At 62.0% G+C, this 111,791-nt stretch carries 104 protein-coding genes, 4 tRNA genes and 4 pseudogenes (1 of these 112 only partly in view); 64 read left to right on the plus strand and 48 right to left on the minus strand.

Annotated elements, in window-relative coordinates:
- The 8 genes from KHO31_RS05380 to KHO31_RS05415 form a co-directional block, all read right to left on the minus strand.
- Window positions 1-118: the 5' portion of a DUF1571 domain-containing protein gene (locus KHO31_RS05380; RefSeq protein ID WP_236071119.1), read on the minus strand. The gene continues 743 nt to the left of window position 1, outside the view; 118 of the gene's 861 nt are visible here — the first part of the coding sequence; the start codon lies at window positions 116-118; its stop codon lies off the left edge, out of view.
- Between the two features lie 251 nt (window positions 119-369).
- Window positions 370-2,187: an AMP-binding protein gene (locus tag KHO31_RS05385; RefSeq protein ID WP_236071099.1), complete on the minus strand. Its 1,818-nt coding sequence runs from the start codon at window positions 2,185-2,187 to the stop codon at window positions 370-372.
- A 23-nt stretch (window positions 2,188-2,210) separates the two neighbouring features.
- Window positions 2,211-3,524 (minus strand): acetyl-CoA C-acetyltransferase, encoded by a 1,314-nt coding sequence (locus tag KHO31_RS05390; RefSeq protein ID WP_211622856.1) that lies wholly within the window; start codon window positions 3,522-3,524, stop codon window positions 2,211-2,213.
- Window positions 3,525-3,676: 152 nt separating this feature from the next.
- Window positions 3,677-4,597 carry a MaoC/PaaZ C-terminal domain-containing protein gene (locus KHO31_RS05395; protein ID WP_201083829.1) on the minus strand — a complete coding sequence of 307 codons (921 nt, stop codon included), beginning with the start codon at window positions 4,595-4,597 and terminating at the stop codon, window positions 3,677-3,679.
- Between the two features lie 2 nt (window positions 4,598-4,599).
- A complete protein-coding gene (locus KHO31_RS05400; protein WP_201085678.1) occupies window positions 4,600-6,012 on the minus strand; it encodes a 3-oxoacyl-ACP reductase in 1,413 nt (470 codons plus the stop codon).
- A gap of 123 nt (window positions 6,013-6,135) precedes the next feature.
- A complete protein-coding gene (locus tag KHO31_RS05405) occupies window positions 6,136-8,634 on the minus strand; it encodes an acyl-CoA dehydrogenase (RefSeq protein WP_201085679.1) in 2,499 nt (832 codons plus the stop codon).
- Window positions 8,635-8,830: 196 nt separating this feature from the next.
- On the minus strand, window positions 8,831-9,697 hold the full coding sequence (locus tag KHO31_RS05410) for a TetR/AcrR family transcriptional regulator (RefSeq protein WP_201083832.1): 867 nt from the start codon (window positions 9,695-9,697) through the stop codon (window positions 8,831-8,833).
- A 467-nt stretch (window positions 9,698-10,164) separates the two neighbouring features.
- Complete coding sequence (locus KHO31_RS05415; protein ID WP_211622858.1) at window positions 10,165-11,385, minus strand: MFS transporter; 1,221 nt, start codon at window positions 11,383-11,385, stop codon at window positions 10,165-10,167.
- Between the two features lie 405 nt (window positions 11,386-11,790).
- On the opposite strand from KHO31_RS05415, the gene KHO31_RS05420 reads away from it, so the two are divergent.
- Both KHO31_RS05420 and KHO31_RS05425 read left to right on the plus strand, forming a co-directional pair.
- A complete protein-coding gene (locus tag KHO31_RS05420) occupies window positions 11,791-12,165 on the plus strand; it encodes an MAPEG family protein (RefSeq protein ID WP_211622860.1) in 375 nt (124 codons plus the stop codon).
- A gap of 213 nt (window positions 12,166-12,378) precedes the next feature.
- On the plus strand, window positions 12,379-13,710 hold the full coding sequence (locus KHO31_RS05425) for a chloride channel protein (protein WP_211622862.1): 1,332 nt from the start codon (window positions 12,379-12,381) through the stop codon (window positions 13,708-13,710).
- A gap of 134 nt (window positions 13,711-13,844) precedes the next feature.
- On the opposite strand, the gene KHO31_RS05430 is transcribed toward KHO31_RS05425, so the two are convergent.
- Window positions 13,845-14,762, minus strand: coding sequence for a LysR family transcriptional regulator (locus KHO31_RS05430; RefSeq protein ID WP_201108115.1), 918 nt, complete (start codon window positions 14,760-14,762; stop codon window positions 13,845-13,847).
- A gap of 136 nt (window positions 14,763-14,898) precedes the next feature.
- On the opposite strand from KHO31_RS05430, the gene KHO31_RS05435 reads away from it, so the two are divergent.
- The 5 genes and pseudogenes from KHO31_RS05435 to KHO31_RS05455 form a co-directional block, all read left to right on the plus strand.
- A complete protein-coding gene (locus KHO31_RS05435; RefSeq protein ID WP_211622864.1) occupies window positions 14,899-16,182 on the plus strand; it encodes an MFS transporter in 1,284 nt (427 codons plus the stop codon).
- 113 nt (window positions 16,183-16,295) lie between these two features.
- Complete coding sequence (locus KHO31_RS05440; protein WP_201108114.1) at window positions 16,296-17,804, plus strand: M81 family metallopeptidase; 1,509 nt, start codon at window positions 16,296-16,298, stop codon at window positions 17,802-17,804.
- Window positions 17,805-17,896: 92 nt separating this feature from the next.
- On the plus strand, window positions 17,897-18,946 hold the full coding sequence (locus KHO31_RS05445; RefSeq protein ID WP_211622866.1) for an alpha/beta fold hydrolase: 1,050 nt from the start codon (window positions 17,897-17,899) through the stop codon (window positions 18,944-18,946).
- Window positions 18,947-19,260: 314 nt separating this feature from the next.
- Window positions 19,261-19,971 (plus strand): SDR family NAD(P)-dependent oxidoreductase, encoded by a 711-nt coding sequence (locus tag KHO31_RS05450; protein ID WP_211622868.1) that lies wholly within the window; start codon window positions 19,261-19,263, stop codon window positions 19,969-19,971.
- Window positions 19,972-20,032: 61 nt separating this feature from the next.
- Window positions 20,033-20,182: pseudogene (locus KHO31_RS05455) on the plus strand (organic hydroperoxide resistance protein); the annotation flags it as partial.
- A 167-nt stretch (window positions 20,183-20,349) separates the two neighbouring features.
- Here the strand turns inward: KHO31_RS05455 and KHO31_RS05460 are convergent.
- Window positions 20,350-21,862: pseudogene (locus KHO31_RS05460) on the minus strand (phosphate acyltransferase); the annotation flags it as partial.
- A 178-nt stretch (window positions 21,863-22,040) separates the two neighbouring features.
- On the opposite strand from KHO31_RS05460, the pseudogene KHO31_RS05465 reads away from it, so the two are divergent.
- Window positions 22,041-22,610: pseudogene (locus KHO31_RS05465) on the plus strand (fumarylacetoacetate hydrolase family protein); the annotation flags it as partial.
- Window positions 22,611-22,637: 27 nt separating this feature from the next.
- Here KHO31_RS05465 and KHO31_RS05470 read toward each other — a convergent pair.
- Window positions 22,638-24,077, minus strand: a complete 1,440-nt coding sequence (locus KHO31_RS05470) for an aminotransferase-like domain-containing protein (RefSeq protein ID WP_236071101.1) — start codon at window positions 24,075-24,077, stop codon at window positions 22,638-22,640.
- A gap of 274 nt (window positions 24,078-24,351) precedes the next feature.
- Here KHO31_RS05470 and KHO31_RS05475 point away from each other — a divergent pair, with 274 nt between their 5' ends.
- From KHO31_RS05475 to KHO31_RS05515, 9 genes are all read left to right on the plus strand, one after another.
- Window positions 24,352-25,551 (plus strand): pyridoxal phosphate-dependent aminotransferase, encoded by a 1,200-nt coding sequence (locus KHO31_RS05475; RefSeq protein WP_201083845.1) that lies wholly within the window; start codon window positions 24,352-24,354, stop codon window positions 25,549-25,551.
- Between the two features lie 288 nt (window positions 25,552-25,839).
- Entirely contained in the window at window positions 25,840-26,556 is a 717-nt protein-coding gene (locus KHO31_RS05480; RefSeq protein WP_211622870.1) for a transporter substrate-binding domain-containing protein, read from the plus strand.
- A 133-nt stretch (window positions 26,557-26,689) separates the two neighbouring features.
- A complete protein-coding gene (locus KHO31_RS05485; RefSeq protein ID WP_201083853.1) occupies window positions 26,690-27,598 on the plus strand; it encodes a LysR family transcriptional regulator in 909 nt (302 codons plus the stop codon).
- A 132-nt stretch (window positions 27,599-27,730) separates the two neighbouring features.
- Window positions 27,731-28,537, plus strand: coding sequence for an aspartate dehydrogenase (locus KHO31_RS05490; RefSeq protein WP_201083855.1), 807 nt, complete (start codon window positions 27,731-27,733; stop codon window positions 28,535-28,537).
- A gap of 85 nt (window positions 28,538-28,622) precedes the next feature.
- Window positions 28,623-30,104 carry an aldehyde dehydrogenase family protein gene (locus tag KHO31_RS05495; protein WP_201083856.1) on the plus strand — a complete coding sequence of 494 codons (1,482 nt, stop codon included), beginning with the start codon at window positions 28,623-28,625 and terminating at the stop codon, window positions 30,102-30,104.
- A 66-nt stretch (window positions 30,105-30,170) separates the two neighbouring features.
- A complete protein-coding gene (locus tag KHO31_RS05500; RefSeq protein ID WP_201083857.1) occupies window positions 30,171-31,487 on the plus strand; it encodes an MFS transporter in 1,317 nt (438 codons plus the stop codon).
- Between the two features lie 149 nt (window positions 31,488-31,636).
- Window positions 31,637-32,515 (plus strand): PhzF family phenazine biosynthesis protein, encoded by an 879-nt coding sequence (locus tag KHO31_RS05505; protein WP_201083858.1) that lies wholly within the window; start codon window positions 31,637-31,639, stop codon window positions 32,513-32,515.
- Between the two features lie 91 nt (window positions 32,516-32,606).
- Window positions 32,607-34,046, plus strand: coding sequence for an aldehyde dehydrogenase family protein (locus KHO31_RS05510; RefSeq protein ID WP_201083859.1), 1,440 nt, complete (start codon window positions 32,607-32,609; stop codon window positions 34,044-34,046).
- A complete protein-coding gene (locus tag KHO31_RS05515) occupies window positions 34,015-35,238 on the plus strand; it encodes a trans-sulfuration enzyme family protein (protein WP_201083860.1) in 1,224 nt (407 codons plus the stop codon). Before KHO31_RS05510 ends, KHO31_RS05515 begins: the two co-directional genes overlap by 32 nt.
- 263 nt (window positions 35,239-35,501) lie before the next feature.
- Here the strand turns inward: KHO31_RS05515 and KHO31_RS05520 are convergent, their stop codons facing one another.
- The 3 genes from KHO31_RS05520 to KHO31_RS05530 all read right to left on the minus strand — a co-directional run bounded on the left by KHO31_RS05520 (window position 35,502) and on the right by KHO31_RS05530 (window position 36,732).
- Window positions 35,502-36,131, minus strand: a complete 630-nt coding sequence (locus KHO31_RS05520) for an integrase arm-type DNA-binding domain-containing protein (protein WP_211622872.1) — start codon at window positions 36,129-36,131, stop codon at window positions 35,502-35,504.
- Between the two features lie 165 nt (window positions 36,132-36,296).
- Window positions 36,297-36,383: transfer RNA gene (locus tag KHO31_RS05525), tRNA-Leu, on the minus strand.
- Window positions 36,384-36,645: 262 nt separating this feature from the next.
- A tRNA-Leu gene (locus KHO31_RS05530) sits at window positions 36,646-36,732 on the minus strand.
- 304 nt (window positions 36,733-37,036) lie between these two features.
- Here KHO31_RS05530 and rnr point away from each other — a divergent pair.
- The 3 genes from rnr (at window position 37,037) to rpiA (ending at window position 41,385) form a co-directional block, all read left to right on the plus strand.
- The gene (gene rnr / locus KHO31_RS05535) at window positions 37,037-39,553 is read left to right on the plus strand and encodes a ribonuclease R (protein WP_201076262.1); all 2,517 of its coding nucleotides are present in this window, start codon (window positions 37,037-37,039) and stop codon (window positions 39,551-39,553) included.
- Between the two features lie 194 nt (window positions 39,554-39,747).
- Complete coding sequence (gene rlmB, locus KHO31_RS05540; protein ID WP_201076260.1) at window positions 39,748-40,494, plus strand: 23S rRNA (guanosine(2251)-2'-O)-methyltransferase RlmB; 747 nt, start codon at window positions 39,748-39,750, stop codon at window positions 40,492-40,494.
- Between the two features lie 195 nt (window positions 40,495-40,689).
- On the plus strand, window positions 40,690-41,385 hold the full coding sequence (gene rpiA / locus KHO31_RS05545; protein ID WP_201076258.1) for a ribose-5-phosphate isomerase RpiA: 696 nt from the start codon (window positions 40,690-40,692) through the stop codon (window positions 41,383-41,385).
- A gap of 78 nt (window positions 41,386-41,463) precedes the next feature.
- On the opposite strand, the gene KHO31_RS39150 is transcribed toward rpiA, so the two are convergent.
- A complete protein-coding gene (locus KHO31_RS39150) occupies window positions 41,464-41,616 on the minus strand; it encodes a hypothetical protein (RefSeq protein WP_236061307.1) in 153 nt (50 codons plus the stop codon).
- A gap of 235 nt (window positions 41,617-41,851) precedes the next feature.
- Between KHO31_RS39150 and KHO31_RS05555 the strand changes: the two genes are divergently transcribed.
- The 3 genes from KHO31_RS05555 to KHO31_RS05565 all read left to right on the plus strand — a co-directional run bounded on the left by KHO31_RS05555 (window position 41,852) and on the right by KHO31_RS05565 (window position 43,920).
- Window positions 41,852-42,985 (plus strand): glycosyltransferase family 4 protein, encoded by a 1,134-nt coding sequence (locus KHO31_RS05555; RefSeq protein WP_211619413.1) that lies wholly within the window; start codon window positions 41,852-41,854, stop codon window positions 42,983-42,985.
- Window positions 42,986-43,306: 321 nt separating this feature from the next.
- On the plus strand, window positions 43,307-43,501 hold the full coding sequence (locus KHO31_RS39155) for a type II toxin-antitoxin system HigB family toxin (RefSeq protein ID WP_236061309.1): 195 nt from the start codon (window positions 43,307-43,309) through the stop codon (window positions 43,499-43,501).
- The gene (locus tag KHO31_RS05565; RefSeq protein WP_201076468.1) at window positions 43,498-43,920 is read left to right on the plus strand and encodes a helix-turn-helix domain-containing protein; all 423 of its coding nucleotides are present in this window, start codon (window positions 43,498-43,500) and stop codon (window positions 43,918-43,920) included. Before KHO31_RS39155 ends, KHO31_RS05565 begins: the two co-directional genes overlap by 4 nt.
- Window positions 43,921-44,184: 264 nt before the next feature.
- Here the strand turns inward: KHO31_RS05565 and KHO31_RS05570 are convergent, their stop codons facing one another.
- The 8 genes from KHO31_RS05570 to KHO31_RS05605 all read right to left on the minus strand — a co-directional run bounded on the left by KHO31_RS05570 (window position 44,185) and on the right by KHO31_RS05605 (window position 54,227).
- Window positions 44,185-45,138, minus strand: coding sequence for a glycosyltransferase family 2 protein (locus KHO31_RS05570; RefSeq protein ID WP_201085690.1), 954 nt, complete (start codon window positions 45,136-45,138; stop codon window positions 44,185-44,187).
- Between the two features lie 2 nt (window positions 45,139-45,140).
- Window positions 45,141-46,526 carry an undecaprenyl-phosphate glucose phosphotransferase gene (locus KHO31_RS05575; RefSeq protein ID WP_201076254.1) on the minus strand — a complete coding sequence of 462 codons (1,386 nt, stop codon included), beginning with the start codon at window positions 46,524-46,526 and terminating at the stop codon, window positions 45,141-45,143.
- 45 nt (window positions 46,527-46,571) lie between these two features.
- Window positions 46,572-47,306 carry a Crp/Fnr family transcriptional regulator gene (locus tag KHO31_RS05580; protein WP_006048767.1) on the minus strand — a complete coding sequence of 245 codons (735 nt, stop codon included), beginning with the start codon at window positions 47,304-47,306 and terminating at the stop codon, window positions 46,572-46,574.
- A 628-nt stretch (window positions 47,307-47,934) separates the two neighbouring features.
- Complete coding sequence (locus KHO31_RS05585) at window positions 47,935-50,511, minus strand: glycoside hydrolase family 2 protein (RefSeq protein WP_201076253.1); 2,577 nt, start codon at window positions 50,509-50,511, stop codon at window positions 47,935-47,937.
- A 30-nt stretch (window positions 50,512-50,541) separates the two neighbouring features.
- Window positions 50,542-51,603, minus strand: a complete 1,062-nt coding sequence (locus KHO31_RS05590; RefSeq protein ID WP_201076250.1) for a DUF1839 family protein — start codon at window positions 51,601-51,603, stop codon at window positions 50,542-50,544.
- Window positions 51,600-52,682, minus strand: a complete 1,083-nt coding sequence (locus KHO31_RS05595; protein ID WP_211622873.1) for an amino acid--[acyl-carrier-protein] ligase — start codon at window positions 52,680-52,682, stop codon at window positions 51,600-51,602. The genes KHO31_RS05590 and KHO31_RS05595 overlap by 4 nt, the downstream gene beginning before the upstream one ends.
- A gap of 1 nt (window position 52,683) precedes the next feature.
- Complete coding sequence (locus KHO31_RS05600; protein ID WP_201076246.1) at window positions 52,684-53,979, minus strand: acyl-CoA dehydrogenase family protein; 1,296 nt, start codon at window positions 53,977-53,979, stop codon at window positions 52,684-52,686.
- Complete coding sequence (locus KHO31_RS05605; RefSeq protein WP_201076244.1) at window positions 53,976-54,227, minus strand: acyl carrier protein; 252 nt, start codon at window positions 54,225-54,227, stop codon at window positions 53,976-53,978. Before KHO31_RS05605 ends, KHO31_RS05600 begins: the two co-directional genes overlap by 4 nt.
- 372 nt (window positions 54,228-54,599) lie before the next feature.
- Here KHO31_RS05605 and KHO31_RS05610 point away from each other — a divergent pair, with 372 nt between their 5' ends.
- The 9 genes and pseudogenes from KHO31_RS05610 to lepB all read left to right on the plus strand — a co-directional run bounded on the left by KHO31_RS05610 (window position 54,600) and on the right by lepB (window position 62,644).
- Entirely contained in the window at window positions 54,600-55,133 is a 534-nt protein-coding gene (locus KHO31_RS05610; protein WP_201076242.1) for a GNAT family N-acetyltransferase, read from the plus strand.
- Window positions 55,134-55,178: 45 nt separating this feature from the next.
- Window positions 55,179-55,550, plus strand: a complete 372-nt coding sequence (locus KHO31_RS05615; protein WP_211622875.1) for a glycosyltransferase — start codon at window positions 55,179-55,181, stop codon at window positions 55,548-55,550.
- Between the two features lie 158 nt (window positions 55,551-55,708).
- Window positions 55,709-57,637: a serine aminopeptidase domain-containing protein gene (locus KHO31_RS05620; protein WP_201076240.1), complete on the plus strand. Its 1,929-nt coding sequence runs from the start codon at window positions 55,709-55,711 to the stop codon at window positions 57,635-57,637.
- Between the two features lie 52 nt (window positions 57,638-57,689).
- Window positions 57,690-58,523 (plus strand): class I SAM-dependent methyltransferase, encoded by an 834-nt coding sequence (locus tag KHO31_RS05625; RefSeq protein ID WP_201076239.1) that lies wholly within the window; start codon window positions 57,690-57,692, stop codon window positions 58,521-58,523.
- 32 nt (window positions 58,524-58,555) lie between these two features.
- Window positions 58,556-58,879 (plus strand): annotated as a pseudogene (locus KHO31_RS05630) (cupin domain-containing protein); the annotation flags it as partial.
- A complete protein-coding gene (locus KHO31_RS05635; RefSeq protein WP_236071103.1) occupies window positions 58,854-59,471 on the plus strand; it encodes a flavin reductase family protein in 618 nt (205 codons plus the stop codon). The pseudogene KHO31_RS05630 and the gene KHO31_RS05635, both read left to right, overlap by 26 nt.
- Window positions 59,472-59,965: 494 nt before the next feature.
- Window positions 59,966-60,685: a FadR/GntR family transcriptional regulator gene (locus KHO31_RS05640; protein WP_201076238.1), complete on the plus strand. Its 720-nt coding sequence runs from the start codon at window positions 59,966-59,968 to the stop codon at window positions 60,683-60,685.
- A gap of 138 nt (window positions 60,686-60,823) precedes the next feature.
- A complete protein-coding gene (locus KHO31_RS05645) occupies window positions 60,824-61,822 on the plus strand; it encodes a Gfo/Idh/MocA family protein (protein ID WP_201139179.1) in 999 nt (332 codons plus the stop codon).
- 123 nt (window positions 61,823-61,945) lie between these two features.
- On the plus strand, window positions 61,946-62,644 hold the full coding sequence (gene lepB, locus KHO31_RS05650; RefSeq protein ID WP_201139178.1) for a signal peptidase I: 699 nt from the start codon (window positions 61,946-61,948) through the stop codon (window positions 62,642-62,644).
- Window positions 62,645-62,665: 21 nt separating this feature from the next.
- Here the strand turns inward: lepB and KHO31_RS05655 are convergent, their stop codons facing one another.
- The 7 genes from KHO31_RS05655 to KHO31_RS05685 all read right to left on the minus strand — a co-directional run bounded on the left by KHO31_RS05655 (window position 62,666) and on the right by KHO31_RS05685 (window position 68,304).
- Window positions 62,666-63,325 (minus strand): amino acid ABC transporter permease, encoded by a 660-nt coding sequence (locus KHO31_RS05655; protein WP_201076234.1) that lies wholly within the window; start codon window positions 63,323-63,325, stop codon window positions 62,666-62,668.
- A gap of 124 nt (window positions 63,326-63,449) precedes the next feature.
- Window positions 63,450-64,244: a cystine ABC transporter substrate-binding protein gene (locus KHO31_RS05660; protein WP_211622877.1), complete on the minus strand. Its 795-nt coding sequence runs from the start codon at window positions 64,242-64,244 to the stop codon at window positions 63,450-63,452.
- Window positions 64,245-64,427: 183 nt separating this feature from the next.
- A complete protein-coding gene (locus KHO31_RS05665) occupies window positions 64,428-65,489 on the minus strand; it encodes a quinone-dependent dihydroorotate dehydrogenase (protein ID WP_201076230.1) in 1,062 nt (353 codons plus the stop codon).
- Between the two features lie 76 nt (window positions 65,490-65,565).
- Window positions 65,566-66,390, minus strand: coding sequence for an arginyltransferase (locus KHO31_RS05670; RefSeq protein WP_201076228.1), 825 nt, complete (start codon window positions 66,388-66,390; stop codon window positions 65,566-65,568).
- Window positions 66,391-66,506: 116 nt separating this feature from the next.
- Window positions 66,507-67,244 (minus strand): leucyl/phenylalanyl-tRNA--protein transferase, encoded by a 738-nt coding sequence (aat, locus tag KHO31_RS05675; RefSeq protein WP_201076226.1) that lies wholly within the window; start codon window positions 67,242-67,244, stop codon window positions 66,507-66,509.
- A 9-nt stretch (window positions 67,245-67,253) separates the two neighbouring features.
- Window positions 67,254-67,799, minus strand: a complete 546-nt coding sequence (locus tag KHO31_RS05680) for an NUDIX hydrolase (protein ID WP_201076224.1) — start codon at window positions 67,797-67,799, stop codon at window positions 67,254-67,256.
- A gap of 428 nt (window positions 67,800-68,227) precedes the next feature.
- Window positions 68,228-68,304: transfer RNA gene (locus KHO31_RS05685), tRNA-Met, on the minus strand.
- 251 nt (window positions 68,305-68,555) lie between these two features.
- Here KHO31_RS05685 and KHO31_RS05690 point away from each other — a divergent pair.
- Together KHO31_RS05690 and KHO31_RS05695 are read left to right on the plus strand one after the other, a co-directional pair.
- Window positions 68,556-69,053: a heme-degrading domain-containing protein gene (locus KHO31_RS05690; RefSeq protein ID WP_211622879.1), complete on the plus strand. Its 498-nt coding sequence runs from the start codon at window positions 68,556-68,558 to the stop codon at window positions 69,051-69,053.
- Window positions 69,054-69,063: 10 nt separating this feature from the next.
- Window positions 69,064-69,396, plus strand: a complete 333-nt coding sequence (locus KHO31_RS05695; protein ID WP_407945921.1) for a DMT family transporter — start codon at window positions 69,064-69,066, stop codon at window positions 69,394-69,396.
- A 3-nt stretch (window positions 69,397-69,399) separates the two neighbouring features.
- Here the strand turns inward: KHO31_RS05695 and KHO31_RS05700 are convergent, their stop codons facing one another.
- On the minus strand, window positions 69,400-69,771 hold the full coding sequence (locus KHO31_RS05700) for a hypothetical protein (protein ID WP_211622881.1): 372 nt from the start codon (window positions 69,769-69,771) through the stop codon (window positions 69,400-69,402).
- Between the two features lie 64 nt (window positions 69,772-69,835).
- Window positions 69,836-70,027 carry a hypothetical protein gene (locus tag KHO31_RS05705; RefSeq protein ID WP_201076218.1) on the minus strand — a complete coding sequence of 64 codons (192 nt, stop codon included), beginning with the start codon at window positions 70,025-70,027 and terminating at the stop codon, window positions 69,836-69,838.
- A 266-nt stretch (window positions 70,028-70,293) separates the two neighbouring features.
- On the opposite strand from KHO31_RS05705, the gene KHO31_RS05710 reads away from it, so the two are divergent.
- On the plus strand, window positions 70,294-70,578 hold the full coding sequence (locus tag KHO31_RS05710) for a DUF1488 family protein (protein ID WP_201076217.1): 285 nt from the start codon (window positions 70,294-70,296) through the stop codon (window positions 70,576-70,578).
- Window positions 70,579-70,586: 8 nt separating this feature from the next.
- On the opposite strand, the gene KHO31_RS05715 is transcribed toward KHO31_RS05710, so the two are convergent.
- Window positions 70,587-71,594, minus strand: coding sequence for an NAD-dependent epimerase/dehydratase family protein (locus tag KHO31_RS05715; RefSeq protein ID WP_201076216.1), 1,008 nt, complete (start codon window positions 71,592-71,594; stop codon window positions 70,587-70,589).
- A gap of 133 nt (window positions 71,595-71,727) precedes the next feature.
- On the opposite strand from KHO31_RS05715, the gene KHO31_RS05720 reads away from it, so the two are divergent.
- Both KHO31_RS05720 and KHO31_RS05725 read left to right on the plus strand, forming a co-directional pair.
- Window positions 71,728-72,765: a TetR/AcrR family transcriptional regulator gene (locus tag KHO31_RS05720; RefSeq protein WP_211622883.1), complete on the plus strand. Its 1,038-nt coding sequence runs from the start codon at window positions 71,728-71,730 to the stop codon at window positions 72,763-72,765.
- A 46-nt stretch (window positions 72,766-72,811) separates the two neighbouring features.
- Entirely contained in the window at window positions 72,812-73,948 is a 1,137-nt protein-coding gene (locus KHO31_RS05725; RefSeq protein WP_211622885.1) for an enoyl-CoA hydratase/isomerase family protein, read from the plus strand.
- 95 nt (window positions 73,949-74,043) lie between these two features.
- Here the strand turns inward: KHO31_RS05725 and KHO31_RS05730 are convergent, their stop codons facing one another.
- Window positions 74,044-74,469 carry a hypothetical protein gene (locus KHO31_RS05730; RefSeq protein WP_172312382.1) on the minus strand — a complete coding sequence of 142 codons (426 nt, stop codon included), beginning with the start codon at window positions 74,467-74,469 and terminating at the stop codon, window positions 74,044-74,046.
- Window positions 74,470-75,051: 582 nt separating this feature from the next.
- Between KHO31_RS05730 and ssuD the strand changes: the two genes are divergently transcribed.
- The 7 genes from ssuD to KHO31_RS05765 all read left to right on the plus strand — a co-directional run bounded on the left by ssuD (window position 75,052) and on the right by KHO31_RS05765 (window position 79,544).
- Complete coding sequence (gene ssuD / locus KHO31_RS05735) at window positions 75,052-76,212, plus strand: FMNH2-dependent alkanesulfonate monooxygenase (RefSeq protein WP_201076212.1); 1,161 nt, start codon at window positions 75,052-75,054, stop codon at window positions 76,210-76,212.
- A 56-nt stretch (window positions 76,213-76,268) separates the two neighbouring features.
- A complete protein-coding gene (gene ssuC, locus KHO31_RS05740) occupies window positions 76,269-77,117 on the plus strand; it encodes an aliphatic sulfonate ABC transporter permease SsuC (protein WP_211622887.1) in 849 nt (282 codons plus the stop codon).
- Window positions 77,114-78,115: an ATP-binding cassette domain-containing protein gene (locus tag KHO31_RS05745; protein WP_201076210.1), complete on the plus strand. Its 1,002-nt coding sequence runs from the start codon at window positions 77,114-77,116 to the stop codon at window positions 78,113-78,115. Before ssuC ends, KHO31_RS05745 begins: the two co-directional genes overlap by 4 nt.
- 47 nt (window positions 78,116-78,162) lie before the next feature.
- Complete coding sequence (locus KHO31_RS05750; RefSeq protein ID WP_011488137.1) at window positions 78,163-78,378, plus strand: TOBE domain-containing protein; 216 nt, start codon at window positions 78,163-78,165, stop codon at window positions 78,376-78,378.
- Window positions 78,379-78,552: 174 nt separating this feature from the next.
- Complete coding sequence (locus tag KHO31_RS05755; RefSeq protein WP_201076204.1) at window positions 78,553-78,750, plus strand: hypothetical protein; 198 nt, start codon at window positions 78,553-78,555, stop codon at window positions 78,748-78,750.
- 111 nt (window positions 78,751-78,861) lie between these two features.
- Complete coding sequence (locus KHO31_RS05760) at window positions 78,862-79,104, plus strand: DUF6566 family protein (RefSeq protein ID WP_201076464.1); 243 nt, start codon at window positions 78,862-78,864, stop codon at window positions 79,102-79,104.
- A 71-nt stretch (window positions 79,105-79,175) separates the two neighbouring features.
- Window positions 79,176-79,544, plus strand: a complete 369-nt coding sequence (locus KHO31_RS05765) for a glyoxalase superfamily protein (RefSeq protein ID WP_201076202.1) — start codon at window positions 79,176-79,178, stop codon at window positions 79,542-79,544.
- 147 nt (window positions 79,545-79,691) lie between these two features.
- Here the strand turns inward: KHO31_RS05765 and KHO31_RS05770 are convergent, their stop codons facing one another.
- Window positions 79,692-79,958, minus strand: a complete 267-nt coding sequence (locus KHO31_RS05770; protein WP_201076200.1) for a hypothetical protein — start codon at window positions 79,956-79,958, stop codon at window positions 79,692-79,694.
- Between the two features lie 350 nt (window positions 79,959-80,308).
- Here KHO31_RS05770 and dusA point away from each other — a divergent pair, with 350 nt between their 5' ends.
- Together dusA and KHO31_RS05780 are read left to right on the plus strand one after the other, a co-directional pair.
- The gene (dusA, locus tag KHO31_RS05775; protein ID WP_211622888.1) at window positions 80,309-81,310 is read left to right on the plus strand and encodes a tRNA dihydrouridine(20/20a) synthase DusA; all 1,002 of its coding nucleotides are present in this window, start codon (window positions 80,309-80,311) and stop codon (window positions 81,308-81,310) included.
- Window positions 81,311-81,413: 103 nt separating this feature from the next.
- Window positions 81,414-81,489: transfer RNA gene (locus tag KHO31_RS05780), tRNA-His, on the plus strand.
- Window positions 81,490-81,626: 137 nt separating this feature from the next.
- On the opposite strand, the gene KHO31_RS05785 is transcribed toward KHO31_RS05780, so the two are convergent.
- Window positions 81,627-81,959: a hypothetical protein gene (locus KHO31_RS05785; RefSeq protein WP_201122166.1), complete on the minus strand. Its 333-nt coding sequence runs from the start codon at window positions 81,957-81,959 to the stop codon at window positions 81,627-81,629.
- Window positions 81,960-82,309: 350 nt separating this feature from the next.
- Between KHO31_RS05785 and KHO31_RS05790 the strand changes: the two genes are divergently transcribed.
- Together KHO31_RS05790 and cysC are read left to right on the plus strand one after the other, a co-directional pair.
- Window positions 82,310-83,902 (plus strand): tetratricopeptide repeat-containing sulfotransferase family protein, encoded by a 1,593-nt coding sequence (locus KHO31_RS05790; protein ID WP_211622889.1) that lies wholly within the window; start codon window positions 82,310-82,312, stop codon window positions 83,900-83,902.
- The gene (gene cysC / locus KHO31_RS05795) at window positions 83,899-84,471 is read left to right on the plus strand and encodes an adenylyl-sulfate kinase (protein WP_201076196.1); all 573 of its coding nucleotides are present in this window, start codon (window positions 83,899-83,901) and stop codon (window positions 84,469-84,471) included. Before KHO31_RS05790 ends, cysC begins: the two co-directional genes overlap by 4 nt.
- A 62-nt stretch (window positions 84,472-84,533) precedes the next feature.
- Here cysC and KHO31_RS05800 read toward each other — a convergent pair whose 3' ends face one another.
- Window positions 84,534-84,746, minus strand: coding sequence for a DUF3820 family protein (locus KHO31_RS05800; protein WP_006048800.1), 213 nt, complete (start codon window positions 84,744-84,746; stop codon window positions 84,534-84,536).
- Window positions 84,747-84,882: 136 nt separating this feature from the next.
- Between KHO31_RS05800 and KHO31_RS05805 the strand changes: the two genes are divergently transcribed.
- Window positions 84,883-85,935 (plus strand): NADP(H)-dependent aldo-keto reductase, encoded by a 1,053-nt coding sequence (locus KHO31_RS05805; RefSeq protein ID WP_211622890.1) that lies wholly within the window; start codon window positions 84,883-84,885, stop codon window positions 85,933-85,935.
- A 112-nt stretch (window positions 85,936-86,047) separates the two neighbouring features.
- Here KHO31_RS05805 and KHO31_RS05810 read toward each other — a convergent pair whose 3' ends face one another.
- Entirely contained in the window at window positions 86,048-87,331 is a 1,284-nt protein-coding gene (locus KHO31_RS05810) for an MFS transporter (RefSeq protein WP_211622891.1), read from the minus strand.
- Between the two features lie 73 nt (window positions 87,332-87,404).
- Window positions 87,405-88,817: a M20 family metallopeptidase gene (locus KHO31_RS05815; RefSeq protein ID WP_201076193.1), complete on the minus strand. Its 1,413-nt coding sequence runs from the start codon at window positions 88,815-88,817 to the stop codon at window positions 87,405-87,407.
- A gap of 211 nt (window positions 88,818-89,028) precedes the next feature.
- Between KHO31_RS05815 and KHO31_RS05820 the strand changes: the two genes are divergently transcribed.
- Window positions 89,029-90,027, plus strand: coding sequence for a LysR family transcriptional regulator (locus tag KHO31_RS05820; protein ID WP_201076191.1), 999 nt, complete (start codon window positions 89,029-89,031; stop codon window positions 90,025-90,027).
- Window positions 90,028-90,180: 153 nt separating this feature from the next.
- Window positions 90,181-90,603 carry a hypothetical protein gene (locus KHO31_RS05825; RefSeq protein ID WP_201076190.1) on the plus strand — a complete coding sequence of 141 codons (423 nt, stop codon included), beginning with the start codon at window positions 90,181-90,183 and terminating at the stop codon, window positions 90,601-90,603.
- Between the two features lie 863 nt (window positions 90,604-91,466).
- On the opposite strand, the gene KHO31_RS05830 is transcribed toward KHO31_RS05825, so the two are convergent.
- Window positions 91,467-92,294, minus strand: a complete 828-nt coding sequence (locus KHO31_RS05830; RefSeq protein WP_201076189.1) for an ABC transporter permease — start codon at window positions 92,292-92,294, stop codon at window positions 91,467-91,469.
- Between the two features lie 65 nt (window positions 92,295-92,359).
- The gene (gene nodI, locus KHO31_RS05835; RefSeq protein ID WP_201076188.1) at window positions 92,360-93,274 is read right to left on the minus strand and encodes a nodulation factor ABC transporter ATP-binding protein NodI; all 915 of its coding nucleotides are present in this window, start codon (window positions 93,272-93,274) and stop codon (window positions 92,360-92,362) included.
- A 276-nt stretch (window positions 93,275-93,550) separates the two neighbouring features.
- Here nodI and KHO31_RS05840 point away from each other — a divergent pair, with 276 nt between their 5' ends.
- Window positions 93,551-94,015, plus strand: coding sequence for a universal stress protein (locus KHO31_RS05840; RefSeq protein WP_012432786.1), 465 nt, complete (start codon window positions 93,551-93,553; stop codon window positions 94,013-94,015).
- A gap of 160 nt (window positions 94,016-94,175) precedes the next feature.
- Here KHO31_RS05840 and KHO31_RS05845 read toward each other — a convergent pair whose 3' ends face one another.
- From KHO31_RS05845 to lexA, 3 genes are all read right to left on the minus strand, one after another.
- Entirely contained in the window at window positions 94,176-94,838 is a 663-nt protein-coding gene (locus KHO31_RS05845) for a DUF2939 domain-containing protein (RefSeq protein ID WP_201085696.1), read from the minus strand.
- A gap of 150 nt (window positions 94,839-94,988) precedes the next feature.
- Window positions 94,989-95,333, minus strand: a complete 345-nt coding sequence (locus KHO31_RS05850; protein ID WP_201085697.1) for a hypothetical protein — start codon at window positions 95,331-95,333, stop codon at window positions 94,989-94,991.
- A 59-nt stretch (window positions 95,334-95,392) separates the two neighbouring features.
- The gene (lexA, locus tag KHO31_RS05855) at window positions 95,393-96,043 is read right to left on the minus strand and encodes a transcriptional repressor LexA (RefSeq protein WP_201085698.1); all 651 of its coding nucleotides are present in this window, start codon (window positions 96,041-96,043) and stop codon (window positions 95,393-95,395) included.
- Window positions 96,044-96,358: 315 nt separating this feature from the next.
- Here lexA and KHO31_RS05860 point away from each other — a divergent pair, with 315 nt between their 5' ends.
- From KHO31_RS05860 to KHO31_RS05885, 6 genes are all read left to right on the plus strand, one after another.
- Entirely contained in the window at window positions 96,359-97,408 is a 1,050-nt protein-coding gene (locus KHO31_RS05860; RefSeq protein ID WP_201076181.1) for a sulfate ABC transporter substrate-binding protein, read from the plus strand.
- A gap of 167 nt (window positions 97,409-97,575) precedes the next feature.
- Window positions 97,576-98,472, plus strand: a complete 897-nt coding sequence (cysT, locus tag KHO31_RS05865; RefSeq protein ID WP_201076180.1) for a sulfate ABC transporter permease subunit CysT — start codon at window positions 97,576-97,578, stop codon at window positions 98,470-98,472.
- Window positions 98,469-99,518 carry a sulfate ABC transporter permease subunit CysW gene (gene cysW / locus KHO31_RS05870; protein ID WP_211622892.1) on the plus strand — a complete coding sequence of 350 codons (1,050 nt, stop codon included), beginning with the start codon at window positions 98,469-98,471 and terminating at the stop codon, window positions 99,516-99,518. The genes cysT and cysW overlap by 4 nt, the downstream gene beginning before the upstream one ends.
- Window positions 99,518-100,576, plus strand: coding sequence for a sulfate/molybdate ABC transporter ATP-binding protein (locus KHO31_RS05875; RefSeq protein ID WP_120291561.1), 1,059 nt, complete (start codon window positions 99,518-99,520; stop codon window positions 100,574-100,576). The genes cysW and KHO31_RS05875 overlap by 1 nt, the downstream gene beginning before the upstream one ends.
- Window positions 100,577-100,681: 105 nt before the next feature.
- Window positions 100,682-101,608: a CysB family HTH-type transcriptional regulator gene (locus tag KHO31_RS05880; RefSeq protein ID WP_074284329.1), complete on the plus strand. Its 927-nt coding sequence runs from the start codon at window positions 100,682-100,684 to the stop codon at window positions 101,606-101,608.
- A gap of 82 nt (window positions 101,609-101,690) precedes the next feature.
- Complete coding sequence (locus KHO31_RS05885) at window positions 101,691-102,734, plus strand: asparaginase (protein ID WP_201085699.1); 1,044 nt, start codon at window positions 101,691-101,693, stop codon at window positions 102,732-102,734.
- Window positions 102,735-102,893: 159 nt separating this feature from the next.
- On the opposite strand, the gene KHO31_RS05890 is transcribed toward KHO31_RS05885, so the two are convergent.
- The 4 genes from KHO31_RS05890 to gcl form a co-directional block, all read right to left on the minus strand.
- Window positions 102,894-103,295, minus strand: coding sequence for a DUF3597 domain-containing protein (locus tag KHO31_RS05890; RefSeq protein WP_201076176.1), 402 nt, complete (start codon window positions 103,293-103,295; stop codon window positions 102,894-102,896).
- Between the two features lie 544 nt (window positions 103,296-103,839).
- Window positions 103,840-104,748, minus strand: coding sequence for a 2-hydroxy-3-oxopropionate reductase (locus KHO31_RS05895; protein ID WP_201076174.1), 909 nt, complete (start codon window positions 104,746-104,748; stop codon window positions 103,840-103,842).
- Between the two features lie 55 nt (window positions 104,749-104,803).
- A complete protein-coding gene (gene hyi / locus KHO31_RS05900; RefSeq protein ID WP_201076172.1) occupies window positions 104,804-105,613 on the minus strand; it encodes a hydroxypyruvate isomerase in 810 nt (269 codons plus the stop codon).
- A gap of 107 nt (window positions 105,614-105,720) precedes the next feature.
- Entirely contained in the window at window positions 105,721-107,496 is a 1,776-nt protein-coding gene (gene gcl, locus KHO31_RS05905) for a glyoxylate carboligase (protein WP_201085700.1), read from the minus strand.
- 374 nt (window positions 107,497-107,870) lie between these two features.
- Between gcl and KHO31_RS05910 the strand changes: the two genes are divergently transcribed.
- The 6 genes from KHO31_RS05910 to rpsR all read left to right on the plus strand — a co-directional run bounded on the left by KHO31_RS05910 (window position 107,871) and on the right by rpsR (window position 111,788).
- Window positions 107,871-108,785: a LysR family transcriptional regulator gene (locus KHO31_RS05910; protein WP_201076168.1), complete on the plus strand. Its 915-nt coding sequence runs from the start codon at window positions 107,871-107,873 to the stop codon at window positions 108,783-108,785.
- Window positions 108,786-108,905: 120 nt separating this feature from the next.
- Window positions 108,906-109,634: an RNA polymerase sigma factor gene (locus tag KHO31_RS05915; RefSeq protein ID WP_236061318.1), complete on the plus strand. Its 729-nt coding sequence runs from the start codon at window positions 108,906-108,908 to the stop codon at window positions 109,632-109,634.
- Window positions 109,624-110,547, plus strand: a complete 924-nt coding sequence (locus KHO31_RS05920) for an anti-sigma factor family protein (RefSeq protein WP_211622893.1) — start codon at window positions 109,624-109,626, stop codon at window positions 110,545-110,547. The genes KHO31_RS05915 and KHO31_RS05920 overlap by 11 nt, the downstream gene beginning before the upstream one ends.
- Before the next feature lie 238 nt (window positions 110,548-110,785).
- The gene (gene rpsF, locus KHO31_RS05925) at window positions 110,786-111,160 is read left to right on the plus strand and encodes a 30S ribosomal protein S6 (protein WP_006048823.1); all 375 of its coding nucleotides are present in this window, start codon (window positions 110,786-110,788) and stop codon (window positions 111,158-111,160) included.
- 50 nt (window positions 111,161-111,210) lie between these two features.
- Entirely contained in the window at window positions 111,211-111,510 is a 300-nt protein-coding gene (gene priB, locus KHO31_RS05930) for a primosomal replication protein N (RefSeq protein WP_028196682.1), read from the plus strand.
- A gap of 2 nt (window positions 111,511-111,512) precedes the next feature.
- Window positions 111,513-111,788, plus strand: coding sequence for a 30S ribosomal protein S18 (gene rpsR / locus KHO31_RS05935; RefSeq protein ID WP_012432802.1), 276 nt, complete (start codon window positions 111,513-111,515; stop codon window positions 111,786-111,788).
- The last annotated feature ends 3 nt before the right edge of the window (window positions 111,789-111,791 follow it).

Here is a 111,791-nt window from a genome sequence, read left to right on the forward strand (position 1 = left end):
GATCCAGCGTGAGCTTGCCGACCTGCGAGGACGGCGTGGTGGGCGCCTTGACGGCGCTGGCGGTGTCGAGCGCCGGCGGCGTGTCGTCGTTCTGTGCGAACGCCGGCGGCGTTGTCATCGCAACGGCGCTGGCTACCAGCACACCGATCAGGAGTCGCCGTGACGAAACCGCACGTAATGAAGCGATCAGGAACGCATTCAATGTGGCAGTCTCCGACGAAAAACGGGTGAGGCGCATGAAGGCCTGCGAGCGGTTCGAACCGCTCGCTCGGCTCGATCGGCACAAATGGCGTGAGCGTGCGGACTTGCTGTGCTTCATGAGTCTCTCCGAAAGGATGGCGCAAGGGGTGGTGTCAAGCGCCTTGCCTGTCAGGCAGGTTTTTGCTTCGCGAGTTCCTCGTCGCGCAGCGCGCGACGCAGAATCTTGCCGACGTTGGTTTGCGGGAGTTCCTCGCGGAACTCGACGAGCTTCGGCACCTTGTAGCCCGTGAGATTCTTGCGGCAGTGGGCGATCACCTGTTCCGCGGTCAGCGACGGGTTGCGTTTGACGATGAACACCTTCACGCGTTCGCCTTGCGCGGCGTCGGGCACGCCGATTGCGGCGACTTCGCGCACGTCAGGAAGCGCGGCGATCACGTCTTCGACTTCGTTCGGATAGACGTTGAAGCCTGACACCAGAATCATGTCTTTCTTCCGGTCGATCAGGCGGATGAAGCCGCGCGAATCCATCACGCCGATGTCGCCGGTGGCGAGCCAGCCATCGTCGTCGATCACCTTGGCGGTTTCTTCGGGGCGATTCCAGTAGCCCTTCATCACCTGAGGACCCTTCACGCACAGTTCACCGGCTTCACCGATGTTGGCCCACGTATCGTCGTCCTTCTTGAAACGCACCTGTGTCGACGGCGCGGGCAATCCGATCGAGCCTTCGAAGTCGCGCATATTGCTCAGGTCCACCGGATTCATCGATACGATCGGCGAGCATTCCGTCAGCCCATAACCTTCGATGATCGGCTTGCCGGTGACGGCCTTGAAGCGATCGGCGACCGCCTTCTGCGTGGCCATACCGCCCGCCATCGCGAGCTTCAGGTTCGAGAAGTCGCGCTTGCAGAACTCTTCGTTGTCGAGGAACGCGTTGTAGAGCGTGTTCACCGCCGTCATGCCGGTGAATTTCTCGTGACGGATGATCATCATCACGCGCTTCATGTCGCGCGGATTGGCGATCAGGATGTTGCGTCCGCCGAGTCCCATGAAGATCAGCGCGTTCACGGTGAGCGAATAGATGTGATACAGCGGCAGCGGCGTGAGCACCGTTTCGATGTCGCCGCTCAACTGCCCCTCGGACCACGCCTTCGCCTGCAACAGGTTGGCGATAATGTTCCGGTGCGTGAGCATCGCACCTTTGGCCACGCCGGTGGTGCCGCCGGTGTACTGAAGGAAGGCGATGTCGTTGTGAGTGGGGCGCACGGGCGTCAGGGGCCGCGTGTATCCGATCGAGAGTGCTTCGAGCAGCGGCACCGCTTTCGGCAGCTTGTATTCCGGCACCATCTTCTTCACATGGCGCAGCATGAAATTGAGTAGACGTCCCTTCAGATTCAGACCGTCGGCGAGCAGATCGCCGAGGCCCGTCACGATGACGTTCTGCACTTTGGTGCCCGGCAGCGCATCTTCTACGGTTTTCGCGAAGTTCTCGAATACGATGATGGTTTGCGCGCCGCTATCCTTCAACTGGTGCGCGAGCTCGCGCACGGTGTAGAGCGGATTGACGTTGACCACCACGCCGCCCGCCTTGAGCACACCGAACAGCGACACCGGATACTGGAACGTATTCGGCAGCATGATCGCGACGCGCTCGCCTGGCTTCACGCCGATGCTTTGCAGATACGCGGCGAATGCGGTCGCCTTGCGGCCGAGCTCGCCGTACGTCATGTTCGCGCCGACACTCACATACGCGACCCGCTCGCGAAACTGCGCGATGCATTCGTCGAAGAACTGCACGAGCGATTCGTACTGGTTGACGTCGATTTCATGCGGCACGTCTGCCGGATATGAGGCGTACCAGATGCCGTCGGTGTTGGGCGCGTGATTCGCCGCCTGAACAGGCATCTCACTGGGCGTCTGGTCCACGGCATTCGCGAGCGGTGCGGATCCGGCGGCGGGCGAGAGCGGGGCTTGCGTGGGCTGAGTCATCGGTCGTCTCCTGAAGCAATGGATTAATTTGTTTGTGTGCGTTCCAGAATCGCCACTACGCCCTGGCCGCCCGCCGCGCAGATCGAGATCAGCCCGCGCGCGGTGCCGGCTGGTTTGTCGAGTTGTGCAAGCATTTTTGCAAGTCCGGCGACGATGCGGCCGCCCGTGGCGGCAAACGGATGACCGGTGGCGAGCGAGCTGCCGTTCACATTCAATTTTGCCCGATCGATCGCGCCAAGCGGGTGAGGCAAACCGAGCTGCGTGCGGCAATACTCGTCATCCTGCCACGCCGCGAGCGTGCATAACACCTGGGCCGCGAAAGCTTCGTGAATCTCGTACAGATCGAAGTCCTGCAACGTGAGCCCGGCGCGCGCCAGCATGCGCGGCACGGCATAAGCGGGCGCCATCAGCAGACCTTCTTTCTTGTCGAAAAAGTCGACGGCGGCGGTTTCGGACCAGCTCAGATAGGCCAGCACCGGCAGACCATGTTTGGTCGCCCATTCTTCGCTTGCGAGCAGCACGGCGGACGCGCCGTCGGTCAGCGGCGTCGAATTGCCGGCAGTCAGCGTGCCCGCGTCGCGATCGAATACCGGCTTCAGACCGCCGAGTTTTTCGAGCGTGAGATCGCTGCGCAGATTGTTGTCGCGCGCAAGGCCACGGTACGGCGTCATCAGATCGTTGACGAAGCCGCGCGCATACGCCTCGGTGAGCTTGCGGTGGCTGTCGTAAGCGAGCACGTCCTGCGCTTCGCGCGAGATGTTCCAGCGCTTGGCCATCAGCTCGCAATGTTCGCCCATCGAAAGCCCGGTGCGCGGCTCGCCGTTGCGCGGCAAAAGCGGTTTGAAAAACATCCCCGGCCGCAGTTTGGTCAGCGCGCCGACACGTTGGCCGGTGCTCTTGCCGCGATTCGCTTCGAGCAGGATCTTGCGCATGCGTTCGTTGACGCCGATCGGTGCGTCGGATGTCGTATCGACGCCGCCCGCGATGCCCACCTCGATCTGCCCGAGCGCGATCTTGTTGGCGACGAGAATGGCCGCTTCCAGCCCGGTGCCACAGGCCTGCTGCACGTCGTAGGCCGGCGTCTCCTTCGCGAGCGTGGTGGACAGCACGGATTCGCGCGTCAGGTTGAAATCGCGCGAATGCTTGATGACAGCGCCGGCCGCCACTTCGCCCAGGCGTTCGCCGTGCAGGTTGTAGCGGTCGATCAGGCCTTGCAGCGTGAACGTCAGCATGTCCTGATTCGACGCGGTCGCGTAAGCGGTGTTCGAGCGGGCAAACGGAATCCGGTTGCCGCCGATGATGGCGACGCGGCGCACGGCGGGCTGCGGGTTGGACATGCTCGGCTCCTTTGGGTCGTTCCCTGGTTATTGAATGGTGCGATTGGTGCGTAAGACTTCTTTGCTTCGGTGTTTCTGCAAATTCAACAACGATTGGCAGACGGCTTCAATTCCACGCGCTGACAAAAACATGCGCAATGCCGATGGGCGGTTCATCGCAGCTTCCACTGCATTCGGCCGCGCAAATGCGGTTTTTCGCCGGCAATATCGCGTACTTCGATGTCGCGCTCGATCAGCGAAGGCGACGCGCTCCAAAGCGACGCTTCTCCTGGCAATAGCATCGGCAGTTTGAATTCGGCGGACAGTGTGGCCTCGGCGAGCGGTTTCGGTGGTTGCAGGGCGGCGGCGGCACGCGCGAGTGTCCACATGCCATGCGCAATGGCGCGCGGAAAACCGAATACCTTCGCGGATAGCGCGGTGAGATGAATCGGGTTGTAGTCGCCGGACACGCTCGCATAGTCGCGGCCCAGTTGCGGTGCCAGTTGCCAGCGTGAGATGCGTTCCAGCGCGTCGTGCCCGAGTTCCAGCGGATCGAGCGCACTGCCGCTCGCCGCCACACCGCGTTTCAGATAGACGCTGTCGCCGTCCCAAACCGCTTCGCCGCGGCGGTACATACGCGTATGCAGCACAAAGGCCTGGCCCTTGTCGTGGCGCAGCAGCGTGCCGAATTCCACCTCGACGCGCAACATGTCCTTGTAGGCGAGCGGCCGGCGCAGCCGCACATGATTCGCCAGATGCACGAGGCCGAGTGCCGGCCAGGGAAAGGCCGGGTCGGTCAGCATCAGCAGATGCATCGGGAAGGCCAGCAGATGCGGATACGTGAGCGGCACGCCGTGCTCGGGGATGAAGCCGCAGACCCGCGAATAACGCCAGATCGGGCCGGGGTCGAGAGCCACGGCGGGGCGCACGAGGCGCAACGCCGGCAAGTGTGTGTCGCGCCCGCGTTTGACGATGCCGGACAACGCGCGCGCGTACAGCTTCGCCGGCGCGGGTAACTGCTCGATGACGACGGTCTTCGGACGGGCCGCGCTCGCTGCGTGACCACTCCTGAACGGATCACCCGGCTCACCCATGCTCACGCTCCAATCAGGCTTTGTCCGCACACGCGCACGATCTGGCCGCTCACGCCTGCCGATCCCGGATGCGCGAGCCACGCGATGGTCTGCGCGACATCCACCGGCTGGCCACCCTGGCTCATCGAATTCATGCGGCGGCCGGCCTCGCGGATGGTCAGCGGAATCTTGGCTGTCATCTGCGTTTCGATAAAGCCGGGTGCGACCGCATTGATCGTGATGCCACGCGCGCGCAGATGTGGCGCCATGCTTTGCACCCGGCCGATCACGCCGGCTTTCGAGGTGGCGTAATTGGTCTGGCCGAGATTGCCGGCAATGCCGCTGATCGACGACACGGCGATGATGCGGCCGCCGTCGCGCAGGATGCCGGCCGTGAGCAAGGCGTCGTCGATACGCTCCTGCGCGGACAGGTTGATATCGATCACGCTTTGCCAGGCGGCGTCGGTCATCTTCGCGATGGTTTTGTCTTTCGTGATGCCCGCGTTGTGCACGACGATATCCACGCCCTGTTCGTCGAGCGCTGCGGCAATCTGTGCAGGCGCTTCGGGCGCGGCAATGTCGAAGGCGAGGGCGGTGCCATTCAGCTGACGCATCGTCGAATCGAGTGCATCGCGTGCCGATGGGATGTCGATACCGATAACGTGCGCACCCTCCGCGGCGAGCACGCTTGCGATCGATGCGCCGATGCCGCGCGCGGCGCCGGTCACGACAGCGCGCAAGCCCTCGAGCGGCTGATTCCAGTCGAACGCCGGCAGCGCATCGGCACCGGCGCGCACGCCGACGCGCACCACCTGGCCCGACACATACGCGGAGCGCGGCGATAGAAAGAATCGCAACGTTGAGTCGATGCCGTTCTCGGCGCCTTGCTCGACGTAAACAAGATTCGCGGTAATGCCGCGCCGCGCTTCCTTGCCTAGCGAACGCGTGAGGCCTTCTAGCGCGCGCTGCGCGGTCCATTGGCGCGGGGTCGCGCAGGCTTCCGGCGGCCGTCCCAGCACGATGATGCGGCCGCACTTGCCGAGTGAGCGCAACGTATCGTGGAAGAATCCGTGCAGCGGTTCGAGCTGGCTGCTGTCTTCGATACCGCTCGCATCGAACAGCAGGGCGGTGAGCTTGCCGTGCGAACCAGACTCGGCCGGTTCGAAACGGCCCGTCATCAGGCCATGGCGATTGGCGAGCGGTACCCACAGGCCGGCGCTTTCATGTGCGACGCTGGTCACGCCGATGCTCGTCACCAGATTCGCGAGCGCCTCCAGCAGATGCGGTTGGCGGCCCGCTCCGATCGCCACCAGCCCGTCGAACTCGGGGCGGTCCGCGCGATAGCGGTTCAGCACCTCGGGCTTCGGCAAGCCCAGGGAGCGCGCGAGCCGCGCGCCGAACGGCGAATTGACGAAGTTCAGGTAAGAGTCGTTCATATTATTTATTGCTCCGCTGGCCACGCCTGAAGGAAGTCCCCCATGGGGGACGTCGGACGTGTGTCAGTGTGCACCCAGTTTGAGGCATCTGGGGCTGCCCCGCCTGGATGTTTTTTAAGTCACTCAGGCCGCGAGTTCCAACGCTTTTTCGAGCGCGTCCTTGCGCTTTTGCAAGTTGGCGAGCATATCGAAGTCGGCTGGGAAGTCGTCGACCTTCACGACTTGCGCGCCATATCGTGCGTAGTCTTCGAGCACGCGGCGATCGTCGGCATCGATCAGGCCTTTCTGTTGTGCCGCCTCGGTCCACTCGGCCAGGTGCGGCAGGCTCTGAGGCATCGGTTCGAGCAGGCCTTGCTTGACCGCGTCGCGCAGTTTCTGCTCGATCTGCGTGAAGCGCGGGTTCAACGCGAACACGAGTTCGCCGTAGCCGAGCGCATCGACATCCGGATGCGGCACGTACGAGTCGGACACGAGGCGCTCGCGCGCCGCGCCCGGCGTTTGCATCAGCTCGGCAATCTCGGTGCCGATCTGATCGGATGGCTCGCGATACGGCAGGCCGAATGGGAACGCCAGCACGCGCACGAGACCCGCGGCGAGGCGGTTCGGGTAGTTCGCGAGCACGCCGTCGAGCGCGTGTTGTGCCTTGTATAGCGAATCTTCGACACCCCAGCGCACCAACGGAAGATCCTCCTCCTGACGGCCTTCGTCTTCGAAACGCTTGAGCGTTGCCGAGATCAGATAGAGCTGGGAGAGCACATCGCCCAGGCGCCCGGAAATGCGTTCACGCCGTTTCAGATCGCCGCCGAGCACGAACATGGAGACGTCGGCGAGCAACGCGAACGCGGTCGAGATACGGGTGGCCGCGCGGTAGTACGACAGCAGCGGCCCGTACGCCGTGCGCGGCTTGGCGATGAACGCGCCGCCCGTGACGCCATACACGAAACTGCGCACTACGTTCGACAGCGTGAAGCTGACGTGGCCGAAAAAGGCCGCATCGAAATCGCGCAGCGCCTTGGCGCGATCCGTTTCGCGCGTGGCGGCCATTTCCTTCAGCACATACGGATGGCAGCGAATCGCACCCTGGCCGAAGATGATCAGGCAACGCGTGAGAATGTTGGCGCCTTCCACGGTGATCGCAATCGGCACCTGTTGATAGGCGCGCGCGAGAAAGTTCGACGGCCCCATGCAGATGCCCTTGCCGGCGGCGACGTCCATGCCGTCGTTGATGACCATGCGGGCGCGTTCGGTGATGTGATATTTCGCGATCGCCGAAATCACCGAAGGCTTCTCGCCGAGGTCCACCGCCTGCGCGGACAGGCGGCGCGCGGCGTCCATGACGTAGAGATTGCCGCCCATGCGGCCGAGCGCTTCCTGCACGCCTTCGAACTTGCCGACGGCGGTGCGGAACTGACGGCGAATCGCAGCATAGGCACCGGTGCCGCGCACGGCGATCTTCGCCATCCCCACATTCGACGACGGCAGCGAAATCGCGCGGCCCGCCGCGAGACACTCCATCAGCATGCGCCAGCCGTTGCCGACTTGCGCGCGGCCGCCGATCACCCAGTCGAGCGGAATGAAGACGTCTTTGCCCGAATTCGGACCGTTCTGGAACACCGCGTTCAGCGGCCAGTGACGGCGGCCGATGTTGACCCCCGGATGGTCGGTCGGAATCAGCGCGCAGGTGATGCCGGGTTCGTTATCCGGGCCGAGCAGATGGTCCGGATCGAGCGCACGGAACGCAAGGCCGAGCACGGTCGCGATCGGTCCGAGCGTGATGTAGCGCTTGTCCCATGTGACGCGAAAACCCAGCGTTTCACGGCCTTCAAACGTCCCATTGCAGACGATGCCGACATCGGGAATTGCGGCGGCATCGGAACCTGCGTAAGGGCTCGTCAACGCGAAACAGGGGATATCGTCGCCGCGCGCGAGGCGCGGCAGATAGTGGTTCTTCTGATCTTCGGTGCCGTAGTGCATCAGCAGTTCAGCCGGGCCGAGCGAGTTCGGCACCATCACCGAAACGGCGGCGGCCGAACAGCGCGTGGAGAGCTTCATGATGACCTGCGAATGCGCGTAAGCGGAGAACTGCTTGCCGCCGTACTGCTTCGGAATGATCATGCCGAGAAAGCCGCGTTCCTTGATGTATTGCCAGGTTTTCGGCGACAGGTCCTGCCACACCATGGTGGTTTCCCAGTCGTTCGCGAGATCGCACAGATGCTCGCATTCGACGTCGAGAAACGATTGCTCTTCGGCGGAGAGCGTGGCCGGGCCATAGCCCAGCAGCGTGTCCCAATGCGGGCGCCCGGAGAACAGTTCGGCGTCCCACCAGACGGTGCCGGCTTCGATTGCGTCGCGCTCGGTCGGCGACATCTCCGGCAGGATCTTGCGGAAGATGTCGAGCACCGGCTTCGTGAGCCACGCACGGCGCAGCGGTTTGATCGTGAGCACGAGGGCCGGGAGGACGAGGACGATCGAGAGCATCGTCGTCGCTACCGGACCCGCTGCTCCGCTGACATGCGCGGCCGCCACCCAGACGATCATGAAGGCAAGCCACCATGAGGCGCGCGCCTGAACGTAGACGAGCGCGAGAGCGGCGATGACGAGCACTAGGATGAACCACGGCATGACGTTTCCTCCTGTTTCGATGGTGCGTACGGACGCATCCACGGTTCGCGGACGGTTCGCGTTCTATTGATTTTCTAACTGGCGGCGTTGCTGTTACGTCGCTTAGGTGCGGGACTTGGACGTGCTGCTCGGATGTGCGTTATTCATGATGCTTGCGCGCGGACGGCCTATGACAGCGCCGCCCGCGCCGCTCGGTTCAAGCCGTGCCGTGCAACGCGGGCTGAAACGAACTCGCCTCCACGTTGCCAGCGCGGCGTTCACCGTCCGAGGCGGCCGGCGCCGGCGGTTCAAACCCGCCTGACGCTTGTTGTGTACCCGTAGCAGGGTTTGTGCCTTCCATCTGGCCTTCGGGGCCGCCTTCGGTGGCGTCGCCCAGCACGGCGGCGAACGTGGCCAGTTGCGAGCTGTCGGGCAGGGGCGCTTTCAGCGCGGCCACCATCAGCGAAGCGAGACGCGCGATCAGTTGCAGGTCGTTCATCGACTTGCCCTGCGAGAACTCGGAAATCAGGCTGTCGGTATCCGTGCCGGCCAGCACCCCGGACAGCGCGCCGATCGCGAAGTGCAGGCGCCAGCCGAGTTCTTCACGCGGCAGATGCGGCAGCGCACGCTGGAACGCTTCGAAAAAGCGCATGGCCACCGATTCGTAGTGCGCATTCAGAAAGTCTCGAATGAACGCCGACGGATCCGTATAAGCGCGCCCCAGCAAGCGCAGAAAAGCCTTGCCGCCCACGCGCGGATCGCGCGACAGCCGCAGCGCGGGAATGAACATCGCGCCGAGTACGTGCTCGCATGTCAGACGCTCGCCGAGCATGGTGTCGAAGCGATCGAGCAGCTTGAGCCGCTCCTGGTTGAGCCGGTCGAGCCGGCGCGCCAGCATCGAGTGAATCAGCGATTCCTTGCTGCCGAAGTGGTAGTTGACTGCCGCGAGATTTACTTCGGCACGCGAAGTAATCTGGCGCAGGGACATGGCCTCATAGCCGCATTCGATGAAGAGCGTTTCCGCGGCGTCGAGGATGCGGGACTTCGTGTCGCCGGCATGCCGGCCTGTTGTGCGAACTGCCATGTTGCGTCTCCCAGTTGCCGGGCATCCGGCCCGCAAACAAGCGATTCAAATGATTATTTGAAACAGCCGTTTTTTTTAGGATAAAGAAGGATGGGGACTGCGATCAAGGGCCCTGTGTGGACTAACTCCTCTAGAAGACCTGACGAAGGTCCGTCTTTCCAATGTGCGCGGGCGCGTCAAACCGCGCGGAAATAAAAAAGGCCGTTCCGATCGAAATCGGAACGGCCTCGTATTGCTTGCTACTTGTTTGGCCTTGCGTTTGCTTTCTGACGTCAGCGCTTTGCGCGTTCCTGCTTTGCGCTCGCTCTGCGGTTGCGTTGCTTTGTGGCGGTTCGAGCCGCCTTTGTATCTATTGTGCCCGATAACGCGCGGGCGAAATAGCTGTTTAGTTCGAACGCTTAAAGCTGTCCTTCAATCCCCCAACCACCGACTCCCCAAGCGGACTTCCTTCGGGGCGGGGGACTTCCTCAGGCACGCGCTGCGACCTGTTTTGCCGACTGCGTCATGTCGACGCCACGGCGTTCGCGGCTGAACGGAATCAGCACGGCGATCACCACCGCCACGATACCGATCACGACACCCATGACCAGCGCATAGTTGTTGCCGTGCGCTTCGGCCGCGCTCGCTTGCAGCGGGCCGTTGACCGACGCGATCAGATTGCCGAGCTGATACACGAGTCCCGGGAACGTTGCGCGAATTTCATCGGGCGAGATTTCGTTCAGGTGTACGGGAATCACCCCCCAAGCGCCTTGCACGGAGATCTGCATCAGGAATGCGCCGGCCGCGAGCAGCACGGGCGTGGTCGAGAAAGCCCACAGCGGCAACACCGGCAACGCGATCAAGGCAGCGATGAAGATCGCGCGCTTGCGGCCGATCTTCTCCGACACGTACCCAAAGAACAGACCGCCGCAAATCGCGCCGATGTTCAGCGTGATCGTGATCAACGACACGGTATGCGCGTCGAACCCACGCTGCACGCGCAGGAAGGTCGGATACAGATCCTGCGAACCGTGCGAGAAGAAGTTGAACGCGGTCATCAGCACGATCGCATAGAGTGACAACCCGATGTTCTGCTTGAGCGTGGCGACGAGACCCAGATGCGCTTTCTTCTCGAGCGTCTTGAAGGCCGGCGACTCCGGCACGTGCGCGCGGATATACAGCACCAGCAGCGCCGGCAGCACGCCGACGAAGAACATGCCGCGCCAGCCGATGTATTGATAGAAGACGCCGAAAACGATCGAGGCGAGCAGGTAGCCGCTCGGATAACCGGCTTGCAGAAGACCCGAGACGATGCCGCGCGATTTCGCCGGCACGGTTTCCATCGTCAGTGCGCCGCCCACCCCCCATTCGCCGCCCATCGCGATACCGAACAGGGCACGCAGCACGAGCAGGGTGGTCAGGTTAGGTGAAAAGCCGGACAGCAATTCCAGCAGCGAGAAGCACGCGATGTTGACCATCAGCGTGGGACGGCGGCCATATTTGTCGGCGAGCCAGCCGAAAATCAATGCGCCGAGTGGACGCATCGCCAGGGTCAGCGTAATGCCGAAGGCGATCGTCGGGATTTTTGTATTGAACTCCGCCGCGATATCTTTCAATACGAACACCATTAGAAAGAAATCGAATGCATCCAGGGTCCAGCCCAGATAGGCGGCGATCGTGACGTTTCTCTGTTCCCGTGTCCAGCTCATTGATTGTTCTCCTGAGTCCCCAATAACCCGTGTCTGACGACGGGCGGCTCTGCAGCCCCGTGCGCCCTGTTGGTGGGCTTCGAGCGAGTGTACGCCGACTGTTAAACGCTTGCATGAATGAACCCGCGTTTATCCGTATTAATCCCTGGGACGAATTTCACGCTGAATCTCGACGCATGGTGAATGTTTGGTAAGTGTAATAATTGTATTAATCGTGTCTGACTAATTGTTTGTTATTTGTAATATGAATTTCGCATCTACGCGCGGTAATTCGGCCAATCCGGCTTGCGTGTTTCGAGTGCCGGTAGAGGTCGCTCTCGCGGGATTCAGGTTGGCGGCGGCGCAGGCCTGCAGGTATAACAGCGGCTCGCGGCATTCGCGCCGCGCATACAAGGAGACTGACGAATGACGATTCCGCATCTTTGCCTGCTTATCGTGGCGCTGCTGCCGTTTCCGTGGACCATGTTGGCGAAGGTCAGCAAGCGCTACGACAATGGCGCGCCGCGCGCTTATCTCGCCGGCCTCGACGGCTGGCGCGCGCGTGCTCATGCCGCGCATCAGAACGCGTGGGAAGCACTGGCGATGTTTACTGCTGCGATCGTCGTCGCGGGACAGGCAGGCGGTTCGAGTCCGTGGATCAATTGGCTGGCGATTGCTTTTGTCGTCACGCGCGTGCTGCATGGCGTGCTGTATGTGGCGAATCTGGCATCGCTGCGTTCGCTGGTGTGGTTCGTCGGCGTTGCGTGCGTGGTGTCGTTGTTTTTCGTGCCAGTGAACTGAGGTAAAGCGAAGCGTGGGGCGATGCCGGCGGATGCGTGTGTCGTCGGCTCGCCCGATTCGGGCGCTCAAGCGTTGAGGTTTCCGTCGAAGGAGGTTGCTGCGAATCACATATGCGCATAACGCATCAGTCGAGCAGAAAAATCAATTTGATTCATGTTGCGGCGCGGAATAAGATGCCTCCCATCCCATTAATTCCGCATCTGTCGACGCACCATGTCAGTCAAATCAATCACTTCGGAGCCACGGCGGCGCGCGCGCAGCCCCCTTGCGGCAATGGTCGCGGTCACGTTGCTGACCGGCATCGGCGCCGGTCTCGGCGGCATGTTGCTTGCCTTGCTGCTGCACGCCATTCAGCACCTCGCATACGGCTACAGCGTGACGCACGTGATCAGCAGCGAGAGTTTTCTGCAAGGCGTCACCGACGCCGCGCCTGAGCGTCGTGTGCTCGTCCTGACGATGTGCGGGCTGGTGGCAGGGCTCGGCTGGTGGTTGCTGTACCGCTTCGGGCGGCCGCTCGTCAGCATTCGCCAGGCCGTCAAGTCCGACGATCCGCGTATGCCCGTGCTGAGCACCATCGTGCATGCATTGCTCCAGATTGTGACGGTGGCGCTGGGCTCGCCGCTCGGGCGCGAAGTCGCACCGCGCGAGATCGGCTCGGTGCTGGCCGGGTGGCTGTCGCACCGCGCCGGGTTATCGGTCGAGCAGAGCCGGATCATGGTCGCATGCGGTGCCGGCGCGGGCCTGGCCGCCGTCTACAACGTGCCGCTCGGCGGCGCGGTGTTCGTGCTCGAGGTCCTGCTGGGGACGTTCGGCTGGAAAGCATTGGTGCCTGCCGTGGCGACATCCGCGGTGGCGGCGCTGATCGCGCAATTCGGTCTGGGCAACGAGCATCAATATCTGGTGCCGTCGCTGGCAGTGAGCACATCGTTGGTGGTGTGGTCCGTGGTGTGCGGGCCGATTCTCGGTGCTGCGGCATGGGGCTTTACCGAGCTGACGAAGCGCGCGCGTGCAGAGGCGCCGAAGGATTGGCGTTTGCCGGTGTTGTCGCTGTTGAACTTCGCGATTATCGGCGTGCTCGCGATGCACTTTCCGCAGCTGCTCGGCAATGGCAAAGGTCCTGCGGGACTGGCGTTCAATGGTGGCTTGACGATGAGTCTCGCGGCCATGTTGCTGGTACTGAAGGTGGTGATTACCGCGAGTAGTTTGCGGGCGGGAGCGGAGGGCGGTTTGTTGACGCCTGGGCTCGCAAACGGCGCGTTGTTGGCGATCGTGCTCGGTGGCGCCTGGAGCCTGTTTTGGCCGGGCACTTCGTCAGGTGCTTTTGCGGTTGTCGGCGCAACGGCGTTTCTGGCTGCCTCGATGCAAATGCCGATTACGGCTGTGGTTCTCGTCTTTGAATTTACCCGGCTGAGTCACGACTTTCTGATTCCAGTGTTGTTCGCCGTGGGCGGCGCTGCGTTGAGTTTTCAGGGATGCGCGAAGTGGGTGCCGGCGATGCAGTTTGGTTTTGGTTTTGATTGGAGTGGGGCGGGCAAGGCTCGATAGTGGAACGGCCTTGACAACCCGTCTCTAAAGTCACTGATGTCGCACCCCCAGTTCACTCAAGCTCCAACATAACGGCCTGGGCCGCTGACCTGGCGACGATTCGCCTCGGGCCGTATGCCGATCTGGTGCCGCGTTCAACTTTCGTTGTCGAACATCGGCATCCGCCTCAGGATCCATTCGAGCAGTTCCTGCGCGCCGGCCGCAAGCGGCCGCCCGGATTTAACGAGCAATCGTGCTTTCGTGCCCTGAAACAGGGGGTGCGCGATCGGCACGATACACAGATCGCCGGCCGCGATCTCGCGATATGCGGCGAATTCACCGATCAGCGTCACGAAATGCCCGGCTGAAACAAAGCGCTTCAGCGCGGCCAGCGAATTCGTGGTCAATGTCGGGCTGATTTTGATGTTCTCGGCGAATTCCAGCATCGTGACGACATGGCCGATGCCGAACGTCGCAGGCATGAGCGCGAGCGGGTAGGCGAGCAGATCGTCGACATTCGCCGGGCCGCCGCGCGTCGCCAGCGGATGATCGCGGCGAACGAGCAGCACAACGGGTTGCGCCGAACTCGCGCGATATTCGATCCGCGGATGCGGCGGCGGGTTGTACGCGAGCCCGATATGCGCGCGGCTTTCCGCGACTTCATTCAATACATCGTCGACAGGCAGCATATTCACGCCGACGTCCAGCTTCGGATACTGCGTGCAGAACGGCGCCAGCACGTCGTCGACCAGCGTGTCGACATAGCCCTCGCTGACGGCCAGCTGAATATGCCCTTGCTGAAGGCCTTTCAGTGCATGCAGCTGGTCTTCGAGCTTTTCCTGTTGCGATCGATACCCACGCCAGAACTCCAGCAGATGCGCCGCCGCCTCGGTCGGCTTGACGCCGCGCGCCTGACGCTCGAAGAGCGTCGCGCCCAGTTCGTCTTCCAGCAGCTTGATCTGCCGCGTGATCACGGACGGCGACGTGTTGATGTGGTCCGCGGCACCGCGAATCGTGCCGTGAACCAGCACTTCGTGGAAATAACGCAGCCGTGTCTGGTTAATTTCGCGCATTTGAAAGGCTCCGATTCCTTGTGTTGTTCACAGAGCAACGATACGTGAACATAGTTGCTCTTGCTAGTGACTTTTCTCCCCGGCACGATGCTCTTACTCGACGAGCCGGACGAACACAGGGAAAACGGAGACACCTATGTCAGCGATTCAGACCTTGAGAGCCGAAGATGCCGTTTCGTCTCTCTACAGCAAGCTCAACTGGCGGCTTTTGCCGTTTCTCGTTACCTGCTACATGTTCGCGTATCTCGACCGCGTGAACGTCGGGTTTGCCAAACTTCAGATGCAAAGCGAACTCGGATTCTCCGATGCCGCTTACGGCGTCGGCGCGGGCATCTTCTTTCTGGGCTACGTGCTGTTCGAGATTCCGAGCAACCTGATGCTGCCGAAAGTCGGCGCGCGCAAGACCTTTAGCCGCATTCTCGTGCTGTGGGGCATCACGTCGGCGTGCATGCTGTTCGTGCGCAACGTGCCGATGTTCTACGCGATGCGTTTCCTGCTCGGCGTCTTCGAAGCCGGCTTCGCGCCTGGCATGATCTATTACCTGTCGCGCTGGTACGGGCCCGCGCGTATGGCACGCGCGATTGCCGTCGTGTTCGTCGCAGGGCCGATTGGTGGCATTGTCGGCGGGCCGTTGTCGGCGTGGCTGATGTCGACGTTCTCAGGTGTTGGCGGATTGGCTGGCTGGCAGTGGATGTTTCTGGTCGAAGGCTTGCCGTGCATCGTGCTCGGCGTGCTGACGCTGTTCGTGTTGTCGAACCGTCCGTCTGAAGCGAAATGGCTTTCCGCCGACGAGCAACGTCTGCTCGAAAGCGAGGTCAGCGCGCCTACCACGCACGACCATTCGTTCCGCGCCGTCGCGAAGAATCCGCGCATCTACGTGCTCGCGCTCGCTTACTTCTGCATCATCTTCCCGATCTATGCGATCAGCTTCTGGCTGCCGACGTTGCTGAAAGATCAGGGTGTGGCGGACACGATGCGGCTCGGCTGGTACGTCGCGATTCCTTATGTTGCGGCCGCGTTCAGCATGTACTTCGCCGGCCGCCGTTCGGACCGTCTCAACGAACGGCGCTATCACAGCGCGGTGCCCGCGTTCGTCGGCGCGCTACTTCTCGCGTCGACCATTTTCACCAACGGCAATCTCTTCCTCACACTCACTACGCTCACGCTTGCGACGGCAATGATGTGGATGGCATACACGGTTTTCTGGGCCATTCCGTCCGAGTACATCAAAGGGCCGGCGGCGGCGGGCGGCATTGCGCTCATCAACACGATCGGATTGTCCGGTGGATTCTGGGGACCGGCCGTCATCGGCTGGACCAAGGCCGCCACGGGCAACATGCATGCAGGTTTGCTCGTCATGGCAGGTATGGCTGCAATTGCATCGGTTGTGCTTATCACGAGCAAGCGCGGCATCCATTAACGATTCAGGCGTGCTGCCCTGCAGTGCTTGACGGCTGAGTGTTCCCCCAGACAGCGAGTTATATCTTTGGAAGGGCCACGCCCTTTCCCTATCGAACAGAAGGATGAACGGCAATGAAGATTCTTATCGCAGGTTTTCAGCATGAGACCAACACGTTCGCGCCGACCCGGGCGTCGTTCCAGAGCTTCATCCAGGGCGAAGGTTTTCCGCCGCTGGCACGTGGCGTCGATGTGCTGAATCTGCGCGACGTGAACGTGCCGATCGGCGGTTTCATCAAGGTCGCCCAGGCACAAGGGCATGAGCTGATTCCGGTGATCTGGGCGGGCGCGAGCGCGTCGGCGCATGTGACCCTCGATGCATTCGAGCGCATTGCCGGCGAGATCACCGACGCTGTCAAAGCGGGTGGCTTCGATGCCATCTATCTGGACCTGCACGGCGCGATGGTCGCGGAGCATACCGACGACGGCGAAGGCGAGTTGCTTGAACGCGTGCGCGCGGTGGTCGGCGACAGCATGCCGCTCGCGGTGTCGCTTGATTTGCATGCGAACGTGACCGAACGAATGTTGAAGCATGCGGATGCGATGGTTGCGTATCGCACGTATCCGCACGTCGACATGGCCGAAACGGGCGAGCGCGCGGCGCATCTGCTCGACAGGCTGATCGCGGAGAAGCGCAAATTCACGCGCGTCGTCCGGCGCATTCCATTTCTGATTCCGGTGAACGGGATGTGCACACTGGTCGCGCCCGCCCATGACATGTACACCGCGCTGGCATCGCTTGAACGCGATACGGTCGTGTCGCTGTCGTTTGCGCCGGGTTTTCCGGCTGCGGATTTTCCCGAGTGTGGTCCCGTGATCTGGGGTTATGGATTCGACACTGACGCGCTCACGAAGGCGATCGACACGCTGTACGCCAGAATGCTCGCGGAGGAGTCGTCATGGGAAGTACCGTTCCTTACACCCGACGAAGCCGTTATCGAAGCCATGCGGATCAGCCAGACCGCCGACAAGCCGGTCATCATCGCCGACACGCAGGACAACCCCGGCGTGGGCGGCGACTCGAACACGATGGGCATGGTGCGCGCGCTGCTGCGCAATGGCGCAAGCGATGCGGCCGTCGGCGTGATCTGGGATGCGGACGCGGCCGCCGCCGCACATCGCGCCGGTGTCGGCGCGCGCATCGAGCTTGCGCTGGCGGGCCGTTCGGGCGTGCCCGGCGATGAGCCGCTGAAAGGCACGTTCGAGGTGGAGCATGTGTCCGATGGCCGCTTCCGCTTTGATGGCCCGATGCTGAATGGCATGACGGGCGACCTCGGACCGGTTGCCTGCCTGCGTATCGACGGCGTGCGAATCGCTGTCAGCAGCGTCAAGATGCAGATTTTCGATCGCAATCTCTATCGCGTTGCGGGCATCGAACCCGAGCAGATGAAGATTCTGGTCAATAAAAGCTCCGTCCATTTCCGTGCGGATTTTCAGGCTATCGCGCAGGCCATACTTGTTGCGAAGGCACCCGGACCGATGGCTGCGGACCCGGCCGACCTGCCGTGGCAGCGGCTTGATCCGCACATCCGGGTACGTCCGAACGGACCTTCCTTCGACGAGATTCGCTCAGCTGTCGTATGACGACACACTCGACCACGCGAACTTTGCATGCATACCGGCGCGATTCAAGCTCGCGCATTCTTGAATGAAATCAAGCTAAGAGGAGAATTCTCATGTCGGATCAAATCAACTCCCGGCGCCGCTTTCTGCGGATCGCCGCAGTCGGTATCGGCGCAATGGAGATGAGCCTGAGCGGGCTTGTTCGCGCCCAGTCGAATCAATCCGCGCAAGGCGCCATTGCGGCGAATGGTGCGACGTCGAATGCCTCGTTCGGCCAGATCAAACAGATCAACGCGGGCACGCTCAACGTGGGTTATGCGGACGTCGGGCCGGAGAACGGCCCCGTCGTCATCCTGTTGCACGGCTGGCCTTACGACATCCATAGCTTTGTCGAGGTCGCGCCGATGCTTGCCGCGGCGGGCTATCGGGTCATCGTTCCGTATCTTCGCGGCTACGGCTCGACGCGTTTCCTGTCGGGCAAAACCATGCGCAATGGCCAGCAGGCCGTGGTCGCGGTCGACATCATCGCGTTGATGGATGCGTTGAAGATCCAGAAGGCGGTGTTTGGCGCTTTCGACTGGGGCGCACGGACCGCGAACATCATCGCGGCGCTGTGGCCGGAGCGTTGTGCGGGGCAGGTTTCCGTCAGCGGGTATCTGATTGGCAGCCCGCAAGCCAACAAGGCACCGTTGCCGCCGAAGGCCGAATTCGCGTGGTGGTATCAGTTTTACTTCGCCACGGAACGCGGACGGCTTGGCTACGAGGCCAACCGGCATGATTTTTCGAAGCTCATCTGGCAGCTTGCGTCGCCGAAATGGAGCTTCGACGATGCAACTTATGACCGGTCCGCGGAGGCCTTCAACAATCCCGATCATGTTGCAGTCGTGATTCACAACTATCGTTGGCGGCTGGGTCTCGTGAAAGGCGAGTCGCAATACGACGCGCTGGAAAAGCGCCTTGCAGCGGCGCCCGTCATCACGGTTCCGACGATCACGATGGAAGGCGATGCGAACGGCGCGCCGCATCCTGATCCGGCGGCGTACGCGAAAAAATTCACCGGCAAGTACCAGCACCGGAATATCGATGGCGGCATTGGTCACAATTTGCCGCAAGAAGCGCCGAAAGCTTTTGCCGATGCCGTGATCGATGTAGCGCGCATGTGATCCGCCCGCGCATCATCCTGCCGGCCAACAAGGACGGCAAGGTGTGGACTGGCAAAACGGGCGACCATCTTTTGACGGACAGAGTCAACGATGCAAGCGGCGAGGCGGTGCCGTTCGTGTGCCGCCGAACCAGTTATAGCCCTGGTTCTCAAGTCCAGGCCGGGACCGAACCGCGATCCGATTTGTTCCGCTCACGCAAAATAGTTTATCCATAGCGGGTGTTTGCTCGGCGCGTGAATACCCCTAGATTAGGCACCTATCGGAGCCATCGGCCCGGTGGGCAAGAAAGCCCAATCCAATATTCGAGGTATTTCATGAGCACGTCGCAAAAGGTCGTAGTTGTTACTGGCGCATCGCAAGGCATTGGTGCCGAGACCGTCAAAGCATTCCGCAAGCTTGACTACCGCATTGTTGCAACGGCACGCAGCATCAAGCCGTCCGAAGATCCCAATATCATAACGGTGGCGGGTGACATCGCTGACCCGGCAACCGCGCGTCGCGTAATTGCCGAGGGGGTGGCGCGCTTCGGCCGCATCGACACGCTGGTCAACAACGCCGGTGTCTTCATCGCCAAGCCGTTTACCGGTTACACGTCTGAAGATTACGCTGCGGTGACGGGTGTGAATCTGAACGGATTCTTCTACATCACGCAGTTGGCGATCGCCGAAATGGAGAAGAACAACAGCGGCCATGTGGTCAGCATTACGACGACCCTGGCCGACCACGCCATCGACGGTGTGCCGTCGGTGCTGGCATCGCTGACGAAGGGCGGTCTGAACGCAGCCACGAAGTCACTCGCCATCGAATACGCGAAGCGTGGCATCCGCGCGAACGCGGTTGCCCCTGGCATCATCAAGTCGCCGATGCATGCCGCCGAAACGCACGAGGCGCTCGGTGCACTCCACCCGATGGGTCATATGGGCGAGATGAGCGACATCGTCAACGCGATTCTGTATCTGGATGCGGCGCCGTTCGTGACGGGCGAAATTCTGCACGTCGACGGCGGTCAGAGCGCCGGGCACTAAAGCAACACGGGGGGCGCTGATGGTTGCGCCCGTTTTCCGATTCATCAATAACGAGCTGACTGTGTCGATCGAAAACGTTCTGTACCGTGCACACGCCGAGGTGACCGGAGGCCGCGAAGGCTGCGCCGTGGCGCCGGAAGGTGGACTTGACCTGAAGCTGACGAGGCCGAAGGGATTGGGCGGGAAGGGCGAGAACGGCACCAACCCGGAACTGTAGACAACAAAAAACCCCGCCTCGTCCCAAAGTTCCGGAGTTGCGGGTAGACCAAACCGTCGTGCCTCGGTAACAGAGCGCCGTTCGTCGCGCATTTTCTTTCTGCCAACACGCGAATTGGCAGAAACCATGCATAACGCAACCCGGGTACTTGAACGTTGCGGCTACTTAAGCGCGATCACGTCCGCCACCAGCAGCGCCGTCATATTGACGATCCGGCGCACCGTCGCGGATGGAGGTAACACATGCACTGGCTGCGCCGCGCCCAGCAGAATCGAGCCAATTGCAACGTTGTTGCCCGCGGCCGTTTTCAGCAGGTTGTACGAAATGTTGGCTGCGTCGATATTTGGCAGCACGAGCAGGTTCGCGTCGCCTTCGAGCGTCGAATCCGGCATCACTTCGCGACGCAGCTTGTGGTCGAGCGCAAGACCGCCATGCATTTCCCCGTCCACCTGCAAGTGTGGTGCGCGTTGACGCAGGATCGCCAGCGTGTCGCGCATTTTCTGCGCGGTCGGCGCATTGCTCGAACCGAAGTTCGAATGCGACAACCGGGGCGATCTTCGGTTCGATACCGAAACGGCGCACTTCCTCGGCTGCCATGATCGTGATTTCGGAGAGTTCTTCGGCTGTCGGATCGACGTTCACGTGCGTGTCCACGAGGAAAATCTGCCGCCCCGGCAGCACCAGCGCGTTCATCGCCGCGTAGACCTTCGCGCCTTCCTTCTTGCCGATCACCTGATCGATAAAGTGCAGATGCCGGTGCGTCGTGCTAACCATGCCGCAGATCATGCCATCCGCCTCACCCCGCTTCACCAGCAGCGCGCCAATCAGCGTGGTGCGGCGGCGCATTTCCAGCTTCGCCATCTGCTGTGTGATGCCCTTGCGGGACATCAGCTTGTAGTATTCCTGCCAGAAATCGCGATAACGCTCGTCGTGGTCGGTGTTCACGACCGTGTAGTCATGGCCCGCGACCAGACGCAGTCCGTAGCGCGCAACGCGTTGCTCGATCACCGCCGGACGGCCGATCAGGATCGGCTTCGCCAGCTTTTCGTCGATGATGATCCGCACTGCATGCAGCACGCTTTCTTCTTCACCTTCGGCGAACACAATGCGCTTCTTCTCCGGCTCGACGCTGCGCGCCAGCTGGAAGATCGGCTTCATGGTCGTGCCGCTCTGATAGACGAACTGCTGCAGATGCTGTTCGTACGCTTCCATGTCTTCGATCGGACGCTCGGCAACGCCTGAGTCCATCGCGGCCTTGGCGACGGCCGGCGCGAGTTTGACGATCAGGCGCGGGTCGAACGGCTTTGGAATCAGATATTCCGGCCCGAACGATAGATCGCGAATGCCGTAAGCCGTCGCGACGATATCGCTCTGCTCCTGACGCGCCAGTTCAGCAAGCGCGTTGACGGCCGCAATTTCCATTTCCCGCGTCACCGTCGTCGCCCCGGCGTCCAGCGCGCCGCGGAACAGGAACGGGAATACCAGCACGTTGTTCACCAGGTTTGGAAAGTCGGCACGTCCCGTAGCGAGGATTGCATCCGGACGTACTTCGAGGGCGAGTTCCGGCAGGATTTCAGGCGTCGGGTTAGCCAGCGCGAGAATCAACGGCTTCGCGGCCATTTCCTTGACCATTTCGACCTTGAGCACGCCACCCGCTGACAGACCGAGGAAAAATTGTCGGCTCCAGACCGGCGGACTCAAGGGCATCAATGCTTGTGTCGGAAGTCCTCAGCGAACTCGTAGCCTCTGCGGGGATTTCGACGTAGCAGTTGCATGATGCGAGCTACCACCGACGCTTGACTCCCTGACAACAAGCTCGGGCACCGCGAAATATCCGCGGAAGATCATCTGCGTGGGGTTCAACTACCAGGCGCATGCGGCGGAGACGGGAACGCCCATTCCCAAGGCCCCGCCAATCTTCAGCAAGTTTGCGAACGCACTCAATCACCATGACGGCGTCATTGAACTGCCGACTATGATAGGCAAGGAATTCGACTACGAGACGGAACTCGTGATCGTTTTCGGGCGGAAATGCAAGAACGTGTCGAAGGAGAATGCGCTATCCGTTGTTGCGGGCTACGCGGTCGGCAATGACTTCAGCGCCCGAGGTTTGCAGAACATCACGACGCAATTCACGGCGGGGAAGATGTCGGATGGTTTTGCTCCATTGGGTCCCTGGCTCGTTACCCGCGATCGTGTGCCCGAGCCGAACAACCTGAGGCTGAAAACCTGGGTGAACGGCGAAATCAGACAGGACAGCAGTACCAGCGAAATGATCTTCGACTGCCGCGAGATCATCCGCTACGTGGCCAGCATCATGACGATCGAGCCGGGCGACATCCTTTTTACTGGGACGCCACCGGGGGTGATCTGGGGGCAAAAGGTGCCGCGTGACGAGCGTCAATGGCTTAAAGCGGGCGACAAAGTGGTGTCCACGCCCCCAAGCCGCTCAGCCATCGAGCAGCGCCTGCGCGAGCCGCCCCAGTCGGCGGACGCCGTCTTCGATGCGATGGTTCCAGGTATGCCCGGCGCTCAGCCTGAGGCAATTGCGAAAGCGCCGGCTTGCGGAGAAGACGTCACCGGGCGCGAAGCAAATGCCTTGTTCGAGCGCTTCGTCGAAGAGCGCGCGCGAGTCAAAGCGCCTCGGCAGTTCCAGCCAGAGCATGAAGCCGCCTGCTGGCCGGCTTACTTTCGTGTCGGTCGGGAAGCTTGTCTCGATCGCACGCGTCATGCGCCCGAGGTTCTCTTCGAAGATGCGCCGCACGCCGCGCAAGTGTGCATCGTATGCGCCGCTCTCCAGAAAGTCCGCGAGCGCGACCTGAGGCAAGACAGGACAGCAGAGACTGAATGCCAGCTTGCGTTCCATCACCTGCTGCGCATAGGCGCCCGCCACAATCCAGCCGACCCGATACCCGGGTGCAAGGCTTTTCGAAAACGAGCTGCAGTAGATCGTATTGGCGCCGCTGTCGAGTGCGATGAACGGCTTGGGCCGCTCGCGACCGAAGTGGATGTCACCGTAGACGTCGTCTTCGATCAGCGGCACGGCATGCCGCGCGAGCAGCGCAAGGAGCGAGCGCTTGTCGGTTTCGGCCATCGCGCAGCCTAGCGGGTTGTTGAAATTCGACGACAGCACGCAGGCGGCCACTGGTTCCGTATCGAGCAGGCGGGCGAGCGCGCCGACGTCGATGCCGCGTGCCGGGTCAGTGGGCAGCTCGAATGCCTTCAGGCCAAGCACTTCGAGAGTATGGAGGAGGCCAAAGTAAGTGGGTGATTCGATCGCAATCGAATCACCCCGCTTGGCGACAGCGGTCAGCGCGAGTGTCAATGCTTCGGTGCAGCCGTTCGTGATGAGCAGGTCATCGGGCGACAGCGCGTGTCCGAAGTGCATTGCCCGCTTCGCGATTTCGCGGCGCAGGCGCGGGTCGCCTTGCGGTGCGCAATAGATGTTGTAGCGCGTGCCGTGTTGACGTGCGGCACGCGCGAGCGCGAGGTCGAGCCGTTTCGACTGCAGCAGCGCCGCGTCGGGTACGGCACAGCCGAGCGGCACCAGCGCCGGGTTCGATACGTGCTCAAGCAGTCCTGCGACGGCTCCGCTGATCGACACGGTCGATGCTTTCGCGCGCGGCCGCGAGACCGACGGCAACGCGAGTGCGCCGCGGCGCGTGCCCGCGACGTAAAAGCCTGACTGCGGCCGCGCGACCAGGATGCCGCGATCTTCGAGCAGGCGATACGCCTGCAACACGGTGGAGATACTGATGCTGTGCTGTTCGCTGACGGCGCGCACGGATGGCAGACGCGTGCCCGCCGCGAGCGCGCCATTGTCGATCATGCCGACGATGAGGTCGGCCAATCGCTCGTAGCGGTACGGAGTGGGCGGGTCCATGTCCATGGCAGGGCTCATAACGGTGTAATCGGTGTAATCCACAATTATCGACCCGGCGCCCCGGCTCGCCAAGAGGAATTGTGATGGTCCATTTCGCGGAAAATTGTGACTGTTATGGTTGACCGGTGGGCGCTACGATGCATGCGTTGCGATCGCGTCTGGAGGAGCCGGGGTGCTGCGCACAGCAATAACTGCTGTTAGGCCCGAGCTGGAACGGCTGTTTGGCTGCTTGCAACGGATCGTCTGACAATCAATTCACAGCAAAATGCAAGGCAAAAGCATGCAGGGTATTCAACAGAATCTCGACGAACGACAGCAGGCTGACCTCAGCGAATCGAATCGCCAGCCGTGGCGCGGGCGATTTCCTCGCAACGAGATCATTTCACTTCTCAATGTGAACCGGCCGTTCAACCTGGCGGAGAGCACGTCGCAGGACCTGACGCTCGGCGAACTCCTGTCTCTGCCGGGTCTCGAGGATATCCGCAATCTGAAGCTCGGCTACGGCACATCCGCCGGTTCGGTCGCGCTTCGCGAGGCAATTGCCGAGGGCTGCAAGGTTCCAACCGAACAGATCATCACGACACAAGGCACCGCGCTCGGTCTGTTTCTTCTCGCTTTCGAGGTTTGCCGGTCGGGCGACGAGGCAGTCCTCGCGACACCATGCTTTCCGCCGAGCCGTGATTGCCTTCTCGGCGCCGGCGTTAGCGTCCGCGAGATCAGGCTGTCATTCGAGAATGGTTATCGGCTGGATCTCGACCAGATCGACGCGGGTCTGTCGCCGAAAACGAAGCTTGTCAGTATCGCTTCGCCACAGAATCCGGCCGGCATCCAGACGTCCCGTGCCGACGTCGAGAAGCTTCTCGCCTTGATGGAAAAGAGGTCTCCTGACGCGATACTTTTCATCGACGAGACCTATAGGGAGGCCACCTATGGCGACAATGCCGCGCTCGAGAGTTTCGCGGGACTCGATCCACGTATCGTCACCGGCGCGTCGGTATCGAAGGCGCTCGGCGCGCCGGGCTTGCGCACGGGTTGGCTCACGGTGGCGAACGCGGATCTGCGGGAGCGTCTGGCCGTCGCCAAAATGAACACCGTGATCTCGGGATCGGTTCTTGATGAGATGCTCGCCACAGCGCTTCTGCGCAACAGGGAAGGCGTGCTCGCACCGCGACGCCGCTTGCTCGCCGCTGCGCTCGAGGAACTGGCGCTTTGGTGCGAGAACGAGTACGAGCGCATCGAGTGGGTGCGCCCTGATGCCGGCGCGTTATGCTGTGTGCGCCTGCGCGCCGATGCATTCGACGACGTTGCTGTCTCGCGCTTCTGGGACCTGCTACCCGGTCATGACTTGCAACTGGCATCCGGCGCATGGTTCGGTGAAAGCAGCCGAGTATTCCGGCTGGGTTTTGGCTACCTGCCGCCCGCGCGTCTCGGACCCGCACTGTCGGCACTTTCAACGGTCATGGACGCCGTTACGGCATGACGTGTCGGCATAGCCGGGAAGCATCACGATGAAACTTGTCCGATTGGGTCCGCCTGGCGACGAGCGGCCAGGCATTCTCGACGCCTCCGGAACGGTGCGCGATGCCAGCAGCCTGGTTCGCGATTGGTCAGGGAGCGCGTTGGAAGCAAACGTTCTGAGCGAAATATCGCGGGGTGATCTTTCGCGGCTACCGGAAGCGCCTGCAGCCTCCCGCCTGTGCACAAATGAATCGCCACGCCCAACGGCGGGCGACCGGGATCTTAACTGCTGGACATGTGGAGCACAGCTATGAAAGTAAGAATCGCATATCTCGAGGAACCGCCGTTCTACTGGACGGGTGACGATCATTCGGCGACGGGCGCCGACATTGAGCTGGCCGAGGTGGTGCTTCGGGCGATCGGTGTGACCTCCATCGAACATCAGTTGACCTCGTTCGAAGAACTTCTGCCTGGCGTGCAGGAAGGCCGGTGGGACATGAATGTACCCATTTTTGTGACCGCCGAGCGCGCCGAGCGCGCTGCGTTCAGCGTGCCGGTCTGGGCACTGGGCGACGGATTCCTGCTTCGCCATGGCAATCCGAAAGCGCTGACGAGCTACGCGACCGTCGCGGCGCGCAACGACGCGCGGCTTGGGATCGTCGCCGGGACGGTTCAGCTCGGCTCTGCAAAGTCGGCCGGCGTGATCGATAGCCAGATCGTGGCGTTCAAGGGCCAAACCGAAGCGATCGACGCACTGCTCGCAGGAAAAATCGACGCCTACGCGAGCACGGCGGTTGGAAGCCGTGTCCTTGCCAGCGCCAATAAGGAGCTGGAAGTGCTGGCGCACGAAACGAGCAAGGATGGCAGAGCACCTGTCGGCGCGTTCTCGTTCAGCAAGAGCAATCCTGACCTTCTGCAGGCGGTGAATGAGCAACTTCGCAAGTACCTCGGTTCGGCTGATCACCGTGCCCGCATGGCGAAGTACGGGCTCACGCAGACGGAACTCGACAGCGTGAGCGCAGCCTGAGCGGAATGATGCACCCTGCCGGGCGTCGGCGGACGTCCGTGCAACGTCTGGTCGCCATACCTCTGGCACAGAATTCATCTGCGCCGACGACACCACGCGCCGGCCCGGCGATCCGCCGCACGAACATGACGTCATGATCCAGCCCCAGTCACTCAGGTATTTCGCAGAAGTCGCGCGCACGGGTTCGTTAAGACATGCTTCGGAGACGTTCTTTGTCGCACCCAGCGCGATCAGCAAACAGATCAGCAACCTGGAAAAGGAGCTCGGCGCGGCGTTGTTCGACCGCTCACCGCGCGGCGCGACGCTAACCGCAGCCGGCCAGCTATTGCTCGACTACGTGAACGCCAACACGCGCCACGTCGAGCAGTTGCACGCTGCAATGGACGACCTGAGCTCATTACGCCAAGGTGTGGTCCGGATCGCGCTGGTCGAAGCTGCCGTACATAGTTTCATGCCCGACCTGATCACGGAGTTCTCGCGTGACCACCCGGGCATTGCTGTGCATCTCGAAGTCTGCGGAACAGCGCAGATTGTCGACGCGCTTGTCGATCATCGCGCCGAGATCGGAATGGCCTTCAATGTCCTCAATCGTGACGACATCAATCTTCATGGCCGCTCAATCCAGCCGTTGCAGATGATTTGCCGGCCGGAGCATCCACTAGCCGGCCGGAAGACCGTGTCCATGTCCGAACTGGGTAACGTGAGGGTAGCGTTGCCGGCGCGGACATTTGGCATTCGCTATCTGATCGAAAAAGCCGCCGAACGGGCGAGCATCACGCTTCAGGTTGCGATTGAAGCGAACTCACTGCAGGTTATCAAGAACCTCGTCAGGCAATCGGATCTTGTCAGCTTCATGCCGCCGCTCACTCTCGAGCAGGAGACGGCTCATGGATGGCTACGGGCAGTACCGCTGGACGAGCGCGATTCCGGATCGGCGACCATCGACGTGATCAGCTTTCGCGGGCGGCAACTGTCGGTCGCGGCACAGCGTTTTCTCGACCTTCTGATCCGGCGTCTCAGGACAGGCCGCCAGATTCCCTGACCAGGCACCCGCAGTGTTCTGTTTTTGTGACGATAGACGTCACTTCGAGCACCTTCCCCGGGAAATTTGTATCCCATCTAATGCATTCATCACGTGGGGCCGAGTTCGAGCACCACGAACCGAGTGAGGGACATGATGAATGTTGGATTGATTGGATGCGGCGCCATCGGCAGCCTGCTGTACGACTTGCTGAACCGGTACGTACCCGCCGTCCGTGTCGTGGCGGTCTATGAACGGGATACGCATCGCGAGGGCGCGCGCAGGGCGCTCGACGCCGGCGCCCGGATTGTCGATAGCGTTGACGATTTCCTTGATGGCGATCTCGACCTCGTCGTCGAATGTGCAGGCCATGAAGCTTTGCGCAACCTGGGCCCGTCCGTCCTGGCGGCCGGGCGCGACATGCTCGTCGCATCGGTCGGCGCGTTGGCGGATCCCACGCTCGAGACACTATTGATCGACAGCGCGACCGCTGGAGGGGCACGTCTGCGCATTCCCTCCGGCGCAGTGGGCGGGCTCGATGCGCTTGGCGCGGCGAAGTTCGCCGGCCTGCGGGAGGTGCGCTATGAATCGCACAAGGCGCCGGGCGCCTGGCGGGGCACGCCCGCCGAAGCGCTGGTCATGCTCGACGACACCAAAATGCTGACCGCCATCTATGAAGGCACGGCGCGAGATGCGGCGCGCCTCTTTCCGCAGAACGCCAACGTGGCCGCTGCGGTAGCGCTGGCGGGCGTCGGCTTCGATCGGACCAGGGTGGTTCTGTATGTCGATCCGCTTGCAACCGGCAACACGCACCGGATCAAGGCCGAAGGCGATTTTGGCCACATCGACATTGCGGTCACGGGCAAGACCCTGCCGAGCAATCCGAAAACCTCGACGCTGGCGCCGTGCAGTCTCGTACGTGCGATCGCAGACCTCAACCAGACCGTGGTCGTCGCATAGGCGAGAACACTTCTCGCTGCAACCCCACGTGGATTCGAAGTGATCGATCAAAAATAAGAACTCGGATTATAGATAAGGATGCCAAATGAAATATGACATTGAGACGCAAACCGAACCAGCCGACGCTGTGCGCAGTCCCTATGATGGCACTGTGGTCGGCTATATGCCGATTGCCGATGCGGGCGCTGTCGAGCGATCAATCGAGTGTGCACAAGCGGCATTCGAGATCATGCGCCAACTGCCTCGATTCGCACGCGCGGATATTCTGCAACGCGCGGCGGACCTGATCGAATCACGACGCGATGAGTTCGTGCGCACGATCGCGGCGGAGTCAGGGAAGCCCTTGTACGATGCGCGCGGCGAGGTTTCGCGTGGCGTCTTCAACTTGCGTAACGCGGCTGCCGAAGCGCGGCGCAGTCATGGTGAAGAAGTACCGCTCGATGTCGACGCGGGCGTTTTCGAATACCAGACCACCGATGCCAGCGGCAGCGCTACGGAATTGTCCCGTCTCGATCTCGACAAACTGGCTGACATGCGCCGTCGTGTGGGTATTGCAAGGCGCTTTCCGATTGGTCTCATCCTGGCGATCTCTCCGTTCAATTTTCCGCTCAATCTTGTCCTGCACAAAGTCGCACCGGCGATTGCGGTAGGCAATGCCGTCGTGCTGAAGCCCGCACCGCAAACGCCGCTTACCAGCCTTCTGCTGCAGGAGGTCATGCGCGATGCGGGCCTGCCCGACGGTGCGCTGGAGGTGTGTCACTGCAGTATTCCCCTTGCGGAGTCGATGGTCCAGGACGACCGCTTCGCCATGGTGACCTTCACGGGAAGTGCCAAGGTCGGCTGGCATATCAAATTGATCGCGGGCCACAAGAAAGTCGCACTTGAGCTCGGCGGCAACGGCACAGTGGTCGTGGCGGAAGACGCGGACCTGGACCTCGCGGCGGCGCGTTGTGTCCGCGGTGGCGTGGTGTTCGGCGGGCAGTATTGCATTGGCGTACAGCGCATTCTCGTGCACGAGAAGGTCCGCGCCCAGTTCGAGGCCAAGTTGCTTGACAGGGTAAGCGCGTGCAAAGTCGGCGATCCGATGGAAGAGGGCATCGACGTGGGTCCGGTGATCGACGAGAAATCGGCGATCCGCATTCAGGGCTGGATAGACGCAGCGCTGACCGGCGGCGCGCGTCTGCTGGCCGGTGGCCCGCGCGTCGGCGCAGTCGTGCAGCCGACCGTACTGGCGGATACCCAGCGCGGAATGCTGGTCGAGGACGAGGAAATCTTCGGACCCGTACTCACGCTCAACAGCTATCGCTCATTCGATGAAGCTGTAGAGCGCGCCAACGATTCGCGCTATGGCTTGCAGGGCGGCCTGTTCACGCGAGACCTGCAGCGCGCGTTCCGGGCGCTGGAGAAATGGGATGTCGGCGGCCTGATGATCAATGACGTGCCGATCTATCGCATCGACAACATGCCTTTCGGCGGCTGGAAGGAATCCGGCACTGGCCGCGAGGGCACGCGGTACGCGATGGACGAGATGTCGGAAATCAAGCTGCTCGTGATCAACTATTCGTGAAGCCAGGTTGCGCGTTTCGCTGAACGCTGCGAAACGCGTCTTCCATGTCCTCTTCCATGATCCAACATGTCGACGTCTCCCCTGAACATTCCCTCCTGTGACCTTGAAGATGACGCCCCGACCGGGCGCAGTCTTTATCGCAAGCTCACATGGCGGCTCGCCCCATTCCTGGGTCTATGCTTCTTTGCCGCATTTCTGGACCGCGTGAATGTAGGCATTGCCAAGCTGCAGATGCTCGATTCGCTCGGATTTAGCGAAACCGTGTACGGGCTCGGTGCCGGACTTTTTTTCGTCGGCTATATCCTGTTTGAAGTACCCAGCAACCTGATCCTGGAGAAAGTCGGTGCCCGCTTCTGGATCGCGCGCATCATGGTCACATGGGGCGTGCTTTCAGGGCTGACGATGTTCGTGAAGACGCCCGGGCAGTTCTATGTCGTGCGTTTTCTACTGGGCCTGGCGGAAGCCGGGTTCCTGCCCGGCGCACTGCTTTATCTCACCTACTGGTTTCCCGACGCGCGGCGTGGCCGGATCGTCGCACTCTTCATGGTGGGCTTGCCGCTGTCGAGTCTGATCGGCGCGCCGCTCTCAGGCTGGATCCTGTCGATCTTTGACGGCGTGCATGGCTTGCGAGGCTGGCAGTGGTTGTTCGCGCTGGAAGCAATGCCTTCCGTGCTGCTTGGTGTGCTCGTCTATATCTTCCTGCCGAAAACGCACCAGGGCGCGCGTTTTCTCAGCGCCGCCGAACTCGCGCGGCTAAAGCGGGACATCGGAATCGATCGGGAGGAGAAGAAGGAGCATCGGCTGGCTCAGGCGTTTGCCAACCCAAAAGTATGGGGGGTGGGCTACCTCGACCTCTGCGTACTGCTCTGCTTCTATTCGATAAGTTTCTGGATGCCCACGATGCTGCGCGATGCCGGCGCGAAGAGTGCGATCGAGATCGGCGCCCTGATGGCGATCCCCAATGGTCTGGCAGTTGTCATGGTTCTGCTAACCGGGATCAGTTCTGACCGGTTCCGGGAGCGTCGCTGGCATGTCGCCGTGCCCTTGCTGTGCTCAGCGTTTGGCCTGATCGCAAGCGCTTTTTTTCCGGGTAGCGTGGCCGCCATCGTCATCCTTCTCTCGATGGCAAATGCCGGGGCCGCGGCGGCGATGCCGGTGATCTGGGCGCTTCCGTCAACCTTTCTTCGTGGCACGGCTGCTGCAGCCGGTATCGCATTCGCGTGCTCGATTGCCAACCTTGGAGGCTTCGCGAGTACCTATTTTCTTGGCTGGCTGAAAGATCGGACGCATAGCGTGGGCGGGGGTGTCATCACGTTCGGTATCTGCCTGCTGCTGGGTTGCGTGCTGGCGCTGGCAATGCCGAAGCGGGTCGTCAACCGTTGAGCGCTTGCCGTTCCCGTCGGGCGAAATTGTAATGGTTGAATGAGCAAAAAACTGTGACTGTTACGGTCGGGCTGCACGCGCTACGATGTATGCGTTGCACTTGCATCCAAAGAATGCCCAGATGTCCACGCGAGTCAGACGAGGCGAATATGAAACGATCTTATAAAGTGGTTGACGTCTTCACCGCGAAGCCGCTTCTTGGCAATCCGGTGGCCGTGGTACTGGACGCGGAGGGCCTGACCACTGACGCGATGCAAGCGGTCGCACGCTGGACCAACCTGTCAGAAACGACCTTTGTCCTTCCGCCCACAACAGCCGGGGCCGACTATCTCTTGAGGATCTTCACGCCGCGTAGCGAGCTTCCCTTCGCGGGACATCCGACCTTGGGTAGTGCTCACGCCATCGTGGAAGCGGGGCGTGTCACACCGCGCGAAAGGGGTCGATTGATTCAACAATGCGGCATCGGCCTCGTTGAATTGATGCTCGAGGAGCGAGGCGCGGAGCGCCTGCTCACGTTCAACCTGCCGCCTGCGAAGCTGGAGCCGCTGCACGCGGCGGATGTGGCGGAGCTGGAGCTGATCCTTGGCTGCAAAGTGGACCAGAAGACTGCGCCAGGTATCGTGAATGTCGGCGCCATCTGGATCGTGGCGCATCTGAACGATGCCGCTTCCGTACTCGATCTTCAGCCGGATTTCGCCAGGTTAGCGGAGCTCGAGCGCCGCCTGGGCGTCACGGGCCTGACCGTATTCGGCCCGCGCGAGCATGGAGACGATGCGGCAATCGAAGTGCGTACCTTCGCGCCGTCCTGTGGCGTGGAGGAGGATCCTGTCTGCGGAAGCGGCAACGGCAGCGTGGCAGCTTTCCAGTGGCAACGTGGACTGTTGCCGTCCGGCGGAACAGATTATGTGGCTGCTCAGGGACGGTGTGTCGGTCGAGACGGGCGAATCAAGGTAAGCGTGGATGCGAACGGAAATGTGCGCGTGGGCGGTTCCTGCATCACCTCCGTGGAGGGCTTGCTTACGCTCTAGACAGGGACCGGACGCGAGACGCGCTGAAACGGCTTGCGCGTTGGCTTCCGACACTTTCCGCATTCGCAAGAAAGGACGCAGGCGCTTCGAAATGAATTCCGCATTCCCCATTGACTCATCGCCCGGCTTCATCTCGGTCACCAATCCCTTCGATGGCGTCGAAGTCGGCACTGTCGTGAACATTCCGCCGGAAGCCGCGCAAGTGCTGATCCAGACTGCGAAGGAGGGCGCGCGCGTTTGTCGTAGCCTGTCCCGCCACGAACGCTCTCGCGTGCTTGAAACCTGCGCATCGCTCGTGGAGCGTGATGGGGACGCGTTTGCGAATCTCATCGTCGCGGAAGCGGGTAAAACGATCAGGCAGGCCAGAAAGGAAGTGCAGCGGTGTGTGAACACCCTCAAGTTATCCGCCGATGAGGCGCGTCGAAACGCAGGTGAAGTGGTGCCGTTCGACGCGTATGGTGGATCGGAAAACCGCCAGGGATGGTTCACCCGTGAGCCTCTCGGCATTATCGTTGCCATCACGCCGTACAACGATCCACTCAACCTGGTAGCGCATAAGCTAGGGCCGGCGATTGCCGGCGGCAATGCGGTCGTTCTCAAGCCATCCGAACTCACGCCGCTTTCGGCGATCAGGCTCGTTGGATATCTGGTTGCGGCCGGCATGCCACCGAACGTCGTGTCGGTCGCGACAGGTGGCGCAGCGCTCGGCGAAGCACTCGTCTCATCCCGGGACGTCAGAATGGTTTCGTTTACCGGTGGATTTGCAACCGGAGAGAGAATAGCCAGCTCCGCAGGCCTCAAAAAGCTTGCGATGGATCTGGGCGGTAACGCGCCCGTCATCGTCCTGGGTGACTGCGACCTCGAAGACGCCGTTGCGTCGTGCGTGTCTGGTGCGTTCTGGGCCGCAGGTCAGAACTGTATCGGCACGCAACGCATTCTGGTCCAGTCGTCCATCTATGACGCGTTCAGAACGCGTTTTGTTGCCTGCACCAAAGCGCTCAAGACGGGCAATCCCGCGATGCCTGAAACGGACGTCGGGCCGATGATCACGGCTCAGTCAGCGGCTCGCACGCGAGGCGTGGTGGATGCCGCGATCAGTCAGGGAGCCACACTGCTGTGCGGCAATACTCAGGACGGTTCGCTTTACGCTCCAACGGTCCTTGAGGACGTCGGCTTCGAATGCGAGCTGTGGAAGCAGGAAATATTCAGCCCGGTTGTCGTTCTGCAGCGGATTGAGACACTGGATGAAGCGCTTTCGCTCGCCAACAGCTCCGAATACAGTCTGCATGCCGGCATCTTCACAAATGATCTGCATGTCGCGCTCAAGGCGGCCGACAGGTTGGAGGCTGGCGGCGTGATGATCAACGACTCGTCGGACTACCGATTCGACGCCATGCCGTTCGGAGGATTCAAGTACGGAAGCCTCGGCCGCGAAGGTGTCAGATTTGCGTACGAGGAAATGACTCAACCGAAGGTCGTGTGCATCAGGAAGGCGGTATATGGCAACCATGAACAGTCAGCAACGGCCTGATAAGGACAAACCGGCAAGCCTCTCTTTCGCCAGTCAGGCCGTGCATGCCGGGAATGTCATTGACGCCACGACGGGCGCGATCCGTACGCCGATTGTGATGGCGAACTCGTACCAGTTACCCGATGATCCGTCTTCACTCGACTGGTCGGATTCTCAAACGCTGTTCTATACTCGCAATTCCGGCCACAATCAACTTTGCCTCGAGCGCAAGCTTGCAGCGATGGAGCGCGGTGAGGATGCAGCCGTTTTCAGCACGGGCGTTGCTGCGTTGCATTCGATATTCTTCACGTTCCTGAAGAGTGGCGATCATGTCTTGGTCAGCGATGTAACGTATGAGGCTGTCTGGCGTCTTTTCAGTGATCTGCTCCCGCAACGGTACGGTATTGAAGCGACCTTCGTGGACATCAGCGACCTCGCTGCTGTTCGCGAAGCTGTACGTCCGAACACGAAGCTGATCCATGCCGAGACAATTGCCAATCCGACCACGAAGGTGGCGGATGTCCAGGCGCTTGCGAAGATCGCACACGATGCCGGCGCCATGCTGTCGATCGACGCAACATTCACGCCCCCGCCGATGTTTCGCGGCCTTGAACACGACGCGGATTTCGTGGTTCATGCACTGACGAAATACATCAACGGGCATGGCGACGCGATGGGCGGAGCCGTGATCGGGCGCGCGGAACTGATTCGCCGTCTGAAGGCCGATGCGCTTGTCGATGTGGGTGGTTCAATCTCGCCCTTCAATGCGTGGCTGATCATGCGAGGCTCAGTGACCTTGCCACTGCGTTTGGCTCAGCATGTGTCTACCGCGCAGAGGGTCGCCGAATTCCTCGACAAGGATCCACGTGTTGCCTTCGTGGCATTTCCGGGACTGCCTTCCCATCCTCAACACGCGCTTGCGTCGCGCCAGTTTGGCGGTATGGGATATGGTGCCGTCATGGCTTTCGCCGTCGAAGGTGGACCGGAGATACAGAATCGCTTCGTGGCTAATCTGCGTGTCATTACTTCGGCGGTATCGCTTGGCCACGACGAGTCTCTGATCGTGCACGTCGGCAAGGCGGGACGCGGCGGATCGGAATGCTATCCGGACGTGTTCCGCGAATATGGTCACCTGCGTCTGTCGATCGGTCTCGAAGACCCAGCCGATCTGATCGCAGATATCAAGGCGGCGCTCGACGAGACGTTCGCCTGATTGGCAACGCGCTGAGTAAGCAGCACAACGCCCGTCCCCGGAGGGGTCGTCACTGCGTTCGGCACACGACGGTTGCACCACGCGCTGCATGCTTTCCGGTCGGAAGTGCGGCCGAGGTTGAGGATGGCTTGCGCAAGATCTGCCAGGATCGCATTGGAAAGTGCCTGACGGTATCGCTGACGGTATCGTCGCTGCCTGACCGGGCGGAAACGCCGCATCAGCGGGGGATCACCCCCCGATTGACGATCGAGTGGATATGGTGCTCAGGTTCGCTTGCTTGATCCTGCAGCCGTCGTTGGCATGCATAGCCGACCAAGATAGTCGGCCCACTCCTGCATGACCCTGCGACGATCGTCGTCAAACGTTGTTCTGTCGTAGGCCTTTTGCGCATCGCCACGCTTGGCGTGTGCCAGTACGGGCTTGACCTCTGGCGTGGCAAGCGTCGAAATGGGCTTGTTGCGGAGTGCGGGAGTCAGGTATTCGCGTACGACAAACTCCGCCTTCCGGTAAGTTTCGTCCGCCCATTCCTTGCGTTTGAAGTCGAGCCAGCGCTGGGCCACGAGATGGAAGGCGCCTTCGGCCACGCGTTTGCGGGCGATGGACTCGGCCTGTCGATATACAACCGGATCGATGCCTTCGCGTACGAGATTGCGTGCGGTAGTGGCGGACCGTCGCGCATCGACGAGCGTGATATCGGGGTAGGGGCCGAGGCTGAGGAAGTTCTCCTTGCCCGTGCCCGTGCCCGGTCGTCGGTAGCGGAGCAGCCAGGTCTTGCTTCCATCCGGCCAGACGCGTAAGGCGAGCCCATTCCCATCCGTGAGCAGATAGGGGTGTTCGCGGGGGTTGGCAACGCGAAACACCACTTCGGACTTGGGTTCGACGCGTTTGGGCATGGCCTGGCACCTCGATTCCGTGTGTACGCAAGTGTATACGCAAAAATCGTCGATGCCAGTGGAACACACGGGAACTGTAGACAACAAAAAACCCCGTAAGATGTTGATCTTACGGGGTTTCTCGGACTTCTTCGGCTTGAGTTGGAACTAAGCCGGAACAACTGTTGGTGCCCAGGAGAGGACTCGAACCTCCACGGTGTTGCCACCGCTAGGACCTGAACCTAGTGCGTCTACCAATTCCGCCACCTGGGCACGTCTTCAAGCTAGACCGCTATTTTAGCGTGATGATGCAGCGTGTCAATCCCTACATGCGAACAAACTATCGCTTCATCAATCGCCCGGTTGTGTCATGCAGCGAAGCAAAACTTCACTGCTCAATCACTGCCAACTTACGTCGACTCCAACCGTCTTGCTCACTACATAATCCGATTAAAAAAACAGAATCGGATCACATAGCCTCACACAAAAAGTAAAGCCGCCGATGTGAAACATCTGGCGGCTTTACTTTTGAATCTGGTGCCCAAGAGAGGACTCGAACCTCCACAGTGTTGCCACCGCTAGGACCTGAACCTAGTGCGTCTACCAATTTCGCCACCTGGGCAGGTGATGAACAGCAAAGAACGCCATTATAGCGACAGATTCGGGGCTGTCAAGCGTTTCTCAAAAGTCGCTTAAACATCGCCGCAGCGAGCCTGCATAAGGCTCACAGCGACTATTGACGGGCCGCGTGGCGCGCAAGACGGGTGTTAGAATGCCTCGCAGTAGTTCGTTGGCACGGTGCACACGCCCGTCGGACTCAGACTTGAACGAGCCGGACCCGAGCAGTCATTCCAGTGCAATCGCAAGTGCAACTTAAGCGCAACCTGAACGCTTCTTAAGCCGAGCCACATCGCCGACCGACGTCCATGCAACGAGAAAAAATCATCGACAAGCCCTTGAGCAAATTCCCGTATCCGATCCCAAGCCGCGAAGAAATCCTGGGCGTCCTGCGCACGAGTGAAGCGCCGCTTGCCGCGAACGACATCGCCGAAGCCCTGTCGATCAAGCGCCAGGAGCGCGAAGGATTTTTCAAGCGCTTAGGCGCCATGGAGCGCGACGGCCAGATCCGGCTCGATCAGCGCAATCTCTATCAGCTGACCCATCCGTCGAACTTCGTCGCGGGCCGCGTACAGGGCCATCGCGACGGCTACGGTTTTCTCATTCGCGACGACGGCCAGGACGACCTGTTCCTGCCCACCGGCGAAATGCAGAAGGTCATGCACAACGATCGCGTGCTCGCGCGCATTGTCGGCTATGACCGCCGTGGCAGGCCCGAAGGGCATGTCGTCGAAGTTACGGATCGCGCCAACAAGCGTGTGATCGGCCGCCTGCTCAACGAGAACGGCGCGCTGATCGTCGCGCCTGAAGACAAACGCATCGGTCACGACATTCTGATCACGCAGAACACCAAGAAGGCCAAGGTCGGCCAGGTGGTGGTGGTCGAGCTGACTGATTTCCCGAGCCGTCATTCGCAGCCGCTCGGCCGCGTGGTGGAAGTGCTCGGCGATATCGACGACCCCGGCATGGAAATCGAAATCGCGGTGCGCAAGTACGGCGTGCCGCACGAATTCAGCCAGGCCGCGCTCGACGAAGCCGCGAAGCTGCCCGACGAAGTCCGTCCGGTCGACGCGCGTCATCGGATCGATCTGCGCGATGTACCGCTCGTCACGATCGACGGTGAAGATGCCCGCGACTTCGACGACGCAGTCTATTGCGAGCCGGTTCAGGTCGGTCGCGGCGAAGGCTTCCGTCTGATTGTCGCGATTGCGGACGTCTCGCACTACGTGCATCCGAAGAGCGGTCTGGACGCCGACGCGCTCGAGCGCAGCACCTCGGTGTACTTTCCGCGCCGCGTGATTCCAATGTTGCCGGAGAAGCTGTCGAACGGTCTGTGCTCGCTGAATCCGCACGTCGACCGTTGCGTGCTGGTGTGCGACATGATCGTCACCGCGCGTGGCGAAGTGAAGGCGTATCAGTTCTATCCGGGCGTGATCAATTCGGCCGCGCGCCTCACTTACACTGAAGTGGCCGCGGTGCTCAAGAACACCAAAGGTCCGGAGGCCGCGCGTCGCGCCGCCTTGCTGCCGCAACTGCAGAATCTGTATGGCGTCTACAAGTCGCTGTTCGCCGCGCGTCAGAAGCGCGGCGCGATCGACTTCGATACGACCGAGACGTACATCGTCTGCAATGCGCAGGGCAAGATCGAGCAGATCATTCCGCGCACCCGCAACGACGCACACAAGCTGATCGAGGAATGCATGCTGGCCGCGAACGTCTGCGCGGCCGACTTCCTCAAGCGCAACAAGCACCCGGGTCTGTACCGCGTGCACGCCGGGCCGACCGCCGAGAAGCTCGAGAATCTGCGCACTTTCCTGCGCGGCATGGGCCTCACGCTCACCGGCGGCGAGAAGCCGCATGCAAGCGATTACGCCGCGCTGATGGCGCAGATCCGGGAGCGGCCGGACGCGCAGATGTTGCAGACCATGCTGCTGCGCTCGATGCAACAGGCCGTCTACAGTCCGGACAACATCGGCCACTTCGGTCTCGCGTATGAGGCGTACGCGCACTTCACGAGCCCGATTCGCCGCTATCCCGACCTGCTCACGCACCGCGCGATCTACGCGGTTTTGCAAGGCCGCAAGTATCAGCCGGAGCCGCCGCAGGGCGTCGAGTTGAATACGGCGCTGTCGCCGCGCGCCCGCGCGATGCAGCAATCCGACGAGGAAAAGCGCGGCCGGCAGCGTGCGAACAACGTGGCGATCTGGGAAGAGCTCGGTCTGCATTGCTCGGCCAATGAACGTCGCGCCGACGAAGCCTCGCGCGACGTCGAAGCCTGGCTCAAGTGCTATTTCATGCGCGACAAGCTCGGCGAAGAGTACGGCGGCATGGTGAACGGCGTGACGTCGTTCGGCATTTTCGTGCAGCTCGACTCGCTCTTTATCGAAGGCCTCGTGCACGTCACCGAACTGGGTTCGGATTACTTCCAGTACGACGAGATCAAGAACGAGTTGCGCGGTGAGCGCACCGGCATTCGCTACCGCCTGTCGGATCGCGTGCGGGTGCAGGTGAGCCGCGTCGATCTCGACGCGCGCAAGATCGACTTCCGCCTCGTGCGCGATACGCCGATCAAGCCGCCGACGAATCGTCCGGCGCTTGCCGACAAGGCATCCGGCGAAAGCAGTGGTGCACGTGTGCGTTCGTTGCCGCCGGTGGAAGGTGGGGCAGGCGGCGCGGCGGCAGGCACGGGTGGACGGCGCAGGAAAGCTGCGCCGGCGCAAACCGCGGCCGTCAAGGAAGCGCGCGCAGCACGCGGCGCGGCGAAGAAGCACGGCGGCGCCCCGGCGAAGTCGGCATCGAAACCGCAGGCCCGCAAGAAGCGCTGAAGTCGCATGACGGCTTGAACCGCGCGCATCGGGTACGTTGAGACGTACCGGTTGCGCGCGGTCTTCGTTTCATCGTAGTCAGGTCAGGTACCTAGGCAAATGCGCACGCAAAAGCGCAGGCAACAAAGTAAGCAGGCTCGTATTCATCACAGCAGCGCGCGTTCAAGGCGTGCTCAATCAAAGGTTTGTCAGTCATGTCACGTCTCAAGGTTCTATACGGTTTCCACGCAGTGACCGCGCGTATGCGGCACGACGCGTCGACGGTCGAAGAGGTCTATTACGACGCGACGCGCAAAGACCGTCGCATGACCGAATTCCTGCACGCGGCGAAAGAAGCCGGCGTGCGTCTGATCGCCGCCGACGAAACGCGTCTGTGGGGTCTCTCGCATACCGAGCGTCACCAGGGCGTGGTCGCGCGTGCGACCGACATGCCGCTCGCGCAGAACCTGGCCGAACTGCTTGACGGCATCAACGGTTCGCCGTTGATTCTGGTGCTGGACGGCGTGACCGATCCGCACAATCTCGGCGCCTGCCTGCGCGTGGCCGATGCGGCCGGCGCGCACGCGGTGATCGCGCCGCGTGACCGCGCGGTGGGTCTGAATGCGACGGCCGCGAAGGTGGCGAGCGGCGCGGCCGACACCGTGCCGTACATCACCGTCACGAATCTGGCGCGCGCGCTGCGTGAGTTGAAGGATGCGGGCGTGTGGATTGTCGGTACCGCCGATGAAGCCACCAAGAGCCTCTATGAGACCGAGCTCGACGGTCCGGTCGCGCTGGTGATGGGTGCCGAAGGCGAAGGAATGCGGCGCCTCACGCGCGATACCTGCGATATGGTCATGCAGATTCCGATGGCAGGTACGGTCGAGAGCCTGAACGTTTCCGTGGCGAGCGGCGTGTGTCTGTTCGAGGCGGTGCGTCAGCGCTCAGTGAAGAAGAAGTAAATCCGTTTCATCAGTCGACGCCGGTCCGCTCGCCAGGCTCTCCATGCTTACGGCAGGACCGGCTCGCATGTCCCACGCAAAATGGCTGTTCCGGCGCTCACGGCGCCCATTTGGGCGGTCGCGGTGCCCGGTAAATCCGGCGCTCGCCCGCCACTCCGGTAAACTTGCGGTTTTTACTGCTCGCCTGCATTCCCCATGACCCAAGACGAACTCAAGCAACTGGTCGGCCAGGCCGCCGCCGACTATGTGAACGCCAACGTGCCGGAAGGCTCCGTGATCGGCGTCGGCACCGGCTCCACCGCGAACTGTTTCATCGACGCGCTGGCCGCCAGCAAGACCCGCTACCGCGGCGCCGTGTCGAGCTCGCTCGCGACCACCGCGCGTCTGCAATCGCACGGTTTCAAGGTGCTCGATCTCAACGAAATCGATTCGCTGCCCGTGTATGTGGATGGCGCCGATGAGATCGACCACAGCGGCGCGATGATCAAGGGCGGCGGCGGCGCGCTGACGCGCGAGAAAATCGTCGCGTCGGTGTCGGACGTGTTCGTCTGCATCGCCGACGCGAGCAAGCTGGTCGACACGCTCGGCAACTTCCCGCTGCCGATCGAAGTCGTGCCGATGGCGCGTACCGCGATCGGCCGCCGCGTGACGGCGCTCGGCGGCGTGCCGGTGGTGCGCGTGACCAAGGAAGGCGTGCCCTTCATTACCGACAACGGCAACGAAATTATCGACGTCAAGGGTCTGCGCATCAGCGACCCGCGCACGCTGGAAATGCACGTCAATGCGTGGCCGGGCGTGGTGACGGTGGGCCTCTTCGCGGGCCGCGGCGCGAATCTGTGCATGCTCGGCACGGATACGGGCGTCGAGACGATCGAATACAGCAAGGGCTGATCAGCGCGCGTTTGCGAGCGTGAGCGGGTCCGCTTCAGCGGGCTCGCGTCGACCTACGCCAACCAATGTCACCCAGCCTTACCGCGCGGCTTGCCCGATCGCCGGCATCATCCGCAGCACATACTGATCCACTGAAAACTCGGCCTGCTCATGCAGGCGCTGCCCGTACGCGTCCTCGCCGAATGGCGGCGCACCGACCAGCACCAGGTGCGCGTCGGGCGGCCGTGCCATTGCCTCGAACGCAATGTGTTGACCTTTCCACGGCGCGAGACGGCCGAACAAACCCGCGAGCCACACATGGTCCGGCGAAGCGATTGAACGCGCCGTTCGCAAGAGGCGAATGGCGAGTCATCATTATTCGCGGACTGTCGCGCGTCGAATGTGGTCATACGCACGCACAGTAAATGATGCGGCACTTACACTCGTTGCTAAGACCAAGGGTCATTTACTAATAGGCGGGGAGATCATGAAAGTGGCGATCGTGCACGACTGGCTCGTCGCACCCGGCGGTGCCGAGAAGGTGCTCGAACAGATCATTGAGTGCTTTCCCGATGCCGATCTTTTCAGTCTCGTCGATTTCCTCGAAGACCGCAGGCCACTCGGCGGCAAACCCGTCACGACATCGTTTATCCAGCGCATGCCGTTTGCGCGGCGGCACTATCGCGCTTATCTGCCGTTGATGCCGCTGGCCATCGAGCAGTTCGATCTATCGGGTTACGACCTCGTCATCACGAGTTCCTATGCGGTCGCCAAGGGGGTGCTGATCGGCCCCGATCAGAGGCACGTGAGCTACATGCATTCGCCCATGCGCTGCGCGTGGGATCTGCAACATCAGTATTTGCGCGAAGCGAACCTGACGCGCGGGCCGAAGTCATGGGCCGCGCGCGCGTTGCTTCATTATCTGCGCGGCTGGGGTTCGCATTCGGCGAACAGCGTCGACCGTCTGATCGCGAATTCACAATTCGTCGCGCGGCGCGTGATGAAAACGTACCGGCGCGATGCCGCGGTGATTCCACCGCCCGTCGACGTGCACAATTTCGAACTGTGCACGCACAAGGATGACTTCTATCTGACCGCCTCGCCGATGGTGCCTTACAAGCGCATCGATCTGATCGTCGAAACCTTTACCGCAACGCCGCACCGCAAGCTGATCGTGATCGGTGACGGGCCTGAAATGGCGGCGATTCGCGCCAAGGCCGGTCCCAACGTAACGATCCTCGGTGATCAGCCGTTCAAGGTTCTCAAGGATCATCTGCAACGTGCGCGCGCCTTCGTGTGCGCCGCTGAGGAAGACTTCGGTATTGTCGCGCTCGAAGCGCAGGCCTGCGGCACCCCGGTCATCGCACTCGGCAAGGGCGGGGCGCTCGAAACGGTGGTGCCGGTCGGCGAGGCGCATCCTACCGGCGTGTATTTCGCACGCCAATCGGTCGTGTCGATGCTCGACGCGATCGACTGCTTCGAACGGCAGAGCGAGCAGATCACGCCGGTAGCATGCCGCGCGAATGCCGAACGATTTTCCGCGGCGGTTTTCCGTCGGGCGTTCATGGCCGAAGTGACGCGCACGATTGCGGCATCAGGCTGGCGTCTGCGGGTGGCGTGAGTTCACGAAAGGGCAGGAAACGCGGTCGACTGTCTATCTATTCGCATATTGCGAACTTCGCCATATGCGAATAAACTGACTTTGTTGTGCCGTAGTAAGCCGTAACTGGCTGTTCGGTCTATGCCGTCCGGCTGGCTATCGGTCTCGATCCCGTCCCATTAGCCTTGCAGGTAGAGCGTGCATGTTCAGTGCGCGAAACCATGCGAGGAAATTCGATGCGGGTCATTTCAAAGAAAGCGTTGCTGGACTTTATAAAGAAACATCCGGAGGCGCGCAGTGCGTTGTTGACGTGATACGCACTGGCGCAGGCTTGCCTCGCGTATGGCTATAACGGACCTGAAGCAGACGTTCGCGGGCGTGGACTACGTGCCGCCGCAATACACCGTTTTCAATGTAAGCGGCAACAGGTTCCGGATCATCGCGGCGATTCACTACAACAGGCAGTCGTTGTTCGTTCGTCATGTATTGACGTATGCGGAATACGACCTTTGGACGAGGAAGAATTTAAACTCATGAATGCCGATCGCCTTCCGGGAGCCTTTCCCGACATCGCTCAAACCTGGGCTGCACTGCAAACCCAGTTGCCGATCACGCCCATTCGCAACGAGCAGGACTATCAGAAGATGGTGCGGCTCTCCAACGCGCTCGCCGATCATCTGAACGGTAACGAGGAGGATCCGCTGACTGATCTGTTTGCGATCGTCACCGACCTGATAGAGAGCTGGGAAACGAGCAACGTGACGATCCCGAAAGCAGAGCCGCGTGAAGTGTTGCGTCATCTGCTGGAGACGCACGGGCTCAAGCAAAAGGATCTGATAGGTATCGCATCGCCCACCGTGGTGAGCGATATTCTCGCGGGGCGCCGTTCCATCAGCAAAAAGGTGGCGAAGGCGCTGGCCCTGCGTTTTCATACCGACGTCAGCGCGTTTCTGTAAGAGCGGCGCAGCGCCGGCTTTGTGCTGGGCGCTGTGACTGCCACTCAGTTGGCCATTCGTCTGGCCAGGTCACAAGCATTCCTGCCTTTCTCCTCGTTTCCCTCCGCGCCACACGGGTGGCCAGCATGTTATTCGCCGGCATTGTCGCCTGATACGAGCGCCTCGCGCCCGCTTCAGGCACATAGCGGTGCGGCCGCGAGCCCTGCGGCAATTGTTTTGATAGTTCTTCTGGTGGTCCCTCGCGTGAAGCAGCGCGTTGATCGGTCAGCGCGCCGCCTCCTGCCATGCCCCGCGCATTGCGCGTAAACCCACTCGCCATTTGCGAAGCGCGAGTGCCACGCCGCCGCGCTCGAATGCCAACGACAATGCGCGCAGGAACCCCGGGTCCGCACGGTCGCCGATCAGCGTCGAGTACACGACGAACGCCCATCGGCCAGGTGGCGTCAGGTATTCGCACATGATGAGTCGGAGATTGAATGACGCGTTATAGAAAGCAGCGTCGTTAAATGTGAAGCGCTGGTCTTCGCCGCTGCGCTGGGCCGGGAAGTGCTCCACCAGCAGCGACGGGTCGTAAATCAGGGTCCAGCCGCGCCGCTGCACGTCAAGACTGAAGGCCATCTCGCAGTGAACCTGCGCGTCGGTACCACGCAAGCGGGAGTCGAAGCGCAGCGTGCCGATCGCCTCGCGGCGAAACGCCATGTTGATGCCCTTGAGCACCTGGACTTCGCGTGCCGCGCCGTGGCCGATATGGTGATTGCCGATGGTCCGGCCATACCAGCGCACGAGGCCCACGTGCGGCTTTCGCCCCTGCAGAATGCCATGGCGTTCATGCACGATGTCGCGTCCACCGAGGCCGCCGAGTGCCGGATCGCATTCGAACGCGCGCGCGATCCGCGCGATCCAGTCGGAATGCGGCGCGGCATCGTCGTCGGTGAAGCAGAGCACGTCGCCGCTCGCGCTGTCGACGCCGAGGTTGTAGGCCGCGACCACGCCCGGCTTGTGTACCAGCACGACCCAGCGGCGCGGGTCGGGCCGGGTCGCCTCGCGCGTGCGCAACCAGTCGAGCGTCGCGTAGTCGTCGTGACGTGCTATCACGATCACTTCGTCGGCGCGGCGCTCCTGCGCATCGAGCGCCGCGAGGCAACGTGCGAGATCGGCAGTGCGCCGGTACGTCGGCACGATCACGGAGACTTTCACATACGGTTTCCGCAGTGGCATGGTCAGAATGCGTTGCGGCCGACGAAACCCTTGAAAATCGTGATGAAGACGATCTTCATGTCGAACCAGAACGACCAGTTGTGGATATAGAAGAGATCGAACTTGACGCGCGTCTCCATCTTTTCGACCTTGGTGGTGGCGCCGCGATAGCCGTTCACCTGCGCCCAACCGGTAATGCCCGGCTTGATCCGGTAGCGATTCATATAGCCGTACACCTGATCCTTGTAGAGATCGTCGTGTTCGATCGCGTGGGGACGCGGGCCGACCACCGACATCTGGCCGAGCAGCACGTTCAGAAACTGCGGCAGTTCGTCGAGACTGGTGCGGCGCATGAAGCCGCCGAGCTTCGTGACGCGCGTGTCGTGGCGCGTGGCCTGCGTGAGCTGGCCGTGCGCTTCGTGGTGCACGGTCATCGAACGGAACTTGTAGATCGCGAACGGCTGGCCGTCGACACCCTTGCGGGTCTGGCGGAAGAACACGGGCCCGGGCGACCCCAGCTTGATGCCGATCGCGAGCGCGATCAACACGGGCGCGAGCGCCAGCAGCGCGGCCGCCGCGAACAGGCGGTCGAAAATCAGCTTGGGCCACATCTGCGGCGACGAGAGAGGCGTGGCGCTCAGATTGAGCGTCGGTAAACCGACGACATCGACCAGCGCTTGGTTGAACAGCGAGAGGCTGCGGACATCGGGTATGAAACGCAGATTCACGAAATCATGTCTGAAGGTACGCGTGAAGCGATAGATCGTATGTTCTTCTGAAAGCGGCAACGCGAGCCACACTTCGTTCACGTGCTCTTCGCGTACCTTGGCGGCGAACGCATCCAGGTCGGTCAGCACCGGCAGGCGTTTGAGACGCGCGCCGTACGTGTCAGCCGCTTCGATGCTGGTGTCGAAGACGCAGACCGGTTTGAAGCCGGCTTGTGGTGCATGGTCGAGATGCGCGAGCAAGGTACGCGAGAAACCGGGCGCACCGACGATCGCCACCGTGCGGAAGTTCATGCCACGCCGGCGCACGCTGCTCAAGGCCACATGCACGAGGCACTTGGTGACGATGATCAGCACGCCGGAGATCAACGTCGAGTAACCAAACCACAGGCGCGAAACGGCATCCATGCGGTGCAGCGTGAACGCCAGTACAAGAGCGGTGGCGACCACGACCAGCCATGCGGCGGCGACTCTTAACAGCATGGGAGCCAGCGCCTTGCCGCGCCACGTTTCATAAACGCCGAAGCCGGGAAACATCAGCAGCACGAGTACGCAATTGAAGGCGATCAGAAGGTGCTCGGTGTCCGACAACGCAATCGGCGTCGAAAAACGCATCCAATGAGCGAGCAGACCGCCCGCGATCACAAAGAGTGCGTCGATACATCGCGCAGTATTCCTGAACATAATGATCTGCCCCGTAATCGAACGATGCAGTCTTTGCCCGACTGTTTATTCGACGGTTTCAGCCTGGCGCAGGCGCGGCAGCAGGCGATCGAATTCGCGTTTGACGAGGCCGTAGCATTCGCAGGCGCGAGCTTCGAGACCTTTGCGATCGAGCACCTTGATATGGCCGCGGCTGTGATGAATCAGGCCCTCGTCGTGCAACTTGCCGGCCGCTTCGGTGATGCCTTCGCGGCGCACGCCGAGCATGTCGGCGATCAGTTGCTGGGTGACCGTCAGATCGTTCGATGCCACGCGGTCCACTTCGATCAGCAGCCACCGGCACAATTGCTTGTTCAACGCGTGGTGGCGATTGCAGGCCGCGGTTTGCGCGACTTGCGTGAGCAGAGCGTGCATGTACAGCAGCATCAGGCGGCGCAGGAAGTCAGAGCGTGCGAATTGCTGCTTGAGCGCCTGTGCGCTCATCCGGTAGGCGAAGCCGGCGCATTGCACCTGCACGCGGTTCGGCATGGTTTCGCCGCCCGTGAGTACCGGCACGCCGGTCATGCCTTCGCGCCCGACGGCGGCGATTTCGACCGAGCTGCCGTCTTCCATCGTCGAGAGCATCGAGATGATCGCCGTGGTCGGGAAGTAGACGTGATGGATGCGTTGACCCGAATCGCACAGCAGTTGTTCGGTGCGCAGATGAACCAGTTCGAGATGAGGGGCCAGTGCCTGCCATTCGTGGGACGGCAATGCGCCGAGCAAATGGTTACCGTGCAGATCTGATTGAAGTGTCAACATGATCGGTCCTCGCTGAAGCCGCGCGCAGCGTGACTTCGTGTTTTTTGATCCGATGCCTGCACCCTTAATCAAACAACGTGCTGCCTGGCGAGCAGCGAGGGATGAGCAGGAACGGCCCCGTATTGGCCTGGTGCGCCACCGCCGTTCTTGTAGGTGTTTGCGGCGACGCGGTGTTGCGCTTTCTCTTTAGCGAGGAGCGTGCCAGCCATGGGGAAAACGAATGCTGGTGCGGCGCAGCGAACAAAGCCTTAGCCGTCTGCGAAGCCAAACGCGGCTTTTTGTTTCAATTCTGTACAACCCCTGCCTAACGCACGACCCCTGCGCGGGGTATTTCTATTCGAGTCAAGTCCTTGATCGGATTGAGTTAGAGGCTGATGAGCGTACCTTTGCAGAGTGTGTCTCAGGTTTGCAATAGCCTTTGTGCGGGCGTTGTTGGGAGCCGTCCGGTATGTGCCGGAATTGATTCAGATGTGTTCCATACGTTGTGTACGGTGTCGTACTCAATGTCGTTTTTGGGGATCAGAAGTCGCAAAAAAACCAACAGTGATTCAATAGATCAGACAGATGAATTCGCGCAGTGCGAGGTTTTACGCGCCTCGCGAAGGGATAGCTAGTTCCGGGGCGACATTCAACCGTAGAAGGTGGCGGATATCGCATTGATCGCACCCACTTCGCCAGCGGGTGCTTCACATGTTGCATCAGCTTTAAACACCGCGTTAGATGCACGCGCAACGAATCGTTCGACGGGGAGGAGCGGCACGACGCAGGGGCGGTTCGGCGGCAGATGGAACCAGTCGTGCGCTGCGCAGTAGTGCGTGTCAATGATATGAACGAAGCGCGCAAAGCGCTTCGCTTCGATGATCAGTTGCCAGCCGTCGGCGTTGCGCTCGGCGCCGACCGTCAGGCCGAGGTCGTGACGAACGTCTGCGCGCCGCTCCGGCAGATGAACCGCCTCTGACACGATCCGGCCGCTCGCCGGGTCGCGCAGTGTCGCAATCGTTACGTCGTGGGCACGCGGGCCGAAGCGGTATGCGTGCGTGAAATCGAAGAACTGGCCGAGAAACCCGGCCGCGCCGATACGCTGCGTGCTGTGCGGCGCCAGTTCGACCGCGCGGCTGGCCGACGCCACCTTGACGCTGCCGTCGCGCAGGCAGACCAGGTCCAGTTGCGCGAGCAACGGTTGAGCACGTTCGTTCAGCAGATGAATATCGAGGCCGTTGAGGCCTTCGTCGGTCATGACCAGCTGGATGGGTTGCAGTGTATGCGCGAGGCCGTGCAGGGCGCTTTTAGGCCGTCCTGTGGCGTCGATCAAGCCCCAGCCTGCACCGGGGCGCAGATCCTGGAACTGCCAGACCAGTGCGCCGCCGCACGTGGAGCCGGCGCGCCGCCATTCGGCGAACACGTCGCCCATCAGCTCGGCGACCACCGCGCGCGACAGATCCAGATAGCGTTCGGGGTCTTCGTAACGCAAGCGCGCCGGCTCGACGCCGTAAAGCGTCTGAAGATAATGGTCGCGCACGTCGTCGAAATCCCAACCGGCGCCGAGGTCGCGCGGCACGGCCGCTTTCCAGCGCGGATCATGCAGATGGATCGTGCCCAGCGCGTCGTGCAAGGTCGCGTCGTCGGGCACATTGGCGAACGCGAGGCATTCGGCGGCGAAACGTACCTGCGAGCGGCGCACGTCGTCGAGCGGGCGTTGATAGGCGCCCACGCCGTAGTAGTGCGTGATGCGCTCATTAGTCGAAAACGGCCACGCGCCGCCCGAAGGCGAATTGCTCACGTATGGGACATCGGACCGCTCGCGCGTGGCGATGGCCGGTAACTGTTCAGTAAAGAGTGGTTGCACGCGCATCGAAGCGGGCAGGCCGAACATGGCCGCCTGCTGGTCGACCTCGCTGCCGCCGCACAGCACCGCGAGCGATGCAAAGCGCCGCGTGCGCGTCAGAAATTGCGTTGCTTCGCGCTCGATGGACGCGCTGAAGGCGGCATCGTTCGGGTAGTCGAAATTCGCCAACGCGAAGTCTTGCCAGACGAGCAGGCCGTACTCGTCAGCAAGCGAGTAGAAGGTGTCGGACTCGTACACCATGGTGCCGCCTACCCGCAGCATGTTCATTCCGGCATCGCGAGCGAGCGCGAAAGCATGGCGCAGTTGCGCCTCGGTACCGGTGAGCGTGACGAGATCCGCGCTGGTCCAGCAGGCGCCGCGGCAAAACACCGGCGTGCCATTTATGCGCAATGCGAAGCCCGCATCGTCCACGCCGCGATCGACTTCGATGCTGCGAAAGCCGATCCGTCCCAATGATTGGGAGATCGCGCGTCCGTCATCAAGCTGCAACGCCAGAGGATATAAAGTGGGCTCGCCGTGCGTGTGCGGCCACCAGCGTTCGGCATGTGGCACACGCACGGTGCCGGTCAGTGTATATGCATCGCGCCATTGCAAAGACGAAACAACGCCGCCGCAATTCAACGAGGCGTCGCACGTGTCGACGTCATGCGGATGAGCGAAACGTAGCGTTAACGAAACAACGCCGTCTTCGTCTTCAAGCCGGCTTGTCAGATCAATCGTGTCGAATGCGTGCGGCGCGTCGCTCAACATTTCAATCGGACGCCATGGGCCAACTGCCTGCACCGATGGACACCATCCCGGCATATGACCGAGCAGGGTGGTGCGCACGTTGCGCAAGGTGGATGGTGTAACGAGCCTTGGCCGCCAGCGGGCGCGTGAGCGCTTTGCCCCCAGCGCCGGCGTCAGCGAGCGAAAGCACAGCGCAAGTGTTGCGCTGCCGTGCAGGTCGATGTCGAGATCGTGCGCGATGAACATCGAATCCGACGTGAGACGCATGATGCCGTCGAGCCAGACTTCGGCGAGCGTGGCGAGGCCGTGCAGGCGCAAGCGGCGTGTGCCGGTGCCTGTCAGCGTGAGCCGGTACCAGTGGTCGTCGAAGGCGAGCGGCGGCGGATTCGCGGCGTCCAGCAGGCCCACGGCACGGCGCGCGCTCGCCACCGTGCCGGGCACTTGCGCGGCGAGCCAGCCCTGCGCGGGCAAGTCGGCGGGCGACGCGCATGCGCCGGCCGGCGTGCTGACGCATTGCCAACCCGTGTCGAGCTGCTGTGGCCAGAGGTCCTGGGGTATGGCATTGGGTGCGGCAATGTCCGCAAGCGAGCCGCTTTCATCCGGTACCCGGTCAGTCGTCAGCGCATCCACGGCGATTTCCTGAAGCTCGAAGCGAGCTTGTCACAGCACCAGCGCGGCAAGCGGCGGCAGCGTCTTTTCATAGGCGCTTTCGAGCACGTCAAAGCAGTCTTCACACGAATCGTGACGCCCGCGCGCGATGGCCCGCACGAGCCGGAACTGCATCACCATCGACTCCGACGCGATGCTCTGTGCTGCCTCCGGGATCGACGCCGGCATCTCGAAGCCTTGCGCGGAGAGCCACACCAGATACTTCGAGAGAAATTCGAAGTTCGCGCCGAGCTGCCGCATCAGGTTGAACGAGTACGGATGGAAGAACGCCTCGCCGCGTTCAAGCAGCGTGTCGAGATGTGCGGGAAACGCGGCGCGCCACTGCGAGATCGGATTGGTCAGCGGTCGCCGGTTTAGATGCGCACACAACAATTCCGCCGATGCTTCGGCGAGCGCGGTGCCCTCCAGCGCGGGCCGCGCCTGCTTGGCAAATTCGACATAGGGAAACAGCAGATCGGGCTGCTGCGCGAATTGCGGCAACTTGCGAAACACGCCGTCGTAGTCGTCGCCGTCGAGCAGGTGATAGCCGGTGTTGTGGAAGTAGCCGAGGCGACGTGCCGCGGGATCGATAAAGTCGATGCCCACGGTGGTTTTCGGATGTTCGCGCCGATACGAGGTGGCACGCGTATTCGGCAGGTAATAGCCGTCCACTTCCACCAGCACGGTATGGCCGCGCAAGGTCTGCGCGAGCACGCGGGCTTCGAGCGAGTCGTAGATCGCCAGTTCCTGCACCTGAGTGCCGTACAGCCGCTCGAGGTCTTCGAGCGGAAATTTGAAGAACGTGAACTGATCGCCTTCGAAGTCCTGCGTGACTGTAAAGGCGAGCGCCGCGCGCGGATCGAGCCCGAAGCCGTGCAGCAGTTCGATCCACAGGTCGACGTAGCAGTTGGTTTCCTGCCAGACGCGCTCGCCTTGATGCAGCGCGTGCGGCGCGTGCTGGCGCAGCGGCGCGGTGGGCAGAGCCGCTGCGCCCCCGGCTGGCAGATCGAGCCGGCGGGGCAACGGGAAGGTGGATTGCACGCCCTTCGGCACGGGGATCAGGGATGGATTCATGCGCTATCTCCGGCACCCTGCGCAGCCACCGTGCCAGCCGGCTGCATGGACTGCAAGCCCTGCGCCACGCGCGCCTCGGTGTCGCCCCACAGCAGCGCGCGCACATCGTCCGGCCACGCGTTGACGTCGAGCCCATGATGACGGAACAGCGCCAGCGTGATGCGCTCCATACCGAAGCCGACGCAACCGGTGTGCGCCACCGCGCCGTCTTCGCACGCGATTTTCCAGATCGCGCCGAAGTGGTCCATGTGATAGTTGAACGAGAGACACGCAGTTTTGCTGTCGGGGTTCGCCACCGGAATCAGCAGTTCGAACTTGAGCGCCTGGGCACGCTGGCTATCGGCGACGATCTTGCCGCCGCGACCGAAGAACGGATCGTTGGCGAGGTCCACTTCCACCGGCAGTTGCAGCAGCGAAATCAGCAGCGAGCCGCGTTCGACCCACATCTGCCGGAACGCCATCACCTGGTCGGCGCTGCCGAGGCGCACATATTCGCGCTGCCGGAACATCTGCATGCGGCCCGGATCGAGCGACGGTTCGTGGCGGAAGCAATACGACAGCACGTCGATGGTGCGGCCGGCGGCGGGCAGCGGGCCGCGCCGGGCCATGACCGGATAGATCGGATAGCAGGCGGCCGGCGTGAGTACCACGCGGGTCGGCTTCTGCTGCGCCATCCATTCTTCGCTGCGTTCGTCGTCGCGCTCGGTCATGGCGTCGTCGAGTGCGCGCAATAGGCGCTGGTGGCCCATGTCGCTGCCGCAGAACGAGTGGATCGTGCCGGCGAGGTTCGGGAAGCTCTTCAGATATTCGCTGTCTTCGAAATCGGTGCGGCGCATGGCGGGCGGAAAGCGCAGCACTTCAGGCTGCTGGTCCGCGCCGAGGTGGGTGATCGCCACGTTCAGGCGCTCCACCACGTCTTCGAAAATCTGGCTGCGGCCGTACAGGCCATTTTCACCGGTATCGATCAACAGGCCGGCGGCGAGCAGTTCGTCGCGGAAGGTCGGCGCCCCGGATTCCGGAGCGGCAGTGGCCAGCGCGGCGGCAGCAGCCAGCGCGGCGGTATCGGTCATGGTGTTCATCTCAGGCTCTCCCCGGAGCGGCAGGACGCTGCGCGAGCAACAGGCTCGCGGTGTTCTGCGCAATACGGTCGTTATTGATCATCAGCGGCGCGGAGTAGAGGTCGCGCAGATGCCGTCCCACGCTATATTCCGTGCCGTTCTTGTAGCCCGCCATGCCGCAGATCATCAGCACTTCCTGCACGACTTGCAGCGCGGTAGTCGAGATGCTGGTCTTCAGCGTATTCATGTCGGAGGCGAAGCCGAGCATCGCCGCGAGCGGCGCATCGGCCTGGCTGCCGCCGTGGCGCGCGTGGTGCGCGGTGCGCGCCGCTTCGAGCGCGACCGACAGGCGTGCCTGCATCATCTGCAGCAGACCGACCGCTTCGGCGAGGCGCAGGCCGCCCGGTGGAATCGCGCCGGGCTTGGAGCGGGCCTGCGCACGAAAGAAGGCTTTCGCGCGATTGACCGCGTCGCTGGCCACGCCGGTCCATACCGACGCCCACAGCGTGTGCGAGACCGGCAGCATGGTCTGATCGGCAATATCGGCGAAGGGGGCCGGCAGGATCTGTTCGGCGAGACCCGTGGCGACGAGCCGGAAGCCCTCGCTGCAGGTGCCGCGCATCCCCATCGCATCCCAGCCGCCGCGCTTTTCCAGTTGCGTTTCTTCGCGTAACGCCACGATCAGCACCTGGTCGGCAGCGGCCGATTCAGCGGTGCGGCGCGCGGTGACCAGAATGCCGTCGGCGTGTGCGCCATACGAGATCGTCGGTGCGAGCTTTTCGATGCGAAAGCGCTGCTGGCCGGGCTCCCCGTCGAGCTCGACCGAGCAGGCGCTGGTGCGCATATTGCCGCCGATGGTTTCTTCGGAGGTCGCCGAAGCCAGCAGCCATTGATGCTCAACCAGTTGCGCGAGCAACTGCCGATGCCATGCCGACTCGCTGCCGTGCGCCTCGATGCAGGCTACCTGGATCTGATGCATCGCGTACACCATCGCGGTCGACGCGCATCCGTGCGCGAGTGTTTCGCAGATCGCACCGACATCCGCGAGCGAAAGTCCCGTGCCGCCGAATTCGGCAGGCACCATCGCCGACAGCAAACGTTCGCGTTTGAGCGCGTCGAAGGCCTCGTGAGGAAAGCGCGCTTCGCGGTCCACCGAATCGGCAAACTGCGCGGCCACGGCGGCGCAGCGCTGCGAGGCGGCGCGCCAGCCGGGTTCAGTTTCCACCGCGCTCAGCGCAACTCCCGCACCGGCGGGTTGCGCCGCATCGGCTTCGGCGAGCGGCGCCGCCGAGGTCGTGTCCAGCAGCGGGGCGGTCATGCTGTCGCCTTTGCCCTTTGCAACTCGGTGACCGCGGCGGCCATCGAATCGATGCTGGAGAACAGCCGGCGCGTCAGCATGCGGTCCGGAATTTCAATACTGAATTCATCTTCGATGGCCAGCATCAGATGCACTGTCGCGAGCGAGGAAAGGCCCGCGGCGTATAGGTCGGCGTCGTCGGCCAGGGTCTCTGGCGAGACGTCGAGACGGGCCGATTCGGAAAGAATGCGTCGCAGAGCGGTTTTCATATTGAGGTGCCCCCTTGTTGGCCAACGGTCCTTCGAATGTTGTTGACGTAAAACGAACGGTCATCGTCGCTTTTGGGTGTTTATCGCAGCGCTCCGCGTCATCACGGTGCGTCTGGTAGCGGGTCGGCGCGCATCTCTTGCAGCGCTTACATGGTTCTCTGAAGCTTTTTTCGGCGGTTTCTCACGGCGCCGTGTTCCAACGCCTTGTATTTAAGAATTGTCAGAGCACAGCGTCAGTGCGATGCCGCACGGAAGCCCGCGTTTCGCGGACGTACCGTATGGCCATGACAACAGGCCGGCGTGTCGAGCCAGGCCGTCGAGGGCGGCGCGCGACACCGACCTCGCTGAACCTATTTACCGCTGGGGGACGTGATGAACTGGAAAACGCTGGATTTCGAACAACTTTCGGCACGCGAGTTGTATCTGATCTTGCGGGCGCGCAGTGCGGTGTTCGTGGTCGAGCAATCGCACGTCTGTCTTGACCCCGATGGCCACGACGAGAGCGCGCTGCATGTCTTCGCGGTCGAGGACATGGCGCGGCCCATGCCGATCCTGGCCTACGCACGCCTGCAACCCGGCGACGCCGAAGATCCGGAAATTACCATCGACAAAGTGCTGACGAGCCCGCTGCGGCGCGGCGACGGCACCGCTGAACTGTTGCTCGAACGGGTGCTGCAGGCGATCGCGGAGCGTTGGCCGGGACACGCCGCGCGCGTGAGCGCGCCGCTCGGTTTGCGCGACTTCTACGAGCAATTCGGCTTTCGTAAGACGGAAGGTCCGTACCTCGAACATGGCGTGCCGTTCATCGGCCTGACGCGCCAGGTGCGCGGCAGCCAGCCGCTCTTTGGCACACGGCGCCGCGAGCGCGACGGCGTGGCGTTCGTCAACACCTTCGAACTCCTGTAATGGTGCGAGTGCTGATCACGCCTTCCACGCAATTCAGAACAATCCATGATTGAGACCAAGAACGAGGCAGGGCGGGGTAGCGGCAGTGAAATGGCCGCGCGCCTGATCTCCATCTGCATTCCGACCTGCAATCGGCCCGCCTTACTTGAACAGGCCATCGACCGTTGCCATGCGCAGGCGTATGGCGAGTTTGAAATCGTCATCGCTGACGACGGCACGCCGCGGCCGCAAGCCATCGAACGTTTGAATCACGCCTACCTGCGCGTGCCTGAACACGCGGGTGAACCAGTTGCCCTCTTGCGTGTGTTGCTGTCGCGGCATTACCCGATGGACGACCGGTTGCGTGCGCGCCGTTTCTATCGCCTGCTGCTCGCTGGCCGATCGACCTTTGCCTTGCGCGCTCCGTACGGCAGCTGAACGGACCGTCAATTTTGGTCGAGTCAGCCGTCACGGCGTGTCACTCGTGAAGCCACATAAATATCGGAGTCCGACATAGTGTGCGAGGGCGTACAGATCAACCGGATGGCGTTTGTTGTAGTAATCGAAAGCGGAGTTGCCCCGTTGAGGAGCCTAGCGTGAGGCCAGTATTGTTCGATGGCCGGTTCGGATGGTTGCATCCGGCAGACGGGCCAAGTGGCGTAGTGCTGTGTTACCCGTTCGGGTATGACGCACTGTGCACCTATCGCGGCATGCGCCGGCTGGCCGAGCGGCTCGCCGCGCGCGGCATGCCGGTGCTGCGGTTCGACTACTCAGGCACTGGCGATGCGGCGGGAGACGCGAGCGAGCCCGGCCGCTGGCGCGCGTGGATCGACAGCGTCAAGCAGGCCGTGGCGCTGCTGCGTGAGACCACGGGTGTCGAGCGCGTGACCTTGTGCGGGCTGCGGCTTGGCGGCACGCTCGCGGCGCTGGCCGCTCAGGAACTTGGCGGAGTGGATGGCCTGGTGCTGCTGGCGCCGGTTCTGTCGGGCAAGAATTATCAGCGCGAGTTGCGCGCGCACTATCGCCAGTGGCTATTGATGCCGGGCGCGCTGGATTGCGAAGTCGAGCCCGATACCGATGCATTCGTCGAAGCGTACGGCTTTCGCCTCTATAGAGACGCGCTGGAGAGCTTGCGCGCAGTCGATTTGCAGCGCGATGCCTGGCGGCCGGCCGGGCGTGTGTTGGTGCTCGATTCGCTGGATCCCGTGCGGGTCGACGCGCTGGTTGCGCACTATCGTGAGCAAGGTGTGCAGGTGGAGCGGCAGTCGTTCGATGAGTACGGCAAGTTCATGTTGGAGTCGCTCGATAGCCAGATGCCGCTGGCGGCGTTTCGGTCAATTGAAGACTGGCTCTCGTGCGCTACCGGTGAGCCGGTTGCACACGAGAGCCAGGCAACGGACCGTGACGCTGATTCCCGCGCCGGTCGACTTGCTGAGCCTATGGCGGATCACATTGGCGAGCTTGCCGTGTGCCACTTCGTCGAGCCGGGCGTGATCGAGACGCCGGTGTGGCTCGACGGCGGCAGGATGTTCGGCATCTATTGCACGCCCGAATCGCAAGCTGCCACGGCCGCGCCCGGCGTGCTGATGGTGAACACCGGCGCCGTGTCGCGGATCGGCAATGCGCGGCTCGGTGTGCGCTTCGCCCGACGCCTCGCGCGACAAGGTATCGCGTCGCTGCGTGTCGACCTCGGCGGCCTGGGCGACAGCCAGCCATCGCTCGATGCGCTGAGTCTCAATGCGCTGTATTCACAGGCGGGAGCCGACGATGCGGCGTGCGCGGCGCGTTGGTTGACGGCGCGAGGACATCGCGGCGCGGTGTTGTTCGGAATCTGCGCGGGCGCCTTCGTCGGCCTGCACGCCGCGTCGCGCGAGCCGGCGGTGATCGGCGCCGTGCTGGTCAATTTGCAGAAGTTCACGTGGCGGAACATCCGCGATAAACACCGCAAACCGTCCGGCCAGGAAGCCGCCTTGGGCTCGACGCGCAGGTACCTGCGCTCGATGTGTCAGCCGCGCAAATGGCTTCGCGTCGTGCGGGGACAGACAGGCGGCCTGTTGGTCGCGCGCGAGTTGGCGGCGCGTTTGCCGGCCAGACTTAGCACAATGCTTGCCGACACGATCGAGCGCATGTGCGGAATCCAGCTTGAATTGAAGGACAAGCAACACCTCTTCACCGCGCTGCATGCACGGGGCGTCGATACGCGTCTTTTGTACGGTGCGCTGGACGAGGGTGTCGAGGAACTCGAACGCAACTTCGGGGGGCGTGGCGGCCGGCTGCGGCGCTTCGACCGGATTGGCGTGGCCTTTTGCGAGCGCACCGATCACGCGATTCTATCGGCCCGCGCGCAGGAAAACGTGATGTCGTACTTCGAGGAATTCTTCCGAAGCACTTTCGACGAGACCTGTTGGCGCGAGCCATCCGTTGCCGTCGAGCCGCTCGATGCGCGGCTCGACGGGCGACATGCGCGTCTCACACGGTGGCTTCTAAAACGTGCGCGCGCGTTTCGTCTATCAGGGGAAGCGTAATGAATGAGCTGGACTGTTTCTCCAACGCGCTTCCACTCCGATGGAGCAAGCCATGAACAATCAATCCGAGTTGGATCGCGTCAACCGCGTCGCATGGAATTCGTCGGACGCCATCCGCGTATTCACGCTAGAGCGAGCGTTCTCGGACCTCGGTGAGCAAGCCGCGTTCGAGTGGCTCGCGCCGCGCTGCACCGGTGAGCCCTTGCTCGATGTCGGCATCGGCACCGGCCGCACGATCCCGCTGATGACGTCGATTTCGAACGATTACACCGGTGTCGACTACACGCCGAAACTACTGGAAATGGCAAAGTCGCGCTATCCGGACCTCGACTTGCGGCATATGGATGCGCGCGACATGTCGGCGCTGCCGTCGGGGCATTACGGACTCGCGGAGTTCAGCTGGAACGGCATCGATTGCGTGGACTACGACGATCGCGTGAAGATCCTCGAAGAGATGTATCGCGTGGTGCGGCCCGGTGGGTATGTGCTGTTTTCTTCGCACAACCGCGGCGGCCCGGGTTACCGCGAGAACATCTGGCAATTGCTGCCGAAATTCACCTTCAATCCGCTCAAGCTAGGGTGGCGCACGCTGCGCTCGATGCGGCATTTTCAGCTTGGCACGTTGAACTATATGCGTAACGTGAAGCTGAACCACGACTATGGTGATTACTCAGTGAAGACGGCAGCGGCCCACAACTTCGGCATTGTGATCGTCTATACGACGCTGCGTGAGCAGCGGCGGCAACTCGCGCAGATTGGCTTTGAGAGCTGCGCCGTGTTCGGTAGTTGCGAGGGCAACCGTATTGATAACGACGTGGAAATCAGCGACGCGTGGTGGTTTCACTTCATCGCACGCAAACCGGTTGCGGCGTGCCGCTTCGATTGACTGCACCAACAGACCAGATCGCCCACTAACGAGAAAGGTACATGAAGCGCATCGTCGTTAAACCGGGCGGACGTCTGTCGTTGCAGATGCGTCGTCATCGCGCGGAACATTGGATCGTGATGCGTGGCATCGCACGCGTCACGCGCGGCGACGAGTGCTTCCTGCTCTCGGAGAATCAGTCGACGTGTATTCCGCTCGGCGTCACACACCGGCTCGAAAATCCCGGCAAGACGCCGCTTGAAATGATCGAGGTGCAATCAGGCGGCTATCTCGGCGAAGACGACATCGTGCGTTTCGACGATCAATACGGCCGCGATCAGGGGAACGGCCATGCAGGCGCGGGTACGTCACACTGACGGTCGGCAGGAGGCTGGGGCCGCAACGTTGCAGGAGCAGGTGGCTTGCGCGGTGGGCGGCCGTGGCGCGGCGGAATTCGACACGGCCTGCCTTGACGCGACAGGCGCGAGTGCTTTCGATGAGCGTCGTTTCCGGCATGCGCTGGGGCGCTTTGCCACCGGCGTCGTGGTGATTTCGACCGGCCGTGGCGACGCAATGCACGCGATGACCGCCAATGCCTTCATGTCCGGTTCACTCAAACCGCCACTGATCGTCGTGTCGGTCGGGCACCGTGCGCGCATGCACGAGCGTCTGATGAACAGCGCGATGTTCGGCGTGAGTGTGTTGTCCGACGCTCAGGAACCCCATAGCCGCCACTTCGCCGGCGAGCCGCAGCGCTGGCTCGCACCGCGCTTCGCGCCGGTGGACGGCTTGCCGGACGTGGTGCTGCTCGAACACGCCGCGGCCCGTTTCGCGGCGCGCGTGGTGGACCGGCATCCGTGCGGCGACCACACGCTCTTTGTCGGCGAAGTGCTGGTGTTCTCGCTCGACGAACACGCGCCGCTGATCTTTTTTGGCGGGCGCTATGGGTCGGTGGCCCCACCGCTTTGAGACACCGCTTACATCGGCGCTTGCAAACCCGGTCACAACGCCGGTCACAGTACTGATCATGACCGGCGCCTGTCAATGCGGTGCGTTCGCCGAATTTCCTTTCGAATCCGCCTGCGTTTTCGGCATTCAATTACCAACCAGGTTCGACGTCCGAAACGCCGCGTCGTCGCGCCAGTCTTTTTGCGCCTGTCCGAAACCGCCCAGGGGGCGTGGATCAGACAATTCGTTTCGCTACGTGCGTCTTCGCACTATGCAAATTTTGCAACGCAGGCACGCTTGGGACGCAAGCTTATGGCCCGTCAAAACATGCGGCGTTACAAGGAAGAAACAATTCTTCAGAGGGATAACCCTCTCAGGAGGTTTCCCAACTGGCGCAACCGTTTTGAAGCTAGCAACGTATCGTAAAAGAACAATGACACACCGATAAAACGACACACTAGGGCCACTTGATCAACAGGCTACGCGGGGGCAAACACCGCTTCGGGGAGAGGATCATGGAACAGGCAAACAAAGATCGATCGCTGGTCAGCAAAGTCATGGATGGGCTCGTGACCGGCATCGTCGAAGAGAAGTACGGCGCCATCCTGCCACCGCAGGATGTGCTGTCGAAGGAGTTCGACGTCAGCCGCACCGTCATGCGCGAGGCGCTGTCGATGCTGCTCGCGCGCGACATGCTGGACGTGCGGCCCAAGATCGGCACGCGCATCCGGCCGATGAGCGATTGGCGCATGATCGACGAGGACGTCGTGAACTGGCGTTTTCGCGCGAAGCCCGATCCGCTGTTTCTGCGCGACGTGATCGAGTTTCGCATCCTGATCGAACCGCGCGCTTCGGCGCAGGCGGCCGCGCGGGGGAGTGCCGCCGACATTGCGGCGATCCGCGAGGCGTTCGACGCGTTCCGTGTGATCCGGCCGGACGAGCCCGGCTATCAGACTGCCGACGAACTCTTCCACGCGCGCATCGTGGTGGCGAGCGGCAACCAGTTCTTCAAGCAGATGGCGGCGATCATTCGCGGCGCGCTGTCGACCGTGAATCCGATCGTCAGTCAGAAAGAGGGTTTGTGGGAGAAAGCGGTGAGCACGCATCAACGCGTGGTCGAAGCGATCGAACGGCGCGATCCGAAGGAAGCGGAGATCGCCTCGCTGGCGATGATCGATTTCACCGCGGAAGGGATTGGCAGCAACTTTACCCCGGAGCCGCCGGTGCACGGCTGAGCGTAGCCGCCAAGGCGGCTTAAGTTGCCTTCCTTCAGGGACTTTGCATAACGAACGGCGCGGCAATATGGCTGCGCAGGCCCACGCGGCTTGCGTCACAATAGCGCCTGTTCTAAACCGCACAGACTCGAAGGAACGATGACAAACGCAATGCAAGGAACCCGCTCGGGTGACACGGTTCGCTGGGGGATCGTGGGGACGGGCCACATTGCCCGTCGCTTTGCTCAAGGACTCACTCATGTGCCGCATGCGCAGTTGACCGCGCTGTGGTCACGTCGCGCCGAACCGGCCATGGCCTTCGCCGAAGAATTCGGTGGTGAGGTGTGTGCGAATTTCGAGGCGCTGCTCGCCAGCGGTATCGACGCGCTTTATATCGCCACCGTCCAGGACAGTCACGCCGACTACGCGATCGCTGCGCTGCAAGCCGGTCTGCACGTGCTGTGCGAAAAACCCGCCACCATCAACAAGCCGCAACTCGAGCGCGTGCTCGAGGTCGCTCGCGCTGAGCAACGGCTTTTCATGGAAGCCATGAAGCCGCCGTTCTATCCGCTCTACAGAAAGTTGCGCGCGCATCTGGATGCCGAGCCGATCGGCGAGGTGGGTCTCGTGCGCGCCGGCTGTTCGGTGCCGGGCGTGCCGGACAATCATCCGTCTCTGTCGTACGAGCATGCGGGCGGCGCGCTGCTCGATATCGGCATCTACGAGATCTTTCTCGCGGTCGACTGGCTCGGCGCGCCGCGTGAGGTGCAGACGCTCGGGCGGCTCGGCTCGACCGGCGTCGATACGTTCGCGAGCCTGAACAGCCAGCATGAACGCGGCATCGCGCAGCTGTTTTGCGGGCTGGACATGTACGGCAAGGGCGACGCGTTGCTGATGGCCAAGGGCGGCCATGTCACGATTCACGAACCCTGGTGGAATCCGGCGCGCGCGACGATCCGGTACGCCGACGGTCGTGTGGTCGAGCTCGACGAACCGTTCGTGGGCGGCGGTTTGAACTACGAAACCGCGCATTTTTGCGAGCTGATTCGAGCCGGGCAGATTGAAAGCCCGCTGATGTCGCATAGCAAGTCGCTGCAGATGATCGAGATGGCCGATGCCGCGCGGGCCGCGTTGGGACTTAAGTTCCCGGGGGAGTGAGAGGGCTCCGTTGCCGCGTTGCTTTCAGCGGCGGTGGTACGATTTGCCCGGGTGCGCGGACTCGAATGAAAAAGAGCCCGCCTGCCCGCAGCTTTCGATCACCTTCCACCGGAGCCGCCTGCGATGCGCATGCTTGGAAAAATGTGGCGCGACAACAAGAGCTTCGTTGCCTTTCTGTTCCTGATGGTGCTGTTCCGCAGCGCCGTGGCCGACTGGAACGTCGTGCCAAGCGGCTCGATGTTGCCGACGATCCGCGAAGGCGACCGGATTTTCGTCGACAAGATGGCCTACGATCTGCGCGTGCCGCTCACCCATATCACGATCGCGCATCTGCACGATCCGCAGCGTGGCGATATTGTCACGATCGATTCTTCGGCGGCACATGAGTTGATCGTCAAGCGTCTGATCGGCTTGCCTGGCGACAGCGTCGCCATGCGCGACAACGTGCTGTATGTGAACGGCGTGCGCGCGGACTACCAGCCGCTGCATCTGAAGCCGCTGCCGGGCGATGCGACATCTCCCGGCGACTATCTCACCGAACGCTTCGACGGGGTTGTGCACATCGTGCGGCTTGCGCCTGACGCGCCGAGTCCGCGCGATTCGTTCGGGCCGGTGGTCGTGCCCTCAGGCGAGTATCTGATGCTCGGCGACAATCGTGACGACAGCGCCGACTCGCGCTACTTCGGCTTCTTTCCGCGCAAGGAACTGATGGGGCGTACGCGCCACGTTGCGTATTCGCTCGACGCGGATCACTACTACAAACCGCGCTTCGAGCGCTTCGGCGCGCCGCTGGATGCGGCGTCGCTAGGCGCCAGCCGGTAGTTGAGCGTGCGGTATTGGGCCTCAGTGACGCGACGGCAGCGCCAGACGCTTTTCGTACCAGTGCTGCACCCACTCGAGTACCTGGCATAGCACCCAGTAGACGGCGGCTGCCGCGAGGTACAGCGGCAGCGGCTGATAGGTCGACGCGATGATCTCCTGCGCGCTGCGCAGCAATTCGGTCACGGTAATCACCGACACCAGCGACGTATCCTTGATCAGGCTGATCAAGCTGTTCGACAGACTCGGCACGGCAATGCGCAAGGCCTGCGGCGCAATCACGTAGCGCAGCGTCTGGCGTCGCGAGAGCCCCAGGCTATAAGCCGCCAGCCACTGGCCGTTGGGAATGCCGAGAATCGCGCCGCGCATGCTCTCCGACAGGTACGCGGCGACGTTCGCCGACAACGCGATCACGCCCGCGGGTGTCGGATCGAGCGAAATACCGAGACTCGGCAAGCCGTAATAGATCACGAAGATCTGTACCAGCAGCGGCGTGCCGCGGAACACGCTCACGTAAATGCGCGCGATCCAGTTCAATGCGCGGTTGTGGCTGATGCCCATCACTGCGAGCACGGCACCGGCAAGCAGGCCGAAAATCATCGACAGAACCGCGAACTTGACCGTCAGGACGGCGCCCTGTGCAAGCACAGGAAGCGATTGGACGAGCAGGGAAGTGGTGGACATGAGCAGTGGCTAGGGTTGGCGCGGCAAAGCGCACATCATAAACGGTGGCCGGCGTGGGCCCGGAGCTGTAAAAGCGAAGGGCGGCATCGCCGACGATGCCGCCCTTCGTTTCATACAGCGCGCTTTACTTGAGCGGCTTGCTGACGTCGATGCCGAACCACTTGTCCGAGATCTTCGAGAACGTGCCGTCCGCTTCGAGCTGGGTCATCGCGTCGTCGATCGCCTTGGCGAACTTCGGATTGCCCTTCCTGAACGGAATGCCCGACGGGTTACCGGCGGCAAGCGTCGCGCCCGTGCGCAGCGGCAATTGCGAGTTCTTCATCAGATAGGCGAGCATCAGGCGGTCGTTCAGCGCCGCGTCCAGACGGCCGGAGGCCAAGTCGCGCAGGTATTCAGGCGCGCCCGGATACGTCTTCACGTCGATGCCCGGCACCGACTTCGCCATGTCCATGTAGTTCGTGCCCAGACCGACGCCGAGCTTCTTGCCCTTCAGATCGTCGAGCGATTTGAACTGGCGGGTGTCGTCCTTACGCTGGATCAGTTGAGCAGCCGAATACGTGTACGCCGGCGAGAAGTCGAGCGCCTGTTTGCGCGCGTCGGTGATGCCGACCTGGTTGACGATCACGTCGAACTTGTTCGCCTGCAGACCGGCGATGATGCCGCTCCATTCGGTCGTGACGAATTCCGGCTTCACGCCGAGCTTGGCTGCAACGGCCTTGGCGATGTCGACGTCATAACCCACCAGTTCGCCCGACGGCGCTTTCGAATTGAACGGGGGGAAGGTGCCTTCCAGGCCGACGCGCAACGTGCCGCGTTGTTTGACCTGATCGAGCAGGTCGTCTGCGTGGGCAGTGACAGCAGTGAACGATGCGCCGATCAGGCCGGCGACGAGCATCTTTTTCAGCAAGCCAAATTTCATCGTGTTCCTTTTTGTTCGTCTGGCGTTTTAACAGACGAAAGCATAACAAAGCAGACTATCGAAACCTAAATATCGTTTGTTTATGTCTATATTACTGATGCGGATTGGGTGCCGATTCGTTGTGCAGCCCCGGCGCTGACCGAGCGTGCAGCCTGCACATCCCGCGCGCCCGAAGGCCGCCGCTTAGCGCAGCGCCTGCGCGCATTCGGCCACCAGCGCCGGTCCGCGGTAAATGAAGCCGGTATAGAGTTGCACCAGCGAAGCGCCCGCCGCGAGCTTCGCGCGCGCATCCTCGCCGGAAAAAATCCCGCCCACGCCGATGATCGGCACCGTTTCGCCGACTTCCGAGCGCAGTTTGCGGATCACTTCGTTCGACGCGTCGAACACCGGCTTGCCCGACAGGCCGCCGGCTTCGTCGCCGTATTGCATGCCGGTCACGGCGGTACGCGACAGCGTGGTGTTGGTGGCGATCACGCCTTCGAACTTGTGGCGCAGCAGCGTATCGGCGATCGATTTGATCTGTTCGTCGTCGAGGTCCGGCGCGATCTTCAGTGCGAGCGGCACCAGCTTGCCGTGCATGTCGGCCAGCCGCTGCTGCTTGTCTTTCAGCGCGGCGAGCAGCGCGTCGAGTTCACCCGCGCCTTGCAGCTGGCGCAGATTCTTCGTATTCGGCGACGAGATGTTGACCGTCACGTAGCTCGCAAACGGGTACACGCGTTCGAGGCAGTACAGATAGTCTTCGGCGGCGCGTTCGATCGGTGTGTCGGCGTTCTTGCCGATGTTCAGCCCGAGCGTGCCGCGATAGCGCGCGGCCTGCACGTTCTTGACGAACTGGTCGACGCCCGCGTTGTTGAAGCCCATCCGATTGATCACGGCATTCGCCTGCGGCAGGCGGAACATGCGCGGGCGCGGATTGCCCGGCTGTGCGCGCGGCGTGACCGTGCCCACTTCGATGAAACCGAAGCCGAGCGCCGCCAGACCGTCGATGCACGCGCCGTCCTTGTCGAGGCCCGCGGCGAGCCCGACCGGGTTCTTGAACGTCAGCCCCATCACGGTGCGCGGCGCATCGGGCACGCGTGGCGCGAGCGCGCCTGCAAGGCCGGTGCGGCCGGCGGCGCCGAGGATGCGCAAGGTCAGGTGGTGAGCGTCTTCCGCGTCCATGCGAAAGAGTTGGGCGCGTACGAGCGGGTAGAGGGAACTGAACACGGGACGAAGCCGGGCGGCCGGAAAATGGTAACCCTCCATTTTACCGGCTTTAGGGCATTAATGAGACTAACTGGGAGGGGCGCGTAGGCGTGAATGCCTAGGCCGCGCACAATCGCTACGGCCGCAGCGGTCCGCGCCTGTTGCCCTGAATCGCCAGATCGACCGGCGGCAGATCGACGTTGGCGGGATCGAGCACCTTCCAGGCACCGTCGATCAAGCCTTCGAGGGGCCGGAAATTCGCCTTGTACGCCATCTTCGGACTCTCGCGAATCCAGTAACCGAGGTACACGTAGGGCAGCTTGAGGCTCTTCGCCTGTTCGATCTGCCAGTAGATGTTGTAGGTGCCGAAGCTGGTGTGCGGCAGACCCGGTTCGAAGAACGTATAGACCGACGAGAGCCCGTCACCGAGGATGTCGATCATGCTGATCATGCGCAGAATGCCCGGCGCGTCCGGATGATCCGGCAGCGGCTCGCGAAACTCGACCAGCCGCGAGTTGATCCGACTCTGCAGCAGGAACTGTTCATACTGGTCGCGGCTGTCGCGGTCCATGCCGCCGCCGGCATGCCGTGCCGACTGATAACGCATGTAGAGCGCGTAGTGCTCTTCGTCGTAATGCAGTGGGGCGACCGTTGCGATCAACTCGCCGTGCTTCTTCCAGACCCGGCGCTGCGTGCGGTTCGCCACGAAATGATCGACCGGCACGCGCACTGGCACGCAGGCGCGGCAGCCATCGCAATACGGGCGGTAAGTGAACACACCCGAACGGCGGAAGCCGGCTTTGACGAGGTCGGTATAGACGTCGGAGTTGATCAGGTGACTGGGCGTGGCGACTTGCGAGCGCGCGATGCGTCCATCCAGATAGCTGCAGGGATAGGGCGCCGTTGCATAAAATTGCAGCGCGGAAAGCGGGGAAAGAGGCAGCTCGTTGGGATGAGTCACGTTGGCAGCTCTCGAAGCGTCTCTGGTATTGCAAACCCGGCGCCTTGCGGTTGTCAACCCGCGGCTCGTGACCCGCGGCTCGGTAGGCGGCGGATCCGGATTCGGCCTGATTTTTCCTACGCCGTTGGCGCGACGACATCGCGCAATACGGTCTTGTCGAAGTGCCAGGGAATCGGCGGTGCGTCGACAGACGCGCGAACATGCGCGATGAACGCTTTGCGCGCGATCTCGCGGCCGCCCAGCGACGCCAGATGCGACGTGTTCTGCTGGCAGTCTATCATTTCTATTTCGTGACGGCGCAAGTGTCCGACAAGCGCGGCCAGCGCCATTTTCGAGGCGTCGGTGACCTCCGCGAACATCGATTCGCCGAAGAACATCCGGCCGAAAGACACGCCATACAAACCGCCTACGCGCTCGCCTTCGAACCAGGTCTCGATGCTGTGCGCATCGCCCATCCGGTGCAGCGACGAATACGCTTCGACCACGTCGGCCGTGATCCACGTGCCGCGCTGGCCGCGCCGCGGCGCCTGCGCACAGGCGCGCATCACAGCAGCAAAATCATGGTCGACACGGATTTCCCAAGCATCTTCGCGCAGCACACGCTTGAGCGTCTTGCGCAGCGACGGCGACAGTTTGAACTCGGCAGGGCGCAGGATCATGCGCGGATCGGGACTCCACCACAAGACCGGCTGGCCGTCTGAATACCACGGGAAGATGCCGCGCCGATAGGCGTCGATCAGCCGCGACGGCAGCAGGTCGCCGCTCGCGGCGAGCAGGCCGGGTGCCCCGCTTGTCGCGCCGAGCGCGCGCTCGACGGAGGGAAACGGATCGTCAGGTCCGAGCCAGGGAACCATGCGCGCCGCTCAACCTTCGCGCAGCGAGCGGAAGATATCGCCCGTGTGCAGCCCGAAGCTGCCGGCGGCGCGGTCGGCGAAAAAGAAACGCAAGGTCTGGCCAACGGTCGGGAAGGCGATCTCATCCCACGGAATTTCGTGTTCTTCGAAGAGTTTCACTTCGAGGCTTTCCTCGCCGGCCGCGATGTCGAGGTCGAGCAGGCGCGCCATATAGAACAGATGCACCTGATGGACATGTGGCACGTTCAGCAGCGAAAACAGGCTCTGCACCTCGACGCGCGCGCCGGCTTCTTCCAGCGTTTCGCGCGAAGCCGCTTCGGCGGTGGTTTCGCCCATTTCCATGAAACCTGCCGGCAACGTCCAGTAGCCGTAGCGCGGTTCGATCGCGCGACGGCACAGCAGCACTTTTTCGTCCCAGACCGGAACGGTGCCGACCACGTTGCGCGGATTCTGATAATGCACCGTGCCGCAACTGCCGCATACGAAGCGCTCGCGGTTGTCGCCCGGCGGAATGCTCAGGCTGACGCCGTGGCCGCAGACAGAACAGAATTTCATAGGAAGGGGACGAGAAAGAGTGATGGGAGTTTATCACTGGGGCGAGCTTTGCCGGGAGCGGGCCATGGCGGTGTGCGCCAGATAGTGCGGGGTGAGGATATTGCACGAGTCAGGTCCCGCTGGCGCGTGTGCCTATCACGACCATTGGGGAAGAATGCGGATCTGTTTGGAGTCCGGATCAATGGGCGCGAGCGAAAGCGACAGGTGGTGCTCGGGAGGCAGTTGCGGTGCCGAGCGGAATCCGGCTTTGCCAAAGATTTTGGTGCTCTTCCGGCTACGGGAGGGAGCGCGGAAACGATGCCTGCAATTCGGCTTGCAGAACGCGCGCAACCGGCCAGGCGGAGAACGAGAGGCAGAAAACAAAAAAGGCCTGCCGGTTGGGCAAGCCTTTGATGTTGTTTCGACGTTTCGAACCGCATTTAGATACTTGGTTGCGGGGGTAGGATTTGAACCTACGACCTTCGGGTTATGAGCCCGACGAGCTGCCAGACTGCTCCACCCCGCGTCCGTCGAAGAAAATATTATAGAACAATGCGGCAACCAACGCAATAGCTATTTAAGGACCGGCTTCAATCCGCGCAAATGCGTCGCAGCAGCCTCCAAAGCGCGGCGGCCTTCGAAGTCGCGGCGCGCATGGCCGGCGTCGTATGGCGCAAGACCCTCGTAAGGCGCTGCGCTAGAATCCAGGTTCTCTTCGCGGCGCAGTGACGCATTCGAAACGGCGCGCGCCTCACTTCTTACCTTGCTCTGAACTCCATGGATATCGCTCACGATCTACAGGTGATTGCCGCTCAGGAACACGCGCTGGTGTTCCCGCAATTCGACGCCGACCGCGCATGGCAGGTCGGTACGTATCTGCACGAGGTTGCGAGGGCGCGCGGCATCTCCGCCGCCATCGACGTGCGCACGTTCGGTCAGCCGCTGTTTTTCAGCCTGCTTGACGGAGCGACGCCGGACAACGTCGACTGGGCTCGCCGCAAGGGCAACACGGTCGCGCATTTTCGCCGCAGTTCGTACGCGATTGGTTTGAAGATGCAACAGGCGGGCAGCACGCTCGCCGACAAGCACGGCTTGCCGGTCACCGAATATGCATCCCATGGCGGCGCTTTCCCATTGACGGTAGCGGGTGCCGGTGTGATCGGCTCGATCACGGTATCTGGTTTGCCGCAGCGCGCGGATCACGAACTGGTGGTGGAAGCGCTATGCGCGCACCTTGGGCACGACTACAGCAAGCTAGCGCTTGCAAAGGCCTGAGGCGATGCGGATGCCTCCTTATGCATTGCTCGCCATTGCGATCGTCGCCGAAGTCATCGCGACCTCCGCCATGCGGGCGTCGGAAGGTTTTTCGCGGCTCTTGCCCGCAACGGTCGTGGTGATCGGCTACGGCATCGCGTTCTATTGCCTGTCGCTCACGCTGAAGACTATTCCGGTCGGCATTGTCTACGCGGTGTGGTCCGGCGCCGGCATCGTGCTGATTACGCTGGTCGCGGTCGTGCTGTACCGGCAAGTGCCTGACTTACCGGCCGTCATCGGGCTCGGGTTGATCATTGCCGGGGTTGCCGTGTTGAACATGTTCTCGAAGATGCAGGCGCACTGAGCGTTACTTGCAGCGCACGATCATCGAACGGTTTTTCACATTAGCCGAGACGACGTTCGTGACGCTGCCACCCGCCGCGCCGCCTTCGTCGTTGTCTTTCGACACGATGTCGTAGCCGGTCGCGCCACATGCTCGGCCGGCCTGGACGTAGCAGGAGGCCCAACTGGACGCGGCGTCGGCACCGCTGCAGTTCACCGCGAAGCCGGTCTGGCCGTTCGGCAGATTGATGAGCGATGTCGTGTTCGACGATGCACAGCCGGCGAGACCCGCGCCGAGCAGCAGGGCGGCAGACAGGGACGCCCTGCGGACTAGAGCAAACGCGGTGCTGCCGGATCGGAAGCGGCCGGAGCGGCGCAGTTGCGTCATGAAATGCATCGTGAAGGTTCCTTTCAAATAAGAATCGAGACTCGCCGTGCGCACTGGAAGCGCGCCCCTAAGGCTAACGCGTTTCGATCGTGATGCCCGCCGCGCTGACCAGTTGGCGGCTTTCTGCGCCGCTTTCGGTCGCCGCGTCTTCCCAGATGCTAATGGCTTTCGGAATGTCGATGCCATGGCTCTCGGCGTAAGCAAACCATGCGTTTGCCGCATCCGGCTCGGGTAGTTCGTGGTTCTGCAGAAAATATTTTCCCATATTGCGCTCGCTGAACTCGAAATGGTGTCATCGCGTCGGCACGGACCATGCCGGTGAACCACTTCGACAGAAGCACGCGGAACAAGTGCAATCAGGTGTATCGATTTGCCTGCGGAACTGATTGGCTCGGGGCGCAAGTCAGCGAACAGGAGCGCTTAGGAGGCTGGACCGCGGTTGAGGCGCGCGAGTACCATAGCGGGCATGTTTGGAGGCGGCCGGTTCCCACCGGTGTCCGCTTCCTGCCGGATACTTCTGATGAGGCGACCATGGAAATTCGGTTTCCCGCGGACGCGCCTGCTTACCGCGATTCCAATCTGACGGTTGTATTTCCCGCGCTCGTGGACGGCGAACCGGTGCCGTGCGCGATCTCGGTCGAAGCGCTCGAGGATCATTTCGGCGCGTACTCCGAGGATCTCGAAGGCTGGCTGCGTGCGTTCGACGCCGGGCGTCCGCGCATCGAGGCGGTTGCGCGCGAACATTTGCAGATCAGCAATGGCACGCCCGTGCTGCTCAGGAGCGGCCATTTCCCGCCGGGCAACGTCGCGGTCTAGACGACGGGTCACGCCGCCTTCGCCGTGCCTCCCTGGGTCGCGGCGCTCTCTGGTGCGTTGCGCGCCGCATTGAATGCATGACGGATGCCTTCCTCGTACGAGGTTTTGACGAACGGGCCGATCAGCTTCGTCAATGCGGAGTCGTCAAGCACAAGCGGCTCGGTCATCAGGTAATTCATCTCCACGAGTTCCCGCATCAGTGGATTGAAGAGGCCGAGCATGCGCAGCATGGTCTTGCCGGCCACCATCAGCTTCGGCTCGCGGCCCGCTAGCGCATAGGCCTGTCTCGCCACTTCGCGCTGCGTGATCGTGCCCGTGCCGGCCAGGTGCCACCAGCGGCCGTACGCTTCGGGCGTACGTGTGAGTTTCTCGACCACCGGTCCGATATCCGGCAAGTAGATGAATTCGTGCTGCACATCGACCGGCCCGATCACCTGCGCGCGCTTGCCGTGCGCCGCGCCCTCGAATATGCCGTTGATCAGACTGCGTTCGATGCCGGGACCGTAGAAATCCGGTAGGCGCAGCACCAGCGTCGACAAGCGGGTCGACCCGCTTGCTCGCCCGTGTGCCGCCAGCACCAGCTTCTCCTGCGCGAGCCGCATCTTGCCTTTGAACGTATGGGGCTCACGCGGATGATTTTCGCTAATCGGATTGCCGCGTGCGCGTCCGTACGGATACACGGTGCCGATCAGAATGAAGCGTTCGACGCCCGCTGCCGTCACGCCTTCGAGGGTTCGTTCCATGAGCGGCGGATGCTCGGCGAACTGATCGTAGGCCACGCCCACCAGATAGATCACGGATTGCAAACCGGCTGCGGCAGCGCTGATCGAAGCCGGGTCGTCCGGATTCCACGTGACGATTTCCGCATGCGGATCGTGGCCGAAGGCCGCCTCGAGCGGCTGGCGCGAGCGGCCGACCACCCGGTAATCCCTTCCCGCCGCGCTCAACGCCGCCGCGATGATTTGGCCTGCCGCGCCCGCGGCGCCGAATAAACCCACTTTCCCTGTGGCTTGCATGACGACTCCTGAAGGTGGCGCCGTATCGCGCCTGAGTGATCTGGCTGACTAATGGGAATTTAATGAACAGTGTTCAGTAAACAGTGTTCAGTTTAATTTGACTTTTCAGTTTGTCAACCTGAAAATGTTCGCCATGGGAATCGTCGAACGAAAAAGCCGTCAGAAACAGGCGCTGCGTGAGCGCATCCTCGATGCAGCGCGGCGCATCGTCATGCGCGAAGGTTTTGCCGCGCTGTCCATGCGCAAGATTGCGGAGGCCATCGAGTATTCTCCCGCCACGCTGTACCTTCACTTCGCGAGCCGCGATGAGATCGTGCAGGCGTTGTGTGCGGAAGGCTATGCGCAATTGCTGGAGACATTCGTGCCGCTTGCGCAGATCGCCGATCCGACTGAGCGGTTGAAGGCGCTCGGGCGTGCTTATGTGGCATTCGGTGTCGCACATCCGGAAACCTACCGGCTGATCTTCATGGAGGACCCGAGCTACACCGGCGCGGCGCTGGGCGGCGCGGCTGCCGCGTCGGGTAAGTCGGCGGCTGCGGTCGCGGATGCCGGTGCCGGTGCGGTGGAAGAAGCGGTGGAAGAAGCGGTGGAGATTGCCGCGGCGGGAACAGCGGCCGCGGGTTCCACCGCGTCCGGGAAATTGAACCTCGCGCCCCCGAAAGCGGACGACGACCCCGGCGATGCCGCGTTGTACATCATGATCTCCGCGCTCGAAGAGTTGAAAGCGGCGGGGCGCTTGTCCGCATCGATGGACGTGGCCGTGTGGGCGGAGGCGTTCTGGGCGACCATGCATGGCATCGTCGCGCTCAATCTCACCTGTCCCGTGTTTCCGACCGCGCCGCTAGATAAAGTGGTGGGCGTCGCACTCGATGCCTGGCTGGGCACGCAAGACGCCGCGCAGCCACCAGGCGTCGCGAGATCTGTTCGGGCCGGCAAAAGGAAGTCCGCTAAAGCGCCGTTTGAGTCGTATGCCGAGCCGGGCGGTGAACCGGCTACTGAGTCGACTCAGCCATCCACGCCGTCGGGCAAAAAGTCCACGAAAGTACCGGGGCCATTGGCCGGCAAACCCGCCATCGGCACGGATACCGACCACGCCATCAAAGCGGACACCCATGCGGCTATCCAGGCGGAGACCCAACCCGCCACGGGACCCAAATCCGCGGACGCGTGATAACGTTCAGTTCCAATTCATTTCGCGCCATCGCGCTTAGCTCGCCATGTCTATTTCCGTCTCGCCCGCTGTCAGCGACGAAGTCGCGACTTACGTAGCCAACCGCATCGGTTTCATCGAACTGGAAAGGCCGAAGGCGCTCAACGCGCTGTCTACCGGTATGATTCGCGCGATGCACGCGGCGCTCGATCAGTGGCGCGAAGATCCCGACGTGCTTGCCGTGGTGGTGCGCAGCCAGCATCCGCGCGCGTTCTGCGCGGGCGGCGATATCCGCTTTCTGTACGAGTCGGCGCAGCGCGGCGAGCACGACGCGCGCGATACCTTTTTCACCGAGGAATACCGGCTCAATCACGCGATCTTCACCTACCCGAAGCCGTATATCGCCTTGATGAACGGCGTCGTGATGGGCGGCGGCATGGGAATTTCGCAGGGCGCGCATCGTACCGGCGGCCTGCGAGTGGTGACCAACTCGACGAAGATGGCGATGCCCGAGACCCGCATCGGACTCTTTCCCGATGTGGGCGCGAGCTGGTTTCTGGCGCGCACGCCAGGTGCGCTCGGCCGTTATCTGGCGGTCACGGGCGAGACGATCGGCGCCGCCGACGCCCTCTACGCAGGCCTTGCCGACGCCTATATCGACGATGAGGCATTGCCCGCGCTAGTCGATACCTTGCGCACGGAACTGTTCGAACGTGGGGCCGACGTGGTTGCGTGCATCGAACGCGAGACAGCCGCGCATCAGGTCGTGCCGGAACCCGATGCTTCGCCGCTCGCGAGCATACGTGCGTTGATCGACCAGCATTTCGCGTTGCCCGACGTGGCGCAAATTCTCGCTTCGCTGGAGCAGGAACAGGAGCGTGGCGGCGAGGCCGCCGATTGGGCGGAGCAGACGATCGCCGTATTGTGCGAACGTTCGCCGTTATCGATGGCCGTGTCGCTGGAAGTGGTGACGCGCGCCGAGGGTTCGATGGCCGATGTGCTGCGTGGCGATCTTGATCTGACGCGCACAAGCTTTGCGCAGGGCGACACGATCGAAGGGATTCGCGCCCGCATCATCGACAAGGACAACGCGCCGCGCTGGCGTTTTGCGCGCATTGAAGACGTGCGCGCCGCCGATGTGGCGAAGATGTTCGACAGCCCGTGGCCGGCCAACGAACATCCGCTGCGAGATCTGCGCGGTTAAGCGGGGTCAGGCCGCAGCGTTACAGCAATTGAAGCAGTAGGGCTATGCCGGGCGTCGCCCCCGCATAGCCACACGAGCACACTCCGTGAAGACGCTCAGTCCTCGTCTTCGCTCGCCATGAAGGCGCGCATGAACACCAGCGCGCCCCAGCCCCACATCGCATTTGCCGCGAAACCTACCGCGAGGCGCGGCAGCATGTTGCCGCTCGGCCAGATCCCGCGCAGCGGATCGACCACGAACACGCTGGCCGCAGTCAACGCAATGCCGCCGAATACAAAGGCGGGCACCCACGGCGCGCGCCGCCCCGGCGCCACGCGCAACAGCCACGCCATCAGCACCGCCCAGAACGCGCTCCAGATCGCGTTCGCAATGAACTCCGGCAGTCCGAGCGGCAAAAACGGCGCGGTCGAAAAACCGGTTGGGTCGATCAGACCGGCTGCGTGCAGCAGCGCCAGGGTCGATTCATGAAAGAACAGGGAAGCCAGAAAACCGGCGACGAACGGCAGGATGAGTTTTTGCATGCATTGCACCGCGAGAGATCAGGCGGCGTGGTTTGCGCGGCCTGCACCGGATTATTGGAAATGTGGCGCCATTATATATAGGGGTATCCCGTTTCCAGCGTAGGTAAGGCGCAACATCCGTATGCTTTAACGTCGGGCTAATCACGAAAGTGGAAAACCTAAGCTAAAAAAAATCGTTCAAAAGCCAGGCCCCAATCCATAGACTGTTTCTCCATGCAGACGGCGTTTGCCGCCGTCGTCCATTTAATCGAGCGCATCACGCGCACGTTTGGTCGAGGGAAGCCGTCGCGATGTCCTGCCTGATGCCGATCTTCAACCACGCCATGGCGCGCGCGCGTTTGCGGATGCGCTGTCGGAACTAGTCCATCACTAGTCCGCATTTCATCGCCGTATTTCCGTCCTTTGTTTGCGCTTGCATCTCCGGCTCTCGTGCCGGATGGATGCGCGCGGCTAGCGGTGCGCGACTAGCGGCGCGCGGCTAGCGGTGCGCGACCAGCGTGTGCGCTTTCACTCGACGCACCGTCCGCATTGTCGTTACACACGTCTCCATTCAATCCAGTTTCAAACTAGCAGGAGCAGCAAATGAATGTGTTCTGGTTCATTCCGACTCACGGCGACAGCCGCTATCTCGGTACGGCCCAAGGCGCACGTGCAGCCGATTACGACTACTTCCAGCAGATCGCCGTGGCCGCCGATACGCTCGGCTACGAGGGCGTGCTGCTGCCGACCGGCCGTTCATGCGAAGACGCATGGGTCGTCGCATCGAGCCTGATTGCCGCGACCAAACGTCTGAAGTTTCTGGTGGCGATCCGTCCGGGCATTTCCTCGCCGGGTCTGGCGGCGCGCATGGCGGCGACCTTCGACCGTCTGTCGAATGGGCGTCTCCTGATCAACGTCGTGACCGGCGGCGATTCCGCTGAACTGGAAGGCGACGGCGTGTTCGTGGATCACGACACGCGCTATGAAATCACCGACGAATTCCTGCACATCTGGCGCAAGCTGCTGAGCGCCGCGCATACCAACGACGCGATCGACTTCAATGGCAAGCATCTGACCTCGAAGGGCGGCAAGGCGCTGTATCCGCCGGTGCAGAACCCGCATCCGCCGCTGTGGTTCGGTGGTTCGTCGGCGGCTGCGCACGACATCGCGGCCGATCACATCGACACGTATCTGACGTGGGGCGAGCCGCCTGCCGCCGTCGCGAAGAAGATCGCCGACATTCGCGCCCGTGCTGAAGCGCGTGGCCGCAAGATCAAGTTCGGCATTCGCCTGCACGTCATCGTGCGCGAGACCGAAGAAGAAGCATGGGCCGCTGCCGACAAGCTGATCAGCAAGCTCGACGACGAAACCATTTCCCGTGCGCAGGCTTCCTTTTCGAAGATGGATTCCGAAGGACAGCGCCGCATGGCGGCATTGCACGGCGGCAAGCGCGGTGGCCGCGCGGAACTCGAGGTGTATCCGCATCTGTGGGCGGGCGTGGGTCTCGTGCGCGGCGGTGCAGGCACGGCGCTGGTCGGCAATCCCGAGCAGGTGGCGGCGCTGATGAACGAGTACGCGGCGCTCGGCATCGACACGTTCATCCTGTCCGGCTATCCACATCTCGAAGAGTCGTATCGCTTCGCTGAACTGGTGTTCCCGCTGCTGCCGGGCCGTCAGAGCAAGACCTCGGGCGGTCCGCTGTCGGGTCCGTTCGGCGAGATTGTCGGCAACAACTATCTGCCGAAGGCGGCGAGTTCGAGTTGAGCGCTTGCACCCGGTTCGGTAACGACGCCCATCGATAAGCAACGAGGAAAGTAATCATGGCTCAATCCACTGTGAATGCGGAACGAGGCACAAGCGCCGACTCAGGTGCAGATGCGGGGTTCGGTGTATTACGCCGCATCGGTGAGCATCTTGCGCCGTGGCTCGCGCCGCTGGCGATTCTGCTGGCTTGGGAGTTCGCCGCGCGTAGCGGCATTCTCTCGACGCGTGTGCTGCCCGAGCCGCTCGCGGTCGTGAAGGCCGCGTGGTCGCTGATCCAGTCCGGCGAGATGTGGGCGGACGTGAAAGTCAGCACATGGCGCGCCGTGTCGGGATTTGCGATCGGCGGCGGCATCGGACTCGTGCTCGGCCTCGCGACGGGTCTTTTCAAACCCGCCGAAATCGCACTCGATTCGACCGTGCAGATGGTCCGCAACATTCCCGCGTTGGCGATGATCCCGCTCGTCATTCTGTGGTTCGGTATTGAGGAAGAAGCGAAGGTGTTTCTCGTCGCGCTGGGCGTGTTTTTCCCGATCTATGTGAACACGTTTCACGGCATCCGCTCGGTCGATACCAATCTGATCGAAATGGCGCGGAGTTACGGCGTGAAGGGTTTCGCACTTTACCGGCACGTGATCCTGCCGGGCGCGTTGCCGTCGATTCTGGTCGGCGTGCGTTTCGCGTTTGGACTGATGTGGGTCACGCTGATCGTCGCTGAAACCATTTCCGCGCAATCGGGCATCGGCTACATGACGATGAACGCACGCGAATTCCTGCAAACCGATGTGGTGGTGGTCGGCATTCTGCTGTACGCGGCGCTCGGCAAACTTGCCGATGTGCTGGCCAAGAGTCTCGAGCGCGTGTCGCTCCGTTGGCATCCGGCCTATCAACGAGGAGCGAAAGCATGAGCGCAACGACATTGTCGGCGTCGTTCGGCGGCATCGCGGGCAGCGATCTCGAAGCCGAACTGGCACAGCCGCGCACCGTCGATCACGACGCCGAAGAGGCGGCCGGCTTCGACCGTGCAGATCCGGCGCACGAGCGCCATCGCGTGGGCGTCGTGCCTTCGGCGGCGGGGGCATCGGCACGTAATGACGCGCGCCGATCCGGCGATTATTCGGTCGAGTTGCGTGGCGTCGGCAAGCAGTACGGCGAGCGCAAGGTGTTGTCCGATTTTGATCTGTCGATCGAGCGCGGCAGCTTCGTGGCAATTGTCGGCCGCAGCGGCTGCGGGAAATCGACCTTGCTGCGCCTGGTCGCCGGTCTGGAAAAGACCACGTCGGGCGTGCTCGAAAAGCGCGCCGAAGACGGCCGGCCGCTCGACACCCGCATCATGTTCCAGGACGCGCGACTCTTGCCCTGGAAGAGCGTGCTGCAAAACGTGATGCTCGGCCTTGGCCGCAGCGCGCGTGAAGATGCGCGTGCCGTGCTTGCCGAAGTCGGTTTGCTGGAGCGCGCCAACGACTGGCCCGCGCAGCTCTCCGGCGGTCAGCGTCAGCGTGTGGCATTGGCGCGGGCGCTGGTGCATCGGCCGCAGTTGCTGCTGCTGGACGAGCCGCTCGGTGCGCTCGACGCCTTGACGCGCATCGAAATGCACGCGCTGATCGAACGCCTGTGGCGCGAACATCAATTTACCGCGCTGCTGGTGACGCACGACGTGCATGAAGCCGTCGCGCTTGGCGACCGGATTCTGCTGATCGAAGAAGGGCGCATCGCGCTCGATCAGCCGGTGCCGCTTACGCGCCCGCGGGCGCGTGCGTCGGCCGGTTTTGCCGCGCTGGAAGAACATGTGTTGCAACGCGTACTGAAGACGGCGCCGAACGACGACGCGCTGTCCCATCGCGCTTACGACGCACGTGACGAGGGCCGCCTTACGCGGCCGACAGACGTCCGTTGGGCCGTCTGACATCCCTTGACTGACTGTTTTCAACCGCTTTTCTGGAGTCACTCGACATGAGCATTTCCGCAATCAATGTACGCAATCAGTTCAAAGGCAAGGTCAAGGAAATCATCCGCGGGCCGGTGGTGTCCGAAGTCGATGTGGACACGCCGTTCGGTATCGTCACCTCGGTGATCACTACGCGTTCGGTCGACGAACTCGACCTGAAGGTCGGCTCGGAGGTGGTCGCGCTGGTGAAGTCGACGGAGGTGTCGATCGCGCGTTTGTGAGGCGGTTTGTAAGGCCCGTTTATAAGCCCATTTATAAGCCCATTTATAAGCCCATTTATAAGCTCGATTGCGCCGTTCGTACCGTTACAAGCGCCGACGCGATTTTGCGTTGGCGCTGCTGCATGCGCCCCCAAAACTTGCTACGATGAATTGAGTGTCACGACGGAGACGGCCATGTCGAAGTCATTGAGCCCAGAAGCGGTTGAGGCATTGCGGCGCCTGAACGACGTCGGTGTCGGACAGTCCATGCCGAAGTTTGAGCAATCCGTCACCGCGGAGTTACTGGCGAACGGGCTTGCCGCCGAAGCGAGCGGCGGCGAAGTCGAGATCACCTGTAGCGGCCGGCAGTACCTTTCTGGCGATTGCGACTGATCATCAGACGAGGACCGGCCGGTGCATACGGCGAGCCGCGACGGCGGCCCGGCGGACAAGCATGGCCGCCGACATATCACCAGGCACGCGGAAGACACCACGGAGGCGATCATGGAGCCGAAGGGCCTCGACATGGGCGACTACCAGGAGCGCTATCAGGACTACGACATCGAAGTCGCGGTTGAACAGGTGCTCACCGGCGTCAAAGCGCATTTTCGGGTGTTGCGCAACGAAGCGGTGGTGGTCGACTGGCGGCTCGTTCACATCGACACCCTATGGTCCACCGAGCATGCCGCGGCCCAGGCAGGCTTCAGGGCGGCGCGCGAAACGATCGATGCCGGGCTCGCCGCCTAGCCACAAGCACGTGAGTCGGCAAACGTATTCGATTAAGCTGACGGATCCCTGTCAACTAGCTGGAGGCCGTTGTGCACCTCGCGCCCGCGATTCCGATCATTCGCATCTTTTCTGAAGAGAAAGCCAAGGAGTTTTACGTCGACTTTCTCGGCTTTACCATCGACTGGGAACACCGCTTCGAGGCCAATTTTCCGCTCTACTTGCAGGTGCGCCGGTCCGACCTGATTTTGCACTTGAGCGAGCATCATGGCGACGCGACGCCGGGCTCGACGATTTTCGTGCCGGTGCAAGACATCGACGCGCTGCTTACCGAGCTTCAACGCAAAGACTACAAGTACGGGAAGCCGGGTGTTGAGGCGCTGCCATGGGGGAAAGTGCTGGAGACCACCGATCCGTTCGGTAACCGGATCCGTTTTTGCGAATCGCCGAAAGAGGATTGACGGGAAGCGTGTTGAAGGAGGGCGTGCGGCTTGAGGCTGCGGGCGCAGCTGCCGTGTAAACGGGACTGGGCGCCGGCATGCATTGCTGCATGCGCGGCGCCCAGTTCGGCCACCGTCTTGTGGACGGCAGCCTTCAACGACCGGAGATTACTGGCCGAAGAAAACCGATTGCGGGCCCTTTACCGGCTCACGCGTACCCGATTGCGACGACACGTTCTTCACGCCGCCGTATGCATTGGAGTCAGCGTTAGCGTGTTCAGCCGCGACGGTTTGTGCGCTCTGGCCTTGTTGCGAAGCCGGTGCGCCGACCGACGGACGATAGAACGGTGCCGGGCCGTAGCCGCTAGCGAATGCGGGAGCAGCGATCGAGGCAGAAACAGCAACCAACAGGGCGGCGATGAGCTTGGTCTTCATGGTGTGACTCCGATAACGTTTCGATTTCATTTCAGGAAGGCGTCGCAGGGGCCGGTGGGGTGTGTCTGCAACGTCGATGGCAGGCAGTGTATACCCCTACTATCAAAAATTTGTTCCGATAATCTGAAATTACTGTTCTCGGAATTGAAATAATCGGTTAGCGGTATAGGCGACAGGCGTCAGCGGTGGTCTGACCCCGCCGGCCAAGCGTTTTTGATGGTCAAAGACCCGGTTGGCAAGGTGGGTTAGCGGTGGTGTTTTCCGGAAAAGCTGGCTCGTCGCCGGTGTTTCGGGGGGATTTAGCCACTTGCGGTAAAATTGCGGTTTGATTCAAGCCGTCTGGCCGCCCCATGTCTTCAGCTCAAACTCCCAGTCCGCGCCGCGTTTCCGTCGCGCCCATGATGGACTGGACCGATCGCCACTGCCGCTCGCTGCATCGCGTCATATCACGCCATACGTGGCTCTACACCGAGATGGTCACCACCGGCGCGTTGCTGCACGGCGATGTGCCGCGCCATCTGACGTTTACGCCCGAAGAAGCGCCGGTCGCTTTGCAACTCGGCGGCAGTGAGCCTGACGACCTCGCGCGTTCGGCGAAGCTCGGTGAGCAATGGGGCTATGACGAGATCAATCTGAACTGCGGCTGCCCGTCTGAGCGCGTGCAGCGCGGCGCGTTCGGCGCTTGCCTGATGAACGAGCCGCAACTCGTCGCCGATTGCGTGAAGGCAATGCGCGATGCTGTGTCGATACCGGTGACGGTCAAGCACCGGATTGGTGTCGATGCGGTCGAAGAATATGGCTTTGTACGTGACTTCGTCGGCACGATCGCGGACGCTGGCTGCAACGTGTTCGTCGTGCACGCACGCAATGCGATTCTCAAGGGCTTGAGCCCGAAAGAGAACCGTGAGATTCCGCCGCTCAAATACGAGTACGCGTATCAGTTGAAGCGCGACTTTCCGCATCTGGAGATCATCATCAATGGCGGCATCAAGACGCTTGATGAAGTGGAGACGCATCTTCAGCACATCGATGGTGTGATGCTCGGGCGCGAGGCCTATCACAACCCTTATGTGCTGGCCGCTGTCGATGCACGCTTCTATGGCTCGACGGACGCGCCGCTCACGCGTGAGCAGGTCGAGGCGAAGCTGATCGAATATTGCGCGGCTGAAATGGCGCGCGGCACGTACCTTGGTTCGATCACGCGTCATGCGCTCGGCCTCTATCGCGGTGAGGCAGGTGCGCGTGGATGGCGCCGCGTGTTGTCCGATAGCAAACGTCTGGCGGCGCGCGATCTGACCATCTTCGACGAGGCAAGGCAGCATCTGCGTGAGCCCGTCGAAATTTTTGAATAAAGGACTAGGCAAACGAGATTCTTGTTCGTATAATCTCGTTTCTTCATCGACGAGCCAAGTTTCTCAGCAATGAGTTGCTTAGTAAGTCAAATAGATGTCAGTGGTGGCTGTAGCTCAGTTGGTAGAGTCCAGGATTGTGATTCCTGTTGTCGTGGGTTCGAGCCCCATCAGCCACCCCAAAGAATTCAAGCAGTAAAAGTTTGATCAAACGGCGTTGTGAGAAATCACAACGCCGTTTTTGCTTTTGCTTTTGCCTTTGCAAAACGATCGCGCGATGCAGGATCATCTCGTCATTCGGTAAGTGGATCGATGGACGTCAATGTCCATGTCCCCCCTGGCCGCCGCCGCTGCTCCACGAACTACCACCGCCGTGGGAGCCGCCGCCACTGCCACCGCCGTGCCAACCGCCGCCATGCCATCCGCCGCCGCGCCAATATCCGCCACCCCCGTGGTAATAGCAGCACGAACCACCCCAGAAGCCAACCGTGCCGTAAACCGGCCCATACGCCGGCCCGTAGGCATAACCGTAGCCGGGGTAATAAGGGTAATAGGGTTGCGCGTAGGCATAGTCATATCCCGGCGCGACCACGCATCCGGTGAGACTTGCCGCCGCGGCCAACATCGCGATTGATGCAATGAGCCTGGTCACGATCTTCTCCCTCGTATGAGAATGAGAAAAACGGCGTGCCCGCGAGTTCAGCAGCATTTGTGTCCGCAAATTACCGCGCGGATGCGTTACTCGGCATCCATGACGCTTGCGCGGCAACCCAATGCCATAGCGGCCGTGCGTCGCCGCAGTCTTCCGAACAATGACGAGCTCATCGCTCTGTAACAGTTGGTTAAATTTTCGAAACGCAACTGTAGGGCGCGCCTGATACTTTCCCGTCAGACAATTTCCCTTTGAGTCCAGCCCATGCCTATGCTGACACTGGACGAAGAAGAATGCACTCCCCAATGTCCGGGCCGCGTGATGCGCAGCCTGCACAAACCTGGCCGTCAATGAAGCACGAACCACCGCCGGCAACCTCATCAGCATGGCGCGCTAAAGGCGACGCCTGTGCCGCTCGCGGCGAACTCCAGGCCGCACTCCAATGTTTCGAAGCAGCGCGCGCGCTCGATCCCGCCGATGCCGTCGTTCATGAGCGCCTCGCCGTGACGCTCGCCACGCTGGGCCGCTTTCCCGAAGCCGTCATCCGCTATCACGAAGCGATCGGACTCGATCCGCGGAACACCGATTTGCATCATGGCCTCGGCTGGTCGCTCGAGCAGATGCATCGGCTCGAGCAGGCGATAGACGCCTATCGCGAAGCAGTCCGACTAACTCCAAAAGCCGACGGCTCGTACAACAACATGGGCAATTGCCTGCAGGCACTCGGTCGTTTCGACGAGTCGCACGAAGCCTATCGCTGCGCCATCGAGGCCGCCCCGCAGGTGCCGCTGTATTACCGCAACTTCGTGCAGTCCAAGCGCCTCACCGCCGACGATCCGGCGTTCATGGCGCTCGAGCAATTCGCCGGCGTTGCCGCGTCGCTCACACCCGCCAATCAGGCTGAGATTCACTTCGCGTATGGTCAGGCGTTGTCCGACGTGGGCCGCAACGATGCGTCGTTCGATCACTTTCTCAAGGGCAACGCACTGCACCGTACCGGAGTCCGTTATGACGAAGCCGCGTCGCTCGGCCTGTTCGCACATTTGCCGGAGCTCCTGACTTCAGAGGTGCTGGCGGAGAAGTACGGTCTGGGCGATCCGTCGGCTGCGCCGATCTTTATCGTCGGCATGCCGCGCTCCGGTTCGACCCTGATCGAACAGATTCTCGCGAGTCATCCGCAGGTTTTCGGCGCCGGTGAGCGAACGGAGTTCGGCGAGGCGCTGGTGAATTGCATCGGCCGCAATGCAGACGATCCGCTGCGCATCGATATCGAAGCATTGCAGGACGTCGGACCCGCGCAATTGCGCACGCTCGGCGCCGACTATTTGCACCGCATGCATAAGTCGCTGCCGGAAATGCAAACGGGAACGCCGGGCTACACACGTTTCACCGACAAATACCCGTTCAATTTCATCAACGTCGGGCTGATTCATCTGGCGTTGCCGAATGCGCGCTTCATTCATAGCAGCCGCTCGCCGTTGCAAAGCTGCCTGTCGATCTTTTCGCGAATTTTTCACGACGTGCCGTTCAGCTACGATCTCGGTGAACTGGGCCGCTACTATCGCGCGTACGATGCGTTGATGGCACATTGGCAACGTGTGTTACCCGAGGGCACGATGATCGAGGTCAAATATGAAGAGCTGGTCGAAGATTTCGAAAACAATGTCCGGCGTTTGCTTGCGCATTGCGGACTCGACTGGGACGAGCGCTGTCTATCGTTTCACCAGACCACGCGGCAGGTGAACACGGCGAGCGCGGCTCAGGTGCGCCGTCCGCTCTACACGACGTCGCTGCAACGCTGGCAGCCGCAGAAGGCATTGCTGCAACCCTTGTTCGATGGCCTTGGACCGGAGTTGGCGCCCGTTGGCATCGTGAGCGCGCGCGATCAGGCGCCGCTGGCAGATCTCAACGCTACGGCTACCGGTACGGAGCGCAAGTCATGAGCGCAACTCGGGGCGCCGTCATCTGGATGACCGGTTTGTCCGGTGCCGGTAAATCGACCTTGGCCGGCGCGTTGCACCAGCGCCTGAAAGAAGCAGGGCATGCCTCGATCGTGCTCGATGGCGATGTGCTGCGCCGTGGCCTGACCGCCGGCCTCGGTTTCACGCCTGAAGACCGCGCCGAAAATTTGCGGCGGGTCGCTCACGTCGCGGCGCTGTTCATGCAACAGGGCTTCATCGCAATTGCCGCGGTGATCTCGCCCGAGCATCAGCATCGGCGTATGGCTCGCGAGATCATCGGCGAAGGTTTCGTCGAAGTGTTCGTGAATGCGCCGCTGATGGTGTGCGAAGCGCGTGATGCCAAAGGTCTTTATGCGCGCGCGAGGCGTGGTGAGATTCCACATTTCACCGGTATTTCAGGGCCGTTCGACGTACCGCTCGATCCCGACGTCATGATCGAAACCGATCGGGTGCCGATCGACGAGGCAGTGGGTCGCCTGCTTGCGCATCTGGCCGCCGTGGGCTGTCTGCCGCGAGAAAGCGGGCACGACAGGCCTCGCCTCGCGAAGTAATGTGCTTCGTCTTGCGCGTGCTTGCCGTCACCTATGGCTGGCATCTGCCGAAGGCGTCGCTCTCAGCGCTTGCGTAAAGGCTCGATCAGCGACGACAAACCGTTGTGATCGATCTCGTGCATCAAGGCCAGCAGACGGCCGATCTCGCCCGGCGGAAAGCCCTGGCTCGCAAACCAGTTCAGATAGTGACCGGGCAGGTCCGCAATCAGCCGGCCTTTATATTTTCCGTAAGGCATCACACGCGTGACCAGCAGTTCGAGGTGTTCGGGATTCATCGCAGATGGGTCGACGGAAAGTTCATTGATCGCTGTGGCGTGAGCGCCTGCTAAAGCATTTTAGCCGCGCTGCAGGCATCGCGCCGGCATGGTAACGTCGGCGCTTTCCGTTTACTCAATCAACAGGACAAGTTCGATGGAATACCGCAGACTCGGCGACTCGGATGTGCAGGTTAGCCTGATCGGTCTCGGCACCATGACGTGGGGCGAGCAGAACACCGAGCAGGAAGCGCACGCTCAGATCGATTACGCGCTCGACCACGGCGTCAATCTGATCGACGCCGCGGAAATGTACCCGGTGCCGCCGCGTCCCGAGACGCAAGGGTCGACCGAGCGTTATATCGGCACATGGATTGCGCAGCACCGCAGCGCGCGCGAGAAGATCGTGCTGGCTACCAAGATCGCCGGGCCGGCGCGTCAGCCGCACAATCCACGCCATATTCGCGGCGAGGGCAACCAGTTCGACCGCAAGAACCTGACCGAAGCGCTGAACGATAGCCTGAAGCGTTTGCAAACGGACTACGTCGATCTGTATCAGTTGCACTGGCCGGATCGCAGCACGATGACGTTCGGCCGTCCCGCCTATCCGTGGGTCGACGACGCGTATACGGTGCCGATCGAAGAAACGCTGTCGGTGCTCGCCGAATTCGTCAAGGCAGGCAAGATTCGCCATATCGGCGTGTCGAACGAAACGCCTTGGGGTGTCGCGCAGTTTCTGCGCGCGGCTGAAAAACTCGGCTTGCCGCGCATCGTCAGTATCCAGAATCCGTATAGCCTGTTGAACCGTACGTACGAAGTGGGTCTGTCCGAGTACGCGCATCGCGACAACATCGGCTTGCTTGCGTATTCGCCACTCGCCTTCGGGTGGCTGTCGGGCAAGTATGAAGGCGGCGCGCGCCCGGCCGGCGCCCGTATCTCACTGTTCGAGCGCTTTCAACGTTACAGCAAACCGCAAGCGGTTCAGGCAACCACGCGCTATGTGGAACTGGCGAAGCGTCACGGCTTGTCGCCCGCGCAATTCGCGCTGGCCTTCGTCAACAGCCGCCCGTTCCTGACGAGCAACCTGATCGGCGCGACGTCGCTCGATCAGTTGAAGGAAAACATCGCCAGCGTCGACGTGAAACTCTCGCCCGAAGCGCTCGCGGAGATCGACAAGCTGCATGAACTGCAGCCTAATCCCGCGCCTTGAGGCTGCTTGAGGCCGTTGCGTTAGGTGTTGACCAGCTACAGCCCCGGCTTCGTTGCCGGGGCTGTAGTATGAGTTGAGAGCGCCTCGCCAGGCGCGCCGGTCTCAACTTGCTTTAGCGAATCTTCAGCTTCGAGCGCACCGCATAGAGCGCCAGCAAACTCGCCACCGCGCAGAACATCAGATAGAAGCCGGGGGCGAGCTTATTACCGCTCGCGTCGATCAGCCAGGTGATCACGAAAGGCGCAAAGCCGCCGAACACCGTTACGCCGATGTTGTAGCTGACCGCGAGACCGGTCGCGCGTGTTTGCGTCGGGAAAATCTCCGACATCAGCGCGGGCAGCGCGCCGAAGTACGTCGCTTTCAATACGCCGATCCAGATCAGCGCCAGCAGCATCGTGGCGAACGATGGGTGCGCGTTCATATACACGAAGGCCGGATAGACCGTCAGCAGCATCAACGTCGCAGCGGCCGCCATGATGCGGATCCGTCCCATGCTATCGGACAGGTGGCCCGCGAACGGCGTCAACACGGTTAGCACCACGCCGGTTGCGAGCGTGGCCGCGAAGCCAGTCGAAGCGGGCAGATGCAGCTGCTTGATCGCGTAGGTCGGCATATACAGAATCATGTAGTTCGCCGCGGTCGAAATGACCAGCGAACCGACCGCGAGCAGCATGCGGAGCTTCTGCGTGCCGAACAGATCGCTTAACGGCGTGCGGGTTTTCGGCTCCGTGTCGAACTCGGCGCCTTCATCCACGTAGCGGCGAATATAAAAGCCGACCGGGCCGATCGCGAGGCCGAACAGAAACGGAATACGCCAGCCCCACGATTCGAGTTGCGCGGTCGTGAGCTGGCTCGTCAGCAACGCGCCGAAACCGGAGGCGAGCAGTGTCGCGAGGCCCTGGCTGGCGAACTGCCAGCTGCCCATGAAGCCGCGCCGCTCGGGCGCATGCTCGACCAGAAACGCAGTGGATGCGCCGAACTCGCCGCCCGCCGAAAATCCTTGAACGAGCCGCGACAACATGATGCCGGCCGGTGCCCACAAACCGATTGCTGCGTAAGGCGGCATCACCGCAATGGTCAAGGTGCCGATCATCATCAAGCCGATCGACAGTAGCAGCGATATCTTGCGCCCCGCGCGATCCGCGAGCGAGCCGAGTACGAGTCCGCCGAGCGGCCGGATCATGTACGAGATGCCGAAGGTGCCGAGCGTGAGCATCAACGAAATCGCTTCGGTACGGGCAGGGAAGAACAGCTTCGCGATCGTGACCGCGAAAAATCCGTAGACGACGAGGTCGAACCATTCAAGCGCGTTGCCGATCGACGCCGCGAGAATGATGCGATGGACCTTTGCGGCGGACGGCCGCGCGGCGCTGACTTGCAAGGTGGACGTGATCATCGTGGACGTGTCTCGTGACGGCTGCGGGTGACGGTGAACTGCGCAAGTCATGCGGGCGTGCCGGGTTGCTCGCTCAGGCCGCCGCTTCTTTGGACGTTGCGCTTGCGTGCGGCGAGTTCTCGCCGAGATCCCAGAACAGCCCCGCCATGATCTGCAGCCCCTCGCGCACCACTGGACCGAGCAGATGCTCGTTCGGCGCGTGCTGCGAGCAGGCCGGGTACGAATGCGGCACCCAGATGGTCGGCAGGCCGAGCGTATCGGCGAACACTTCGTTGGGCAGCGTGCCGCCGAGATTCGGCAGCACAGCCGTCTTCTTGCCAGTGGTCTGTTCGAGCGAGGCGATGGCCCACGTGACCCACGGGTCATCGGGATTCAGACGCGTGGCTGGCGCACCGCGTTCGACGCTGATCTCAACTAGCGAAAAGCCATGTGCATCCAGATGCATGCGCAGATGCTGCTCAAGGTTTTCCCAGTCGGTTCCGACCACGAAGCGCAACTGGCAATGCGCGAATGCCGACGACGGAATGGCATTGACCGGGTTCTCGGGATTGCCCGCCTTGAAGGCCAGCACTTCGAAGCTGTTCCAGCCGAACACACGTTCTGGCGCCGTGAGACCGGGCTCGCCCCAGTTGTCGTCGACGACCGGATCGCCCGGACCGCCGCCCACCGTGATATCGGCCAGTGCACGACGCACCGCTTCGGGAATCGGCGGCGGACGCAAGCCGTCGACAGCGATCACGCCGCGCGCATCCACCAGACAGGCGAGTGCGTTCGCCAACACCGTGGCCGGGTTGCGCAACAGACCGCCCCAGTTGCCCGAGTGGTGCGCGCCGTCGCGCAGATTGAGCGAGAGCTTGAAGTTTACCGAGCCGCGTGAGCCGAGAAACACCGTGGGGCGGCGCGCGGCGAGACGCGGGCCATCGGAGGCGATCAGCACGTCCGCGGCCAGTTCCTGTTTGTGCACGCTGCAGATCGCGTCGAGACCCGGCGAGCCGGTTTCCTCGCCCATCTCGATCAGCAGTTTCGCGTTGAAGCCGAGCTTGCCGCCGCGCGTGGCCAGCACGCTCGCGAGCGCCGCAAGGTTGATGGTGTGCTGCCCCTTGTTGTCGGCGGTGCCACGGCCATACCAGCGTTCGCCCTCGACGGTCACAGCCCACGGCGTCAGCGGCGCGCGCCACTGGCTGTCGTAGCCACGCACGACGTCGCCGTGGCCGTAGATCAGTACGGTGGGCAGACGGTCATCTTCGTGGCGATGGGCAATCAGGAACGGGCCGAACCCTTGCGCCGGGTTATCGACGATGCGCGTGACGAAGCCGAGCCCTTCGACTTCGGGCGTGATTTCGTCGGTCAGATACGACAGCAGCGTGGCGGCGCGGTCGCTTTCCTGACTCTCGGTGCGAAATCCGACGCGCCGGTTCAGGTTCTCAAGAAAGGCGCCTGATTCGAAATGATGCGTGGCGTGTTCGATGGCCTGGTTGCGGCTCATGTTTGTCTCCGATGCGGGGTGCGGGGATGGCGGCGACGTGGCGACGCGGCGCCGTACTTGGCACGGTCTGGTTCGCGGCCATCAGCTTCGAAACGATTCTAGGAGGCCGTTATTTTTGTCACAATGATCGTATTTCGAAACTTGCGTTGCCAAAAAGGCAAAGCTGGACATCCCCGCATACGGTTGCATACGCTCGCATAAGGCATCGGTCATGGCACTTTCGTTACACGGCATTGCACTGCGCTATTTTGTTGAAGTGGCGCGCACCGGCTCGATCAGCGACGCGTCGGCGCGGCTGCATGTGGCCATTTCGGCGATCAGCCGGCAAATCGCGCGGCTCGAAAGCGATCTCGGCGTCACGCTGTTCGAGCGGCGGCCGCGCGGCATGTCGCTTTCCGAGGCGGGCGAGCGCCTGCTCGTCTACGCGCAGCGCAGCCTGCTCGAGGCGGAGCACGTGATGAAGGAGATCGGCGGCCTAGAGGCGTTGCACGGCAGCATGGTCAAGGTCGCCAGTTCGGAGGGGTTCGCCTCGGACTTTCTCCCCAGCGCGATGGCGGCTTTCCGCAATCACTATCCGGGGATCGACTTCACGCTCTCCGTGATGCCGCCGGGCGAGGCGACTCGCCGGGTGTGCAACGGCGACGCCGATCTCGCGCTGACGTTCAGTCTCGCGCCGGAAAAGGGCGTCAAGGTCGAACACACCGAGCGGGCACCGGTGCTGGCGCTGCTGCGCGCCGATCATCCGCTGGCCGCGCGCGCGAAAGTGTCGCTCGCTGACGTGCAGCGCTATCCGCTGGTGCTGCCGGAGCCTGGCACGACGATTCGGCAGCTGATCGACATCACCTGCGCGCTGGAAGGCGTGCTGCTCGAGCCCGATCTCACCAGTAACAATAGCGGCGCGATGTACCGCTACGCGCAGAAGTCCGGGGCGATCATGTTCACGGGCCTGCTGTCGGTGCGTGACCGTTATGCCGGCGACGGCTTCGTGGCGATACCGCTGACGCACCCGCAGATGCGCCAGCGCAGCATTCAGGTGCAGACGATGGCCGGACGGGAGTTGCCGCCGTCGGTCAAGGCGTTCCGCGACCACCTGATCGCAGAAATCGGCGGCGCCAAGCCCACGAATGCTGCAGTGCCGAAGCCGGCTCGAAAGCGTGGCGACACGCATTCAAGGGCAAATCTCCCTGCCGGACGCCGAATCACGACCTAAACTGTGGGGACGGCGCGGTCTGTACGGCCTCTACTGCACGGCTAGCGGTGCTGTGGCCCACACCAGTGGTAGGATTCAGCCCGAAAAATGGAGAGCGGTGCGTGATGAATGGGCGTGCCGTCCACAACAGAGCGATAGGACTCAGGACATCGAATGGCGCAACAAAAAACAAACCCAAAACTCGAGCAGGCGCTGACGCGCGGGGATCTTGCAATTCGCCAGGCCAACTCGGCGCGGGCGACCGCGTTGCTGCGCGCGTTGGGCAAGATGATCGTCGAAGCATCGGCGACGATCGGTGTGGAAGCATTTACGCTGATTCCGGACGGCGACAAGATTTACGATCCCACCGACGGGTTGTGGCCACAGGAATTGCAGGTTTCGCTCGACGGGCCTGTTGAGGAGTCGGATCCGGATGAAGTTCGAACTGTCCGGTTGATTGCCGATGATCCGGGCACGGTGTTCAGGGTTGAATGGCAGCGGGCCGACGGGAAGATCGGGCGTCAGGATGGGGGGCCGTTTGCAACGGTGGCTTTTATCTCCGATGTGGATATTCCCTGGACGGATGATGAGGATTAAGGGTGGGGTTGCGCGGAGCGCTGAAGGTTTTTTCTGTGTGCCTACGGCGTTGGGCTTTCCTTGATCTGGCTTTTTGGCCTTTCCTTGAATTGATATTGGTCTATTAGTGTTGCCCCTGTGCGGGGCGGCACCTACTTTTCTTTGCATGCCGCAAAGAAAAGTAGGCAAAAGAAAGCGGCTCAAACCGCCAGCTCATAAGTGGGTCCCCTAGCTCGGAGGGGGCAGTGGTGCATCTGGAATCGGTGTTCTCGCACATTCAGCCCTGGCGACAAGGCCGTCATACTTCCGGCGGCGCTACGCGCGCCGAAGGGCACTTCACAAAACCGGTTGTTTCGTTCTCGCACTTGCGTTTTGCCAGGGCCGTGGCTCGCCACGGCAACCGTAACGCGTGGGCGTTTCGTTTGGGCTGTGTTTTCGTACTTTCATTTGCTTACGCAACCCGTCTTTGGGATACATGGGCGCTTCGCCGAGGCGAAGCCGATGGCTCCCACCACGCGTAGACGAAGCCCCGGGTTTCCCATGCAGACTCATCCGCGACGCACGCAGTGCGAAGTGGGAGCTGACGAGCCCTTTGTCACTCACGCTGAAGGTGCGAGGACACAGATTCCAGATGCACCACTATCGCGACTGCGTGGGGGACCCGCTTATGAGCTGGCGGTGTGAGCCGCTTTCTTTGCTTATCTTTCTTTGCGCCCGGCGGCAAAGAAAGTAAGTGCCGCCCCGCACAGGGGCAACGCTAATAGACCACTAGCAAATCAAGGAAAGGCCAACGCCCTAGGCAAACAGACAAACAAGCACCGCGAAGCCCAAAAGCCCATTCACTCGCCACGCGAAAAAAGCCTCCGGGCCGCAGGCTCCAAACCCTACTTCATCATCCTGCGCCGAAACAAAACCGCCGAAACAACAAACCCACCCACCGCATAAACCCCCAGCACGGCAACGTGCAAAACAGCCCCATCGACAGGCCGCCCAAGCATAGCCGGCCGAATCAGATCGACAGCATGCGCCAAAGGCAAAAATTCAGTCACGATCCGCGCCGCAGCGGGCAACTGTGAAACAGGAAAGAACACCCCGGACAACAGCAACATCGGCGTCAACGCCAACGTCTGGTAAAACATAAAGAAGTCATACGACGGAGCGAGCGCCGTCACCACCATCGCGATACTCGCAAACGCGAGCCCCGTTAGCACGATTACCGGCAACGCCAGCAGCATCGACGGAAAATTCGCATAGCCGAGGCCTCCCGCGACCAGCATGATCGCCGCGCCCGACAGCATCGACTTGCTGCCCGCCCAGATCACCTCGCCGAGCACGATGTCGCCAAGCGTCAGCGGCGTATGCATGATCGCCTCCCACGTGCGCTGTACATGCATGCGCGAAAAGCCCGAATACATCGACTCGAAACTCGCCGACATCATCACGCTCGATGCCACCGTGCCCGCAGCGAGAAACGCGATATACGACACGCCATCGACGTGCCCGACCATCAGCCCAAGCCCGAAGCCCAGCCCGAACAGATAAATCATCGGATCGGCAAGATTGCCGAACATCGAAGCAATCGCGAGCTTCCTCCAGACCAGATAATTGCGGCGCCAGACCGCAATCCAGTTCACGGCATTGGCAGGGAAAGCCGCGAAGATTTCCTGCTTCGACGGTGCCTCGCCGTGCGTTTCGTAAGTGCGTACGTCCATTGCGTGTCTTTTGCCGTGTCGTTATAGCTGTAGAGGGGGGCGAACTGAGCGGATATCGACTCGCGTCAGTCCTGCATCTCGCGCCCGGTCAGACGCAGGAACACGTCTTCCAGATTCGCGGGGCGATGCAGATAGCGCAGGTCGGCGCGTTGCTTGAGTCGGGTATGCACCGGCTGGGCGTCGTTCACATAGCAGAAGAGCGTCTCGCCGCTGATCTCAGTGCGCTCGACGAGCGGCGCCAACTCATCGCGCAACGCAACCGGATCGGGTCCGAAGATCTCGATCACATCGCAGCCGATCTCGGATGCGATCAACGCGCTCGGCGCGCCTTCGGCGATCTTGCGTCCTTCCTCGATCACGCAGAGGCGATGGCACAGCCGTTCGGCTTCTTCCATGAAGTGCGTGGTCAGCAGGATGGTCTTGCCGCGTGCGAGCAGCGAGCGCAGCCGCTCCCAGATCAGATGGCGCGCTTGCGGATCGAGGCCGGTGGTCGGCTCATCCATGATCAGTACGTCGGGGTCGTTGACGAGCGCGCGAGCCAGTGTGAGGCGCCGCTTCATGCCGCCCGACAGTTCGCTCACCCGTGCATCCGCCTTGCTCTCGAGGCGCGCGAATTCGAGCAGCGACGGTACCATCGCGCGGCATTGCGCGGCGCTCAGGCCAAAGTAGCGGCCAAACACCAGCAGGTTTTCGCGGACCGTGAAATCGGGATCGAGATTGTCGAATTGCGGCACGACGCCGACACGCGCTCGCGCCACGCGCGCGCGGCCAGGAATCGGCTCGCCGCACAGACGGATCGTGCCGGCATCCGGTGCGGCGATGCCGAGCAACATGCGCAACGTGGTGGTCTTGCCTGCGCCGTTCGGGCCGAGCAGGCCGAAGCATTCGCCGGCGTTGACATGAAACGACAGTCCGTCGACGACCGTCTTTTCGCCGTAGCTTTTCTTAACCTGATGGAATTCAATGGCGGCTTCAGACATGGATCGATCGAGGCTCCGGGAAAAGACGCAAAAGGCCGGTAAGGCCGCTCATTCTATGGCATCGGCACAGATGTGTTGGTCGCCACCGGCTGCGTTGACCAGCGTTTCTTGCGCCGCCGCATGGGCTCACGGGTGACGCCAACCCAGTCCAAACCCGCCCCGAATCCAGCACGCACCGGTTTAGGGCGCACTTAGCGTTTTCCATCCCTTGCAACCTGAATTGCGGCGCACCATGATTCATTAAGACCGCGTTCCTCGCGGGATGGGAGAAAAATCATGGCGAGCTACCAAAAAATCCTGCTGTGCTACGACGGCTCGCGCGAAGGCCGCAAAGCGTTACGTTGCGGCGCCGACCTGGCGTTAGATCTGAAGGCGGAAACGCACTTATTGTCGGTGGTCGATATGCGCTCGAGCATTGCGCAAAGCGCGGGCCTGCTAACCGACGTGGCTTGCGGCAGCTTTGAAAAAACAGCTAGGGACATCCTGCAGGAAGGCGTCGACTGGCTTACCGAACGCGGCGTGACCGCGCAAGGGCATTTTGCGTTTGGCCATCCGATCGACGAGATCGCCAACCTCGCCAACGAATTGCATGTCGACCTCGTGGTGGTCGGCCATCGTTGCCGCACCGGTCTGTCACGATGGTGGATGGGAGCAGGAAATACTCCGTTGCTCGACCGGGTGTCGTGCAGCATTCTGGTGGCGTGCTCTTCCGCGCAGGAGCAGCAGCAAGCTGCAGCTTGATGCACGGCAGGGGGTAGCAAGTGGGTTGAGTGGGCCAGGTTAGCCGAGCGGTCGCTCGTTCAGGGCGACCACCTCGGCCAAGCTGCTATTTGCTGAGGCCGGTCAAGTCGTCAAGCCGTCGCCCGCTCATTTGCTCAGATCGATGGCGCTCGCCCGACGATCACTCGTTCAAATTGACCGCAGCCAGTTTCCACGTGAACAAACCTTTGCGCCGCAAGATCGCCGAGTAACGCGCGTCACCAGCACCATGCTGATAAGTGACGACGAACTCGTTGAGGCCGCGATAGGCCGCCGTGGTTTGCGGCGGCTGCGGTGGCGTGGCGCTGTTCGCACTGTTACCTGCGCCGTTGGCCGTATTGCCGGCAGCGGGCGGTGCCGCGTCCGGTGCAGTCGCCGCTGCGGCCGGCGTATTTTCGGCGGTGGGCGGCGCCGGCGGCCGTTCGCCCGGGTCACCGCGCGGCGGCATGCCGTTCAGCAATGCCGCCACGCCGTCCGGTGTCGCATAAGCGTCGACCAGCGGACCGATCAAGGCCACGCCGATCATTGCACCAATCGCCGCGAACGGATTGCCGTTGCCATGCGCGTCGATCCGGCGGGTGAGCAAGCCGGTGACCTGCTGCTTCAGACTCTCGCGCAACGCGGGAAAGTCGACGTATTCATTGACGGTTTGCGCATCACGCGCATCTGCCGCGCGTTTGAGATTATTCAGCGCCATGTAGGGCGACGCGTAACCGAACCCCAACGCGGCAATCACCGCAATCACAATCAAGGTGACGATCAGCGGCCGGGTGGCGCTGCGCCTCGTGCGTGTTGAAACGGACATCGAGTGGGACTCTCCATCAGGTGTGATCTAACGTGGACCGCAGCCACGCGAAAACGATCCCTGGCGATTAGATATCTGTGGAGGCGCGTGCGGGGAGCGAGAAGACTTTGCGCCGCGTACCGCACGGCGGCAGTGCGCGCGCAGTGCCGCTTATGACTCGAACACCGCGCCGTGCACGTTGGCTTCGTCAGCGATGCAGCGATCGATCATGCGGCATACAGCGTCTACCGTACCGACCATGATCAGACGCGATGGCCCATGATAGACGCGCACCGGCGCACGGCGCGCCGGTTCAGCCGTATTCAGCCCCGAATTCAACGACACGCGAGCAAAAGCCGGCAATGAAGACGGCAAGCTCGATATGCCGGCGGGTTCGTCGAACAGCGATGGAGTACTGGCCGAGGACGGCTCGATCAGTGAGCAGGGCACCAGCTTGCGCAGATGGCGCAAACGACCGAACTGGCGAAAAGGCAGCAGGCTTGCAAGGCGTTCCATGAGTCTCTCCAGGCGATTCAACGTTGGGGCAGCTGTGGTTTGGCGCGCGAGCGGGATGGTTAGAACTCGCCTGGGCGGATCAGCCCGACGGCGATACCCTCGAGCGCGAATTCCGCACTGCCGGTTTCAACGAAGATGTTGTCGTAATCGGGGTTCTCGGCGATCAGCTCGATACCGTTCGGCCGGCGCTTCAGGCGCTTGACCGTCACGTCGTCGCCAAGGCGCGCGATGATGATCTGGCCGTCTTTGGCTTCGCTTTTCTTCTGCACCGCGAGCAGGTCGCCGTCGAAGATGCCTGCGTCGCGCATGGACAGCCCGCGTACCTTCAGCAAATAGTCCGGCTTGCTCGAGAACAGTGCCGGGTCGCACGCGTAGTGCTGCGAGATATGTTCCTGCGCGAGGATCGGGCTACCCGCGGCAACCCGGCCGATCAGCGGCAGCGACAGTTGCATGATGCTGGCGTGCGGCAGCGTGAACTGGTATGGCGAATCTTCCGGGCCCGCCAGAAGGCGAATGCCGCGCGATGCGCCGGCCGCGAGCTCGATCACACCCTTGCGAGCCAGCGCCCGCAAATGCTCTTCTGCCGAATTAGCCGAGCTGAAACCCAGTTCGGCAGCGATCTCCGCACGGGTGGGCGGAAAGCCGGTGCGTTCGATGGCCCGGCGAATCAGATCGAAAACCTGCTGCTGTCGTGCGGTAAGTTTGGTCATGGCGCCACTGTATGTATGAACAGGTGACTGTATTTTTATACAGTATTCCGCGCAATTCAAGCTTTACTTTAAGTTCGTGGCCCGGGGTGGCGTTCCAGTGCCGTAAACGGATGCTCTAACACCTGTTTTCGTGCCGCAACGCCTTATCTGGCCGTCATTACCACTTTTGCGTATTAAAAAATGAAGAAACATTATTTTTAATGATGAAAGCTCTTCGATAGACTGCCCTTCGAGTTGGCGCTCATGTGCACGTGACCGCGACGTAGAACAACACCACACGCTGTTTCAGCGGACCACAACGCGGAGAAAGTTGACATGAACCATCACGGCACGGGGCTGGCAGGCAGGACCAGAAAACTCATCGCGGCGCTCGCATTCGGCGCAGTCGGCACGATCGCCGCGGTCGGCGTCACGACGCACGCACATGCAGCCGACACGACGCTGTTGAACGTGTCGTACGACCCGACACGCGAGTTGTATCAGGACGTCAATCAGGCATTCGGCAAGGAATGGAAGGCGAAAACGGGCGAGACGATCACCTTCAAGCAGTCGCACGGCGGCTCGGGTGCGCAAGCGCGCTCGGTGCTGGACGGTTTGCAGGCGGACGTCGTGACGCTGGCCTTGGCCTACGATATCGACGCGCTGGCGAACAAGGGTTTGCTGGACAAGGGCTGGCAAAAGCGTTTGCCGGACAACGCTTCGCCATACACGTCGACGATCGTGTTTCTGGTGCGCAAGGGCAACCCGAAGCAGATCAAGGATTGGGACGATCTGATCAAGCCGGGTGTGTCGATCGTCACGCCGAATCCGAAGACGTCGGGCGGCGCGCGCTGGAACTACCTGGCCGCATGGGCCTATGCCGAACATCAGCCGGGCGGCAACGACCAGAAGGCCAAGGAATTTGTCGGCAAGCTCTATAAGAATGCCGGCGTGCTGGATTCGGGGGCGCGTGGCGCGACCACGAGCTTCGTGCAACGCGGGATCGGCGACGTGCTGATCGCGTGGGAAAACGAAGCGTTCCTCTCGCTGAAGGAGTTCGGACCGGACAAGTTCGAGATCGTCGTGCCGTCGGTGAGCATTCTGGCCGAGCCACCGGTTGCGGTGGTGGACAAGGTGGTCGACAAGCACGGCACGCGCAAGCTGGCCGAAGCGTATCTGAACTTCCTGTACAGCGAGCAAGGCCAGGAAATCGCTGCGAGGAACTTCTACCGTCCGCGTTCGAACAAGGTGCCGGCCGAGTTGACCTCGAAGTTTCCGAAGCTGAAGTTGTACACGGTGGACGATTCGTTCGGCGGCTGGACGAACGCGCAGAAGACGCACTTTGCCGACGGCGGGGTGTTCGATTCGATTTACTCGCCGCAGTAACGGGCACTCAGTCGGACGACATGCGCGGTTAGATGCCGAAGTTAGATACCGCAGTTAGATGCGCTAGTCACACCCAGCCACGAAGCGCGCCCCCCAAGGCGCGCTTTTTTGGCCAGCCAGGCGGCCGGATAAAGAGCCGCCGGCCTCAACCCTGAAGAGTACCCAGCATGACGACGTTGACCTTCCGAAAACCGAGTGCGTTGCCCGGTTTTGGCCTGACACTCGGCATCACGGTGGCTTATTTGAGCCTCGTGGTGCTGATTCCACTTGCGGCGACCTTTCTCAAGACCGCGACGCTCGACTGGAGTCAGTTCGTGCGCGCCGTGACGTCGCCGCGCGTGCTCGCGTCGTATCGCCTGACGTTTTTCTCGGCCCTCGGCGGCGCGCTGATCAACGCGGTGTTCGGTTTTCTGGTCGCGTGGGTGCTGGTGCGCTATACGTTCCCGTTCAAGCGCATCGTGGATGCGGTCGTCGATTTGCCGTTCGCGCTGCCTACTTCGGTGGCGGGCATCTCGCTCGCGGCCGTGTACGCAGGCAATGGGTGGATCGGGCAGTTTCTCGAACCGCTCGGCATCAAGATCGCTTTTACGCCGGTCGGTGTGCTGATCGCGCTGACCTTTATCGGTTTGCCGTTCGTCGTGCGGACCGTGCAGCCGGTCCTCGAAGAGTTCGAACGCGAGCAGGAAGAGGCCGCTGCGTGCCTCGGCGCCTCGCGCTGGCTGACGTTTCGCCGCGTGGTGCTGCCGGCGGTGTTCCCCGCCTTGTTGACCGGTTTCGCGCTGGCATTCGCGCGGGCGCTCGGCGAGTACGGTTCGGTGATCTTTATCGCCGGTAACGTGCCGATGAAATCGGAAATCACATCGCTGCTGATCATTACCAAGCTCGAACAGTACGACTACGCGGGCGCGACCGCCATCGCAGTCGTGATGCTGGTGGTGTCGTTCCTGATGCTGCTGTTGATCAATACGCTGCAGTGGTATCTCCAGCGTCGGACAGGCCGTGGCGGCGCAGGCCCGGCGCCTGCCGTTGCCAGCGTGGCAGTGCTCGGCGGAGGTGTGCAATGAGCCGCAACTCCTTGAATGGCGTGGATGCCGCTGCGGTTGCCGTGGCGCCGCGCGCGCCGCTCAATGTCGCGCGCCGGCCCGATCCGGTCACCGAGCCGCCGGTCGTGCGCTGGATGCTGACCGGCATCGCGTTGCTGTTTCTCGCGCTGTTCCTGGTCGTACCGCTCGTCGCCGTGTTCTACCAGGCGTTGAGCAAAGGTATTGGCTTCTATCTGGAATCGCTGGCCGATCCGGATGCGTTGTCGGCAATCAAGCTCACCGTCATCACGGCCGCGATCGCGGTGCCGCTGAATCTGGTGTTCGGCCTCGCTGCGTCATGGTGTATCGCCAAGTTCGATTTCCGCGGCAAGGCCTTGCTGACCACGTTGATCGATCTGCCGTTTTCGGTCTCGCCGGTGATTTCCGGGTTGATCTACGTGCTGATGTTCGGCGCGCAGGGCTGGTTCGGCCCGTGGCTGCAAGAGCATGACGTGCAGATCATCTTCGCGGTGCCGGGCATCGTGCTGGCGACGATCTTCGTCACGTTCCCGTTCGTCGCGCGTGAACTGATTCCGCTGATGCAGGCGCAAGGCAACGATGAGGAAGAAGCCGCGCACGTGCTCGGCGCATCGGGCTGGCAGATCTTCCGGCGCGTCACGTTGCCGAACGTCAAATGGGGCCTGCTGTACGGCGTGATTCTGTGTAACGCGCGGGCGATGGGCGAGTTCGGCGCGGTGTCGGTGGTGTCCGGCCACATTCGCGGCCAGACTGACACGATGCCGCTGCACGTCGAAATTCTCTATAACGAATACAACTTCTCGGCGGCCTTTGCCGTGGCGTCGGTGCTGGCTTTGCTTGCACTTGTGACGCTCGGTCTCAAGCTGCTCGCCGAGCGCCATATGTCGGCGGAACTGTCGGCCGCGCGCGATGTGCCGGCGTATGCAGGGCCGGTCACGCTGGCGTCCGCTTCACAGTCTGCTCCACAGTCCGCCTCGCAGTTTGCTTCACAGTCCGTCAATGCGACGCATGTGTCGGCGCAACACCCGCTCAAGCAAGGAGAGCTGTAATGGGTATCACCGTTCGTAACCTGCAAAAGCGCTTCGGCGATTTCGTCGCGCTCGATAACGTTTCGCTCGACTTTCCGCCGGGTGAACTGGTTGCGCTGCTCGGGCCGTCGGGTTGTGGCAAGACCACTTTGCTGCGTGTCATCGCCGGCCTCGAATACGCGGACGGCGGCCAGGTCGTGCTGCAAGGCCAGGACGTCGCGACGGTCGGCGCGCGTGAACGTGAAGTCGGTTTTGTGTTCCAGCATTACGCGCTGTTCCGTCACATGACAGTGTTCGAGAATGTCGCGTTCGGCTTGCGTGTGAAGCCCCGTAAGGAGCGGCCGTCGGAAGCCGTGATTCGCGAGAAGGTGCATGAACTGCTGAAGCTCGTGCAACTCGACTGGCTCGCACAACGGTATCCCTCGGAATTGTCGGGTGGTCAGCGGCAGCGGATTGCTTTGGCGCGCGCGTTGGCTGTCGAACCGAAGGTGCTGCTGCTCGACGAGCCGTTCGGCGCGCTGGATGCCAAGGTGCGCAAGGAGCTGCGCAGCTGGCTGCGTCGTTTGCATGACGATCTGCATATCTCGACGATTTTTGTTACGCACGATCAGGAGGAAGCGCTCGAAGTGGCCGATCGTATCGTCGTGTTGAATCGTGGGCATGTGGAGCAGGTAGGCAGTCCGCAGGACGTGTACGATCACCCGCAAACCTCGTTCGTCTATGAGTTTCTCGGTGCAGCAAACCGTCTGCATGGCAAGGTGGATGCGAGCGGCTTCGTGGTCGACGGCGCGGCGCTGCCGGTCGCGATCAAGGCCGATTTCAGCGGGCCGGCGTTCGCCTATGTGCGTCCACACGATTTGCAGTTGTACCCGCAAGCGTCGGGCCATCGCGAAGGTATTGTGGTCGACGTGCGGCGTGTGGTGACGCTCGGCGGCTCGGTGCGTGTGGAGCTGGCGGGCCGCGAGGGCAATGTGCTCGAAGCAGAACTCGATCGCGAATCGTGGCGCGATCTGCAATTGGCGATCGGCGATGGCGTGACGGCGGTGCCGCGCGCGTTGCGCGTATTTCCGGCGCAATGAATCGGCTACAGGCGTGGCACAAGCCGCGCCACAAGTAGTGCAACAAAACTCGGTGTTTCGATCAAACTCTAATAACTCAACTCTGGCTGAACCGGAGACATACAGATGAACTTCCAGCAATTGCGCTTTGTGCGCGAGGCCGTGCGTCAGAACATGAATCTGACTGAGGTGGCCAACGTGTTGTACACGTCGCAGTCGGGCGTGTCGAAACAGATCAAGGATCTGGAGGACGAACTCGGCGTCGATATTTTCATCCGGCGCGGCAAGCGTCTGACGGGCCTCACCGAGCCGGGCAAGGCAGTGCATCAGCTGATCGAACGGATGTTGCTCGATGCGGAGAATCTGCGCCGCGTCGCGCGTCAATACGCGGATCAGGACAGCGGCCACCTCGTCGTGGCGACGACTCACACACAGGCGCGTTACGCGTTGCCTAAGGTGATCCGTCAATTCACCGAGGTGTTTCCGAAGGTGCATCTGGCGCTACGCCAGGGCAGCCCGCAACAGATTGCGCAGATGATCATCAACGGCGAAGCGGACATCGGCATTTCGACGGAGGCGCTCGACCGCTTCCCGGATATCGTCACGTTCCCGTGCTATTCGTGGCATCACATCGTGGTCGTGCCCAAGGGCCATCCGCTGGTTGGCCGCGAGAATCTGACGCTCGACGAGATCGCCGAATTCCCGATCGTCACGTACGACCAGGACTTCACGGGCCGCTCGCACATCGACCAGGCGTTCGCGAAAGCGGGCGCGTTGCCCGACGTCGTGTTGACCGCAATCGATGCCGACGTGATCAAGACTTACGTCGAACTCGGCATGGGTATCGGCGTGGTCGCGGCCATGGCCTACGATCCGAAGCGCGACACGGAACTGGTAGCGCTCGATACGCAGCATCTGTTCGAGGCGAGCACGACACGGGTCGGCTTACGCAAGGGCGCGTTCCTGCGCGCATATGCGTACCGGCTGATCGAGATGTTCGCGCCGCAGTTGAATGAGGCGGAAATCGCGGCACAACTGCGCGAGGCGGTTTGAGGCGGGGGCCCGAACCCAAAACGAACGGGTATCCGTTTTTTCACGCATGGCGGCGCGCGGCGCATCGCTTACAATCGCCGCCATGAATACTCTGACTTCCTCTTCCGCGACGCCTTCCGACGAAGGCGCAACGCCCCAGCTACCGCGCATCGCCGTGCTGGCAACCGGCGGCACGATCGCCGGGGCGGCCGCGGACGCCACCAACACGTCCGGCTACCAGGCAGGTGTGGTGGGCGTCGATCAATTGCTCGCTGTGGTGCCGGCTTTGTCCACGGTCGCGCGGATCGCGCCCGAACAGATTGCCAGCGTCGACAGCAAAGACATGGCGATGCCGCTATGGACCACGCTCGCGCAACGCATCAACACGCTGCTGGCCGCCGATGACGTCGACGGCGTGGTGATCACGCATGGCACCGACACACTCGAAGAAACCGCGTATCTACTGCATCTGACGATCAAGTCGGACAAGCCGGTCGTGCTGACTGCGGCAATGCGTCCGGCATCGGCGCTGTCCGCCGATGGTCCGTTGAATCTGCTGAATGCCGTGACGGTTGCGGCGAACGCGGGCTCGCGCGGGCAGGGCGTGCTGGTGGCCTTCAACAACAAGATTCACAGCGCACGCGACGTGGTCAAGACGAGCACGTATGCCGTCGATGCCTTCCAGTCCCCGGAGATCGGTGCGCTCGGCTGGGTGCAGGACGGCCGCGTCGAATTCCAGCGCAGCGTGGTGCGCCCGCATACGCTCGCGACCGAATTCGTGATCGGTGCGAAGTGGCCGCATGTGGAGGTTGTCGTGAGCTACGCAGGCGTCTCGCGGATCGCCGTGGATGCCCTGGTGGCAGCCGGCGTGCGCGGCATCGTGGTGGCGGGCACGGGCAATGGCTCGATCCACGCTTCCATGCAACAGGCATTGGCCGACGCAGCCTCGCAAGGCGTGGCGGTGGTGCGTGCGTCGCGCGTGGGCTCAGGCCACGTCATGCGCAACGGCGCGGCCGCGGACGATGCGCTCGGTTTCGTCAGCGCAGGTTCGCTGAATCCGTACAAGGCGCGGGTTTTGCTGATGCTCGCATTGGCCGCGGGCGGCACGGGGCCGGTTGCGTTGCAGAAGACTTTCGATACCTATTGATTGATTCAGCGCGGGCGGCCCGGTTCAAAGTCAGAACCGTGTCCCGCACATGAAGCTTGAATGACAACGCGGCGCCAAGGTCATCGACCCGAGCGCCGCGTTGTCGTTTCAGCTTAACGGTTATCGCTATTGGCGAAACCAGGCGAAGCCGGCTAGCAGTTAGCCCGCCAGATCCGCAGGCAGCTTCCCGCCGTTCGCCGCCAGCGCTTGCATCACCTGCTTGTGCAGCCAGATGTTCATGCTCGCCGAATCGTTCGTGTCGCCGCTGTACTTCAATTCCTGTGCGAGTTGCTTGCGATGCTCGAGGCTGCTGTCGACGCCGAGCGCTTTCAGCGTGTCGACGATCGACGTGCGCCAGTTCAACGTTTGCCCGCTCTCACTCACGAACTGGTCCATGACGGCAGCGACGTCGACGTCGGCCAGCGGCGCGGGCGCCGGTGCAGCGTCCGGGGCGGCAGCTTGCGCCGCTGCCGGATCCGGTGTCGGCTCAACCGCAGGCGCAGGCTGGTCGGGCTTCGCTTTGCCGAAGAGCTTGTTTACGATGTCACCAAAGATACTCATTCTGAATCCTTTGCAGATGGGTTGCTGGCGCAAGCATATTCCGCTCACGGGTTGAACTCTGGTTGCGAATCGGGCGAATGAAACAGAGCACATGTGCTGCGATGATCGGCAAGCCGCACGTGAACGCTGATACGCCCGCAACCAGACTCAACGAGTGTAGGAGAAAAGCGGGGAGGGATGTGTCAAAAAAGGTCGCGCCGCGGGCGCTCAGTTGCAAGCAAATGCAAGCGGACTTGCGAGCACACGTGCGAGGAGACCTGCAAAGAGACGTGCTGGCAGGCGGTGTGCATGATGCACCCGCTGCGAGAGTTTGGCGGAAAATGCATAAATTTGAATCCGACAGCCGGACACCCGACGACGACGTCTGACCGACCAAGGCTTCCCCGGCGCCGCCGGGTGCCGCTGCGGACCCCACTTGCCGCTCTCAGCCCAGAGCGGCACGATTTGCCCGGTCCGCCGTACATGCTGCACGACGAACCGGGCGCCCCACCTGCGATTGCCATGAGGTTGACGATGCAACCATCCTGGCAATCGATGTTCCTGCTTAAGCGGCCTTGGCGTCGCTATCCGGCGCTTGCGCGACTTCGTAGTTCGCCATGATTTCCAGTGCACGGACCATCGCCGAGTGATCCCATGCCTTGCCGCCGTTCGCTGCGCAGACGCTGAACAGTTGTTGCGCGCTCGCCGTATGCGGCAGGGCGATACCGAGCTTGCGTGCACCGTCCAGTGCGAGGTTCAGATCCTTCTGGTGCAGTTCGATGCGGAAGCCCGGATCGAATTTGCGCTTGGTCATGCGTTCGCCGTGCACTTCGAGGATGCGCGACGAAGCGAAGCCGCCCATCAATGCCTTGCGCACACGTTCCGGATCGGCGCCCGAGCGCGAAGCGAACAGCAATGCTTCTGCAACGGCTTCGATGTTCAGCGCGACGATGATCTGGTTCGCGACCTTGCAGGTTTGACCCGCGCCGTTGTCGCCGATCAGCGAGATGTTCTTGCCCATCAGTTCGAACAGCGGCAAGGCCTTAGCGAAGGCCTTTTCCGGGCCACCGACCATGATCGTCAGCGACGCTTCACGCGCGCCGACTTCGCCGCCGGACACCGGTGCATCGAGGTAGTCGGCGCCGAGGGCGTTGATCTTCTTCGCGAAGGCTTGCGTGTCGAGCGGCGAGATCGAGCTCATGTCGATCACCAGCTTGCCCTGCGTCAGGCCGGCGGCGACGCCGTCGTCGGCGAACAGCACGTTGGCGACGTCAGGCGTGTCCGGCACCATGATGATGACGATGTCGGCGGCTTGTGCGACAGCGGTCGAATTGGCGACAACGGTCGTCGTTTTGCTCAGATCTTCCGGCACCGGGTACGCGCCATTCACGAACAGCGAGTGACCGCCCTTGATGAGGTTGCGCGCCATGTGCGCGCCCATGATGCCGAGGCCGATGAAACCGATCTTTGCCATGTGTCTAAATCTCCAGTGTTGTTTGGGGGTATGCCTGATGCGATCGATAAGTCGATCAGGCAGCGGCGTGGGCTGCGCCGCGGGATTGCCCGGCCACGCTCTGCACCCAGCCGAGGCCGGCGGCAGTGGTCGTGCGCGGCTTGTATTCGCAACCGACGTAGCCTTCGTAGCCGAGCGAATCGAGCAGGTCGAACAGGAACGGGTAGTTGATCTCGCCGGTGCCCGGTTCGTTGCGGCCCGGGTTATCGGCGAGCTGGATGTGCGCGATCTGCGGCAGATTCTTCTTGATGGTCGCCGCGAGTTCGCCTTCCATCCGTTGCATGTGATAGATGTCGTATTGCAGGAACAGATTGTCCGAACCCACTGCGCGAATCACGTCGAGGCCTTCGCCCGAACGGTTCAGCGCGAAGCCGGGGATGTCGTACGAATTGCACGGCTCGACCAGCAGCTTGATGCCGGCTTTCTTCAGTTCGCCCGCGGCGAAGCGCAGGTTGTCGACGATCGTCGCGCGCGCCTTGTCCGCATCGACGCCCGCCGTCGGAATGCCGACGAGGCAGTTCAATTGCGGCACTTTCAGGGCCGTCGCGTATTCGATCGCGCGGCCGACACCTTCCTGAAACTCGCCCACGCGATCCGGCAGGCATGCGATGCCGCGCTCACCCGCTTCCCAGTTGCCCGCGGGCAGGTTGTGCAGCACGAGCTTCAAACGGTTCTGTTGCAGACGCTCGCTCAATTCAGCGATCTGATACGGATACGGAAACAGGAATTCGACGGCGTTGAAGCCCGCGTCCGCTGCTGCCGCAAAGCGGTCGAGAAACGGGACTTCGTTGAACAGCATGGTGAGATTCGCTGCAAATTTCGGCATGGTGCTTTTTGTCTCGCTGGTCGGTCAGTGGAATAACTTCATGAGCGCGGTTCAGTGATGCCGAGCCGCGCTCATGTGATGCTCATGGTTTCAAAGCGTCAGGACGCTCAGTCGAGCATGCTGATTGCCGTCGGCGCATCTTCGCGCTTCTCAGCCAGGTCTTCGAACTCGTTGATCGCGTCGATCTCGGTGCCCATCGAAATGTTGGTCACACGTTCGAGGATCACTTCGACGATCACCGGCACGCTGAACTCGGAGAGCATCGATTGCGCTTTCAGCAGGGCCGGCTTGAGTTCTTCCGGCTTGAACACGCGGATCGCCTTGCAACCCAGGCCTTCAGCAACCGCGACGTGGTCCACGCCGTAGCCGTTCATTTCCGGCGCGTTGATGTTCTCGAAACCGAGTTGCACGCAGAAGTCCATATCGAACGCGCGCTGTGCCTGACGGATCAAACCGAGGTACGAGTTGTTCACCACCACGTGTACGTACGGCAGCTTGAATTGCGCGCCGGCTGCCAGTTCTTCGATCATGAACTGGAAGTCGTAGTCACCCGAAAGTGCGACGATCTGACGTTGCGGGTCTGCTGCGCGCACACCGAGCGCTGCCGGAATCGTCCAGCCGAGCGGGCCTGCCTGGCCGCAGTTGATCCAGTTGCGTGCCTTGTAGACGTGCAGGAATTGCGCACCGGCGATCTGCGACAAACCAATCGTGCTCACGTAGCACGTATCGCGGCCGAACACCTGGTTCATCTCTTCGTACACGCGCTGCGGCTTCATCGGCACGTTGTCGAAGTGCGTCTTGCGCAGCATCGTCTTCTTGCGTTGCTGGCAATCGGCGACCCATGCACTGCGGTCCTTCAGCTTGCCGGCTGCCTTCCATTCCTTCGCCACTTCAACGAACAGTTCGAGCGCGGCTTTCGCGTCCGACACGATGCCGAGGTCCGGACCGAACACGCGGCCGATCTGCGTCGGTTCGATGTCCACATGCACGAACTTACGGCCCTTGGTATAAACCTCGACGCTACCCGTGTGACGATTCGCCCAGCGGTTGCCGATGCCGAGCACGAAGTCGGAGGCGAGCATCGTCGCGTTGCCGTAGCGGTGCGAGGTTTGCAAGCCGACCATGCCGGCCATCAGCGGATGGTCGTCGGGAATCGCGCCCCACGACATCAGCGTCGGGATCACCGGCACGCCGATGGTTTCGGCGAACGTCACGAGCAGGTCTTCAGCGGCTGCGTTGAGCACGCCGCCACCCGACACGATCAACGGCTTTTCAGCGTTGTTGAGCATCGTCAACGCGGCTTCGATCTGCTTGCGTGTCGCTTTCGGCTTGTAGACCGGCAGCGGTTCGTACGTGTCGATGTCGAATTCGATTTCGGCGAGCTGCACGTCGATCGGCAGGTCGACCAGCACCGGACCCGGACGGCCCGAGCGCATCAGGTGGAATGCCTGCTGGAACACACGCGGCACCAGCGCCGGTTCACGCACGGTGACGGCCCACTTGGTGACCGGCTTGGCGATCGATTCGATATCGACGGCCTGGAAGTCTTCCTTGTACAGACGCGCGCGCGGTGCCTGGCCCGTGATAGCCAGAATAGGAATCGAGTCGGCCTGAGCGGAGTACAAACCGGTGATCATGTCGGTACCGGCAGGACCCGACGTGCCGATACACACGCCGATGTTGCCCGGCTTGGCGCGCGTATAGCCTTCGGCCATGTGCGATGCGCCTTCAACGTGACGCGCCAGCACGTGGCTGATGTTGCCTGCCTTGCGCATGGCCGAGTAGAACGGGTTGATTGCTGCGCCCGGAACACCGAATGCAGTGTCGATGCCTTCTTTTTCGAGCACCAGCACGGCTGCGTCGACGGCTCTCATCTTGGCCATGAATGTCTCCTGAATGTCTTGGGTGGGCGAATGGGTTGGCTAACGCATTCGCTGACGGATGTGCAAACCAAAAGGTGTTGAGCGAACTGTAGGCTTCACCTAAAGGTTTGATAAGATCAGTCCGGGTCGCTTATTTCGAAACAAAAAGTATGGAATGGCGCGTGGCTTTGCGGGGCCGGAACGGCTTGCGCGGCTGTGAGGTCTGATGCGCGGCCCCTAGAGGGGCGTAGGCGCTTCGAACCCGAGGCTAGGGCTATGACGCAGAAAGCCGAAAACGGATAGCCAGGTTGCAGGAGCCGGAAGCATCCAACCTAGAGCTATTGGCCTCGAGGCGCGATACGGGGCGCAGCGATGCATGGGACCAGGAGACAAACATGGACCGCTTCAAACAAATCGAAACTTTCGTGCGCGTCGCCGACGCGGGCAGTCTTGCGGCAGCCGCGCTGGAGGAGGGCGTGTCGCCGGTGATTCTCGGGCGCCGCATCGACGCGCTGGAAAAACGCCTCGGCGTGAAGCTGATGTACCGCTCGACGCGGCGCCTCGTGGTCAGCGAAGACGGTGCAGCATTTCTCGAGCGCTGCCGCGGCCTGCTGACCGAATGGGACCAGGCGGAAAACGAACTGAGCGCTGGACGGCGCGCGGTGAACGGCCATCTGATCGTGTCGGCGCCGGCCGCATTCGGGCGCAAGCACGTTGCGCCGCTCGCGCCGGCCTTTCTTGCCGACAAGCCGGAATTGCAGGTGTCGTTCAACCTGACTGACCGGGTTGTGGATCTGGTGCGCGAGGGGTATGACCTGTCAATCCGGATCGGCGGCGCGGTCGATCCGAATTTCGTTGCGGTGAAGCTGGCGTCGAACCGGCGTGTGGTGTGCGGTACGCCGGAGTATTTCCGCAAATACGGCAAGCCGAAAACGCTCGAAGACCTGCCGCAGCACAACTGCCTGGCGTTCAACCTGCAAGGCGGGCAGAACCGCGGCTGGTACTTCCGCCGCAACGGCAAACTGGCGACGGTGCGGGTGGGCGGCACGCTCGACTGCAACGACGGCGAGCTGCTACATCGCTGGGTATCCGAAGGGCGCGGACTCGGCTGGCGCTCCACGTGGGAAATCCAGCAGCAACTGGCGCGCGGTGAGCTGGAAACCGTGCTGGATGAATTCGCGCTGCCCGACTACGACATCCTGGCGGTCTATCCGCAGCAACGTTATGTGCCGGCCAAGGTGCGCTACTTCATCGACTATCTGAAAGAGGTGTATGCCAGCGAGGATTACTGGAATCGCTCGACCTACTGATGGCTTATATATTCGGATTCAGGGCGAAGGCGGGAATAAACTCGGCATATGACCGGTTATGTGTGATGAGCGAGTCAAAACGAATCACATAGCCTAGCCGCAATGCCCTGGAGGGCCCAGGTGGTCCAAACCGATTCACATGCCGCGCGCGCGCACGTCGATGCCGACGCCGATGCAGCAAGGAGCCGCCGTTTTCAGCAACTGGCGCTGCCGCATCTCGACGCCGCGTACAACCTTGCACGCTGGCTGTGCGGCAACGCCAACGATGCCGACGACGTGGTGCAGGAAGCGTTCATGCGCGCGTTCCGTTTCTTCGACACCTTCCGGGGCGACTCGGCACGGCCGTGGCTGCTCGCGATCGTGCGCCGCACCTGGTACACGGAGTGGCGGCGGCGCGCGTCGTCGCACGAAGTGGTCGAGTTCGACGACACCATGGACGACGCGACTTTCGACGGCTGGAGCGCGGGCGGCGCCGATCCGCAGACGCTCCTGATTCGCGATGAAGACACGAAGCTCGTGCACGAGGCGCTGGCGCAGTTGCCGGTTGAGTATCGCGAGGTGCTGATCCTGCGGGAGCTCGAGGAGATGGGTTACCGGGAGATCGCAATGGTGGCCGATGTGCCGATCGGCACGGTGATGTCGCGGCTCGCGCGGGGCAGGCGCAAACTGGCCGCGCTGCTGATGGCGAAGCAAGGAGGGGGCTGTGCGCCGCGGCCCACCATGCCGGGTGCAGGCACGACACCCACGGCGTCTGTCACGCCACTCCGGGCGGCCTCCAACGGCCGTCCATCCAACAACCCCGGCGCGAGCTCTGCCGGCTTAGCTCAGGAGACGCCAGATGGACTGTAACGAAGCGCGGCCGCTCCTCGATGCGAACGCCGACCACGAATTGCCCGCGCCGGATGCGCAGCGCGTCCAGCAGCACATCGACAGCTGCGACGCCTGCCGGCGCGAAAGCGAAAATCTGCATACGTTGAGCGCTTCGCTGCGCACACAGCCTTATCACCGGGCACCGGATGCCCTGCGGGCGCGGATTCTTGCCGCCCTCCCGGAGGGTGACCCCGTCGCCGACGAGCCCGTCGAAGCTCCGCGGGCCACCGCGCAGCCGAGGCCGAAGCGGAATTGGCTGGGTAATTGGCTGAATGGCTGGCTGCGTCCGCAAGGTGCGATGGGGCGGCCGGGCGGCGGCGTAGGCTCAGGCGCAACGATCGGGCAGGGCTGGCTCGTCGCGCTGGTGGTCGCGTTCGGTGCGGTGGCGCTGGGCGTGACCATGAATCTGCATCGTCCGGCGCAAGGCGGCGGGTTCTCCGATGAACTGGTCGAAAGTCATGTGCGGGCGCAAATGTCCGGTCACGACATCGACGTCATTTCGACTGACCGGCACACGGTCAAGCCGTGGTTCAACGGCAGGATCGACTATTCGCCGCCGGTCGAGGACCTCGCGGCGAACGGTTTTCCGCTTGAAGGCGGCCGCCTGGATTACATCGCGCATCAGCGGGTGGCGGTGTTGGTGTACCGCTATCAGAAGCACGTCATCGACGTCTATGTGTTCCCCGAAGCGCGCTCCGCTGATGCTGGACCAGGAGTGACCGCTGGGCCTTCAATGGCGCAGACCCGCGAGGGTTACTCGCTCGCGCACTGGAGCGCGCAGGGGATGACCTGGTGGGCCGTCACCGACGCCGCGCCGGACGCGCTCAGCGGGCTCGAAAAGGCGCTGAAAGCCCGTCTGGCGGGCGGCAGCGAGCAGACAGAGGGGGGCTGAACGGGAGTTGCGTGCGCGATCCGGCGGTGATGTTTCCGGGCTCGCACGCGTGTTGGCCGTTTGTCTCCGTTTGTCCGCCCTGTCCTAAACCCTTGAAAACACACCCGATTCGCGTGTCGCATTAACGGGATATCTTGCAACCCGGCCCCATTCGGGTTACACTCTTTGGCTTCTCACTTGCCACACCGGATCCGACGCCCGGGTGGCTTTAATCCATAAGTCAGCACAAGGAGTGAATATGCGTCATTACGAAATCGTATTTATCGTGCATCCGGATCAGAGCGAGCAAGTGCCCGCCATGATCGAGCGTTACAAGAGCACGATCACCTCGCACGGTGGCCAGATCCACCGTATCGAAGACTGGGGCCGTCGCCAACTGGCCTACATGATCGAGAAACTCGCGAAGGCTCACTACGTCTGCATGAACATCGAATGCGACCAAACCACGCTCGACGAGCTGGAACACGCATTCAAGTTCAACGACGCTGTTCTGCGTCACCTGATCGTCAAGATGAAGAAGGCCGAAACCGGCCCGTCGCCGATGATGAAGGAAGTGCAGCGCGAAGAAGCCAAGAAGTCGGCTGCTACGCAACCGTCCGAAGCGCAGGCTTAAGACACACTATTTAAGCTACCAGAACAAGCGTAGTTCTCGCCAAAGGCTACATGAATCGGCTGCAACTTACGGCCAGCGTCGTCGAACGCGAACCGGTGCGGTATACCCCCGCCGGCGTTCCGATTGCAGGTTGCACGTTGCACCACCGCACGGAAGTCGTCGAAGCCGGCATTGCCCGGCAAGTCGAATTGACCATGCAGGCGGTAGCCGCAGGCGAGGCGAGCGGTAAGCTGGAAGGCTGTCAGATGGGCGTAGAAACGCTCTTCACAGGCTTTCTGGCGAAAAAGCACCGCAACGCAAGAACTCTGGTATTTCACATCACAGAATTGCAGGACATTGGAAAGGACTGAACATGCCCCGCCCGACTGGTAAGAAATTCGACAAGCGTCGTCAGCAACAAAATCCGCTCTTCAAGCGCAAGAAGTTCTGCCGTTTCACGGCCGCTAACGTCGATCACATCGACTACAAGGACCTTGAAACGCTGAAGGACTTCATCGGCGAAAACGGCAAGATCACGCCGGCGCGTCTCACGGGTACGAAGTCGCACTATCAACGCCAGCTGGATACGGCAATCAAGCGCGCACGTTTCCTCGCGCTGGTGCCGTACACCGACCAGCACAAGGCCTAACCC

Origin of the sequence: Paraburkholderia domus (assembly GCF_905220705.1) — a bacterium.
GTDB classification, from domain to species: Bacteria; Pseudomonadota; Gammaproteobacteria; order Burkholderiales; family Burkholderiaceae; genus Paraburkholderia; species Paraburkholderia domus.

Excerpts from the sequence above, each read along its gene's own strand:
- KHO31_RS05715 (WP_201076216.1), bottom strand. The coding sequence starts at position 71,594 with ATGCAAGCCACAGGGAAAGTGGGTTTATTCGGCGCCGCGGGCGCGGCA.
- gcl (WP_201085700.1), bottom strand. The coding sequence starts at position 107,496 with ATGGCCAAGATGAGAGCCGTCGACGCAGCCGTGCTGGTGCTCGAAAAA.
- KHO31_RS05570 (WP_201085690.1), bottom strand. The coding sequence starts at position 45,138 with ATGCCACTGCGGAAACCGTATGTGAAAGTCTCCGTGATCGTGCCGACG.
- KHO31_RS05435 (WP_211622864.1), top strand. The coding sequence starts at position 14,899 with ATGTCAGCGATTCAGACCTTGAGAGCCGAAGATGCCGTTTCGTCTCTC.
- KHO31_RS05415 (WP_211622858.1), bottom strand. The coding sequence starts at position 11,385 with ATGAGCTGGACACGGGAACAGAGAAACGTCACGATCGCCGCCTATCTG.
- KHO31_RS05830 (WP_201076189.1), bottom strand. The coding sequence starts at position 92,294 with ATGGACGTACGCACTTACGAAACGCACGGCGAGGCACCGTCGAAGCAG.
- KHO31_RS05645 (WP_201139179.1), top strand. The coding sequence starts at position 60,824 with ATGACAAACGCAATGCAAGGAACCCGCTCGGGTGACACGGTTCGCTGG.
- KHO31_RS05475 (WP_201083845.1), top strand. The coding sequence starts at position 24,352 with ATGCAGGGTATTCAACAGAATCTCGACGAACGACAGCAGGCTGACCTC.
- KHO31_RS05510 (WP_201083859.1), top strand. The coding sequence starts at position 32,607 with ATGAATTCCGCATTCCCCATTGACTCATCGCCCGGCTTCATCTCGGTC.
- KHO31_RS05425 (WP_211622862.1), top strand. The coding sequence starts at position 12,379 with ATGTCAGTCAAATCAATCACTTCGGAGCCACGGCGGCGCGCGCGCAGC.
- KHO31_RS05400 (WP_201085678.1), bottom strand. The coding sequence starts at position 6,012 with ATGAACGACTCTTACCTGAACTTCGTCAATTCGCCGTTCGGCGCGCGG.
- KHO31_RS05875 (WP_120291561.1), top strand. The coding sequence starts at position 99,518 with ATGGGTATCACCGTTCGTAACCTGCAAAAGCGCTTCGGCGATTTCGTC.
- KHO31_RS05805 (WP_211622890.1), top strand. The coding sequence starts at position 84,883 with ATGGAATACCGCAGACTCGGCGACTCGGATGTGCAGGTTAGCCTGATC.
- rlmB (WP_201076260.1), top strand. The coding sequence starts at position 39,748 with ATGTCACGTCTCAAGGTTCTATACGGTTTCCACGCAGTGACCGCGCGT.
- KHO31_RS05705 (WP_201076218.1), bottom strand. The coding sequence starts at position 70,027 with ATGGGAAAATATTTTCTGCAGAACCACGAACTACCCGAGCCGGATGCG.
- KHO31_RS05385 (WP_236071099.1), bottom strand. The coding sequence starts at position 2,187 with ATGACTCAGCCCACGCAAGCCCCGCTCTCGCCCGCCGCCGGATCCGCA.
- KHO31_RS05680 (WP_201076224.1), bottom strand. The coding sequence starts at position 67,799 with ATGAAATTCTGTTCTGTCTGCGGCCACGGCGTCAGCCTGAGCATTCCG.
- cysW (WP_211622892.1), top strand. The coding sequence starts at position 98,469 with ATGAGCCGCAACTCCTTGAATGGCGTGGATGCCGCTGCGGTTGCCGTG.
- KHO31_RS39155 (WP_236061309.1), top strand. The coding sequence starts at position 43,307 with ATGGCTATAACGGACCTGAAGCAGACGTTCGCGGGCGTGGACTACGTG.
- KHO31_RS05505 (WP_201083858.1), top strand. The coding sequence starts at position 31,637 with ATGAAACGATCTTATAAAGTGGTTGACGTCTTCACCGCGAAGCCGCTT.
- KHO31_RS39150 (WP_236061307.1), bottom strand. The coding sequence starts at position 41,616 with ATGGCACGGCCGCCCGACGCGCACCTGGTGCTGGTCGGTGCGCCGCCA.
- KHO31_RS05515 (WP_201083860.1), top strand. The coding sequence starts at position 34,015 with ATGGCAACCATGAACAGTCAGCAACGGCCTGATAAGGACAAACCGGCA.
- KHO31_RS05655 (WP_201076234.1), bottom strand. The coding sequence starts at position 63,325 with ATGTCCACCACTTCCCTGCTCGTCCAATCGCTTCCTGTGCTTGCACAG.
- KHO31_RS05695 (WP_407945921.1), top strand. The coding sequence starts at position 69,064 with ATGCCTCCTTATGCATTGCTCGCCATTGCGATCGTCGCCGAAGTCATC.
- KHO31_RS05885 (WP_201085699.1), top strand. The coding sequence starts at position 101,691 with ATGAATACTCTGACTTCCTCTTCCGCGACGCCTTCCGACGAAGGCGCA.
- KHO31_RS05575 (WP_201076254.1), bottom strand. The coding sequence starts at position 46,526 with ATGTTCAGGAATACTGCGCGATGTATCGACGCACTCTTTGTGATCGCG.
- KHO31_RS05595 (WP_211622873.1), bottom strand. The coding sequence starts at position 52,682 with ATGAACACCATGACCGATACCGCCGCGCTGGCTGCTGCCGCCGCGCTG.
- KHO31_RS05495 (WP_201083856.1), top strand. The coding sequence starts at position 28,623 with ATGAAATATGACATTGAGACGCAAACCGAACCAGCCGACGCTGTGCGC.
- lexA (WP_201085698.1), bottom strand. The coding sequence starts at position 96,043 with ATGACCAAACTTACCGCACGACAGCAGCAGGTTTTCGATCTGATTCGC.
- KHO31_RS05490 (WP_201083855.1), top strand. The coding sequence starts at position 27,731 with ATGATGAATGTTGGATTGATTGGATGCGGCGCCATCGGCAGCCTGCTG.
- rpsR (WP_012432802.1), top strand. The coding sequence starts at position 111,513 with ATGCCCCGCCCGACTGGTAAGAAATTCGACAAGCGTCGTCAGCAACAA.
- KHO31_RS05860 (WP_201076181.1), top strand. The coding sequence starts at position 96,359 with ATGAACCATCACGGCACGGGGCTGGCAGGCAGGACCAGAAAACTCATC.
- KHO31_RS05470 (WP_236071101.1), bottom strand. The coding sequence starts at position 24,077 with ATGGACATGGACCCGCCCACTCCGTACCGCTACGAGCGATTGGCCGAC.
- KHO31_RS05440 (WP_201108114.1), top strand. The coding sequence starts at position 16,296 with ATGAAGATTCTTATCGCAGGTTTTCAGCATGAGACCAACACGTTCGCG.
- KHO31_RS05430 (WP_201108115.1), bottom strand. The coding sequence starts at position 14,762 with ATGCGCGAAATTAACCAGACACGGCTGCGTTATTTCCACGAAGTGCTG.
- KHO31_RS05580 (WP_006048767.1), bottom strand. The coding sequence starts at position 47,306 with ATGTTGACACTTCAATCAGATCTGCACGGTAACCATTTGCTCGGCGCA.
- dusA (WP_211622888.1), top strand. The coding sequence starts at position 80,309 with ATGTCTTCAGCTCAAACTCCCAGTCCGCGCCGCGTTTCCGTCGCGCCC.
- KHO31_RS05555 (WP_211619413.1), top strand. The coding sequence starts at position 41,852 with ATGAAAGTGGCGATCGTGCACGACTGGCTCGTCGCACCCGGCGGTGCC.
- lepB (WP_201139178.1), top strand. The coding sequence starts at position 61,946 with ATGCGCATGCTTGGAAAAATGTGGCGCGACAACAAGAGCTTCGTTGCC.
- KHO31_RS05850 (WP_201085697.1), bottom strand. The coding sequence starts at position 95,333 with ATGGAACGCCTTGCAAGCCTGCTGCCTTTTCGCCAGTTCGGTCGTTTG.
- KHO31_RS05480 (WP_211622870.1), top strand. The coding sequence starts at position 25,840 with ATGAAAGTAAGAATCGCATATCTCGAGGAACCGCCGTTCTACTGGACG.
- KHO31_RS05755 (WP_201076204.1), top strand. The coding sequence starts at position 78,553 with ATGTCGAAGTCATTGAGCCCAGAAGCGGTTGAGGCATTGCGGCGCCTG.
- KHO31_RS05665 (WP_201076230.1), bottom strand. The coding sequence starts at position 65,489 with ATGGAGGGTTACCATTTTCCGGCCGCCCGGCTTCGTCCCGTGTTCAGT.
- KHO31_RS05660 (WP_211622877.1), bottom strand. The coding sequence starts at position 64,244 with ATGAAATTTGGCTTGCTGAAAAAGATGCTCGTCGCCGGCCTGATCGGC.
- ssuD (WP_201076212.1), top strand. The coding sequence starts at position 75,052 with ATGAATGTGTTCTGGTTCATTCCGACTCACGGCGACAGCCGCTATCTC.
- KHO31_RS05880 (WP_074284329.1), top strand. The coding sequence starts at position 100,682 with ATGAACTTCCAGCAATTGCGCTTTGTGCGCGAGGCCGTGCGTCAGAAC.
- KHO31_RS05420 (WP_211622860.1), top strand. The coding sequence starts at position 11,791 with ATGACGATTCCGCATCTTTGCCTGCTTATCGTGGCGCTGCTGCCGTTT.
- hyi (WP_201076172.1), bottom strand. The coding sequence starts at position 105,613 with ATGCCGAAATTTGCAGCGAATCTCACCATGCTGTTCAACGAAGTCCCG.
- KHO31_RS05500 (WP_201083857.1), top strand. The coding sequence starts at position 30,171 with ATGTCGACGTCTCCCCTGAACATTCCCTCCTGTGACCTTGAAGATGAC.
- KHO31_RS05770 (WP_201076200.1), bottom strand. The coding sequence starts at position 79,958 with ATGAAGACCAAGCTCATCGCCGCCCTGTTGGTTGCTGTTTCTGCCTCG.
- KHO31_RS05845 (WP_201085696.1), bottom strand. The coding sequence starts at position 94,838 with ATGTCCGTTTCAACACGCACGAGGCGCAGCGCCACCCGGCCGCTGATC.
- KHO31_RS05810 (WP_211622891.1), bottom strand. The coding sequence starts at position 87,331 with ATGATCACGTCCACCTTGCAAGTCAGCGCCGCGCGGCCGTCCGCCGCA.
- cysT (WP_201076180.1), top strand. The coding sequence starts at position 97,576 with ATGACGACGTTGACCTTCCGAAAACCGAGTGCGTTGCCCGGTTTTGGC.
- KHO31_RS05395 (WP_201083829.1), bottom strand. The coding sequence starts at position 4,597 with ATGGGTGAGCCGGGTGATCCGTTCAGGAGTGGTCACGCAGCGAGCGCG.
- KHO31_RS05565 (WP_201076468.1), top strand. The coding sequence starts at position 43,498 with ATGAATGCCGATCGCCTTCCGGGAGCCTTTCCCGACATCGCTCAAACC.
- KHO31_RS05520 (WP_211622872.1), bottom strand. The coding sequence starts at position 36,131 with ATGCCCAAACGCGTCGAACCCAAGTCCGAAGTGGTGTTTCGCGTTGCC.
- KHO31_RS05700 (WP_211622881.1), bottom strand. The coding sequence starts at position 69,771 with ATGCATTTCATGACGCAACTGCGCCGCTCCGGCCGCTTCCGATCCGGC.
- ssuC (WP_211622887.1), top strand. The coding sequence starts at position 76,269 with ATGGCTCAATCCACTGTGAATGCGGAACGAGGCACAAGCGCCGACTCA.
- aat (WP_201076226.1), bottom strand. The coding sequence starts at position 67,244 with ATGGTTCCCTGGCTCGGACCTGACGATCCGTTTCCCTCCGTCGAGCGC.
- KHO31_RS05920 (WP_211622893.1), top strand. The coding sequence starts at position 109,624 with ATGGACTGTAACGAAGCGCGGCCGCTCCTCGATGCGAACGCCGACCAC.
- rnr (WP_201076262.1), top strand. The coding sequence starts at position 37,037 with ATGCAACGAGAAAAAATCATCGACAAGCCCTTGAGCAAATTCCCGTAT.
- KHO31_RS05625 (WP_201076239.1), top strand. The coding sequence starts at position 57,690 with ATGAACAATCAATCCGAGTTGGATCGCGTCAACCGCGTCGCATGGAAT.
- KHO31_RS05605 (WP_201076244.1), bottom strand. The coding sequence starts at position 54,227 with ATGAAAACCGCTCTGCGACGCATTCTTTCCGAATCGGCCCGTCTCGAC.
- KHO31_RS05745 (WP_201076210.1), top strand. The coding sequence starts at position 77,114 with ATGAGCGCAACGACATTGTCGGCGTCGTTCGGCGGCATCGCGGGCAGC.
- KHO31_RS05445 (WP_211622866.1), top strand. The coding sequence starts at position 17,897 with ATGTCGGATCAAATCAACTCCCGGCGCCGCTTTCTGCGGATCGCCGCA.
- KHO31_RS05820 (WP_201076191.1), top strand. The coding sequence starts at position 89,029 with ATGGCACTTTCGTTACACGGCATTGCACTGCGCTATTTTGTTGAAGTG.
- KHO31_RS05890 (WP_201076176.1), bottom strand. The coding sequence starts at position 103,295 with ATGAGTATCTTTGGTGACATCGTAAACAAGCTCTTCGGCAAAGCGAAG.
- KHO31_RS05760 (WP_201076464.1), top strand. The coding sequence starts at position 78,862 with ATGGAGCCGAAGGGCCTCGACATGGGCGACTACCAGGAGCGCTATCAG.
- rpsF (WP_006048823.1), top strand. The coding sequence starts at position 110,786 with ATGCGTCATTACGAAATCGTATTTATCGTGCATCCGGATCAGAGCGAG.
- KHO31_RS05910 (WP_201076168.1), top strand. The coding sequence starts at position 107,871 with ATGGACCGCTTCAAACAAATCGAAACTTTCGTGCGCGTCGCCGACGCG.
- KHO31_RS05720 (WP_211622883.1), top strand. The coding sequence starts at position 71,728 with ATGGGAATCGTCGAACGAAAAAGCCGTCAGAAACAGGCGCTGCGTGAG.
- KHO31_RS05815 (WP_201076193.1), bottom strand. The coding sequence starts at position 88,817 with ATGAGCCGCAACCAGGCCATCGAACACGCCACGCATCATTTCGAATCA.
- cysC (WP_201076196.1), top strand. The coding sequence starts at position 83,899 with ATGAGCGCAACTCGGGGCGCCGTCATCTGGATGACCGGTTTGTCCGGT.
- KHO31_RS05750 (WP_011488137.1), top strand. The coding sequence starts at position 78,163 with ATGAGCATTTCCGCAATCAATGTACGCAATCAGTTCAAAGGCAAGGTC.
- KHO31_RS05485 (WP_201083853.1), top strand. The coding sequence starts at position 26,690 with ATGATCCAGCCCCAGTCACTCAGGTATTTCGCAGAAGTCGCGCGCACG.
- KHO31_RS05635 (WP_236071103.1), top strand. The coding sequence starts at position 58,854 with ATGCAGGCGCGGGTACGTCACACTGACGGTCGGCAGGAGGCTGGGGCC.
- KHO31_RS05450 (WP_211622868.1), top strand. The coding sequence starts at position 19,261 with ATGAGCACGTCGCAAAAGGTCGTAGTTGTTACTGGCGCATCGCAAGGC.
- KHO31_RS05640 (WP_201076238.1), top strand. The coding sequence starts at position 59,966 with ATGGAACAGGCAAACAAAGATCGATCGCTGGTCAGCAAAGTCATGGAT.
- KHO31_RS05600 (WP_201076246.1), bottom strand. The coding sequence starts at position 53,979 with ATGACCGCCCCGCTGCTGGACACGACCTCGGCGGCGCCGCTCGCCGAA.
- rpiA (WP_201076258.1), top strand. The coding sequence starts at position 40,690 with ATGACCCAAGACGAACTCAAGCAACTGGTCGGCCAGGCCGCCGCCGAC.
- KHO31_RS05895 (WP_201076174.1), bottom strand. The coding sequence starts at position 104,748 with ATGGCAAAGATCGGTTTCATCGGCCTCGGCATCATGGGCGCGCACATG.
- nodI (WP_201076188.1), bottom strand. The coding sequence starts at position 93,274 with ATGTCTGAAGCCGCCATTGAATTCCATCAGGTTAAGAAAAGCTACGGC.
- priB (WP_028196682.1), top strand. The coding sequence starts at position 111,211 with ATGAATCGGCTGCAACTTACGGCCAGCGTCGTCGAACGCGAACCGGTG.
- KHO31_RS05390 (WP_211622856.1), bottom strand. The coding sequence starts at position 3,524 with ATGTCCAACCCGCAGCCCGCCGTGCGCCGCGTCGCCATCATCGGCGGC.
- KHO31_RS05825 (WP_201076190.1), top strand. The coding sequence starts at position 90,181 with ATGGCGCAACAAAAAACAAACCCAAAACTCGAGCAGGCGCTGACGCGC.
- KHO31_RS05405 (WP_201085679.1), bottom strand. The coding sequence starts at position 8,634 with ATGCCGTGGTTCATCCTAGTGCTCGTCATCGCCGCTCTCGCGCTCGTC.
- KHO31_RS05730 (WP_172312382.1), bottom strand. The coding sequence starts at position 74,469 with ATGCAAAAACTCATCCTGCCGTTCGTCGCCGGTTTTCTGGCTTCCCTG.
- KHO31_RS05710 (WP_201076217.1), top strand. The coding sequence starts at position 70,294 with ATGGAAATTCGGTTTCCCGCGGACGCGCCTGCTTACCGCGATTCCAAT.
- KHO31_RS05610 (WP_201076242.1), top strand. The coding sequence starts at position 54,600 with ATGAACTGGAAAACGCTGGATTTCGAACAACTTTCGGCACGCGAGTTG.
- KHO31_RS05840 (WP_012432786.1), top strand. The coding sequence starts at position 93,551 with ATGGCGAGCTACCAAAAAATCCTGCTGTGCTACGACGGCTCGCGCGAA.
- KHO31_RS05800 (WP_006048800.1), bottom strand. The coding sequence starts at position 84,746 with ATGAATCCCGAACACCTCGAACTGCTGGTCACGCGTGTGATGCCTTAC.
- KHO31_RS05790 (WP_211622889.1), top strand. The coding sequence starts at position 82,310 with ATGAAGCACGAACCACCGCCGGCAACCTCATCAGCATGGCGCGCTAAA.
- KHO31_RS05690 (WP_211622879.1), top strand. The coding sequence starts at position 68,556 with ATGGATATCGCTCACGATCTACAGGTGATTGCCGCTCAGGAACACGCG.
- KHO31_RS05590 (WP_201076250.1), bottom strand. The coding sequence starts at position 51,603 with ATGAATCCATCCCTGATCCCCGTGCCGAAGGGCGTGCAATCCACCTTC.
- KHO31_RS05615 (WP_211622875.1), top strand. The coding sequence starts at position 55,179 with ATGATTGAGACCAAGAACGAGGCAGGGCGGGGTAGCGGCAGTGAAATG.
- KHO31_RS05725 (WP_211622885.1), top strand. The coding sequence starts at position 72,812 with ATGTCTATTTCCGTCTCGCCCGCTGTCAGCGACGAAGTCGCGACTTAC.
- KHO31_RS05410 (WP_201083832.1), bottom strand. The coding sequence starts at position 9,697 with ATGGCAGTTCGCACAACAGGCCGGCATGCCGGCGACACGAAGTCCCGC.